Source organism: Bradyrhizobium betae (genome assembly GCF_004123905.1).
GTDB lineage: Bacteria > Pseudomonadota > Alphaproteobacteria > Rhizobiales > Xanthobacteraceae > Bradyrhizobium > Bradyrhizobium betae_A.
The window spans coordinates 1-115,343 of sequence record NZ_MZXW01000057.1; the positions used below are offsets into that span (position 1 = coordinate 1).

Sequence of the window (115,343 nt, forward strand, 5' to 3'; positions counted from 1 at the left end):
ACGAAAAGCGGAAACTCTCGGAGTTCGTCGCGCCAAGCCTTAGTGCTTGTCCGGCGAGGACTGGGCAACAAACCTCAAGACCTTCAGTGCTTCAAGACCGAATGCGCCTGATTGGGCTACCAGGTACCCGCATGGACAAACCTAAGTATGATTTCAGAATCCAGATTGGCGGCTCATTTTTTTTAAGGCGATGCTGAGAGAGCGTCTTGCTCCCGCGCCTGTAAGGCTGTCTTGTCGATGCTTTCGATGATTTCGGTTATTGACGACGATGCAGCCGTCCGTGCAGCAATCGACAATCTGCTCAGCTCAGAAGGATATCTGGTCCGCACATTTGCGTCCGCCGAAGAGTTCCTGCAGTCACCCCAGTTGCACGACTGCGCATGTGTCGTTGCGGATGTGCAGATGACCGGCATGAGCGGGGTTGACCTCCTCAACCATATGCGCGCGCAAGGGCACAGTACGCCGTTCGTTTTCATTACAGGCGTCCCCGAAGACAGCGTGCGGGACGGGGCGCGGAAGGCCGGAGCCGTTGGCTTCCTGGCCAAGCCCTTTGCGGCACCCGAATTGATCAAATATGTCGAGGCTGCCATCACGCGCGGGAGTGCCAGCTAAGAACGCAAGAGCCGGTTCATGATCTAAGGCCGCCTGCGCCAACTCGTCACGTTCTTCAGCATGCACGAGGCGTTTCGCACGCATAAACCAAAGGTATGGGGCCTCTCAAACCAAGACGACAGTCGGAACAACATCCGTAGGATCGAGCCGCTCGCGCTGTTCGGGTTAGGCTGGCGCGCGTAACTGGAATCAAGGATGCGCCGGACGGTGCGGGCAGACGAGCGAAATGCGCAGGATGCATCCATGTCAACGGGGTCGTGCGAGCTCGTTTCACGGCTTCGCAGCGACCCCTCAGGCCGAGCAGAACTGTGGAGCATTTCTGCGATCTTTCGGGCGAGACAACGTGATGCACTTGCCTGAATTCATCCGATCCAGCAGGATGCGGTGGACCGTAGTGGTGACCTGCATCTTTGCGACATTTACCGTTGCTCTGCTCGGGTTCGTCTACTTGAGGACGAAGCATGACCTTACGCTGCGATCCGACCGCGCGATCGCTGCGGAGATCGAAAATCTTGTTGCCTTGCGGTCCGGTGAGAGGCTCGACGCGATCAACGACGGCCTGCAGTACGATCCAGGGCGCCATCGGATGGTGGGACTGTTTGGTGCGCACGGCGACAGGATCGCAGGCGATATGGAAAGGGAACCAGCCGATCTCCGGATCGATGGCACGGCACAAAATGCGGTGGCCGATAGAATAGACGGACTTGGTCGGGAGCAACAGGCCGTACGGCTGATCGCGCGAACGTTGCCGGATGGCAATGTGTTGCTGGTCGGACGCGATGTGGATGAAATCGAGGAGATTGCACGGGTCGTTGGGGGTACGCTCGCGCTGGCGCTATTTCCCGCGGTGTTCCTTTGCATTGCAGTCGGCACGGCGCTGAGCGCGCGCGCCCGAAAGCGTATCGTAGAGGTCAACGAGCGAGTGCAGCGCATCGTCGCGGGTAATTTGCGTGAACGGCTCCCGCTTGGGAGCAGCGACGATCCCCTCTCGCAACTAGCGACGATAGTCAATGGCATGCTCGACGAGATGGAGACTCTCATCGAGTCCCTCGCAGGCGTCGGTCGGGACATCGCGCACGACTTGCGTACGCCTCTTACCCGTGCGCGTTTGATGCTCGATCGCGGTCGCCGCAACGCCACGACACTGGAGCAATTGCAGGCAGTTGCGGACAAGACGACGGAGGCGCTTGATCAATCGCTATCCATCATCACGGCCATCCTGCGTCTTGCCGAAATAGAAGTAAGTCAGAGATCAGCTGGCTTCGGCCACGTCGCACTTGCGGATATAGTAACAGAAGTCGGCGACATGTATGAGCCGATAGCGGAAGATAAGGGAATCAGCCTTGTCGTCCAGTCACCAAACAAACTTACCGTTCATGGTGACCGTGATCTTTTGATTGAGGCGGTCGCCAATCTGGTCGACAACGCCGTTAAATTTACGCCGGCGGGCGGGCGGGTGGAGATCAATTTGGTACGCAGCCACGACGAGACCATCGTCCGCGTCAAGGATACCGGCTCGGGCATAAGCGAACAGGAGCGCGACGCTGTCTTGAGGCGCTTCTATCGGTCGGACAAGATGAGGCACACGCCGGGCCTGGGCCTCGGCCTGAACCTGGTTGCGGCAATCGTGAAGCTGCACGGATTCCGATTGACCATCCATCCAGGGGCTGGTTGCATCGTCGAGATCGCTTGCCCTTATGCTCCGGAGCGAACGTGACATAGGATTCGGTGACGTGAGGTGCCTAGTGACGCCGTCGCGGTGTTCGCCATCTCGGTGTCGGCTTCCTTGCTCATGCCGGCAACACGGACTTCGCCCACGACTTGGCCGTTTATGCGTATCGGAACGCCGCCGTGCAGTAGCTGCGATGCCGGCGGTGACAAACGCAATCGGGCACGATTGATGTTGTCCTCCATATTCTCCTTCAGCCGCTGCAGCCGCGCAGCGGTTCGAGCCTTGTCGTTGGCGAGTCTGCGCTTGCCGTACGGACGCCATCCATACGCCGGAAAGCAAGTAGATCGCCGGCTGGATCATCCGCTGCGATCGCCGAGGGCGCATTCCGTTGCTCTGCGCTCTCCCTGGCCGCTTGCAGGACGGTCTGGGCTCCCTGCTCACGAACGCGGCTACGAGTGGCACCCCTGGGCGGCGACGCGCCGAGTGCGGACGATAATGCGCGGTACTGACTGTCGAATCCAGTTCAGCAGTTTCGTCGGCATGAACAGGATCCGCTTGCACATTTCGCCTACGCGCCGGTTTACTGCGGTGCAGGACCTGTCAGAGGTCGGCCATCGCTTTGGTTAACGCCGACTGTGCGCCGGACGCGCTCGCTTATACGCCGATCACTTGCGCCAAGCCAAAACGGGCGATCGCCGTCATCCCCAACAACCCGTCACGGGCGCTCAAATATCCGCTCGACATACATCTCTATGCCCAGCGCCCTCTCGTCGAATGCTGCTTCTCGAAGCTGAAGCAATTCAGCCGCGTAGAAATCCGATTCGAAAAGACCGCCCGAAATTACCTTGCTGTCGTCACTCTCGCAGGAATCGTCTTATGGATGCGATAAGTGTCCGCAACGCTTAGCTCGGAGAGACATTGACGGTGTGGTGGTGGATGCCCGAAAGTACTTGACTCCAACCCGGTCGATCGTGGAAGCGGATGGCCGCACCCGACCCGCGCTGGGCCGCCGTGACGCCAGTGCAATGAGGCCCGATGGGGCTAATGTCTCGAGTTCTGAGTAAATTGCTTCGTTGCCGGTCGGCAACACACCGTGGACGTTTGCTCGGTCCACGATGCTGTCGCGGGAATCGGAAGACGCTGACGCAGCGATGCGCCCAGTCCGACTTTGTTCAGGCTGCTCCGGAGAGTTGCCGGTGTGGATCAATAACGAATTTGCTTGCGACGCCGGCGTCGAATGATTCGTAACCTGCGGGCGCCTGCTCAAGATCGATCACTTTGACATTTACGATTTTGGCGATGGGCAGTCTGTCCCAAAGTATCGCCTGCATGAGCTGCCGATTGTATTTGAGCACCGGCGTCTGGCCGGTATGGAGCGCATGCGATTTTGCCCAGCCAAGACCGAGGCGAAGACTGAGGTTGCCGTGTTTGGCAGCCTGCTCCTTCGCGCCAGGATCGTCGGTCACATACAGGCCGGGAATGCCGATCGCGCCGGCCGCCCGGGTAATTTCCATCAGACTATTGAGCACGACGGCAGGCGCTTCGGTCACCTTGCCGTCTGTTCCTTGCGCTTTCGCTTCAAAGCCGACGCAGTCGATCGCGGAGTCGACTTCTGGTACGCCGAGGACCTCAGCAACGAGTTCGCCGAGGCAATCGTGCCTGGTGAGATCGATGGGCTCGAAACCGACCTTCTTGGCGTGAGCGAGCCGCTCCTTGTTCATGTCTCCGATCAGCACGGCTGCCGCGCCAAGGATACGTGCGGCCGCGGCCGCCGCAAGCCCGACCGGCCCTGCCCCGGCGACGTAGACTGTCGATCCGACTCCGACCTTGGCGGTAACGGCGCCGTGGAACCCCGTCGGCAGAATATCGGAGAGGCAGGTCAGATCGCGGATCTTGTCCATCGCCTGAGCTTTGTCCGGAAATTTCAGCAGATTGAAGTCGGCATAGGGCACCATGACGTAGTCGGCCTGCCCGCCGATCCATCCGCCCATATCGACATATCCGTAGGCCCCCCCGGCGCGGTCGGAGTTGACGTGAAGGCAGACTCCGGTGTCGCCCTCTCGACAGGTTCGGCAGCGTCCGCATGCAACGTTGAAAGGAACCGATACCAGGTCGCCGATCTTGAGATATTCGACGTCGCGGCCCTTCTCGATTACTTCACCGGTGATCTCGTGCCCGAGCACCATGCCGGCCGGCGCTGTCGTGCGGCCGCGCACCATGTGTTGATCGGAGCCGCAGATGTTCGTCGTTACGACCTTGAGAATGACGCCGTGATCGATCGTCTTTCCTGCCGGATTGCGGAAGGTCGGAAAGTCGATGTTCTGGACTTCGACGCGGCCGGGCTTGAGGTAAACGACGCCGCGATTGGAGTTGGAAGGCATCTGCAATCTCCTTAGGTCTCACGCTGTGCGTCATGTCGACGCGATAGGTTTTCTGCTGGACGCAGGCGCTTCGGCGCGCGCAGCTGGTCCCAGTCATCCTCGAGGTATGGACGATCTTGAAGAGTACTTTGGCCGTCTTGCTGCAATTACCCCAATCTTGCGCTAATTCTATTTTGCATAGCGTCTTTTTGTTGCGTCAATTCTCCATCGCAACTTGCCAATGTCTCGATGCCTTGATCTTGTGGCAAATTCGCGCGCGGGGGCTTTGCCCCGGCTTCGTTCCACAATTGCGGGCTAAACACGTGAACCTCAATCGATCGTGACGGTCGAGTCTCAACTCCGCGTGAGCGGAGCCGACTTCACATCTTGTTCGTCGTCGCGACCGCCCCACTAATACGTCTGGGGTTGGACGGTATCAAAGCAATTCAGATCGAATAATGGCCAGCTCCACCGAATCGACCTTGAATCAACCCGCTGCACTTCCAGCTCCCCCAGGCTCGATCGCCGAGCACCAGCCGGGATGGCCGCAAACAAATTTTGAAACTCGTTCGCTCGTCAATATTTCCCCGCCTGAGATCGCCAAGCGCCGTTCCTCGAACTGGTGGGGGTTTCGCGGAGAGACGGTCCAGATCACCCGGCACACGCAATTTGAATACGGATTCGGAAATCCATGGCATCTGCTCATTGCGACAGACGTCGCCGAGCGCTTCGATGGCGAGTCCTTTGTTGAAGGCCTGCCGCGGTCGACCTTGCGCGATTCCACGCACAAGCTCACTTTTGTTCCCGCCGGGCGCGACTTCCGCGGATGGCAGAAACCGCGCGTATTGACGCACACAACCTGCTTTTACATTGATCCGCGCGGGCTTCTCGCCGATCCCGAGCTGCGGTTTGAGGAGATCGAATTCAAGCCCCGCCTGCTGTTTTACGATCGCGATGTATGGCAAACCGCGCTCAAACTCAAGCCCGCAATCGAGAACGCGGACACGGTGCATCGGCAATACGCCGAAGCACTCGGCATCATGCTGACGCATGAGCTCGTTCGCATCAACGCTGACACGGAGCTCCACGAGCCGGTCGGTCGGGGCGGCCTTGCGTCCTGGCAACAGAAGCGGGTGGCCGCCTATATGGAGGCGCATGTCGCGGACGATATTCCGCTTATGATGGGCGGCGTCGGGGCGCCTCCAGCGCTCATGCATTGACGATAGCGACCGGCTGCTTTGCGCCAGAAGGGGCCGTTCACAAGCGTGACTCCCTGCCCGCCGGGCGAACTGATAAGCTTTTGTTAGAAAGCTTATCAGTCCCGAAAATGAACTGCCGTTCTCGGGCGGCGGTCGTGATCAAACCAGTTTCCGCCAATAGTCTCCGCAAAACGGGAGTATTCGCGGACAAGGCCGGAAACTTTCGGCCATTCACCTCAAGTTCGACGAATCGGAAGTCCGGAGATGAAAGCGAATGCGAGAAAAGCTGGGATTTACGACACGTTTTCGCGTCTGTCAGGGAGCCAGGCGGAACGCACGATTGGGTGGCTGGGGCGGCAGGTATCGAATCGCCAAATTGCTGACCGTGGGCCAGCGATCCACTTGTCGAAGACGATCCCGTTGACGCGGATGATATCTACGCCGTGCTTGGTCCCGAAATCGCTGCCGCGGATCCAGGGCACGAGGCCGACCCGGCGCGTCGACAGCAGGCACCGCGGTCCAAGCATGGCGTCGTCGAGATAACCTGAATCCACCCCGAGCCGGAACACGCGGTTCAGAGTTTCATAGTCGATGCTCTCTCGCTTCACCGAAGGCTTGGCGTAGTCGGGCCATCGCACGCGAAAGCCCTGGAATGGGTCACGCGACCGATGCAGCCACGTTGCGGGGTGGATTATTGCGCGAACGATCTGCACGTAACCGTCCTGCATCGTCTTCAGCGCAATCGATTCGTAGCAATGCTCCGCCTTGTTCTTGGCGATCGCAGCCTTAATGCCCATCGCCAGCAATTCTTCCGTCTGATCTCCCTTTTGGGAGAATTGCAGCAGCAGATATTGCAGTTCATTGACATAGTTCTGCAGGTCGATCGGCATGTACTGATCGAGCGGCCGATCTCCGACCAAGGTTTTGAACACGCTGGTGCGCCAGCGAGCGGTGCTGATCGCGCCCGCGGAAGCGCCGCCATTTTCGCGGATCGCGAGGTATTCGTCCTCGATCTGGCTGAACAGCGGCGAGGGCCCGGCATTGGCCTCACGCTGTTCGGGAAGCGCAGCCGGTGGATCGCGGCGGACCAGCACGACGGGACGATCCACCCTGTCCGAAGCGGGCTGTGGTGGATCGCGGTGGCCTGCTGCAGCAAAGCAAGCTGCCGATCGGCGACCTCGGCGAGCTTCCCGATGGCATCCGTCAGAGGTGCGGCGAGCGGCGGAAGCCCCTCGCCGGCGCGCCAGCGATCCCAGATGTCGTTGCGCAGCAGGTCGGCACGTCCCGTCACGGTCGGGTGGCCCGCATCGCCTTTGTTGACTGTGTTTCGGCGCGGGGTCTTGACGCTTATCGGCGTGGGGGTCCAATGGATCAGGTTAAATGCAATCAATGACTTGAAGGGGTCCCCAAGACGCCGATGGGGGTCATTTTTCGATCAGCATTTACACTCTGAGCGCCGATCGCTGGCCGGACGATGTTCGCTTGTCTGATGTTGAGCCGCGCTTCGTCTGCGGCGGATGCGGCAACCGGGGTTCTGACGTCAGACCGGATTTCAGCAGCGGCAAGCCGCCGCAATTTGCGACGCCGAACGCTCGTTAGAGGAACGAACGCGCAGAGGAACACTTGCAGCTTTTGCTAGCTGTCTCCCTTGAGCTGGCGGAGCGGCCCCGGCATCAACCCTCAGGCCCCCCAGCCGGGGTCGCCTCTAAGCCGCGCGGCCTTGCCTTACTCCGCGGGGCTTCCTTGGGAAAACAAAGTTGCGTCCAGAGTCTGCCCATGTAGTGGCGAGACGTCCTATAACATCACGACAAGATTCCGTCCGATGTGCAAAGTGCGACCGCCCGACAAGGTTATAGAGCGCATTTGGAACCCAAAGCCACCCGGCTTCCTCCGGATCTTCGAATGCGAATGCGGCGAGTTGGTCTGGGAAGAACAGCTACATGAGGAGGTGGAGGCAGGGCCTTGAACAACGCGCCCGCCCTACGCACGCCGATGGCCGGCAGATGAAGATTACCTTTGGCGAGATGCGCGAGATGGGCCTGCGTGGCGTCCTGGTCGACTGCCATTGCGGTCACAACGTTGCTCTAAGCGCCGATCGCTGGCCAGACGATGTTCGCTTGTCTGATATCGAACCACGGTTCGTTTGCGAAGGGTGCGGATCTCGCGGCGCAGACGTTCGGCCGGACTTCGACTGGAAGGCCAAAGCGCCTTTCGGTGGCTTGGGTAAAGACGGCCCCGGCCGTGGGGGCTTTTGAGGTGTGGGAGGCCGGGGCCGCTGGAGGTGCTGGACTGCGTCGGTCCAGCGACCCGAGCCTAGGAAAGTTCGGCGTTTCGCTCTGTTCGCTTTCACACCTTGGCAGTACAGTTCCCCTCGGGGAACGGAGTAGCTGCAATGAAAGACATGCAGGTTCAGTTGGAAAAGCTCCGCACAGATGCCGCCGAGTGCGCCCTCATCGGTGATCTGGCGACCGACCCGAAGAAACGAGAGCTGTTTACGAGGCTGGCTGATCACCTGACGGTTCTCGCCTCAGAAGTCGAACGCGCAATCGCGGACAGCGTGAAGCACAATTGATGGAGATAGCCGGCGGCGGCCTTTCGAGGATCCGGTGAGAATTGGCGATTCCGGGTTTCTAAGGCTGTAGGGGTGGTTTTTGATTCGTATTTCCCTGCCACGGCTTCGAGTGCTCATGCTCAGCAATCCACTTGACCGCGTCGCCTTCCGAAATAAAGCCCTTGATTACTTCCGTTTCGCCATCGGGCCACAGAATATCGACCCCCCAGCCAAGTCCGGGATTTTTCCGAGCCATGAAAATTGGTCGCTGCTCGAACATCCGCCGAATATGCGCCTATGGTGCCCAGGTTCAAGCCAGCTATCCTGCCGCAATCAAACTCGCACACTGCCCCCCGCATCCGCCCGCCAAGCCGGGCCGGTTCGCTTCATGACGGCCTCTCATCCCCACGGTTTGATGACGCTCTCGGCGTCACGGAAGATGAGAGGAAAGTCTAATGAATATTCCCGTTCGTATCGGCATGGACACTTCGAAGTCGGTGTTCCAGCTTCACGGTGTTGATGAGAATGAGGTAGTGGTCGTTCGGCGCCAGTTTCGGCGAGCCGAGATGATCCGCTACTTCGAGCGGCTTCCGCCAGTTCTCGTCGCCATCGAGTCCTGCGGCAGCTCGCACCATTGGGGACGCCTGCTGCAATCGTTTGGACACGTGGTAAAGCTAATCCCACCTCAGTATGTGAAGGCCTACGGAAACGCGGCAAGAACGACGCGGCCGGTGCCGAGGCGCTGTGCGAGGCGGTTACCCGGCCCAGCATGCGGTTCGTACCGGTGAAATCGAAGGAACGGCAAGCGGGTTGCATGTTGATGACCGTGCGAGAACGCCTGGTCAGCGTGAAGTCTCAGCTCTCCAATGCTTTCAGAAGCTATGCCGCTGAGTTTGGTATCGTCGGCCCCGCCGGCCGGCAGAACGTAGCCGCACTCATCAAACGTGTGCTGGAAGACGATAGCCTGCCGGAAATGGCGCGGGATCTCTTCCGCTTTCAGGCGGACGAGTATGCTGCGGCTGAAGCCCGCCTGGCGAAGATCGAGGCCAAGCTGATGAAGTGGCATCGCGATGATGACATCAGCAGGCGTATTGCGACAATTCCCGGCATCGGTCCGATTGGGTCGTCGATGCTCAGCATGAAGGCACCACCGCCCGAGACGTTCAGATAGGGTCGCGACTTTGCGGCATGGCTCGGACTGACACCAAGGATCATTCAACCGGCGGCCGGCAAAGACTCGGCGGCATTACAAAGGCTGGAGATTCTGTACTGCGATCGACGTTGATTGTCGGGCCACCGCGCTGCTGAGGCATATCCGCAAGGGTCGTCATAAGCCCACACCATGGCTCGCCTCACTGCTGGAGCGAAAGCCGCCGAAATTGGTTGCGGTGGCATTGGCCAACAAGTTTGCCCGCATCGCTTTGGCGCTTGATGATATCGGGCGGCGTGTACAACCAGCCGGTAGCAGCCATGCCGACTTGATCTGAAATCGGGCGCGAGCGAGGTTGCTCGGCGGATTGCCCACGAACTTGCAGCACGCAGTAGATGGAAGGACCGATCGGTCGATACGCGCGAGCTTCCGAAGATTACACTGGCACCACGAGTGTCGCCCATGTGCTTGGAGCGTGCGTAGCGAACACCATCTCGGCCAGCGGACTTTGTCCGCGCAAACAGGCCGGACATCTGATAGCAAGCGATCTGGTCGGAAGTCTGCTACAATCCTGACAAGTGGGGGGCCGTCCACATCTGCAATGTCTAACCCCCGACGCGCAGTAGCTCGCGCGCGTTCCGGGGCGCTCATTGAGAGCGTGAGGCTGCTTGGTCATCCAAGGTTCAGGGAGGAACGCCTAACTTGGTTGGCGGGGATAGTCTCCGCTGGAGTAGCATAGATGAAATTCACACTTACTCTTGCCGCCCTGGCCGTTCTCGGTGGGACCGCATTCACAATTGCAACGGCATCGGCAATGCCAGTTGCTCCGCTGGGACAATCCAACAACGTCGCGAACGTTGAGACAGTAGCCCTGGTGTGCGGCCGGCACGGATGTGTCCGAACTCGCCCGGTCTATCGTCCCGCCTATCGCCGCGGCGTAGTCGTCGTCCGTCGGCCTTATGCCCATCGGTACTATCGGCGCTACTGATTCAGACTTTCGTTCAAACGAAAGCCCTGCCGGCGTAAACCGGCGCACAGAAAGAGGCCGCCAACCAAGGCGGCCTTAGCTCTTGTTTTCCGCAGGCGGATACACTCGCGTTCGCAACGTGTTCACGGGCGGACTAAATACCTTGAGATAGCTCAAGGTAAGCACAAAACGGAAACACGGCACTGAGCACGATTCCTTAGTTCGGAGATTGTAGGCCGGGAGAGCTCAGCCAATCGCTGATATGCGCGCCAGTATTAGCTAACCGTGCTTTCCTAAGAAGTGCCTCGCGTTCCGCGCCTGCCGGTAATGCGCTGGCCTGCTCCTTGTACCTTGTTGCCAGTTCGGCCAATCGTTCCTCAAGAGAGTAGGTCTGCTTCACTCGGCGGCGCTCCGTCATGGCGCTTTCCTCGGCCGTTAACAACGACTCCAAAACCAGAAAACCTAAGTTCAGTTCCAACGGGGGGAACGAACTTAGCCCCTGAACATTCTAATAAGGGAGATTAGCCCGCCAGCGTGAACCGGCGGGCCTTTGATCCTCACTGCGCTTGCTTCTTTGTCGAGGTCGGCGGCTTCCCTGTGCCGCTCTTCGGGGGACCATAATCGCTGAGTTACGTCCGCCATAGCCCCAGCCTTGCAATCCATTTTGTTAGCCGATGCTGGCGATGTCATGAAGCCGGCGGCGATCATGGCCGCCCCCGAATGTAGCGATTATCTCAGCAGAGCGAAGCAGCTCCCCCACGTCGTCCGCGTGTGTCTCGCCGTTGTGGAGAATCGGGAAGTAGTAACGCATAGCCGCGGCCCTCGTCCTTTAGCCGCGATCATGCCCACATGTCGGGGCGGCCCGCACCTGTCAAAACGACAGGGTCTCGCGAGCGGATCACCGGGTGCCCTCCTCACAGCCCCCACAGCGTGTGTCGTCGTTGACCCGCAGCAACAACGCTCGACGCATCCCGCTAGACGGCGTGGTAACAATACGTGACCTTGTCCCCTTGGGCACTTGGCTGGCGCCGACAACCTACCGAAACCGACTCAATTGGCTTTAAACACCACGCCGACGCGAGTATCACTGGACCAAACGAGACGACAATCTCTGATGATACGGTCTCTTTCCAACATCATCTTGAATGTGGCACGCATGTGCAGCTTCGTCGGTAGCTCGATCCCAGCCCCGTCCTCCGAGATGTTGAAAACGCGGCAACGTTGGCTGCCGCCATCTCAAAAAATGTATGCGACCAAGTCGACGTCCGAACGATCGATCTTCCGGCGATCCGACATGATTACTTATCCTTGAGTTGACGCGGCTGTCTCGGGTCCTTCATTGGTCGAAGCTATTTCAAGCAGTCTAAACTGCCTCGCGATCCGTGTTGCCAAGCGCGACCGCTCTTTGGCTAACTCTCTCTCATAGTCGGATACGTCGTGTCCGTCTCGCTTAAGGACCTCGATCAGGATCGTTTGGCTCTGAACATAGGTCACCTTGTCAGCGATCTCTCGCGTCAAAACAGCCAGCTCGTCATCATTATCTGATGTCACGGCGATCTCCTTGGTCGGACTGATCACGCGCAGAAAGGCGCTATTTTGCATGCCCAATACTTACAGATCGTTACGCGGGCACCCTGGACCGCCCCTATAGGCGCGTGGCCAGTTCGGCCCTGGCCAAGCAAGCTGGGTGCAAGCGCAACCTCGCGACGCTCCAAACCTGGAACTCATCATTTACCAGCATGCTATACGATGGTGGTCCGCAGCGCTTTTGCTGGCGAGAAATCGATGTCCAACGATCGACAAGAGATCCGCCCGTGGTCGCCGGAAGAAGAAGCGCAACTACTTGCGCTACTCGATGAGGGCATGACTGCAACCGAGCTTGGCGAGCGCTTGGGTCGCAGTCGCCAGGCCGTCTACGGTCGGTTACAACGTTTCCGCAAGCAGCGAGGCCGAGTAAGCCGCACCAGCAGGCGCGCCTTCGCGCAATGGATCGGTTAGCCGGCGGTGTCCCTCCCCGGCGCAGCAGCCGCCGCGGCTTTGCATCATTCATCCGGCAACAACCTTGCTCGGCAGTGCGGCGTCGTGTTGTGCGCGCCAGCTGGACGATCGCAACCGTCGAGGCAACGTACCCTCGAAGAGTGTTGACTTGCGCTGACCCTGAGGGAATGGACGGGATAGCGGAGAATTGCCTAAACTGACGCGATGCACCGCGAAATCAAAGAGATGCTGATCGGTTCAGGCATCATAATCCTACTCGGCATCGGCATCATCGCATGGCCGCCCCTCGGCCTATTCGTTGATCGCTACTTTTTCTCGTACCTGAGACTGGCGCTGCAGTGGGCCATCTCTTGAAGCAAATCGGCACCGACCCTGAGACAGTTTCAGATTCCCCTCGCCGCGGCGTCCAAGGAATGCCCGAAAATCCATTGAGTAACGAAAACGTCGCCGAAAGGCTCAAGGTCGTGCGAAAAGCCGTTGCCGGGACGCAGACGGCGTTTTGTAAGCGCATCGGGATTGAAGTGCAGCGCTGGAACAATTTCGAACGGGGCCTGCCAAACAGCGGCGGCATTTTGTTGGTGCAAAAGAGTCCTGGCCTTACCTTGCATTGGTTATTCTTAGGGAAAAGCGGATGGGTTGCCACTCCAACTTCGCGATGAGTTGGAGTTCCACAACGCCGCAGCTACAACCCTGAACATGCGCGTCACTCCTGTCGGTGAAGGCGCGTTTAAATTTCGTTGCGCGTATTGGGTGAGTGCGCGGCTTGCGAACTGCGCCCTATGTTGTTAGAGACGCGCCTTCAACATCGAAGGAGCATCGCTTTGCCTAAAAAGAAACAAGTAGTTCGCCGCGAGTGGACGAAGAATGACATCAAGGAACTTAAAGCGCACTCAAAGGCGCGAACGCCTGTCGCCAAAATATCCAAGGCAACCAAGCGCACCGTTGGTGCGCTCCGTCAGAAGGCGCTCAATCTCGGAATAGGCCTCGGGCATCAGCGCTAAATTGACGGTGGTCTAGGTGATACTGAGTCCGTTGAGCGAGCCGCCAAAAACCGATATGATTTAACGGTCGCATCTGCGCCGATCATGTGCAGACTGCTGCATCCGTTAAGGCCGCCGGAGAACTTCGCGGCTTTGGGGTTGAGGGCTCGCCATCCAGCCCCGGCGGGCCCTCCCTCCGTCAGCAAGACTTTTTCCCCGAGTGTGACCTCGACAACATTGCGGACTCGTGCCGTCGCTGTAGGCTTATCTCGCCGGGGCTGGAATCAATATTTCACGTCTTCATTTTACCCGGCTGGCCGCAGTGGTACGCCGCTGCGGCCTTTTCGTTTGGCGCCTATCTTCACGGCGCGTTTGGAGGGCTCACCCCATCCGTAGATTTTCAGCCGAGTCGTTTCCGCGGTTGTTCACGACATCGAAGCTGCCAAGGACGTGTAACCAGCCTTCTCAACCGCTGAGATATGGACGAAGACGTCCTTGCCGCCGTTGTCAGGTTGAATGAACCCGTAACCCTTCGTCGGGTTGAACCACTTCACGGTCCCCATAGCCACTTAACTTCTCCGTTCTTCAAACAGGAAAACTAGTACTAGAGCTCAGACAAAAGCAAGGCTGATGCGGACGCGTATTTACGCAATGGATCGGATAGCCGAGGGTTGCTCACCCGTCACAACTCCAGTTTCTTGGCGTCCCTGACCGCAGCCACAACGCTCGACGTGGCCTCCTGCTGGACAGCGTTGGCAACACTGCCGATCCGGGGTGCGCCTGTACGACTGCCAGCCTGTAAGCGGTTGTTTTCGGGATGCCAGTTTGTCTACGGCAGCAAGACGGACGTATTGAAGTCCGATGTACGATGATAGTCTTCTGTTTTTGCTGCTCGCGCTATTTGCTCTGACGCCGTCCTGATAGTGCTTTTTTGTGCTGGGGAGGACATTATGCGAGGCTCTCGCGCAATCCTTTACGAACGACTTAGCGAACTCGCTTCTCAACTCTCAGAGTTGGAGGATCTTCGAGATCTGGTGGAAGAAGCTGAGCGAAGCGCCCGCGGTGTGCCTCCATTACGCTTGACACATGCTCCTTCGCGCCGCCTTCGAAGTCGTAATCCGGGGGCCATGTCTGTCCGTCTCCGTCGCCACGCGCCACCAGCGGGGAATGCAGGAGCTATCAGCCTCCCGGATATCCTCGCGACGCGCACCGATGTGCTCTCGCCTCGCATGTTACGCATCATCGAGGATCTCGCGGGCGACTGGCGCCGGCGGGCTGCGCGTATCGAGGACCTCTCCCGCGAAATCGGGGCCTTGGCCCGTCAAGAAAAAGGCTGCGAGCGACTGATGACGGTGCCCGGCATTGGCCCGATCATCTCGAGCGCGATGGTGGCTGCGATCGGCACTGGAGACGTGTTCTCGAAAGGCCGCGACTTCGGCGCCTGGCTTGGACTGGTGCCGAAGCAGATATCGACCGGCGACCGCACGATCCTCGGCAAGATATCAAGGCGCGGAAATCGGTACCTGCGCGCGCTGTTTGTGCAGGCCGCGTGGGTTGTGCTGGTCAAGGTCAAGGGTTGGGAGCGCTATGGCCTCAAATCTTGGATCGAAGCCGCCAAGAAACGATTGCACCACAACGTGCTGGCGATTGCGCTCGCCAACAAGCTCGCCCGGATCGCCTGGGCGGTTCTCAACAAGGGACGCGCCTTCGAGTGCGTCAACACGGAGGAGACGGCGTCCCGAGCTGCCTGATCCTCGCACCGTGCTCGGGGCCATCAAGGCGCGACCTAACCGCGGTAGAGCAAGACGTCAGGACAGCACGACGGCCGGCCTTGACGGCCCTTGCGCGGCGCGTCTGCGCGCGCAGGCCGGGACAAAGGAACGACCGCCAGGCACGAACTAAGGAACAGCACGAAGTGAGGTGCGATCGATGACGTAACCAACATCCCTTACCCGCCGAGGTCTGCGAGAGGAATGAGACAACGATGGAGGATCGGTCTTCCCGGCGCATGCGAACACTGGTGACCCGAATGGCCCGTTCGAGGCCTGTCCGCTAATTAGCTCGAATGCGCGCTGATACCCATGATGGCCCGGAGCACAACACGCTCGAATCAGAGGCCGGATACATTGATGCAAGACCGCATCTGCCAGGTTGACGAAACCTCTTGCAACGCGCGGCCGGACCATACATTGGGTCACAATCGGCCTTTCGGTATCCCGGCTGCTGACTTCCGGTTGAGCACCGGGAATGGACATCATCGGCGCCGGTTAAGATGTGCCAGCCGTAGTCCCGTTGTGCCGCGGCAAGGTAATAATCAACTCTGTAAAGATGCCCGGCTCGGTGTCGACATCGATCCGGCCGCCATGCTGCTTGACTATGATGTCATGTGTCATCGAGAGTCCTAGGCCTGTTCCTTCTCCCGCCGGTTTCGTTGTGAAAAAGGGATCGAACATTTTTCCCTTTACGTCGGGCGGGATACCTATTCCGTTGTCGCGAATGCGGATCTCGACGGCTTTGCCGAGATGTCTGGTGACGGCGCTAAGGACTGGCTCAAAGGCTACGTCGCCGGTCTCTGCCTTGCGTTTTGTCGCTGCATAGAAGCCGTTGGAGATCAGATTTAGCAGCGCCCTGGTCATCTCCTGCGGGTAAAGATCCAAAGCACCCGCCTCAGGATCAAGGTCACGCCTAATCGTTATGCTGAAGCCAGCCTTTTCCGCTCGGGCGCCGTGATAGGCAAGGCTAAGGCTCTCCTCAACTAGCCTGTTGATCTCGGCGGACCGGCGCTCGCCGGAGCCTTCACGAGAGTGTAGCAACATGTTCTTGACGATCGAGTCGGCACGGTTGCCATGTTGGAGATTATCTTTAAGCAACCCGGTCAACTCGTTCGTTTCCTCACGGCCCTTCTCAGTCAGGCCCTCCTGCGTCAAAACCTCTTTTAGCTCGTCAGTCAATTCTACGCAGAGCGCCGAAAAGTTGTTGACGAAGTTTAGCGGGTTCTTGATCTCGTGCGCAATGCCCGCGGTGAGCTGACCGAGAGAAGCCAGCTTCTCGGTCTGCACTAACCGATCTTGTGCAGCGCGGAGGTCTTCAAGGGACTGCGATAGCTGTCCCGTGCGCATGCGCAATTCGTTAAGTAGACGAGCACTCTCAATGGCGATCACTGCCTGATCTGCGAAGTTCGTGACAAGCTCAATCTGCTTTTCGCTGAAGGGACGCATGTCTTGGCGATAGATGACGATGACGCCAACTAGATCGCTTTCTTTGAGCGTCGGTACGGCAAGCAAGGTCCGAGCCCGCATGTTCGTGAGAGTGACAATGCGAAGCGCGGTTTGCTGAACAGCAGGGCCCTCTGCCAAGAGGTCGGGAACATGGACGGCTTTTTTGGTGGCAAGAACTCGGCCGAGCGCTGTTGCAGGTGGGGGCGTAAGCGGCCCGTTCTTGAATAGGTCAGCAAATGCTGGCGGCGAGTTGTACAGTTCCGCCAGCTCGAGTCCGCCGTTGGTGGCGAGCATCATGTTGCCGTACGACGCCTCGCAAATTTTTAAGGCCTTGTCGAGCATGACCCTGAATACCGACCGAAGATCGCCGGATGAGCCGCTGATGACGCGCAAAACGTCCGACATCGCGTCTGTTGCCCCAGCGCTTCCGACAGGTCGCGCGTGCGCAGCTGAACTTCGTTGAACAGCCGCGCGTTCTGGATCGCGATTACGGCCTGATCGGCGAATGTCTGAATGAAATCCAGCTGCCGTTCCGAGTATCTGAATCCGGCTTCCGGGTGAGTAAAAATGATGGTGCCGATACCCTTCTTCCGCTCGATGAGCGGCACGAAGGTGATGGATCGAAAGCCACCGGTCGCGGCGGCCCTTTGCGTCATGGCCGGCGTGTCGGACCGGTCAGTATCCGGAATCTCAATGATCCGCCGCTCTAGAACCGCTCGCGCGGATGGTGACAGGTTTACATCAAATGGAATCGGATAAATCGTTCGAACACGATCCACATCGAAGCCGGAGATTGAAGCGGCCGACGCGCCCCAGTACAGCTTATTGTCCTGCAGAATTGTAATGGTCGCGGAGCAAGGCTCGAACAGCTTCGCCGCGCTGGTGACTATTGCTTCGAACACCGGCTGCACGCTATCGGGCGAACTGGCGATTACCTTCAATATCTCGGCCGTCGCTGCCTGCTGCTCGCGGGCTTCCTTCAGATCTTCGCTTATATCGGAGACCGAACGACGCTTACCGCGGATGGCTGCTGATGCAATGCGGTTCTTGGTCTTGCTACCCTTACGGCCCGCCGATGGGCTCTTGCCGCGCCTTTTCGCCGACCGCGCCATATCTGCCCCCAGGGGTAGAAAGGCATATTGTCAGAAGACTTCGCTCTGGAAGAGGCGTTTGAGTGAGGATCTTGCTCGCCGGCTGGCAGCGGCTAGGTGAGCTAAGGAGAGGGCCGGCAGGCTCGCTTCGGGCAGAAGCGGCCGTTTGGCATTCCGGCTGCTTACTTCCGGTTGAGCAGCGGGTGCGGACATCACCGGCACTGGTCGGGAGGTCAGAGATGGGCAACAGTGGAAGCGATGGCAGTTCCGAAGCGGTTTTTAAATGGAACGAGTGCTCAGAAGATCAACGCTCTGCGAGGAGGTGAACGGCTTGGCGGCTTCTATTATTGAAGAAGAATTCAATGGAACGGGTGCCGGTGTGTCTTATCTGTTCGACTAAGCGACACAATTATGCGCAGATCCAGTATGAACCTTACGACAATCGGAATAGCAATACTCCTCGTTGTCCCAAGTGAAGTTGCGCTTGCAGAAGGCACATTGAACTACAACCTTCCCACTGTTCGCCCTGTTGTTCGAGGCGTCACGATCCTGGCCCCTGGGCGATCAGGCTTTAGAACATTCCCTCCGGGAATTCGGTCACCAGCTTATGTCACTCCAGGTGGTGTGCGGATCTATCGCGACGACTCCGTTCCGGGTGGTCTGCGGACGGACCACGACGACCCTCCTTCCTACAATGATCCATCCAAGTTTGGCGGCGGCTGATCTGTGACATACAACAGCGATCGGCTCGCCGCACAAAGCGAATAGTGACCCGACGCTCGCGCTACATGACCGCAAAAAGAGAGGAGAGACCACCCAGAAAGGTGGTTCGCTGTCCTTTTTGACGCCGCCTCGTTACACATTCGCAGTACTATAGCGCCTGCGAATAAATTGCGTGAAGGCTTGCTGGCCACTTTAGGGTGCCGTGCATGCGCGGCGCTGGCTGCGCCTCAATTTTACCATCCGACTCAGGCTGTCCTTGTATTCGTTGCCGGCGTCTCGTCCGTGACGGTTCTCGATCCCGAACCGGCGCGCGACGAAGCGGAGCCAGGGGCCCGGAGAGAACCCCATCAAACCGGGCCTTTGCGCTGTCCGTTGAGCGAAGCGCATGCGCGCGGTGCGCCAACGTCATCGCCTGATCGTGCCGACGTCGCTCGGTCACGACGCCCGCGCCCGATCTAGCCCTTGGCCGGAAGACGAGTAGCCACCTTCGCTTTGCCTAGGATCATTCTTTCCTTCTGGGTTCAACAGCAGTCGGCGCTTGCAGTACCGTTAAGCTCGCCGCACTGGCTCACAAATTGGAGCTTGACGAACGGCCAATTCCTAGCGGCTTGCCTCCAGCTGTCTCCCGCGGAATCATCCGCCATGAGCACGAAGTTGCGGGAGGTTATTTGGGGCGGCCGGATCATGGGCGCGAAGATCCGCGCGCAAGGAGCCCGTGAGCGTGCTCAACAAGCCATCCGAGTGGCCGATCGCGCGGAGGCCGAAGCTTGGTCCGTTCGCATGGAGGACTATAGCGGCCCTGCCCAGCCCTCGCCTACGATCGGCCAGTGCATCAACGGCGACCTAGCCTGGCTGGAAGTCGAGTGCGCCCGCTGGAAGACCCGCGCCAGCCTCCCGCTGGATGCTATCCGACGGCCTAAGGACACGCCGCTTTGGAAGCTGGAAGCGTCGCTCAAGGACACAGGAGGCCCGCGCCAGCCGTTCGTAAACGCGTCTTCAGTTGATGGTGGCGCCTCACCAGCATGCTCCGCCCAGACAAGCCTTCCGGAACGCAGGTAGCCTTGGTAATTGCAAGCTCCTTGAAGACCGCGTTGCGACAGATCCCGCTGTCATGAGGCAATACGTCGGCCTGGATGTCTCGCAAAGAGAAACTTCGGTTTTGCGTGGTCAACGAGACTGGTCAGGCGATTTTTGAAGGAAAGGGCAAGTCTGATCCCGGCGATCTGTCCAAGCTGCTTCGTAAACATGCGCCACTGGCGGAGCGGATCGGCTTTGAGACGGGCGCGATGGCAAGCTGGCTTTGGCACGAGCTTCGTAGGGTTGAACTTCCCGTCGTTTGTATCGATGCAAGGCATGCACACGCTGTACTGTCGGTCCGCATGAACAAGAGCGATCGGAATATGCTCGGGGCCTTGCCGAACTGGTGCGGGTCGGGTGGTATCGTGAAGTCAAAATCAAGAGCGAGGAGAGCCAGAAGGTTCGAGCGATCCTTGTCGCGCGATTCCGCCTTGTGTCCATGCGCCGGGATATCGAGAACCAGGTCCGCAGTCTGATCAAGGAATGTGGGTTGCTATTCCCTCGCGCCATTGGCCAACAGTTCCGTAACCAGGTCGGCTTGCTATTGGGCGAAGGTCATCAACTTATAAACTGATCGAGCCGCTCCTGTCGATTCATGAACATATCTGCCAGCAGCAGAGCAAACTCGACGACGAGGTCCGCCGATTGGCGAAGTCTGACGAGACGACGCGTCGCCTGATGACGGTTCCTGGTGTCGGCGTGGTGACTGCCTTGACGTTCCGCCATACGATCGATGACCCGTCCCGCTTCCGATCGGCCTCGACAGTCGGCGCCTATCTCGGCCTCACACCTCGGCGCAACCAATCTGGTGAAAGTGACACTAGTGGCAATATATCCCGATGGGGCGACAGGCTTCTCCGAACCTACCTGTTCGAGGCAGCGACCGTCCTTCTCTATCGGACCCAAAAATGGTCTTCCCTCAAGGCCTGGGGAATAAAGCTCGCGAAGCGGGTCGGCATGAAAAAGGCAAAGGTCGCCATTGCGCGCAAGATCGCTGTGATCCTCCACTGCATTTGGGTCGATGGTACGTCGTTCGACTGGGGCCACGCGCCGGCCTGACCTTATTTTGCAAGTTCCTGGCCCGGTCCGCCGGGCCCGGCGATGTCCCGCTGGGACGGTGGTCGTGGTGACCTCGGTCAATCGGCTGGTGGCGGGCTCGCCCGCACACCGTTGCAAACGATGAGGCACCCGATCCGGACATCATCATGAGGCGCTTGCGACCTCGGAAAGGACCATGACCCCAGCGACGGGCAGCTGATCGCATTGAGATTTAGGTAATATCGGCCCACGACTACCGAGCTGGCTATCGATCTACCAGCCGCGCGCTCGCCCCGTCTCCGCAACCCGACCCGCTCCGACGGGGCGAGCGCTACCGTCTTGCCGAATGGCTTCAAAAAGAGAATTGACATCAATCCGCAATTAAAGGGCCGATTGACAGCATTTCCCGCCAAACGATTGGTTTGCGTTGGCCGCAACGGCGGGCAACGCGGTCACGGGTGTCGATTTGAAGAAATTAGAGGCGGCAGCGCACCGATGCCATCGGGCCGCGCTCAAAGACACTGATGAACAAGCCGCCGTAGCTCTTCCTGGCGCGACGGTCGGCTGTCTGGCATTTACCAGAGACCGCGGAGGCATGATCGTGGATGTAGCGATACCGCTGCGAAAGGGCTGAACTGTTCAACGCAGAGCCGCCCGGCACTCCGCCGCGTTGTTGCCCGCGAAATAGCCAGAGCCTGCCCGAATTGGTTAAAGATTTGTTAATCCGCCTTCGGCAGGCTTGCGGTAAGCGCTGCCGATTAGCCCCCCAGCCACGGTAGCGCGAAGCGATGGCCGGCGGCAGTGATGCCCGCCGGCCATTTCGTTGGTGAGCGCCGCTCGCAAACACCGCGGCGGAGCCCCAGAGGCGGGTGTGTGGACGCGTCGGTCTGAGGCCAACGCTTACCTGCCTACGACCGCCATAATCCGTACTGTCAAGCCAGAACGTCCGGAAAAGTCTTTCCAAAAGTCCTTTCCAACAAGCAGGAACGGACTGCGGACGAAAGACGAACCTCCGGATTTGATCAAGCTGTCCAATTTAGCGCTTGTCGAAGGCCTTCGCACGCTGGAACAGAACGGTTTGAAGTCCGGTGATGATCAACTTGTTCAGTGTCTAGCAATCGCTGGGCGACAGGTAAGGAAGCTGGCGCGAACTCTTCCACTGCTCAATGGCGGCGGTGACCGCGGCGCATAATTCGTCATCAGTCGGGCTGGTCATTTGTCGACCTCAATGCGATCGGATCGGCGCTACTTAATCCGCTGCGGATGTGACCTTGCCACCTTATAGTCGACCGCCGCCGTCGATCACTCTAGTAACTGAGCAAAGATTTTCCCACTCTTCCTACTCGCTCGCCCACGCTGTTTTTGAAAGCGCTGCAAGCGAGCGTAAACCGCTTGGCGAGTGCGGCCTAGCCGGCGGCCGACCTCCTGAGCTGTGGCGCCTGCGCCAAAGAGCGAGAGCAATTCCGCCTCTTCGTCCGGCAGCCACGGACGCGTCGATGTGCCATCGTTCGTCATGCGCGACGCCCCAAACGCCTAGATACGCGGCGGCGCCGGGCGGCGCGGTGGGTCGGGAAACCGAGTTGGCTGTTCCGAGCGCGGCGGCGCCGGCAAGCGGCTGTGGTCTGGCACGCGATTACCGCGCGTCATCCACGCTGCCAGTCGAGCGTAGCTTCGCCTGAGAGCCGGAGCGAGCCAAGCAGATGCACCCTCGTGATCCTTCATGCCGCAGAACAATATCCATGAACCATTTAGAAAAGATTGCCGGTTGTTCCTGATTTGTAACTGATCGTAAACCATGCGATGGCAACAAACGGCCATGGAAGCCGAACACCCGCTTGAAGCGATAGGTCAAGACATCGGTCAGGAGGAAAGGCGCGGGCCCCTTTTCAATCAGCATCACCGGCAAATGCTCGATCCTCTTCGTGACCGCGATTGGGTGTCTTCTTCGAAGCTTACCGATCACCCCGGAACAAAGCTCGCCCGCGGATGGATGGAGCGACGCTCAACCGGCAAAGGTGTCGAATATCGTTTGACGGGAGCCGGCCTGGCAGAACTTAGCCGCGCCCGATAGGCGCAAACCGGTGGGAAACGACGAAACATGTCGAAATCCATGCAAATGATCGTCGCTAGCTGCGTCAAGGTGCGGGACCGTCGCGCGCTGACGGAGTTGCTGGCGCATCGGTGCAAGGTGCTCGCTGAACTGCAAGCTGTATCAGGCATCAACCCCGAAAACGCAGTAAGGGCGATCCAAGACGAACTGGCTGTGATCGAAGCTGGCCTCGAAGAACTTAAACCTCCGCCCGGTTCGCTCCCTGAGAACGAGTGGAGCTAGTGATGCGCGTTAACAAGATCAATTGGGACAAAATCGGCCGAGTGACGGACCCGGGCCGATACAGGTGCTTTTTCGGATATCTCACCGTCACGCCTGACGACCTCGATGTGTGGGCACGCTATCCGGACGCGACGTTTACTCTGGTCACGAAAACGGCGGATGAGCAGTCAGTTGGCGAAGAATATCGTCTCGGCGCCTTCGATATCGGAAATCCTGAACAGTAGGATGGCGCGCGATCGCCACCTGCGACACTGCCTCTATTGGCGCGGTCTCCAATAGATCGCGTTCGGCGCTACCTTGCGGATCGTGAACGGAACCGCTAGCGGTCGAGAACCCGAGAATTGGCCCGGACCCATCGTGATCTGTGGCTGCGCTAGCCCCACTATTCAGACCGCTTTCCCACTTCGGCTGCGAGCAAATCCCGCTCTTGCAAATGAGCCTTCTGGGTCTCAATCAGGGCATCGAGGATGGAAAACGCGAGAGCGAGATCGCGCCCCTCGCGCTTGAGGTGGGCGATGACCCTCTCTTGCTGACTGATGAGTTGCTCCCCTTCGCGAAGATAGCGTTCGGCTACGATCAAGCGCTCGCCCAAACGCGAAAGCGGTCGGTCCTGCCTCCGCTCCGGCTCAAAGCGGGCGAGACGCCGAGGACCGCACCAAACCTCGACTGGGTCGTTCGCCACCGCGGCAGAGCCTAGCTGTAGAGCCTCTTCGGCGTTATTGCAGTCGATTTCGTGCGCGTTCAGCGTGCTACCGCAGTCGTCGAGCGTGAAGATATAGCAGCGCATCGAGGTTTCGCAGCTCTTGTTCAGTCACGAATTGACGAAGACCCAGACGTTCCTTCATTGGGCATTCACTGGGTCAGTACCTTCAGACCTTCCGTCGCGGCTTCTCGGTTCCCGAATTAACTTCCAGCAAGGGCATCAAGCTTAATCCGCGGTTTCGATTGCACCGGGGCTGCTGAGCGCTAGCCTCTCTGCGCCGGACATTGCGCCGTCCGGGTCCACCATGGCGAGGCCGTCGCGCCAAGATACTCGACGCGGCGGCTTCGTTTATCCGTTGCAACGCTATGAGCTTCATTTGGCAAATAAGCCCGACGGTGACCCGTTCGATCTCGTTGAGATGCGACGACAGATCACGAACTTGCGCTCGCAGCACTCTGACAATCTTCTCGTCACATCGCGATTGAACCGCTTCCTCGTGAAGATTGCTTTTCTCTCAGAGCCAAAAGATGCGGCGCACGCTCGACATCTTCAGTCTGAATTTGCTCGGATGCTGCGAACTGTTGACGAAATGGTCTCACGAGGCCGATCCACGAAGCCGCGGCCCAAGTAACACTAACGCACGCACGTTCTTGCGCCGATCGGCCCTGCGCAGATGCTGGATGCAGTCGCGAAGTCGTCCTCGTTTCGCGTATCGGCGCCTTCGCGGCGAGGGGCCGCCGTCCCCCGTCGGCGGCCCCGCCCATGGGCGACCTAGTAAGCACGCCGCACTACCCGGGGCAGAGATGGCAGTCTCGGAGTAAACCGGTGGGCAAGCGCGAGCACTGCGGCTTCGTCGGTTTCGAGCGCGATCTTCTGGGCGAGCATCACATCGCCAGCCGCCAGGGCATGTTCGGGAACGAAACACCAGCCGATCGCGGGCTGCCCTGATGCGTCGAGCTCTACAACATTGCTCAGGGTACCATATTGAACTCGGTATCGTCTGCCGGTGTGAGAACCGGTGACTTCGAAATAGTTGTTGGCATCGAATTGCGCGCGCTGCTCTGGAGATAACCAATCCCGCAGCAGACGCCGCGAACGCGCCTCCGGGCCATTTTGCTCGGTGAAGCTCCGATAGAGCTCGCGGAGGGCACGGAAGCGCGTTCTGTTAGCGTCACTGCGTCTGAACAGAAACATTGTCGCATCGTGATAGCTTAGCCGCCGACGAGACGCGGATAGAATAGCGTCTCTTCCGCGGTGGGATCAAACGACCGTGTGACCTTTAGTTCACTACCCGCCTTCCGCGTGGCGGCGGTAAACCCCTGATCAGTGAGCTGCTTAAATCGCCGTTCAACCTCGGCGAGCCCCTTCGGATCAGTTTGTTCAAAGAAATGTCTGCTGTCGCCGGTGTCGTCCATAACGATCTGGATAGCCATGGAAGAGAACTCCGCAATGCTCTAGGCCTCTGATGAGGAAGGAAACCTCGCGTCACCAAAAAGTGTTCCTAAGCTCGGCATGACTGGCAGTTCTTCCGGCGACGCTCGAAGTCGACAAATACCTGATCCGCCGCCACTAACGCCGCACGGATCGGCGCGGTCGATCCGCCGCGACCCGACCCGCGCCAACGCGTAAAGGCGCCGATCTCGACCGTTTCACGACGTCGCGTACCAACCGTCAGGAAATGGAATGAGCGGCCAGTGCGTGTTTTCGGCGTTGTCTTTCGCGGCGGCGGGTTTCCTCGCAGTTGTAATATCGGAGGGGCAGTCCTCCACCTCAGCATCACGCGCCGGGCTGCGCTCGGCGCACCTCAGATCGATTTGCATGAACAAAGCTCCCCACCGGAAGCGCGGTTAAATTTGCAGGGTTCAAAAAGTCGATCAAAACTTAATCATCACCCGACAAGATATCGGGTCGCCTTGGTTCGCGATAGGAGCGCGAACCTGACTTAGTTGGTGGGCAGCGCTATCGGGCGTTGCCGCGCGGCCAACACTCATCCCTCGACCGAAAGAAGACGGCGCGTCACAGTCGGCATGGTTGAGGAGTCAAACGCCGAAGCCTAGGCGCTGCTCCCTCCGGTGTGCGGCTGAGGCACAAGGAGCCAATGGGGCCCGATATAAGACTGTCGCCGGATGACCGCCGTTTAAGGTCGCGCTTTTTCCAAGGTGCGCCAAACTGCTCCGGACCATCACGCAAGGCGACCGGGCCGTCGCCGCCGACCCGAATTCCCGGTCGAAGAACGCCTTGACGGCCGGGACATACCGCCCCCCATCAGGCCGTCCACTTTAGGGAAGCTGCGGCCTTCGAGCAAAGTAACGATTGCTCGCCAGTGCGACCCGCCGCTGCCGAGAAGGCCCGGCGGGCTGAGGATGAAAAGGCGCGGCTCGCGGCAGACCGTGCTAACAAGGCCGATCAGGAGAAGGCGGCAGCCGCTGCGAAAGCCGCTGAGGATGCCAGGCTGGCCGCCGAGAAGGCCAAGCAGATCGAGAACGCGAAGGCTGCGGCGGCGGAGCAGCGCAGGAAGGATGCAGAAGCGGCGGTAGCGAAGGCGCTGGCGGACAAGCAGGCTGCTGTGCAAAAGTTGGGCATCGAAGCGATGGCCACCGATGCCTGGCTTTCCCGAACCACGCTAACACCGTCCTGGTCGCGGATGAGGCCGGGCTCCTGCCCATTCACGATTTCTCATGTGAGTGGCGCCATCGCGTGTAAGTCCCGAGCCTCGATATTGCAGCAAGATCGGCGCCGTCAGGTTCCTCCAAGAACCCCGTGCTGCGCCGCAAACGCCTCTCCTTCGGCTGAACCGCGGACTCCGGCCCAGCTGCTGCGATTCATGTTTAATTTTACTTTTTGAAACGAAGCGACAAGCACGGCCGTTTACGGAGCGGAAAAAGAAAAAAGGAACGAGGAGGAAGACAATGAATACCACGCCACTGAGACTTCTTATTGCAACAGGCGCCGCTGCGGGTCTTCTAGCGGTCTCCGCCGCGAGCGCCTCGGCCGCGATTGCTTGTAGAGGGGACTTTTGCTGGCGTATTCATTCCCCGTATCCCTATCCGCCGTCCCCGACCATTGTCATCCATCCTGACTATTGGAGGCCGCCGACTGCGACCATCGTTATTCACGAGCGCTGGCGTCCGGCCGAACGCTACACCCGACAGTACATCGTTCGGGACTATGATGGCTTCGGCGATCCAGAATGGTAGTCGGGTCGCATTTGGAAACGCGATGGCCCCAGCAGGTAAAACGCTGGGGCCGTTTTAATGATGGGCGGCGGAATACTTTCGCACTACGGCGTCGAATCCAAGCTCCCGACCATCCCCGCCCCCGGTCGGAAGCGAACCTTCCCAAAAGGTTGGCGACCTCGGCCCAAGCTGAGGTCATATGCCGGCGACCGACCTAACGGACCGAAACGCCCGAGCCTAGCCTGAGCGATGTCCCGACAACGTGGTGGCTCGACCAGTTGAGCGCGCGGCTGCATTTTGCAACCGCCGGCTGCTGGACTGGGGTTCTCAATGGGATGCGGATCTGATTCAGGAGCACAATGAATCCATCGCGCCGCCAGATTTGAGCCGCATGGCGGCCCATGTCGCCGCGAAGGGTCGTGCCAGTGGGGGGCACAACACCGGGAGATTTCGATGTCCGGTCATTTGCGATTTTCCTTCGCCGGTTTAGTTCTCGTTGCCGGTCTTTCGGCGACACCTACGTTCGCCAGCCCTTTTGCTGACTTCTTCAATAACGCGCCCCAACCTGCCGTAGCCTCTCCGCCGCAGGCGGAATGCTTGGGACGCCCCGGCAACTCGCCGCCCGAGGGCCAGCATTGGGTCTATCGAATGGACGGGCACCGCAAATGCTGGTTCCTGGCTGAGGGCACCGCGACGGTGCACAAGCCGGCGCATCGTCGCCTGGCCAATCGCGGCGCCAGTCCCGACGAGAACGAGACCGCGCGGCGCAGGCGGAGCTCGGTGGTTGATGCGCGCGCGGAGCTGCTGCGTCCCGCACCGGCCGAGGGGGCTCAGCCGACGCCGCCTGCACGCGAAGTCGAGGTAGCTGATGCCGCTTCCGTTTTCGGTACGGGCGCGACGGCCCTGATGCCGGCGGCACCCGTCACCGATCTTCCGCCCGGCCAGGTCACGCCCGATCATCCCGTGCCGCGCCAAGTCGACTTGGAGAAAGTTCTCGCGGCCGCGCCGTCCGCCAGCGAAGGGCTGCTTCGCTCCGGGCCTGCCGTTATGCCGGCCGATGTGCGTGCTACGAAGTCCGGGGGACGAGGCTGGACGGCAAGTTGGACAGGCGTCCTGCTAATGGCATTTGGCACCATCTCGCTCTTGAGCTCGAGCCGCGTGCTTCGGAGTTGTGCTGTTGCGCTGTTGAGGGGAAGGTATACTCGGGGGCTGTACCAAGCAGAGAAAGGCCCCAGCCCGGGCCGCGCATGAGCTGATGCGGATCAATGCTCGGGTGCATTTAACATCGTCTCCAAACGGCTCTTGCTCTGCTGCCCGCTCCGGCCCGCCGTCTTCTGCCGATTCTTCTCGCCTCTACGATTCGAAGCCAATTTCGAAGCTTCTCCACCTCTCTAAGCTCGGCGATGAGCGTTTGGAGGCGTGCGTGCACAACAGCACAGCTATAGCCCTCGCGACTATTGGTCATTACCTGTCCCGAAATATGATTTGAATTAGGCAACTTCCGATAGAACAGAACAATTGCGCGATCGCTACTTCGTGCGCTTAGTGGGCTAGAGCTGTAGCCGCCAGATGCTCCCAGTACTCTGCCTCTGCGAGCAGCTTCCAGCTTCTCTCGGGATCACGCACAGCGGCCTGTCGGCATAGCAACGCCATCGCGCGAAAGCGGCGCATAGCTTCCATCGCAAAACTCCCTGCTTTCTATTTTCCCCAACCTTATTTTTTATTTATTGCGGTAGAGTCATCATGATTATTGCGCATAACTAAATTCCTCGTTCAGCGGCAGCGAGTTAAGTTCCGCCGGAGGGTCAAAGCGGAACTATTTTCGCTTTATGCCTCACGTTGGTTTCGAATCCGAGTTGGTGCGGGATAATCGCGCGCGCATTGCGTAGCTCGGCGCAATCGACCGCAGCGCCATGGAACATGCTGCGGCAGCAACATGCATGCGAAGCGGCCTGAGTAGGCATGCAATGTCGGAAACCGAACCGACCCGACCGCGGAGGGTCTTTTCTAGTTGGCGGGTTGCTGAGCACCTGAACCTTACTGGCGATCAGCCCGGCGCAAATGCTGGGCTCATTCGTCAGGCTCATTCCGCGGGACCAGCTTGAACGAACGACCAAGTGCCGAGGCGACCAAGTCTTAGCGATCCCTGGGATTTACTAGCGGTCTCGCTCGGGATTACTCCTCGAGAACGCTATCGTTTCCCTTCGGTCCCGCGATGGTCTGACGCTCTGGGACCTGCTGCGGGCGATTGCGCGACTCGCGCTCGCGGGCAATTGGGCGTTCGGACGGATTCCGGCCGATCTTAGCTTGGAGCTCGATAAGATCGGTGAACACGTCGGCTTGGCGGCGCAGCTCGTCGGCGATCATCGGCGGCTGGCTCGCGATCGTGGAAATGACGGTGACCCGAACGCCGTGGCGCTGCACCGCCTCAACCAGGGACCGGAAGTCGCCGTCACCGGAGAACAGCACCATCTCGTCGATATGCGCGGCGAGCTCCATGGCATTGACAGCGAGCTCAATGTCCATGTTGCCCTTGACCTTGCGTCGGCCGCCAGCGTCAATGAACTCCTTGGTCGGCTTGGTGACGACCGTGTAGCCGTTATAATCAAGCCAATCGATCAGCGGCCGGATCGACGAGTACTCTTGGTCCTCGATAGTGGCGGTGTAGTAGAACGCGCGCAGAAGCGTGCCACGGGACTGAAATTCGCTCAGCAGGCGTTTGTAATCGATATCGAATCCGAGCGTTTTCGCGGTGGCATAGAGATTGGCTCCGTCGACGAAGAGCGCAATCTTGCTGGGAGACGACATGTTGTGATCTCGGAAAGACGAAGTACCATGCTGCGGGAATATGAACCCGCCAATGAGGCGGCACTTCCAAAGCTTTCATCAAAGCCGGATTTTCCGATGCTATACCGCGGTCCTTTAGCCTTCAAACAGTTTTCCTGAACCACTCCAACTCGTACCCCCCACGGCAGCAAAATTCCGATTGGGGGCATGTCAGCCACTTCTGGATTGGGTCGGTGCTTTCGACTATTCTCGACCTGCCCGGAATTGTTGTGCAACGCAATGCCTGACCAGTTCGAAGTCTTTGATATCGCCTTTGCCGGCGAGCCCGAAGGTGGGCCTGGCGCGTGTGCACCCGCGAAGAGACAACCGTGATGTCAGGACGGGAGACCAGCACAGCCGCCGCCAGATACAAAGCAGCCAGGGCGCTTTTTCTGATGCTGCTCTCGGCTCCCTATCAATCGGCGAGATCGAAGGTATCCACCGGAGGAGCGGCTCAACGAGCAAAACAATCGTCCGACCAATCCCAGCGACGAAGGCAGGCCTCATAGCAACGAACTCAAAACGCCGCATACCCTGTAGAAGAACGCACGACGGCCGCGCGCCATTCATCGGGTCGTGATCAATCCGCTATCCGTCGCCACTATCCAGCGGTCACCCCAACGCACGATAGAGTCGATGCGCCCAATGCCGGGGACTGTGTCGCCGCGCATTCCCATCCGAACGCCATCAGGCCCGGCGAGAACCGCCGTCCCGCCTCGAACATCAAGGACGGTCCAACCCTCAATCGTCGTCGGCCTTGTGTCTGGCGCGGGTGCGAGAGGCGCTCTGGGCTCTATCGAGCCGGTCACAGTCTCATCTGCTTGGATGGTCGGAGAACTCCTGCTTGAAGACTCCGCGGACTCGGCCCCGTCCGACGATCTGGCCAGAGGCTTGGCGGAAATGCTCGTTGCAACTGCGGAGATCTGCCTTACAGTTGATAATGGTTGCAAAACTGACGTGGATGCCGTCTTTCGAGTGCCTTCGGTCTTGCCTGACTTTGATTGGGCAACTTGGCGCGGAGGCGTTTCTGGTTGTGTGATAGCATTGAGAAATGAGCTAGTTGCACCACCATACCAACTTAGCCCTCCAGCCCATCCTAGTCCAAAGCCCGCAACCAATGCGCCTGCGACCAGCCAAGCCGCCCGCCTTCGATTACCGTCCTGCTTCAACAATGCCAGCGTCTGATCTCGATCCGGATTTGAGAAGTCCCAGGGATCGAGCATCGAAGCCTGAATTTTGCCTTCGCTGCTGCATTCAGCAATCGTAGCCTTGGACTCTTCCAAGGTACTCGCCTGGTGTAATGGCATGATAGGACCCCTGCTGGCTCCGCAATGATCATGCTCGGGCCTAAACCAACTCTTAACGGCCGATCAACCACGGCAGGAATAATGACGACAAGACCGCGCACAGGACGATGGCACCGATCATCACTCGGCTGCGAAGACGGCATTGACAACAATTGAGGTTTCGCAGCTGCGAAAAAGTGCAGCCACTGCGGCGGCTCTGGGAAGTTGCATTGCGAGAGTTGCAACGGCACGGCCGCAAAATGAGGCATGAAGTCAACACTTACCCTCGCGCGGCGCTAGCCTCCTCACTTCTGTTTCCCACTCGGCGTTTCAGCCGTGACAGGGCATTGCGGCTAGGGGACGCGCCAGACGACTAGGCGCGTCCCCAGGTTGGAGACTATCCACCTTCACTTTCACTCTGGCTGACCGGCCGTCAGGCTTCGCCAGTCTCAAACAAGTTTCTTTTCAAGAAGACGATGCATTCCTGCATTTCTGCTTGTGCTGACGGGCGTTGGGTCTGCAACTGTTCGCGATCTGCATCAGATAATGGTCTCGCGTCGTGCTTAAGAGCGCCGGCGAAGTATCGATCGTACAAGGCACTCGCTTGCGTAGACAATCGACAAAACAGAAGATTGTCCGCAAGGCATACACAGCACCCGACATCAGACTATTGAAAGCCCATTCCAGAGCCAGAAACGCCGGCTTTGAAGTTGTCGAAGATGATGAAGCCATCGGAAGGATCGTTGAGACAGAAGGCACGGATCTTGGGTAAACGATACCGTAGTCATCTTTTAAGTCGCTTGAAACAAACCTCTGCCAGCGCGGCGCGCTTCCCTAGTAGGTAAAGGTACCTGTCGCATCGGGTACGATCGATGCAAAGCAACGGCCTACGTAAATCTCGCATGACGCATTCATTTGGGCGATTGCATATCATGCGCTTGGTCGGCCCAAGATCTCTGCCAAGAACAAACAAGCGGATCCGAAGTGAATTCAGGAGCTTTGTCTTTCTGCCGGAGGCGGCCCCCCATCGCCGTATGAGTGCACGACCATGCGTTACGTGGCATACGCGGTCGATCTATGGGGAGTCGCGCATGCGATCTACGAGCTAGAGTGCGGCGATGACGGCGACGCGAGACGTCGATCATTGAATTTCCTCGAAACGCATCCGGTGATCGAGCTCTGGAGCGGCCCGCGGCGAATAGCAAAGCTAACTGTGGATGGGCCTGGGAAGACGGAGCATGGGGCCGCGCCTCATCAACACGTTAGCTCGAAGAATCTCAGGACGACATGGCGCGTGAGCAGCTCGGCCCGCTCGGTATTCCTGGCTCGCCGGGTCCAGGCGCGCATAGCCCGCAAGTACAGGAAAACACACGACGGTTGTTCATAACTTCCGATATGTTACGTGCGCCGTCGCAAACGGAATGCCCGCACGTCCAGCGCTCCCACGTACGATGCAGGCGCGATCGTCGATCGCATAGAACCAATCGTCGAAGTTCAGCTTGAAAGATTTGCCACCGATTTGCGGGGTGTCGCGCGTGTACTTCCAATGAAAGGCGCAACCTGCTTGCCCACCTATGGCGTCGCCTTCGAGTCGGTTTTCCAATCCGGTGTACCTACCCTGGTCGCCTTTTCGTATCGTCCAATGCAACGTGTCAGAATGTCCGTCGTCAAATGTGTAAGTCTCGGTGAAGAGAACGATTTGCGTGTCTGACTCGAATTCACCGTGCGCCGCGATCGTCGCGCGGTTCAACAACCCGCCCACCAAACTTTCTACCACCGCCCAACCTTCGATCCGTCCCACAAAAAATCGCTCGGGAAGAAATATCGGCCTTGTCCCTCTGAAATTGCCGATTGCCATTGGTGGATCCCGCTCAGGAATGCTCCCGAAAACTAAGTCTCCTGTTGCCAATCATCGGTTCCGATCGGCGCTGCACAGCACGACGGGCCTCACGTTCTGAAGCCACCCAGCCGTGCGACAACTACTACCGAAGAACTCCTTAGACCCCGGATCATTGGAGCAATACCTACGAGCATTCTTCGCTCTGCGGGTCATATAAGCAGCCGGAGCAGCTCATGGGCCTGTTCACGACGCTCGCTAGCGTTCTCGACGCGCTGCGCTAGACGCCCGGTTCAGTTACATTCGGCCATAACGGCGCAGGCACGAACGGGCATCTGGCCATCCGCATGCTCGCAAAGGCCGCCGGCGTCGAGCCCAATGAGAGTTCCTATCGCGGAACAGCAGCGCAGAGGACCGACGTGCTCGGCGGCAATCTGGATGTAGGAATGGTCAGCCTGAGCGAAGTGCCTGAGCTTCACGGCACCAACAAAGGAGAGCTCCGGGCTATCGCAATCCTGTCTAAGGCCCGCTCCTTATCATTGCCCGGCGTCCCCACGGCCGAGGAAGCCGGCGTTCCCGTCATCATGACCGCCGAACGCGGCTTTGCGCTTCCGAAGGGCGCGCCCGATGACATTGCGAAGAAGCTGGAAGCCACGATCGCCGAGAGCCTCAACGATCCCGAATACATCAGGAGCTCACCCGGTGATGCTCCCGTCCTCGCTTTCATGGCCGGAGCCGAATGGCAGAAGCGTCTCGACGATATGACAAAGGGATTGCAGCCGCTTGCGAGCGAACTGGCCGAGCCGAAATAGCTTCAGTCGATCGGACCGCGCCGCTTAGGCCAATCCGTAACTGACTGCAAGTCCTACGGACGGTAGGAAGTCATTGAATCTGGGTGGTGTCCGGGGCTCTCGGGGCTCCCCAAAAGCGCTTACCCAGCCATCCGCTGAGATCGACGATATGCGGTTCGATCTGACTTCCGCTCATGGCCGTAGCTGGCTTTCTACAACTCATGCCTGCTAGCTGGGCCGGCGGCGTCACCCTATCTACGCCCGGCCGTCACTGATAAGCTTTCAGCAATTTCCTTATCAGTTCGCGAAACTGCTCCATTTGCGACCAAGTCATATCGGTTGCCGACTGACCGCTGCGCTCACCAACCCACTTCGTCTCGGACTCGCTAAATGAGCCCTATCTTCCAGGCGACTCCGCAGGCTAGGAGATTGCGCGCGCGTCTTGATATTCCGTGACACCGTTCATTCGATGGGCGCGCGCCGGGTGTGCCAGTCCGTCACCGACTGGAAGGCATGACCAGCGCGGGCAAGCACATCCTCGGACAAATGCGGACCCACCAACTGCATGCTGAGCGGCAGGCCGTCCGACGCCATCCCGTTCGGCAGCGTGATCGTGGGGCTGCCCGAGAAGTCGAACACTGCGGTGAAGCGCAGGATACTGAGCAGCACGTTCGGATCAGCACCGTATTCGCCCATCTTGGTCAGCGTTGGGATCGGCACAGGCATTGTCGGGATCAGCAGCAGGTCGATATCGCCGAACAAGGCGGCGAGACTGCCGCAAAACTTCAGTCGCTCATGATGGATCTGCGCGATTTCGACACCGCTCATCGACCTGCCCTGCTCGATCAGCTGCGCCAGATCGGGGCCGTATTCCGATTTTCGCGACGGATAGGTCTCCAGGTGCGCCTCCGCCGTTTCGATCGAGCACATCGGGATCCACATGCTGACAAGCTTCTGGTAGGCCGGGAACTTGACCTCGCGGATATCGGCACCGAGCGCTGCCAGCGTGCGTTCGGCATCCAGCAACGCAGCGACGACCTGGGGATCGACCCCGTCCTGGATGTAGCTGCGGTCCACGCCGATCCGTACGCCCCGGATGCCGTCACCGACACCGGCCAGATAGTTCGGCACCGGCGCCTGCAGGGCCGTGGAATCATTCACATCGGCGCCCGCGATGACACCAAGCATAGCGGCGGCATCGGCCGCGCTCCGGCACATGGGCCCGACATGGTCGAGCGAGTCCGCCAGCGGAAACACGCCGTGACGGCTGACGCGTCCCCAGGTAGGCTTGATTCCTGTCAGTCCGCAGGTTGCGGACGGAAACCGGATCGAGCCGCCAGTATCAGTGCCAATCGAACCGAAGCATAGGCCCGCCGAGGTTGCCGCGCCCGATCCGCTTGAGGAAGAGCCGACCCAGTAGTCGACGCCCCAGGGATTGAGAGGTGCCTCGTCGCTCGGATGATGACTGGTGTAGGCGCCCTCAGTCATCTTCAGCTTGCCGAGTATGATGGCGCCGGCATGCTCGAGCCGGTCCACGATGGTCGCGTTGAAGGGCGGGATAAATTTGGCGTGCATCGTCGTGCCGCCCGCAGTCGGCACAAAGGTCGTGTAGCAGAGATCCTTCAATCCGATCGGCACGCCGTGCAGCGGTCCGCGCCAGATGCCTTTCGCTAGCTCGGCGTCACATAGCTTCGCTTGCGCCATGGCGCGCTCAGCGAGAACGAGTGCGTAGCTGTGGAACTTTCCATCGAGCTTGTCGATCCGGCTCACTATGGCCTCGGTTACCTTCGAGGGCAGCAGCTTGCCCCGGCGGAACAGATCGGAGAGTTCGATAATCGATTTGTAGTGAATTGGCTCTGCTGACATTTGACAGACTTCTTGTTGTCGAAAGCGGCTTCGGCCACCTACTCCCGCAACCGACCCGGTGCGGTGACCATGCGGCTCTCGATGCTTAGAACTGCACGCCGCGCGTGAGGGCCCCATCGACCACGAGGTTGGTTCCCGTGATGAAGCTCGCCGCCTTGCTGGCGAGGAACACCGCGCCGTTCGCCATCTCCTGTGGCGTGCCCATGCGGCCGGTAGGGTTCAGCGCCAATGCGCTCTTGTACAGCTCGGGATTGCCGTCCTTAATCTGATTCCAGACACCGCCCTCGAAATAGGTGTTGCCCGGCGACACCGAATTGGCGCGGATGCCTTTGCCGGCAAGCTGGAAGGCAAGTCCTTGCGTGTAGTGAATGATTGCGGCCTTGAACGTGCCGTAGGGACCGCTGGCGAAATCGACCTCGCGGCCTGACACGCTGGAGATGGTGACGATCGCGCCGGCCTTGCTCTTCTCCAGATACGGCATCGCTGCATTGACCAGCCGCACCGTACCCATCATGTCGGTCGAAAATTCCTTCTCCCAGCTCTCCTCGTCCTGTCCGATCGACAGCGCACTAACGTTGGCAACGACGATGTCAATGCCGCCGAGCTTGGAGGCCATGTCCTCGACCCAGCCCTTGAGCGCCGGGCCGTTGGAAACGTCGACCGAGCTGCCGAACGCGGCGACGCCCTTCGCCTTGATCGCGGTGACCGCGTTGTCGACGTCGGCCTGGTTGCGCGCGCAGATGCCGACATTGGCGCCTTCGGCCGCAAACGTGTCGGCGATCGCCCTGCCGATGCCCTTGGTGCTGCCGGTGACGAGAACCTTCGCTCCCTTGAGTCCCAGATCCATGTCCATTCCCTCCCTATTGACGACTTGAAAACATGCCATGTGGCCATTCAGAGTAGGAGCTGCTCGCGAACATTGTCCTCGTTGACCTCGCCACCTGCCAGCGATTGCGTGATCTTGCCCTTCTCCATGATGTAACAACGCTCGGCGATCGCCAGGATCGTGTCGAGATTTTGCTCCACGAAGATAATCGTGGTGCCGAGCTCGTTCCGAAACGACCTTAGCGCCTCGCAGATGTGCTGGACGATCGAGGGCTGGATTCCCTCGGACGGCTCGTCCAGGATCATCAAGGACGGATTGCCGATCAGCGCACGGCCTATGGCGAGCTGTTGCTGCTCGCCGCCCGACATGGTGCCTGCGGCCTGCCGCCGGCGTTCTTTCAGTCTCGGAAAATACTCATAGACGAGTTCAGGCAGCTTCTTGCCACCGGGACCGCCAATCAACTCTCCCACCTGCAGGTTTTCCTCGACAGTCATCTGCGGAAAGACATCGCGTCCCTGCGGGATGTAGCCGAAGCCTGCCCTCGCCCGCGCGTCGGCTTCGAGCCTTGTGATGTCCTGCCCCATGAAGCTGATCATGCCACGCCAGGTCTGCAGCAAACCGATCAGGCACCGCATCAGAGTCGATTTGCCTACACCGTTACGGCCGATCACGCCGACGATCTCGCCGCGCGAGACCGACATGGTGACGCCCTGCAGGATCGGCGTCGCACCGTATCCCGCCCACAATTCCGACACGTCGAGAATCTGGTCAGTGGGATTGGGTTTAGTGAGCATGGGTCTTACCGAGATAGATTTGCGCGACCTTTTCGTCCTGCAAAATGCCTTTGAGATCGCCGCGCGCGAAAATCTTGCCGAGATGCAACACCGTGACGCGCTGGGCAACCTGGCGCACGAAGGCCATGTCATGCTCGACGACAAGCACCGTCATGCCTTCGGCATTGAATGACTTGATCAACTCGCCGGTCTTGAACGTTTCATCCGGAGACATGCCGGCGGTCGGCTCGTCCAGCAGCAAGAGCTGAGGCTTCAGCGCCAGCGCCATCCCGATCTCGAGCCATTGCTGCTGGCCATGCGACAGCGCACCCGCGAGCTTCTCGCTGTCCGGCCCGAGGTTGAGCAGAGTCAGCAGGCGATCCTCCTCGGCGATGCGTTCCGCACCGGATAATCGCTCCTGGAGCGCAATCCGGATGTTTTGCCGAACCGGCAGCTCCTTGAACACGCTTGGAGCCTGCATCTTGATGCTCATGCCCCGCTGCACGCGCGCATATGGACGTTCAGCCGTGATGTCGACGGTATCGAACAGGATGCTGCCCTGGCTCGGCGGGTAAAGACCCACGATCAGCTTGAACAATGTGCTCTTGCCGGCGCCATTGGGGCCGATCAGGCAGTGGACCTCGCCGGCGTTGACGGCGAGGTCGACCTTGGAGACTGCGGTCAATCCGCCGAAATGCTTGGATACGCCTTTGACTTCGACCAGTGCCATGATCAGGTCTCTTCCGATTGCAAGCGACCAGCCTCCGCCATGACGGGGCTCTCCTCGCGCCGCCGATGCCCGCTCCACCAGTCGGCAGCAAACTTGCCGATGCCGAGCACAAAACCCTGCGGCGCCAGCATCACCGTGGCGAGCAGCAGCGCCCCCATCAACACGAGTGCTGCCTGCTGGCTGTAGACCGTGATAGTCTGAAAGCCGAACAGCAGCAGGAACGATCCGACCAGCGTCGCGGTCAGATCGCTCCGTCCGGAGAACGCTACCCATATGATGGGCATTGCCGCAGCGGGCAGGCCGATGCTGGACGGCGTGATGAACTGTCCCCAGGACGTGTACAACGCGCCGCTGAGGCCGGCGAGGCCGCTGCCAATCACAAAAGTCAGCAGCTGATATTTCCGGACGTCGTAACCTAGCATCTCGGCACGCTGCGGGTTTTCCCGCGTTGCCACGATGACGTTGCCTATGCCCGAATTCACCAGCATGCGCAGCGCGAGGTAGACGATCACGATCAACGCGATCATGACGTAGTACAGCGTCGATCCTTCGATAAAGAAGTCGCCCACGGTCAGCGGGTCCATGCCCTTCATGCCGTTGAAGCCGTTGAGCCGAGCCGAGCCTATGTGCCACTCCGGCCCTGCAGTCTGGCCAAGGAAGAAGGCGAGCACGAGGGTCGCGGACAGCGTCACGATACCGAAGAAGATGCCGCTGATCCCGCCCCAAATCATGAAATAGCCGAGGATGCCCGCCGCCACCATCGCTAGGACAACCGAGAGCATCAGCGCGACGATCGTTGCTGTGCCGCCGCCCATGTTGATCGCGAGCACGCCATACCCGTAGCCGGCAATGCCGAAGAACAAGGTCTGACCGAACGATAGCATGCCGCCATAACCCCACATCAAGCATAGGCCGAGCGCCATGAAGATCCAGATCAGAAAGTAGGCGAAATTGCCAACGTCGTAGGAATCAGCGAACAGCGGATATGTCAGCGCGCCCGCGAGCACGACAAGGAAGCTAGACCAGAAGACCTTGCCACGTCCGAGCGTCTGCGGACCTTCCAGCAGCTTCAACATCACAAATTCCCTTTAGCGCCCACGACGAACTAGAACACTGGAGAGTCCCTCGGGCAGAACCCGAATGATCAAAATAACAGCGACCAGCATGCCAATCTGCCCGATGATCTGGCCGTAGCTCGCGTTCAGCGCCATCCGGATTATCGCCAGCAACACGGCCGCCGGCGCTGTTCCGAGCAGCACGTTCGCCCCTCCGATCACGACTGTGACAAAGCTTTCAACCACGAAGGTCGCTCCCATTGTCGGGATCAGCGTCATGGTTGGTGCGTAAAGGGCCCCGCAAAGCCCGGCGAGACCCGTGCCGATTCCGAAACTGATCGCATAGATGCGGCCAGTGCGCGCGCCCAGCGCCTTCGCCATGGCCGCATTCTGCATCGTCGCGCGCGAGATCACGCCGAATCGCGTCTTCATGAAGATGATGTAAAGACCAGCCAGCACCGCTACCGCGCACGCGAACAGCACCAGACGATAGGTCGAAAACGTATAGCCACCGATCGCAAAACTTCCCTCGGGCGTTCCGATGCCCCGCACCGCGGAGCCTACGATCAGAAGCATCGATTGCGTTACGATCAGACTAAGGCCCCAGGTCGCGAGCAGAGAGTCCAGCGGCCGCTTGTAGAAGCGCCGGACAACCAGGAACTCGACAAGGACACCAATGAGCCCCGCCGTGAGCGCGGCCAGGATCTGGGCAATTGCGAGCGGAACGCCCAGATTCACAAGGCCGACGGTGACATAGGCGCCGCACATGATGAACTCGCCATGCGCCATGTTGATGACGCCCATCATACCGAACACGATGGCAAGACCTGCAGCCGAGAGAATGAGGAACGCGAACACGTCGGCGAACTGATAGAATACCGAGAATACTTCAGCCGACATCTTGGTCCCTCTGTCGATCCCGGCGCCGCATCGTTGCGGCGCCGGCCTTGTCCAGGCAACTCTCAATACGAGCAAAATCCGTGCCCGTCAGGCGTCACGATTTCTTCGGAAGGTGGCTCGGCGTGTATTGGTCCTTGTCGTTCTTCTTGGTGAGATCGCAACCGATTTCGCTAAGCCAGTACGGCTGGATCGTCCCATAGTCCTTCTCGACTTTCACCTCATGCTTCGGCCCGACCGAGATCAGACGCATGCGGTGCGATGTGTGCTGGCTCTTAGGATCGATGCACACCTTGCCTTCGGGAGCGTCGATGCATGCATCGCCGGTCGCGATCACCTTGCGCATGTCGTCGAGCTTGATCGACTTCGCTTTCTCGACCAGCGCCTTGTACATATAGAGCGCATTATAGGCATTGTAGCCCATGTCGTTGATGTAGAGTTCGTCAGGGAATTTCGCATGCCAGCGCTTCTTGAACTCGGTCGCTTCCGGCGTGTCGATCTCCTCAAACCAATTCGCAGTCGCATGCATGTTGTTAAGCGCAGGCGGCTTGAACCGCTTGTGCTCGAAGCCGAGCATGACCTTGATCGACGATCCCATCGGCAGATTGAGGTTGGCCGCAGCCGCCTGCTCGAAGAATGAATCCTGCGCAGCGCCGACATTGATCGTGAGTAGCCAATCCGGCTTCGCTTTCTGGATGTTCTGGATCGTCTGCGCGAACTGCGACACGCCGAGCGGGATGAACTCCTCGCCTACGACCTCGCCGCCGAGATCCTTCATGATCTTGCGGTTCCACTCGGCCGAGATTTGACCGAAATTGTAATCAGCGGCGATGACATAGACCTTCTTTCCGAATTTCTCGACCATCCATGGAATCAACGTTGAGAATTGCTGCTCCGGCACTGCACCCATGCTAATCATGCTGGCGTCACAGACGCCGCCTTCATACTGATTGGTGTAGAAGTACGGTGTCGAGGTGCGATCGACGATGGGACGTAGCGCCTCGCGAGAAGCCGAGGTGATGCCCCCGATCAGAACGTCGACCTTGTCGCGGTTGAGCAGTCGACGGCCGAACTCCTGATAGCGCGCGTTGTCGCCCTGCGGATCAAGGTGAATCAGCTCGATCTGTCGCCCCAGGATGCCACCGCTTTTGTTGATCTCCTCGACTGCCAGCTGCGATCCATGCAGCTTTGGCATTCCCATGAAGGCGAGGTCCCCGGACACATCCTCGAGCAGACCTACCTTCAACGGCGGTTCCGCCGCCCGACCAACACTCGCGCCTGCCACTGTACCGAGCATGGCGCCAAGCAAGACCATTCTGAGCTTTCGTCCCGAATTCATCGTGATATCCCCTGTTTCTGAGAGCGGCTGGATGTCATGGCTTGAGGTAATTCTTCAGGATGGATGCCCCCATCGTGTATTTTGGATCGACCATGTTGCCGAGCCGCATGCGGCCGGCTTGGCTGAGCAGCATGTAGGCGTCGATCTCGTCGAAGCCGTAATCGGCCGCCATCCACCGCACGAGTTCGCGATAGGCGATACGCGCCGCGTCCTCAAGCGGACGCGCGCTGCCGATCGTCATGATGAAGTCCTTCGTTTCGAGCCGCGGCCAGGCGAAGCTCCAGTTCTTGATCAGGTCGACCTGCAACGTGACGGTTGCGCGCTGCTCCAGCGCCACGCCCGAGAGCTCACCGTCGCCCTGCGTCGCATGGCAGTCGCCGACGTAAAGCATCCCGCCCTCGGTATGCACCGGGAAATAGATGATTGCTCCGGGAGCGACATCGGGCAGATCCATGTTGCCGCCGTGGTAGTCGGGTTGCAGCGACGAGATCGCCTCGATCTCCGGAGAGACGCCGATTGTGCCGATGAACGGCTCGTAGGGCAGCGTGATCTTATCGTTCCAGCGCACGCCGGTCCTGTCGACATGCAGCTTCTTCACACGCTCCGGCAGCGGCGGATTGAGCAGCGCCGTCGAGCTTGTTCCAACCAACCCCCCGAACTCCGGAATAATGCAGGTCGTTCCGGCCGGCTGTTCACCCCGCGTCTCGACATCGCGGATATAGATTGCAAGGCAATCGCCCTTCTTGGCGCCTTTGACGGCGATCGGTCCGCATTGCGGGTTGAGATAGGGGAAGTTCAGTTTGGCCGTGGGGCTGTCGCTCTCCTTGGTGAGCACGCCGCCGAAGGCGTCTTCCGTCTCGACGACGACCACTCCGCCCGGATCGATGGACAAGGTCGGCGTGGCATAGGGACCGTAGACGTAGTGGAAGCTACCTTGTTGCTCGATGGTCAGACTATGCGACGCGCCGATCGCACCCTTGGCGACTGCGCGTTCAGCCATGATGGATGTCTTCAACCAGTCTTCGGACATGTGATCGGCTCCTCAGCTCAGATCGGGGGATGACGCTTGTGCCAGTCGGTAAGGCGCTGGAACGCATCGCCTGCGCGAACGAGGCCGGCCTCATCGAAGTGACGGCCGACGAACTGGAAGCCGACCGGACCGCCATTTGCGGTGAAGCCCCCGGGCAGCGTCACGGTCGGGCTTCCCGTCATGTCGAACGGACACGTAAAGCGGAGCAATCCAGAGATGAGGGAGGCGTCCTCGCCGAGGGCCGCCATCTTGGCGAGGGTTGGCGCCGCGAATGCCTGCGCCGGCACCGCGAGGAGGTCGACCGACTCGAACAGAAGGCGGACGGCGCCACGAAACGCCTCGCGGCGAAGCACGATCTTCTGATAGTCCATGCCGGACTGCTGCCGGCCGAGATCGAGCAGGCTCGCGAGCGCCGGGCCGTACTCGTCCTTGCGCGCAGGATAAGTGTCCTCGTGCGCGACGGCCACCTCGATGCCGCAGAGCGGGAACCAGTCGTCGATGACCGCCTTCGCATCGGGGAACGTGACCTCCTTGATCTTCGCGCCGAGGTCGGCCGCCACACGCAACCCCTCAGTCAACACCAAGGCCGCATCGCCGTCGGTGCCTTCGCTGGTCCAGCGCCGGTCGACGCCGATCGTCACGCCACGCAGGTCGCCGGAGAGACCAGCGAGATAGTCGGGCACGAGCAGCGGGACCGACGTCGTGTCCTTGGGGTCCTGACCCGCGATCACGCCGAGGATGGCGCCGCAGTCGACCGCGCTCCGCGCCATCGGGCCGATGTGGTCCAGCGTCGCCGCGAGTTCGAACGCGCCATAGCGGCTGACGCGGCCCCAGGTCGGCTTGAGCCCGGTGACACCGTTGGCCGCGGACGGAAAGCGGATCGATCCGCCGGTATCGGTGCCGAGCGAGCCGAAGCAGAGCCCTGCCGCGGTGGCGACGCCGGAGCCGCTCGAGGACGCGCCGGGCCAGAGATCCGCGTTCCACGGATTTTTCGGCGGGTCGATCTTCGGGTGATGATCGGCGTAAGCGCCTTCGGTCTGCTGCAGCTTGCCGAGAATGATTGCGCCGGCTTCCTTCAACCGCGCCACGACAGTTGCGTCCTCGGTTGGACGAAAGTCGTGATGGATGGTCATGCCGTGCGCGGCGGGCGCGCCCTTTGCCCAGCAGAGGTCCTTCACCGCCACCGGCACGCCGTGCAGCGGCCCCCTGATCTTGCCGGAAGCGACCTCCTTCTCGGCCGCCGCCGCTTCGGCGAGCGCCGAGTCGGCCATTACACAAGCAAAGCTCTTGAGCTTGCCGTCGAGCTGCTCGATCCGCCCGAGCATCGCTTTGGTCGCTTCGACCGGCGATAGCTCCTTCGCCTGGATCTTCCGCCCGACGTCAACGAGTCCTAGATAGTGGAGATCTGCTGTCGCCATCGCTTATCATCCTCCCACTCGATGTGACACACGGTCGTCTTCACGCATGCGCTATCCTCACTGGCGACGCGGACGCATCGCCAGCTTCCCCGGCGGCAAACGAAAAAAGCCACCCGTCCCTCCCGAATGAGGCGACGAATGGCTCAAATGCCGCGGCTATGATCTATCGCTTAGGGTCCACAATCGAACGAAGCACTTAGTGCAAAGAGCTGGACGTCATCGGCCAGATCGGCGCACGCAAGGTTCGGCAGGTAACCCCTAGGAGAAAAGTCTAAGTAACTGCCCATCGCATTGTCAACGATGCTCTCTGCCTAAATTTCGATAGTGCTGCGCAGCAAAACGGCAGGCTACTTGCACTGCCATCCCCGATGATGATTTCATTGTCGCGTTGCACCACCGAAAGTCGGCAATGACAAAATCGTCTGTTCCCGTTGGCATCATCTGCTCGCAGTCCGGGCCCTATCAGGCCATGGGCCGCGAGATCCTCAAGAGCGCCATAATGGCGGTCGACGAGATCAACAACCAGGCGGAGTTTGATTTCTCGATCGCTCCCCATATTCGCGATCCCCACGGCGTCATCTCGGAGTATCATACGGTCTGCGACGACCTCATCCGCAATGTCCGCGTCGAGCACATCATCGGCTGCTACACGTCCGCATCGCGCAAACAAGTGCTGCCCATCGTGGAGCGCACCGATCGCCTACTCTGGTATCCTGCGCGCTATGAAGGCTTCGAGTGCTCCGACAACGTGATTTATGTTGGCGCTTCTCCAAATCACAACGTCTTGCCGCTCGTCCAATACGTGCTCGACAATCTGTCACGGGAGATCTTCTGCGTCGGCTCCAACTACGTTTGGACTTGGGAGACAAATCGCGTCACCCGTGAACTGGTCAGCGCGGCAGATGGCCAAATCCTCGCCGAACGGCTGCTCGAACTCGGCGAAGGTGCCGTCGATCACATTGTCGACGAGATCGTTCGTCGCAAACCGCCAGTCGTGTTCAATACGTTGGTCGGAAGCTCGAGCTACGACTTTATCCACGCCTTTCACGCCGGCACCAAGGCCGCGGGTCTGGAGATTCCCATGTTGAGCTGCAGCCTCTGCGAGCCGGAACTCGCGATCATCGGACCGGCATCGGCCGGCTGCATCACGTCGTCGGCCTATTTCGAGAGCATCCGCCTGCCGGAGAACCGCGCGTTCGTCGCACGCTGGAAGGCGCGGTATGGTGACGACAGCAGCCCCTCCGTCGACGGGCAATCCGCCTATGTTGCGGTCTATTTGCTGGCGCGCGCGCTGCAGCGCGCGGGCACATCCGACATCGCCGAGGTGCGGCGCGCCGCGGCAGGCTATCGCTACAATTCGCCGCAAGGGCCGGTCTGGATCGACGGCGGCAACAATCATTGCGTCCTTACACCGCGGCTGGCCGTATCCAATCCGCACGGACAATTTGATATCTTCTGGGAAGCCGACGCGCCTGTTAAGCCTGATCCTTACCTGACGCAGCTCGACGTTGCGGTCAGCCCTTCGAGGGAGATCTCGGTGGGCGGCGCATTGCCGAGCGCGCCGCATTTGCGGGTTGTGAAATGAGCAGACCGTCTTCGTTTTCGCTGCGCGGACGCAAGGCGCTCGTTGCCATCAAGGACGAACGCGATGCAATCATCGTGCGACGCCAGTTCGAGCGTCTCGGGATCGCGGGTGTCGCATGGACGCCGGGTGAGCCCGTCGGCTTCGCACCGGACCTGTCGCTGATCGATGACGAGTTCCTACCCTTGCTGCAGCCGGCGCAACGCGCGTACCTGGCGCGGTCACCTGTCATCGCACTGGTCGGCACCGAGACCCCAAGCCGCCTGAAGTTGGTGTTCGAGCTCGACCCAGCTTCGTTCCTCATCAAGCCGCTGCGATCGGCCGGCATCTATGCAGCGCTCGTCATGGCATTCGAGCGAAACGAACGCACAAGCGAATTGAAGCAACAGATCGTCAAACTCGAGCAGCGCCTGCGGTCACGTCGTGTCGTACTTGCCGCCGTTCTCCAGGTGATGCATTCGCATGCGCTTGCCGAACCTGCCGCCTTTGCGCTGATCCGAAAAGCCGCCATGGAGCAACGCAAGACGATCGAAGAGCTTTCGGCAGAGATTGCGGCAACGGGCATGCTCCCGCGCGCAACAGGTTAGATCGCCTTCTGCGGCGGGCGTGGCAGGCCGCAATCTCCTGTGCCCGCTGGACTCTTTGCTGTTTGCATCGTCACATCGAGAAGATGAGCCGTAGCACGCGCATCGCATAGCGCTTGATAAGCTCTCAACTGATTGGCATCATCGGGCAAACTCTGTTTCGGCTTCTGCCCCATAGTTGACATTCCAGCGGTTTTAGCTGCGGTCTGCTATTCGGGCGAATCAGGCATCCACCTCCCGTCCAGCGCCCAAATGATAAGCTTTTGCGTATTTCCTTATCAGTTCGCCAACTGACTCTGATACGGCCGTTCCCTATCGCGCAAGTTCGTCATTGGAAGGCACGCCTTCCATGACCATAAGGTTGACCCTGGAGAATATCAAAGCGAGGCGTTCGCGTTCGTTGGGCTAGGACCGCAGTGCAGCTGTCGCATCCTTGTCGAGGTCGCGTTTATAGCCCGTAATTACAACACCATAGATCGATCGATCCCTCTCCGGGCTTACGAGTCCATCGCGAACATCGCGTAGCACTGCTTGAGGATCCGGACGAAGCGGGTCGCCATAGCCTCGCGAAACCATCGTGACTCGGAGCGAGGGAAGGTAACGAACGCCGTACTGGGGGACCTCGAATTGCACAAACCATGACAGCCGCCACGGCCTTATTGTCGCCGCCAGCGCGGTTCGGATCAACCCTTCTCTCATCTCCTTCGGGTCAGAGGCTTCCCTCCAACGCCGGCCTAAGCGCAGTCAGTTCACCTCAAGGGAGCAGGCCTACTGCCAAATTTAACTGAGGTCTGCGCGGGTCCCATGCGTTCATTTTATAGCTCGCTGATTATGCAGCAGCATCGGTGACGACGAAGCCAGTGCTCGCGGCGACCGCCTGACACGTGACTGAGGCAGGAGGTCGGCTTTCGGGAACAACCTGTCGGAGGCGTCATGTCTGCTCCGCAGGGTCTACATCGCGAGATAGCGCCTTCGAATATCATCATTTCCTGAAAGGCCTGTCGTGCTTTCACGATGTACGACTTTGCCCTTATCGATGACGAGCGCCTCCTGTGCAATCCGCAGGCAGAAATGCATGTTCTGTTCAGCCAGCAATATCGTGGCGCCACCCGCGCCCAATTCTCGCAAGACCCTGCTGATGTCGGCGACAATGATCGGCGCCAGCCCTTCGCTAGGCTCGTCAAGCAGCAGGACCAGCGGGTTTCCCATCAGCGCACGAGCGATCACCAGCAGCTGTTGCTCGCCACCGGAAAGGCGGCCTGCCTGGCGGGATCGAAGCCTTGTAAGAAGCGGGAACGTTTCCCAGATCCGCGGCAGCGTCCAGTCACGCCGGCCACCAGGGCCGCTCTTGGCCGCGATCAGGAGGTTGTCCTCCACACTGTGCTCGGGGAATACTTGCCGGTCTTCCGGCACATAAGCCATTCCCAGTTGCGCGCGCGCGTGAGGCGGTGCGTGCGTGATGTCGCGGCCAGCGAAGAAGATGCGGCCGCTGCGCACTGGGACAATGCCAGCGAGCGCCTTCATTGTCGTGCTCTTGCCCGCGCCATTTCGGCCGAGCAGCGCTAGTGTACACTTTTCCTGGAGCGCAGCATCGACGCCGAATAGGATCTGGCTCGCGCCGTAGAACACGCTTACGCCCTCCGCACGCAAGAGCTCGGTCAAGTTGCGTTCTCCTCTGCCCCAAGATAGGCGTCGATGACAGCCTGGTTGTTGCGGATCTGGTCTGGGGTGCCCTCGGCCAGCACCTTGCCGTAGCAGAGCACGCGAATGCTGCTGGCAACCTTGAAGACGATATCCATGTCGTGCTCGATGAAAATAAGGGTTAGCTTTCGGCGTTCCCAAAGAGCGCGAACGCGCTCAATCATGCGCCAGCGTTCGTCCGGGCCCATGCCAGCCGTAGGTTCATCGAGCAACAGCACTTTGGGCTCCAACGCGAGCGCAAGAGCGATATCGAGCAGCTTCTGATCGCCATGCGAGAGGATGTTCGCCTCGACATCGGCGACATCGGTCAACCCGACGAACTCCATCACATCGTCGGCACGCTCGCGCATGCCAGGAGACGGAAAGCGATGAGATAGGCTGGCCCAGCGGCCGGCGTGGGCCGTGACCGCAGCCATCAAGTTCGCGCGCACAGTCATGGTCGGAAAACAACTCGCGACTTGGAAGGCACGACCAATGCCCCGCCGCATGCGTTCCGTTTTGGAGAGCTGGAGAATGTCCTCACGGTCAAGCAGCACCTCGCCAGAATCGGCGATGAACGCGCCACTGATCAGGTTGAAGAAGGTCGTCTTGCCGGCCCCGTTCGGTCCGATAATTGCTGATAAGCTGCCGGAGGGAAAGGCAAGCGACACGTCGTCGATCGCGCGCACGCCGCCGAATGACTTCGTGAGATGATTGATCTCAACGTTCATCGCGCGCGCTTGCTCCAGACGAGGTGGATGAAATCGAGTACGCCTCGGCGCAGGCCAAGCGCGAATGCGAGGATCACGACGCCCAGGACAAGTCCGTGATACTCCGTAAAACGCTGTACCAGATCGTTCAGCGCGAGCAGGATCATCGCGCCCAGCACGGGCCCAAGGAAGCTGTTGATGCCTCCCAGCATGACCGCAAAAATCGCTTGGCCCGAGTTGGGCCAATCGGCCAGCTCGGGATAGGCGCCTGATACGAACAGGGCTGCCAGCACGCCTCCAATCCCGGCGAAGCCGCCCGCGATCGTGAATGCCAGCAGCCGGGCGCGCCACAGGACGATGCCGACAAAGCTGGCACGTTCCGCATTGTCGCGGACCATGCGCAACGTATTCCCAAACGGACTCATCGAGACATGGCGGAGCGCCAACAATCCGAGCACGGCTACGATGGCGCAGAACTGGTATAGATGAAGCTGCGAGCCCAGATCGAAACCCAAGATGTGACGGCGAGGAATACCACCGCGCAACCCCTGATCACCTCCCGTCAGGCTCTGCCATGAAACAATAACGCTGAAGAAGAGCATCTGCACCGCGAGGGTGATGAAAGCGAAATAGTCCGTGCTTAGTCGGACGCACATTGCGCCAACCACGAAAGCGGCGATGGTCGTCAGAGCCACCGCGAATAGCGCCGCGACCGGCAGAGACAATTCCGTCAACTGCATCGTGAGGCCAAATGCATAGGCGGCGAAGCCATAGAACATTCCGTGGCCGAATGAGACCATTCCTGTATTGCCGACCAGCAGATTGAGCGAGGTCGCGAACAGCGCCATCGCGCTGAGACGGATAATGAAATCCTCGAAGGCGGGGCTGCGATGCAACATTGGGATCGCGAGCACCAAGATCAGCACGATCGCGGCGAACAGGGCATCGCGCAAGGCAGGATTGCGATTCATAGAGGGCGGCCGAACAGTCCTTGCGGGCGCAGGACCAAGATACCAATCATGACGATGTAGATAAGCCCATCTGTGAAGCCAGGGAAGCCGATCGTGCCGAAGCCTCGAACGAGCCCGATGACGAGCGCCGCAACCATCGCGCCAGCGATCGAGCCCATACCGCCGATCACGGTGACGATGAATCCCTCGATCAGGATCGAGAAGCCCATGCCGGGCGAAAGCGAGCGAACGGGACCCGCGAGCGCGCCTGCGAGGCCAGCGAGCCCGCCACCGATCGCAAAGACGATCGCGAATAGCACCGTCGTATTGACCCCGAGTGCCGAGACCATCTGCGGATTGACCGCCGCGGCCCGAACTGTCTTGCCGAGGCGCGTTCTGGACAGCCCGAGGCTGAGCACCATGGCTATCAGCGCTGCTATTCCGATCAGCACGGCGTAAAATGGGGGCACGACGCCGCCTGCAATGAACAGTGGCGGGACCTGAAAGGCAGCCGGCATTCCCATGGCGCGGAACTCGGGACCCCAGACACTCTTGACGATGTCGTCGAAGATTAGGACCACCGCGTAGCACACCAGAAGCTGCATAAGCACGTTGCTGCCGTAGACCCGGCTCATCAGCACGCGTTCGAAGAGCACGCCGAACAAGGCCATGGCCACCGCACCCGCCAACACGGCGAGCGCGTAACTATCCGTCGCGGCATATGCGCTGTAAGCTACATAGCCGCCTAGCATGTAGAAGGTGCCGTGGGCGAAGTTGACGATCTTGAGAACGCCGAAGATCAGCGTCAAGCCGGCAGCCACCAGGAATAACAGCATGCCCACGATCAGGCCGCTAGTGGCCTGCGTCACCACACAGGCGGGCGTCGTAAAACATACGCCGAGCGCGTTAAAGTCCATCGATCGTCAGCTGTAATTCTGCTGCTTCTTCCACTCCGTCTCAAGTTCGATAATCTTGCCCCAATCGGCGGGTTTGATGTCGGTGATGAAAGGATCCTTCGGAATGGTCTGTCCCCACCCGATCGCATAGCCGATTGTCGTGTGATCGTCCCGCATGGTGATGGTGCCGTCGGCGCCAAAGGGCGAATTGATCTTCAGTCCCGTCAGGGCAGCCGCTATCGCCTTGCCGTCCAGAGAATTGGCCTTCTTGATGGCTGCCTCATAGAAGTGCATGGCGACCGAATTCTGCCAGGACCAATTAGTCGGCCGTTCGTTCCACCTTTTGAAGTACGCCTGACCCCATTCCTTGTTCGCCGGCGTATCCGGGAATGTCTCAAGATAGCGGGTGGCCGACTGGATGCCCGCGGGCAGATTCTTGATCGCGGCCAGTACTGGATAGTCGACGTTCGGAGTTGCGACTGTCATCTGCCCGAACAGAGCATAGACATTCCCCTGGTTCACGAACGCCGAGAGATCGCCGGCATACAGCAGCGTGAACAGCGCCTGCGGCTTGGCCTGGATAAGTTTGGTAATCACTTCGGTGAAGTCCGGCTGGCCGAGCTTGGGCCAGGCCTCGGTTACGACCTCGACATCCGGTTTGAACTTCTTGAAAAACTGCAGATACTGCGCCGTCGTGTCGCGCCCATAGGCGTAGTCCGGTGAGCAGGTCGCCCATTTGTTGATTTTCTTGGCATTGGCGAAGTCGGCGAGATAGAGGCTGCCGGCCACAGCATCGTGCACGCCCTGACGCGCCACGCGAAATGCGGTGGGCACCCGGATCTTCGGATCTGCGGTGAGCGATGACGTCTCGCTGTTGGTGTGAATGCAGGCCACATTGAGGTCGCGCATAACCTCCTGCACCGCGAATGAGGCGGACGACGCTTCCGCATCGACCAGCAGCTCGCAGCCTGCAGTGTTCACCAGTTCACGTGCGACGCGCGCGGCTTCCTGCGGCTGGCCTTTGGAATCCCGGAATACAAACTCGATTTGCCGGCCCAGGAAGCCGCCAGCGGCATTGATGCGATCTTGCTCGACTAGGAGCGAGTTGCGCGAAGAGGTGCCGAGCAGCGCGATGGGTCCCGATAGGATGCTTTGCATGCCTATGCGGAGAGTATTTGCCTGTGCCCTGGCTACCCATGGGGCGGCCACCAAGGTAGCCGTGCCACCGGCCAAAAGCGTGCGACGCGTGACGGGTCCGCTCATCGAACTGCACCTCCCTGTGATCCGGCTGTTGAATCAACCAGTCGTGTTGTGCCCCGACTGTAGATCAGCGAGGCCATGCTGATCAAGCGACATAAAGGTGGAGCGAGGCCGGAGCCTCGGTAATGGGCATTGTACCTTCCGGTAGAGTTGGGCGCAGCCTTGCTGCTCAATATACGTCACGGGATCGAACCGCGATGCGCTGGTGCCGCGCTATCCACCTTGCCCATTCCGGTCATCGCATGGACTTTCGCGAAGCGGATCCGCTTCGGGAATGAACACTCACGACTTAACATCGCAAGATGAGCGCACGGCGCCTGTCGCTCGAGGTGTTTAGCGCGAAGGAAGGACGGCTACTCGTGGTCCCTCACGTCGAGCTCATCCAGCGCCGGTCATTTCCCTTTCAACCTTAACTGCGGACAGATGGCGACCCGGGAGAACTCAGACGCAAATGATACATGACGCAGCTCCGCTCACCAGGAGCGATCTACGGCAGTACGCGGGTCATTTCGAGCCGACGAGCGAGATATACGGGCGGCTCGCTCGCACAAGGCGGACGCCCCTTGCCAGCCTTCGGGAACGAGCGCATCCTGCTATGTTACTTCATAATAACAAAAGGAGGAAACATGACATACGACCTTTCGCGGCGCTCCTTGCTCGCCCTCGGCGCAGGATTAGGCGCATCGACCGTGCTGGGCAGTAACGCTTTTGCGCGAGCACCCAAGCTTGGGACGCAGCCAGCTTATTTCTATCGCTTCGGTCTCGGAGACGCCGAAGTGACGGTCGTTTCTGACGGTCCGCTGCCACTCGGTCCTCCGAAAGGGACCTTCATCGGCGTGCCTGATGAAGAAGTGAAGAAGATGCTGAGCGACAATTTCCTCTCAGCGGAAAATGTGGTGCTGGAGCAGAATTCGCCAATCGTGAATATGGGTGATAGGCTAGTTCTATTCGACACTGGCATGGGAACGTCTAAGGCCTTCGGACCGACCACCGGCCGTCAGCAGAAGAGTATGGCAGAGGCTGGCATTAAACCAGCCGACATCGACGCCGTGGTCTTATCACACGCGCACATCGATCATATCGGCGGCATTGTGGACGTGGACGGTAAGCCATTATTCCCCAACGCACAGTACTACATAGCTCAGAGCGATTTCGATTTCTGGACCGATGAAGGCAAGCTTGGCAGTCCATTGAAGGACTTTGTCGTTCATGCACGCAAGAACTTACTGCCGGTACGAGATCGCCTTGTGTTCTTCAAGGACGGTCAGGAATTCCTTCCCGGCGTGCAGGCCATGGCAGCTCCTGGCCACACCGTAGGTCACACAATCTTCATGGTCTCGTCGGCAGGGAAATCGTTCGCCTTCCTCGGTGATCTTACTCACCATCCGATACTGCTGCTCGAAAAACCGCGGATGCAGTTCTCGTACGACACCGATCCGCAGCAGGCAGCTGAAAGCCGGGTCAAACTGCTGGATATGATTGCTGGAAACAAGATTCCTGTGATGTCCTATCATTTTGCCTGGCCAGGTTACGGCCATATCGCCAAGACATCGGAGGGCTTCCACTATTACCCGGAAGCGATGAGCTTGAATCTCTGAGCTCCGAGCGCCAGACAAAAGAGACGACCTCCAAAGCAAACTCTAGCCCCGGACTTGACGGGGCATTTTTGCGCCTTGTCTCTGACGAGAACGGTGTCGGACTGCGATGTGGCCTTCGAGTCAGACTCGGACGTGTTAGTCAAAATCACGACGCACGATAATGGTCCTCGCAGACATGCTGGAGCTCAACCTGCGTAGGCTTGTGCTCCGCACATCCCGACTTAGAAGAACACCGGCTTGGGCGTCAATCTTGTAGGATTTTCCACCTGCAGCTGGCGGCTTTCTGGGGCGCGCTTCGGCCGTGAGGGGCGGTGGCCTCGGAAGGATAGGTGCTTGCAGCTCCGCTAGGCACGATTCAGGTTAACGACCGGACCATCGCCGAGGAAGACGAGCCGAACTCATAGCAAACGACTATGACAGAGCGAAACCTTCGTAGCCGCGGGTGACGACCTTCTGACAGATCTCGCGATAACGGACCAAGCCGCCCGCATATGGCATGAACACCTGCGGCTTGCCTGGAATATTCGCCCCGAGATACCAGGAATGCTTTGCCTGCGGCAGTAGTGTTCGGGCAGCAGCCTCGTTGACTTCGCTTACCCATTTCTCGACGGCGTCGGCCCGTGCCTCGATCCGCTCCAGCCCGTTAGTCCGCATATGAGCGATGCAATCGGTGATCCAATCGACATGTTGCTCTATGGCTACGGGCATGTTGCACAGAACCGATGGACTGCCGGGCCCCGTGATGGTGAAGAGGTTTGGAAAACCAGCGACCTGCAAACCTAGATAATTGCGTGGTCCTGCCTCCCAGACATCCTTGAGTGCGATCCCGCCCCGCCCGCGGATATCCATCTTGAGCAGCGGTCCCGTCAACGCATCGAACCCTGTCGCAAAAACTATGATGTCTAGGGGGTACTCGGCCTGATCTGTGCGGATTCCAATCTCGGAGATCTGCCGGATTGGCGCAGCTTTGACGTCCACGAGCGTGACATTCGGCCGATTGTAGGTCTCAAAATAGTCGGTATCGATCGGCGGGCGCTTGGCCGCATACGGATGATCAATGTCAGCGAGGACCGCCGCCGTCTTGGGATCCTTCACAATCGAGCGGATCTTCCTTTTTATGAAATCGGCAGCGGTGTCGTTTGCTTCCTTAGAAACGAGCATGTCCTCAAAGGATGCGCGGAACTGCAGCCCGCCACGCTCCCAGGCCTCGTCATAAATTCTCTCGCGCTCCTCTGGCGGCGTGTCGACCGCTTTGCGTTCCGAAACCTTGAAGCCCATGCCATTGTAGGTTTGATGCGTAGTCGCACGTATTTCGCTGGCGCTGCTTTTGACATATTGCTTGAAGTCCGCCGTCAATGGGATGTTGCGTGCTGGTACTGAATAGTTCGCGGTACGCTGAAATACGGTCAGATGCTTGGCTTGATCGGCGATCACCGGCGCCGCCTGGATGGCGGTCGATCCGGTGCCGATCATCCCCACTCGCTTGCCCGTAAACTCGACGCCTTCGTGCGGCCACTGCCCTGTATGGTACCACTCACCCTTGAAGGTCTTCAGTCCCAGAATGTCGGGCACGTTGGCAGAGGAGAGGCAGCCGACCGCGGTAATGAGAAACTTCGCGATGAAGGTCTCGCCCGTTTCTGCACGCATGTGCCAGCGATTCGTCGCTTCGTCGTAATGCGCCGACGCAACCCGGGTACCAAATTGAATGTCGCGTTTCAGGTCGAGCTTGTCGGCAACGAAATTCAGATAACGCAGAATTTCTGCTTGGCCCGGATAGCGTTCGGACCACTCCCATTGTCGCATCAAATCCAGGGAAAACGTATACCAATAGACATGGCTTTCAGAGTCGCACCGAGCTCCAGGGTAGCGATTCCAGAACCACGTGCCCCCAACCCCCTGAGCCGCTTCTACGGCCTTGACTTTCAAGCCAAGGTTGTCCCGAAGGCGAAACAGCTGGTAGAGGCCCGCAAAGCCCGCACCAACAACCAGCGCGTCTAGCTCAACCGGTTCATTCGACATTGCCGCACTCGTTCATTGCGCCGCCCCACAAACAAGGCTCGGTATAACGCCAGCGCCCGAAGGGTGACAGTGCGCTGCGTCAAAGTGAATTGGATTAGTATAACCGTCCCGGTGAGTGCGCTCAAGCTCGCCTTCTCTGCTCAATGCAGCTCACTGCCGGGCCTCGCCTTCAAATCGGACTGCACTCCTTCAAAGACCTAGCCGGTCCAGAAGCAATCAACGTCGATTTGCGGGGATCCCATTTCTCGGACCTGCCGTTTCGACGTACCATGAGAGGAATTGCAGCGGCCGCTAGATTCGATTCCGGTCGATACCTAACTGGAGCGACCGCGACTTTGGCCGCAGGCATGCGTCATCTTGTGGGCGCGGCAACCCGCCGTGTGCTCGCAAGTAGACGCGGCGTCTTCCAGGAAGATTGGCGGGAGAGACTGTAAGGGTACCGCTCGATCCAATGGCAGCTCCGAGATGTGCTTCGGATCCGGCTTCAGCTCACCGCATTCAACGCGTTTGACGATATTAGTCAGTGCGGCAGCTTCCACCCTCATCCACGACGAAGCCATTGAGGGGTTCGATTTCGGTGCGACGGCCCTTCTGCATGTCTTGGGCCATCGAGGGGCGCTGCTCGGAGAAAGTGTATTTGGAATCCGAAAAGCGCTGCTGGTCGCAGACGCGCATCGACGCTTCGTCGCCCCCGGCAGGGCCTGGGATGGTCTCGGCCGGCAAATGCAGGATCTCCTCCAGCTGAGACCCCAGCGCCTGGCCCACACGATACGCCCGTTCGCGAATGTTTTGTTCCAGCTCAGACATCGTGCTCCTCCGGTATCAGAGCGGCATCCGCGGAAGTCGATTGAACAATATTTCAAGGGCGGCCATGTTGAACTCGCGAGGCTCGCTGTCCAGTCACGACACGCCCTCGCCTCGTCGACAGTTCACTTTAATCTTGTCGTTCTCGTCCGGACGCTGTCATCTAGACTGCTACTCCATTGCGAGCTGTGAAGGAGATGAGTAGGGCGAGGTTGATCGACATCGTTGACGACCGCAGGTTGGCGCGCAGCGGTCGGGCCGCCTGTCGGCTGCCGCGTCAACCGAGCCCTCGCTACGGCCGGCGGCGGCCAGCGAGGTTGGCCTACAGCCGCGCCGGAGACGTAGTTCTAGCCAGCCTTGGAGAAGCTGCCTGCTCGTAGTAAGTGGCCGTAGCATTTCTTCCCGGCTTCAGACGCTCACGTGAAATCGATGGTTTTTCAGTTCTTTGCGCGTCCACTGTAGAGGAGGGGATATCCGCTGAGCGGCATCGATGACGTCTTGATAGTTATCTCGCTCGGCTAATCGTTCCACCAAGGGTATTGACTGGGCATATCGCTGGATACCTTCCCAGGAAACGTGGGCGAACGTTTCTCCAAAAAGGAGGCGACGCCCTCGCGTACATCTGCGTGAGCGCCACGCTCCCGCGAGATCGGACCATCGATCGTCAACAGTTCGAACGGATCCGGTGCGCCGGCGAAGCGCCACAGCATCTGCCGGGTGAGCGCAACCGAGACGGCCGAGGTCTCGGAGGTCAATTCCAGCGCTAATTCCTTGGCGCGATCCAGGAGATCCGCAGGTTCGGTCGTTTCGCTGACGAGGCCGCCGCTTAAAGCCTCCTCGGCGCCAAAAGTTCGACCGGAGATCGCCCAACGTAGCGCCTGCGGCAGGCCGACGAGCTTGGGGAGAAACCAGGCGCTGCCGGCCTCCGGCACCAGGCCGCGCCTGGCGAAAATGAAACCGATCTTCGCACCCTTGACCGCGATGCGCACGTCCATCGGCAGCGTCATGGTGATCCCGATGCCGACCGCAGGACCGTTGATGGCGGCGATCGACGGCTTCCGGCAGCGGAAGATCGCATCGACAAAGCCGCTGCCCGATCGCGTACCGCTCCCCGCCAGACGATTGCCGAAGACGCCGGCGCCATGCGTGCCCGACGTATCGAAGCTCGACGCGCCGCCGGACACGTCGGCACCAGCGCAGAAGGCGCGGCCCGCGCCGGTGACGATAATCGCGCGAATATCGTCATCGGCATCGGCCTTGCGGAAGGCATCCTCGATTTCGGAGCCCATCGCGCCAGTATAGGCATTGAGCTTATCGGGGCGATTGAGCGTGATCACCAGGATCGAGCGGTCGATCTCGCAGGTGATGAGGCTGTAGGCAGCATATTGTTGATCCACGAAACTCTCCTTCGCTGTTCGCTCAGATCGAACGGCCGGTGCCCTGCCAGAACGGCTCCTTCAGCTTTCGCTTGAAGATCTTGCCGGTGTCTTCGCGCGGCAGCGTGCTGGCAAACTCGATCCGCCGCGGGATCTTGTAGCCGGCGAGCCGCGATTTCAGGTCGGCGCGGACGGCCTCCTCGTCGAGCACGGCACCCGCGGCCGGCTGGATGAAGGCGCAGACCTTCTCGCCGAACTCGTCGTCAGGTATCCCAAACACCGCGCAGTCGGCGACGCCCTGCACCTTCATCAGCTCCGACTCGATCTCGGCCGGATAGATGTTGGTGCCGCCGAAGATGATCATGTCGCTGGCGCGGCCCGAGAGGTACAGGAATCCGTCCGCGTCGAAGAAGCCGACGTCGCCGGTGGCGACCAGATGGCCGCGCGCCGACTTCGCGCGCTTGCCGGGGTCGTCGTGATAGGTGAATTCCGGATAGAGGTCGCGTCCGCAGACGATCTCGCCGGATTGCCCGAGCGGCAGCTCCCTGCCCTCCTCGTCCATGACAACGACAGCACAGCCGGGCAAACGCTGCCCGACGGTACCGGGATGCGCGAGCCATTCATCCGATGTGCAGAAGGTCACCGCGCCCACTTCGGTCGAACCATAGTGTTCGGTGATGACCGGGCCCCACCAGTCGATCATGCCGCGCTTGACGTGCGGCGGACAGGGCGCACCGACATGCATGGCAAACGTCAGGCTCGACAGGTCGTAGCGCGACCGTGTCTCGGCCGGCAGCGCCAGCAATCTCACGAACATGGTCGGCACGACCAGCGCATGGGTGACGCGATGGCTTGCGATCGTGGCTAGCATCCGCTCGGGCTCGAAGCGGGGCTCGACGATGATGTTGGCACCCATGTTGTAGAACGAGAACATCCAGCCGTTCGGGCTGGAATGATAGGCCGGTCCGGGAATCAGCAGCACGACATCGCCCAGGCGATCCGCCCAATCCGTCAGACCTCCGACCAAGCGCATCATCTGCTGGCTGGCCAAGGCCTGCTCCGGCGTCGGCGGCTGGCGGCGCACGCCCTTGGGATGGCCCGTCGTACCCGAGGTGTAGATCATCGAGCCTGGCGACGTCGGGAATGGCGGCGCCGCCGGCGCGAAGCCCGCAAGCCAGCTCTCCCAGTCAGTCATGCCGGCCGGGACCTTTGCAGCCTCGTCGCCGACGCGGTACGAACCGCGCAGACCTGGCGGCGTCTCGGCAACGATCACGGCAACCGAGGCGGGAACGGCATGGCCGATGTTGCGCCAGAGGTCGGCGTGGATTACCAGCACCTTTGCGCCAGAATTCTCCAGGACGTAACGGGCTTCCTCCGGCGTGTCGTGCCAGTTGACCGGTACGACATAGGCGCCGCACAGGCCGGCCGCGAGCGACGCTTCCATGAAAGCGAAATCGTTGCGCATGTAGACCGCGACGACATCGCCGCAGCCGACACCGAGGCTGGCATATCCGCGCGCGGCGCGTTGGGCGCGCGCGTCCATCTCCGCCTTTGTCTTGACGCGATCGCCAATCCTGACCCACGAACTCATCGCGCGCCTCCCGGCCCTGTTGCAGTCCCCGCTTGTCGCGGTGTTGCGGCGTTGGCGAGGACGGTGATTCGGCCCCGCTCGTCTCCGATATCAGCGCCCGGTGAACACGGGCTCCCGCTTCTCCAGGAAGCTGCGCACGCCCTCGTGGTGATCCTCGGTGTCGAACAGCTTGTAGATCACCTCGATGGCCCAGCTTCCGGCCTCGCGGGGGTCGCCGTGCGTCGCGCGGCGCAGGCCTTCCTTCATGAAGCGCAGCGCCAGCGGCGAATTGCGCGCGATGCGCGCCGCAAGGCCCATGGCCTTTGTCATGAGATCGCCATGCGCCGTCACCTCGCCGACCAGGCCGATGCGGGCGGCTTCTCGCGCGTCGATGACGTCGCCGGTATAGAGCAGTTCAGCCGCCTTCGCCGGACCGACGATAGCCGGCAAACGCAGCAGCCCGCCGACGTCGCAAATCAATCCGCGGCGGATGAAGAGCTCGGCGAAGCTCGCTCTCTCCGAGGCTAGGCGAATATCGGCGTAGAGCGCCAGCTCCATGCCCCAGCCGACCGCCGAGCCGTTCACGGCGGCGATCACCGGCACTTGGCACTCCAGCGCGGCCATGGCCGCAGGCGTCGGCGGACGGTGAACCACGGGCGTCGTCGCCCGCTTCTCGCCGGTCATCATCTCCTTGACGTCCTCGCCGGCGCAGAACGCCGGGTCGGCGCCGGTGACGACCACGCAGCGGACCTCGTTATCACCAGACGCGGCGCGGAAGGCGGACTCGACCTCGTCATAGGCGCGGCGGTTGAGCGCATTGCGCCGCTCCGGCCGGTTGAGCGTGACGACCGCGACATGGTCCGTCACGTCGTATTTGAGGCACTTGAAGTCGATCGGAGAAATCTTTGGCTGCACGGTCATCGCAGGCTCTCCCCTTCAATCGCGCGTTTCGGGCTGCATGACCGTCTCCGACATGATCGAACCGACCTTGTCGTAGCTGGTGCCGTTGAAGCGCAGCATCTGCATCTGGGTAATCGGGAAGTAGTTGGTCGGGCTGGTGTTGACGGTGATACCGTCGAACAGCAGGCCGAGCTTCAATTCCTTCAGGTTGGCGGCCTGCTTCATGATGTTGTCGCGAGACAGGTCGTCGCCGCACTGTTCAAGCACCTTCTGCAACACTTGCGCGGCAAGAAATCCGTAGGCGTTCTGGCCATTGGCGATGTCACCCTCCGGATTGTAGCGCTTCATGAAATCGAGATATTCCTTGATGCCGGGGTCATCTGCGTAGCGAGGATCGTTCGCCTCCTTCATCGAAGTTGCGGTGATCAGGCCGATTGCATTCTCCAACCCGGCAGTCTTGAAGTTCGAGATCGCCGCGGCGGTGGTGTTGATGAACTGGACCGGCTTCCAGCCGAGCTCGGCCACCCTCCGGATCGCCAACGCGCCAAACCGCGGCGTCGAGAAGTTGACGAAGATGTCAGCCCCCGACGCCTTCAGCTTGCCGATCTGGGAGTCGATCGTCGGCTCAGCGCTGTCGTAGGACGCCTCTGCCACGATCGTCGTCCTGGCCTTGGCGCCGAGCGCATCCTTGAACCCGCCGTAGATGTCGCGGCCATAATCGTCGTTGGGAAACAGCACGGCGACCTTCCCCTCCGGATAGATCGCCAGGATGTACTTCGCATAGATCGCGCTCTCGATCCGGTACACCGAGGTGGAGAAGCCCATCGTCCAGGGAAAGTTCTTAGGATCCCCAAACTTGGTCGCGCCTGTGGCGGAGAACAGCTGCGGCACCTTCTTGGCGTTCATGTATTTCATCATGGCCGCGTTCGAGGGCGTGCCGACCGCCTGGAAGATCGCCAGCACCTCGTCCTGCTCGACGAGCTTGCGCGCCTGCTCGACCGCCTTTGGCGGGCTGTAGGCGTCGTCATAGGAGATGAACTGGATCTTTCGTCCGTTGATGCCGCCCTTGTCGTTCAGCATCTTCATGTAGGCCGCCTCGGTCTTGGCGAAGGCGCTGTAGGCCGAGGCCGGACCGCTGTAGGGCGCAATATTGCCGATCTTGATGTCGCCCTTTGCAGTCTCCGCACGGAGCGTGGCCGGCGACTGGACTGCGAGCACCACGCCGGCGAGCAGAACGCAGGCGCGCGACGACAGCCACGATCCATTGCAGATGCGCATGGCATTTCTCCCTGACGACGATTCCGAACCGGCCGACATCGTCGCGCCGTCCGTGCGCCGAATATTTTTATAACACGTTCTTATAACGTGATATAAATTTGTCAGGGTGTCAACCAGCGCTTATCGTTCGCGCGAGGGGTACGGCAGGCAGGCGAGAATGGAAAACCGACGCGACACGGCAAAGGCAGAGCGGCGCTCGCGCATCATCAAGGCGGCGCGCGACCTGATCCGCGAAACCGGTGACGCCGGCCTCTCGATGCGCGCGCTCGCGGCAAAAGCCGGCGTCAGCCTCGCCACGCCCTACAATCTGTTCGGCTCAAAGCGTGCCGTGCTGGTCGCCGTGCTCGAGGACATCAAGGGATTCGGCACCCGCTTTGCGAGCTTCAAATCGCAGGATCCGCTGGAGCGTATCCTGCGCGCCGCCCGGCTCGCAGTCAGCTATTACGAAGACGATCCGGCGTTCTATCGGGCGCTGTGGACCAGCATCCTCGCTGCGTCCGCCTCCGAGGAGCGCAGTGCGATTTTCAACCAGAAGCGCGATAGTTTCTGGATGAAGCTGCTCGACGATGCCGTCGCCGAAGGCCTGCTGCTGCCGGACATCGATACCGCGGTGTTGCTGCGCAATCTCGACTACACGTTTCGCTCGGTGATGTTGCACTGGGTCATCGCGGAGATCGAGATTGAGGATATCCAGCCGCGGGTCGGCTACGGCTATGCACTCGCCTTGCGCGGCGCCGCGACGCCGAAGGGACAGCAATTGATGCTCAAGCGCCTGAAGACGTTTCAGGGGCAATGCCCGACACACTCCGCGACCCGCGCCCACCGGCCCGCCGCCGCGGAAACGACGGCCTGACAAACCTGCAGGGGAACCGCGCGGGCGGCGACAAGACGCAAGTCTGATACTGACGTCAGTGTCAGTTTATTACGGCAACGACGACGTGCATCCATGCACGCGAGACAGGGAAGAGACGTGACAGGGAAACGACGCATCACGCGCTCGGCCGCCGTGCGCCGCGGCGCGCTGCCGGGAGAGCTGCGGCGGCCCCGCAACTCGGCCGAGGCCACCGAGCAGATCCTGCTCGATGCCGCGAGGCGCGTGTTCGCCGACAAGGGCTACATCCGCGCCACCGTCCAGGACATTATCGAATTGACCGGCCTGAGCCGGGGCACCTTCTACCTCTATTTCCGCAGCACCGACGACATCTTCGTCCGCACCGTCACCAAAGTGGTCGACGACATCGTCGCGTCTTCCCGGGTCCGCTCCGGCAACACGCTGCGCCAGCGCGTCTACGAGAACAATCTTCGCTATTTCGAGATCTTCGGCGCCAATCGCGGGCTGCTGCGGGCCTTCTTCGAGGCGAGCTATGTCGATCCTGAGATCGGCCGGAAGCGCGCCGAGATGCGCAGCGCCTACATCATCCGCGTGCGCGATCATCTGGAACGCCAGCGCCAGCTCTGCCGCTGCCTGCCGATCGATCCCGATGCCGCAGCGCTCTCGCTTGCGATGATGGCCGAGGGCACGGCCCAATCCTTTGCGATCCTGAAGATGGAGCCGTTCGAACGGCCGCTGGAGCTGAAGCGGCTCTGCACCGAGGTCACCGAGATCTGGTGCCGCGCGGTCTACACCGATCCGGATCGATTGCTTACGCTCGAGGCTGCAAAACTGCCGGCCGTCGCGACCGGCAGCAAGCGCAAGGGATGGCGGCACGACGGATGAGCGCGATGGACAACGCCTTCAGCCAAGCCCTCGAGACCATGACGGTCCGCATCGTTCCGGGCGCGCGCGGCATCGCCCATCTGCGGCGGCTGTCGGCGGGAGCGACCCTGGAGACCTGGTCGTTCGACGCCGTCGACGGCGACAGAGTGTTGCACCCGCTGATCCTGCGCCGCTCGCCCGGCGGCCTGCGCAGCACGGAATCGCTATCGCTGGAGGCTGAGGCCGATCTGATCCGCTTGCTCGATGGCAGCGGCGTTCCGGTGGCAACCGTCGTGCACACGCTGGTGCCCGAGGACGGGCTCGGCGAGGGCTTTCTGATGACGCGGATCGAAGGCGAGACGATCGCACGCAAGGTGTTGCGCGACGCCAAGTTCGCAGCCGTGCGCGCTCACCTCGCTTCGCAGTTCGGCACCATCCGGGGCACCATGACGAGGGTCGACGCCGCGCGCCTGCCGGCGCTGCCGTTCAAGCCGGCCGACGTGATCCTGGCGCGGCTGGCCAGCCGCTACGATAGCCTCGGCGTCGCACGGCCGGTGTTCGACCTCGCGCTGCGCTGGCTTGCGCAGAACGCACCCGCGCCGCTCGACCAATATCGTCTGGTGCATGGCGATTTCCGGAATGGCAACATCATCTTCGGCAGCGAGGGCGTGCGCGCGGTGCTCGACTGGGAAGTCGCCCATATCGGCGATCCCGCCGAGGATCTCGCCTGGATCTCCACGCCGCCATGGCGTTTCGGCGAACTCGACCGTCCCGTTGGCGGGCTCGGCTCGCGGCAGCAATTGTTCGACGCCTACGAGGCGGCCTGCGGCGAACGCGCGGATCCCTCGCGCGTGCACTATTGGGAAGTGCTCGGCAGCCTGCGCTGGGGCGTGAGCTGTGCCAGCATGCTGGAGTGGTTCACCAGCGGGCGCGACCCTACCGTGGAGCGTGCGATGATCGCGCGGCGCGTGTCCGAGAACGAACTTGATTTGATGCGCATCCTGACCGGGACCGACTGACATGCTGGACCACCCCCGCGGCGCCGACATTCTCACTGCCGTCTCGAAGCTGCTGCGCGAGACGTTGATGCCGCAGCTGCCGGCCAATGCCGCCTTTCAGGCGCGGGTCGCCGCCAATGCGATCGACCTCGTCGCCCGCGAGATCAATTTCGGCGAGACGGTCGAACGCGAGGCGCTCGAACGATTGCAGGCGCTGCTGAGCCGGGACGGCTCGCTGGACGAACTGGAAGCCGAACTGTCGGGCCGTATCCACCGCGGCGAGCTCGATCTGAAAAGCCCAGGTCTCGCCGACCATCTCTGGCAGACCACGCTCGACAAGATGAAGATCGATCAGCCCGCCTACGCCAGCTATCGCCGCGCGCTCGACGCACGCGCCGGCCAGCAGAATATCCAGAAAGAGGATTGAGCAGCAATGGATTTCAGCATTCCGAAAGATCTCGTCGACTATCTCGCGAAAATCGACGCCTTCGTCCAGGCCGAGATAAAGCCGCTGCAGGCGCAGGACGACAATGAGCGCTTCTTCGACCATCGCCGCGAATGGGCGCGGACCGATTTCGACAATGACGGCCTGCCCCGTCCCGAATGGGAAGCGCTGCTCGAAAAGGCCAAGGCGCTGGCCGACAAGGCCGGTTTCTTCCGCTTCTCGCTACCCAAGGAGTTCGGCGGACAGGGCGGCGGAAATCTCTGGATGGCCGTGATCCGCGAGCATTTGGCAACCCAGGGCCTCGGCTTGCACAACGACCTGCAGAACGAGCATTCCGTGGTCGGCAACTTCCCCTTCATCGTGATGCTGCGCGATTTCGGCACACAGGAGCAGAAGGAGAAGTTCATCCGGGGATCGCTCGACCGCAAGATCCGCGTCACCTTTGGATTGACCGAGCCGCATCACGGCTCCGACGCCACCCACATGGAGTCGCGCGCGGTGCGCGAGACCCGGGACGGCGTCGCCGGCTGGCTGATCAACGGCGAGAAGATGTGGACCACCGGCATGCACACAGCGTCGCATTGCTGCCTGTTTGCCCGCACTAGCGGCGAGGACGGCGACGCCAAGGGCATCACCGCATTCCTCGTGCCGGCCAATTCGCCGGGCGTGAAGGTCGAGGAATATATGTGGACCTTCAACATGCCGACCGACCATCCGCGCGTCAGTTTCACCAATGTCTGGGTGCCGGAAAGCGCGATGTTCGGACAGATCGATCGCGGCCTCGCGCTGGCGCAGGCCTTCGTGCACGAGAACCGCATCCGCCAGGCAGCGAGTTCGCTCGGCGCCGCCGCCTATTGCGTCAACGAGAGCGTCAAATACGCCAACCAGCGCAAGCCGTTCGGCAAGCCGCTGTCGGTCAACCAGGGCATCCAGTTTCCGCTCGTCGAGCTGGCCACCCAGATCGAGATGCTGCGCCTGCTGATCCGCAAGACCGCGTGGGAAATGGACAGCATGCCCCATCCCGAAGTCGAGAAGCGGCTCTCCGACAAGGTCTCGATGTGTAATTACTGGGCCAACCGGCTCTGCTGCGAGGCGGCCGACCGCGCCATGCAAGTGCACGGCGGCATCGGCTACTCTCGCCACAAGGCATTCGAGCACATTTATCGCCATCACCGGCGCTACCGGATCACCGAGGGCTCCGAGGAGATCCAGATGCGCAAGGTGGCTGGATATCTGTTTGGTTTCATGGGCCCCCACAAGAGGGCCTAGGACCAGATCCGCCGGTGCCGACGGCCCGGCGGACGACGTAGGGAAGCACAAGGAGGACATCATGCCGAACGTCTCTCGGCGAACGATCGCGCTCGCGTCGCTTGCCACACTTGCCGCCACGCTTGCACCAAAGGACCGCGCCTGGGCCGAGAAGAAATACGGCCCTGGCGTCAGCGACACCGAAATCAAGGTCGGCCAGACCATCGCCTATAGCGGTCCTGCCTCAGCCTATGGTCAGCTCGGCCAGGCCGAAGCGGCCTATTTCAAGATGATCAACGATCGCGGCGGCATCAATGGCCGCAAGATCAACTTCATTACGGTCGACGACGGCTATAGCCCGCCAAAAGCGGTCGAGCAGACTCGCCGCCTGGTCGAGCAGGAAGAAGTGGCGTTGATGTTCGGCATGCTCGGCACCCCGCTGAACCTTGCGACACGCACCTATCTGAACTCCAACAAGGTGCCTCAGCTGTTCGTCGCCGCCGGCTCCGAGCAGTTCGCCAATCCGGAGAAATTTCCGTGGACCATCGGCTTTCAGCCGACGCTACGCTCCGAGGGAATCTTCTTCGGCAAGCAGATCCTGGCTGTCAATGCCAACCCCAAGATCGGCGTGCTCTACCAATACGATGATTTTGGCAAGGAGATGTTGTCTGGCCTTTCCGATGGCTTGGGATCGAAGGCTGCGGCGATCGTGGCGAGCGAGAGCTTTACTCCCACCGATCCGACGATCGACTCGCAGATTGTCAAACTGAAGTCGGTCGGCGTCGACACCGTCATGCTGTTTGCCTATGCCAAGCAGGCGGCCCAAGCCATCCGCAAGATCTACGAACTGAACTGGCAACCCGACACCTATCTGCATTCAGGGTCGGCGTCGATGAGTGCGACCCTGATACCGGCCGGCCTCGAGCGTTGCGTCGGCATCAAGACCGCGCGCTACATGAAGGATCCCTCCGATCCGCGGTGGCGCGACGACCCCGAGCTGAAACCATTCTACGAATGGCTCAATGAATACCTGCCAACCGCCAATTCGTCCGATACCTTCTTCCTGTCCGGATGGACCTTCAGTCAAATGCTGGTGCAGGTGCTGCGACAATGCGGCGACGACCTGACGCGCGAGAACATCATGCGCCAGGCCGCCAGTCTGAAGGATTTTCGCAATCCCGGACTCCTGCCGGGCAGCCTGATCAACACCAGTCGGACCGATTATCGCGTCGTGAAATTCATGACGCTCGAACGCTTCAACGGCAAAAACTGGGAGAGTGCCGGGACCTGACGATACGTCGTCTCGCGCATGAGTGACCGCTCGCCAGCAGCTCAACGCAAGCCGCATCTCGAGCGATCACTCAAGGTTTTGTCGCGCGGCGCTTTCGTTGAATTACGCCCTGCCAACAATGTTCGGCGCATGGTTGAGCCGTGCGCAACGGAGAAGAGCGCATGCCGCCACCTATAGCTCCTTCAGGCAGGTCGCTGCCATGAACAGCCCGCGACGCGATTGGCCGGTGGTCTCGCTCCAGGAGACTTACGCCATCCTGACCGCTGCAGGTGCTCCGTTCGAGATGGAAACGCTCGACATCGCAGGCCGTCCCGTCCGGGTCTACAAGAACGCCCACCGCGATCTCCGCGCGATCTTCGAGGCAAGCAAGCTTTGGGGTGACCGCACCTACATCGTCTTTGGCAACGAGCGCGTCTCCTTTCGCGGACACTATCGTGCCGCATCTGCCCTGGCGTGGCGGTTGGTCGATGATTACGGCGTGCAGAAGGGAGATCGCGTCGCCATCGCCATGCGGAATTTCCCGGAATGGCCGCTGGCGTTCTGGGCGGCGACGGTCATCGGCGCGGTTGCGGTGCCGCTCAATGCCTGGGGGACCGGGGACGACCTCGCCTATGGTCTGCGCGATTCCGGCGCATGCGTCGCCATCCTCGATGGTGAGCGTCTGGCTCGGCTCAAATCGCTCGCCCCGGGGGACCACACCGCCGCGCTTATCGCAGTGCGCGCTGCGCCCGAGACCCGGGACGATGCGACCGCGCTCGAGGATCTGATCGGCCCAAGATCGAATTACCACGCGCTGCCGGACCGGGCGCCCCCCGATCGGGACATTCAGCCGGATGACGACGCAACCATCCTCTACACATCGGGCACCACCGGCCGCTCCAAGGGAGCGCTGGGAACGCATCGCAACATCATGTGCAACCTCGTGAACATTACGTTCTCGGGGGCCCGCGCGGCGATCCGGCGCGGCGATCCGCTGCCCGCACCGCCGGACGCGCAGAAGGCGGTCCTGCTGCCGGTCCCGTTCTTTCACGTCACGGGGTGCCACTCGATCATGATCCCGGCCTTGGCGAACGGCGCGAAGATCGTGCTGATGTACAAGTGGAATGCCGAAGCGGCGCTCGAGCTGATCGAGCGCGAGCGCGTCAACGGCATGTCCGGCGTGCCATCGATGACGTGGCAATTGCTGGAATCGCCGGACTTCCAGGGCCGTGACGTTTCGAGCCTTGAAGGCCTGTCCTACGGCGGCGCCGCCGCATCGCCGGAGTTGACCCGGAAGGTCGCCGCGCTGTTCCCCGGCAAATTCGGAGGCACAGGCTATGGCGCTACCGAGACGTCCTCGGTCTCGACGTCGAACGGGGCCGAGGACTATCTGGCGCGGCCGGACTCGGTCGGGCCGGCCGTTCCCGGATGCGACCTGCGCGTCATCGACGATGCCGGAAACACGCTGCCCGTCGGCGCCATCGGCGAGCTCGAAATCTACGGCGGCAACGTCGTGAAAGGCTACTGGAACAATCCGCAGGCGACTGCGGCTGCGTTTCGCGATGGATGGTACCGGACGGGCGACATCGTCCGGATGGACGCGGACGGCTTTGTCTACCTGCTCGATCGCGTCAAGGACATGTTGATACGCGGCGGCGAGAACATCTACTGCGTCGAGATCGAGGACGCCCTGCTCGCTCATCCCGACATCTTCGAGGCTGCCATCGTCGGCATCCCCGACCGCGTGCTCGGTGAACGCGTCGGAGCCGTCGTGCGCGCAAGGGCGGGATCGCACCTCAGTCCCGAACAGGTGATCGAGCACCTGCGCCCAAGGCTCGCGACTTTCAAGCTGCCGGTCCACGTCGACATCCGCTTCGAGGAGCTGCCACGCACCGCGAGCGGCAAGATCGTCAAGCGACAGCTTCGCGAAGAACTCGCCGCAAAGGCAAGTACACCCGGATCAGGGTGAAAAACCGACATAATCGGGAGGAAGAAATGAAGAAACTCTTGTCGGCCATATCAGCCCTATCGGCCGGGCTGCTTTTTGTGACAGGCGCAACGGCCGCCGAGAAGAAATACGACGAAGGCGCCTCGGATACCGAGATCAAGCTCGGCCAGACCATGCCCTATAGTGGCCCGCTGTCGATCCATGGCATCCAGGGCCGCACCGAGGTCGCCTATTTCAGGATGCTAAACGAGGAGAAAGGCGGCATCAACGGCCGCAAGATCACTCTGATCTCCCTCGACGATGCCTTCTCGCCGCCCAAGACCGTCGAACAGACCCGCAAGCTGGTCGAGAACGACGGCGTGCTCGCGCTGTTCGGATCGTCCGGGACGGCGGCGCAGTCCTCCGTCCAGAAATACCTCAACAGCAAGGGCGTGCCGCAGCTGCTGGTTTCGACGGGCGCGAACAAGTGGAATCAGCCAAAAGCCTTCAAGTGGTCAACGCCCGCGTTCCATCTCTACGGCACCGAAGGGGAGATCCTCGCGAAGTACCTGCTGTCCGTGAAGCCGGACGCCAAGATCGCGATCCTCATGCAGAACGACGATTTCGGCCGCGACTACGTCTCAGGCTTCAAGAAGGGCCTCGGCGACAAGGCCTCCACCATGATCGTCAAGGAGGTCACCTACGAGCTGACCGATCCCACGATGGATTCCCCGATCGCGCAGCTCAAATCGTCCGGCGCCGACGTGTTCTTCAACGTCTCGCTCGGCAAGGCCGCCTCGCAATCGATGAAGAAGGCCTATGAACTCGACTGGAAGCCGCTGCAGCTGGTTGTCAGCCCGTCGGTCGGCCGGCAATTCCTCGAGGCCGCGGGCTTCGATTCCGTCACCGGCATCATCGCGGCCACCCCTTACAAGCAGGTGTCGAGCCCCAAATGGGCCGAAGACCCTGATGTCGTCGCCTATCAGGCGTTCATGAAGAAGTATCTCCCCAGCGAAGACCCCAAGAACGAGATCGGCTTTGCGGTCTATTCGTTCGCCTACGTCATGGGAAAGATCATAGAGGCCTGCGGAGACAACCTCACGCGGGAGAACCTACTGTACCAGGCCACGCATATGAACAACGTTCCCGCGCCCTCGCTGCTGCCCGGCACCACCTACACGACGACACCGGACAATTATGTCCCGTTCAAGCGGCTGGTCGTGCAGAAGTTCGACGGCAACGACTGGATCCAGGTCACGGCAATCACGGTCGATTAGACCGTTTTCGAGCGAGGTGGACCCCGGCTCGCGTCAAGAAGACGCGCCTCGTTCCGATTCCATCGGAACGGGAAAGGCTCTCGTCCGGGTCAACAGGCAATCATTGGGCGATCGGATCTGATGACCGGTCGCCCTCTCTTATGCGAAATGGCCTAGCGGGGGGCCATGCGGATGGCACCGTCGAGGCGGACGTCTTCGCCGTTGAAGTAGCCGTTGGTGATCATGGTCAGCGCGAGCTGTGCATATTCCTCGGGCAGGCCGAGGCGCTTTGGGAACGGCACCGAGGCGCTGAGCGCTGCCTTGACGTTTTCCGGCGCTCCCTGCAGCAGCGGCGTGTTGAAGATGCCCGGCAGGATGGTGTTGACGCGGATGCCCTCGTTCATCAGGTCGCGCGCGATCGGCAGCGTCATGCCGACGACGCCGCCCTTGGAAGCCGAATACGCGGCCTGCCCCATCTACCCGTCCTCGGCCGCGACCGAAGCGGTGTTGACGATCGCGCCGCGCTCACCGTCCTCCAGCGGGTCAGCGACAGCATGCCCTTCGCCGACTTCGCGATGCAGCGGAAAGTGCCGACAAGGTTGATCTGGATGATGCGGTTGAAGGCATCGAGCGGAAAGTGGGTGGGTTCGCCGGTGCTCTTGTCCCGGCCGGCGGTCTTCACCGCGTTGCCGGTGCCTGCGCAGTTCACCAGGATACGCTCCTGGCCGTGCGCCGCACGGGCCTTGGCAAAGGCCGCATCGACCTCGGCGTCAGAAGTGACATCGACCTTGCAGAACACGCCGCCGATTTCCTTGGCGACGGCTTCGCCCTTCTCCACGTTGAAGTCGAAGATGGCGACCTTTACGCCTTGGGCAGCAAGCGCGCGCGAGGTGGCTGCGCCGAGGCCGGAGGCGCCGCCGGAGACCACCGCGGCAACCGATGAATCGAGTTTCATTGCAGTACCCCTTTCTGGTCAGATGCGTTCGATGATGATGGCCGGCGCCATTCCGCCGGCGGCACACATGGTGACGAGACCATAGCGTCCACCGCTTCGCTCGAGCTCGTCGAGCGCGGTGCCAATCAAAATCGATCCGGTTGCGCCGATCGGGTGGCCGAGTGCGATCGAGCCGCCATTGATGTTGACCTTTTCACGATCAAGCTCGAGATCGCGAATGAACTTCTCGGCGACGACCGCAAAGGCCTCGTTGATCTCCCAGACGTCGATCTCGTCCGTGGTCAGGCCAGCCTTGGCGAGAACCTTCTTGGCGGCCGGAACCGGAGCGTTCAGCATCAGCGTCGGGTCGTCGCCCTGATTGGCATAGGCTACGATCCGACCGCGCGGCTTGAGGCCGTTTTTCGCAGCGTACTCTTTCGACGTGATCAGGACCGCGGCTGCGCCGTCCACCACGCCCGAGCTGTTGCCGGCATGATGCACGCCTTTCCATTCGAGGCCGGCGTAGCGGCGCTGGATCTGCTTCTTGAACGTCACGCCGTTGCCGAGATCGAAATCGGCAAGCTGCTCGAAACTGGGCTTGAGCGCGGCAAGGCCTTCAGCCGTCGTCTCCGGGCGCGGGAATTCCTCACGATTGAGGGCAACGCTGCCGTCCTCGTTGTAGACAGGCACCATCGACTTGGCGAAGCGGCCTTCGTCGATTGCCCTCTTGGCGCGCTGTTGGCTGACCAGCGCCAGGGCATCGCAGGCCTCGCGGCTGATGCCTTCGCGGGTCGCAATGGCGTCGCCGCACACCCCCTGGTGAGACTGCGGGTGGATGGCATCGAGCGCCGCATTGCCCGCCCCCATCAGCCGCGCCGGCTGTCCCGCCTTGGACCGCTCGGCTGCCAAGGCCTGTTGATAGCTCATCATCTCGGTACCTCCGGCGATGACGCAATCCTCCATTCCCGACATCACCGACGCGGCTGCCAGGTTGACCGATGTAATACCGCCGCCGCAGAAGCGATCCAGCGTCGTGGCGCTGGCGTTGATGTCGTACCCGGCGGCGAGCGCCGACATGCGTCCGAGATCGCCGCCCTGCTTGCCTTCCTGGGTCGACGTCGACCAGATGATGTCATCGACCGTTGACGTATCAAGGTTGTTGCGCTCCTTGAGCGCCTTGAGCACCGTTGCGGCCACCTGCTGCGGATGGAGGTGCGACAGCGCCCCCTTGCCCGGCTTGCCGATGCCCCGCGGCGTGCGAACAGCGTCGATAATGTATGCTTCAGACATGCGTTCCTCTTGGTTTTGAACGTTCTTGCTTCAAGGCGCGAGTTGATGTTCCGCTATGCGCACACTTGCGCCTTCATGGATACCCCGTTCTGCCACACAGGCGGGCCCGTTGCAGCTCTCGGCAAACCAGGAGGCGCCGGACACCATTGCATAGCTTCTGCTCACCCGCTCGACGCGGACCGTGTTTCAATTTCGTGAGGTGGAATGGCTGCGTCCGCACACCGTTAAAGGCTCTTTCTTCCAGCGCGCCTCATATCTCCAACACGGCAACCGTGTTGCCCTCGTTGACGGCGGCACCCTCCTCGACCGAGATCTTCACGACCACACCGTCAGCTTCCGCCACCACAGGTATCTCCATCTTCATGGATTCGATAAGGATGAGCGTGTCGCCCTTCGCGACGCGCTTGCCAAGTTCGGTTTCCACCTTCCAGACGAAGCCGCTGACCTCCGATTTAGCTTCCAGCCGTGCCATTCAGATACCTTTCTATTTTCTCGACCTGACTCACTCTGCGGTTCGATTATTCGCAGCCAAAGGCGATCGCGGCGGCGCGTTGCAGCAGCCGTTTCTCGTCGCGGTTCAGAGTTCTTTCATCATGTTGCGCCCTCAGAACGGCTCAATGATCCGCTTGCGCGTCGTGCGCGGCGCGGGCTGCTGTAGTGTCTCCAGCGTCTTGACGAGGATATCGCGCGTGTCGGCGGGATCGATCACGTCATCGTAGAGGAACTTGGCACCGCTTTCGACCGCTGTGTTCGAGCGCTTCAGCTCCGCGGTCAGGCCGGCATGCAGCTCGGCACGCTCCTCCGGCGTCGCCGCAGCCGCAAGCTCCTTCGCGTAGATGATGTTGACGGCGCCTTCGAGACCCATACCGCCGAACTCGGCAGTAGGCCACGCAACAAGGACCGCCGGCTCGAGCGGGCGCGAGCCCATGATGTAATAGCCGAGGCCGTAGGCCTTGCGCAGCACCACCGTCAGCACCGGAATGGTGGCGTTGGCGAGCGCCGACAGCACGCGCGCGCTGTGACGCATCAACCCGGTCTTCTCGACCTCTGGTCCGACCATTAAGCCGGGCGTGTCGCAGAGGACGACGAGCGGAATGTCGAAAGCGTCGCAGATCTGGATGAAGCGCGCCATCTTCAGGCAGGCAGGCGTATCCATGGCACCGGCGAGATACATCGGCTGATTGGCGACCATGCCCACGGTGCGGCCCGCGATGCGGCCGAACGCTGTGACCGCCGCCTTGCCGTAGCCCGCCTTGACCTCCAGCACGCTGTCGAGGTCGCAGAGCGTCTGGATCACGGTGCGGACATTGTAGGCCCGGCGCGGATTTTCCGGCACGAGGTCGCGCAGCAGCGTCTGGTCCGGTGCCTCGCCCGCCGGCTGCTGCATGTCGAAATAACCGAGATATTTCTTCGCCGCCGCGATCGCCTCTTCCTCGTCCTTGACGAGGATGTCGATCACGCCGGAGGCATAGTGCACCGACGACGGGCCGATCTCTTCCGGCGTGTATTTCTTGCCGAGCGCGGCTTCGACCAGCGGTGGCCCCGCCATGCCCATGGCCGAATCCTCGGTGGCGATCAGGACGTCACACAGACCGGCGAGATTGGCGTGCCCCGCAAAGGCGCGGCCCGGCGAGATGCCGACCGTCGGCACGAGGCCGGACAGGCGGGCATACACAACGAAGGTCGGCGTCGAGGGCCTTGCGGTAACGTGCATATCGTGTGGCCGGGCGCCGCCGCCGTCGAGCCAGCAGATCACCGGCAGCCGGTGTTTCTCGGCATGCGAGAACATCCGCGTGATCTTGGCGTGGTTCATCGCACTCTGGGTGCCGGCATAGACCGAGTAGTCGTAGAGCACCAGATCGATCGGCCGTCCGCCGACCTTGGCCGTTCCCATCACGAGCCCGTCGGCCGCGCCTTCCATGCCCTTGGTCGCAGGACGCACCAGCCCGCCATATTCGACGAAGCTGTCGTGATCTGCGATGGCTTCGACCGCACGGCGCACCGTCCAGCGGCCACGCTTGTCCTGGCGCGCGACGGCTGCGGGGCGCGCCGCATCGAGACGCGCGGCCTGGGCGTCGAGAACGAGCCTGAGATCGGCGCGCAACTTGGTATCGTCCTTCATCGTGTAACCTTCAAATCTCCGGCGGTCAGCTTCTCGCGCTTGAGGCGGATCCCCGCCCGCTCGCGATCCCAGGTGTCGCCGGTCACGCCTTCCGAGCGCAGCACGTGCTTCTCGATCTTCTGCGTCGGCGTCTTCGGCAGTTCCGCCAGAAGGCGGACGTAGCGCGGCACCATGAAGTGCGGCAGCCGCGGCGTCAGGAACGAGATGATCTCGAGCGGGTCGATGTCGGCCCCGGGCACGGGAGAGACGACGGCCATGACCTCGTCCTCGCCGAACTCGCTGGGGACGCCGACCACGGCACTTTCGCGCACCTTCGGATGTGCGCCGATCTCGGCCTCGACCTCGAAGGAGGAGATGTTCTCGCCGCGGCGGCGGATGGCATCCTTGATGCGGTCGACGAAGAAAAAATTGCCGGCATCGTCGCGGCGAAACGCGTCGCCGGTGTGGAACCAGCCATTGCGCCAGGCGCGCGCGGTCGCCTCCGGGTTGGCGTTGTAGCCGTGGTTCATGGTCCAGGGTTCGTCGGCGCGCACCATCAGCTCGCCGACGGTACCGTGCGGCACCTCGACGTTGTTGGCATCGACCACCCGCGCCTCGAAGCCGGCGCGGATGCGGCCGCAGGTCTTGGGCACGTCGGGATTGCACACCGAAACGATCGGGCACGAGATCTCCGTCATGTTGAAGACCGTGTAGATGTCGACGCCGAAACGCGCGGTGAACTCCGCCGCGTCGTCGGCCAGCGGCACCATGATCGCTTGCCGGAACGTATGATCACGATCGCGGGGGCTCGGCGGCGCCTTCATCAGGAACGGGATCATCGCGCCGAGCAGCGTCGTGGTGGTGGCGCCGGTCCGGCGCACGGTGTCCCAGAAGGTCTGGGTGTCGAATGACTCGACCAGCGCGATGGACCCGCCGCGCACCAGCATTCGGTACACGCCACTGGTGCCGCCGACATGGAACAGCGGCAGGTTCACCATCGCGCGGTCGTCCGAAGTCACGGTATCGATCGCCTCTGTCGTCGCCGCCAGATGGCGATAGGAGGACAGTACGCCTTTGGAGGGGCCCGTAGTGCCGGAGGTGTAGATCACCGCATGCGTATCCCAGGGCATGATCTCGCGCGCCGGATCGGCCGGCTCGGAGGTTGCTGACGACAGCGCGTCCTCGGTCAGGCCGCGTATGCCAGACAGGCCCTGCGGCGGCTCGCCCGCCACCGTGACCAGGGTATCCAGCGCGGCGGTCTCCACCTCGCCGAGCCGCTCGGCAAGCCGTGCGTCGGCGATCATCAGCCGCGCGCCGGAGTTCCTGATCACGTGGGCCAGCAACCGTCCGCGATAGGAGACGTTTACCGGCACGTATACCGCGCCGATGTAGTTCAGCGCGAACCAGACCGCGATCGAATGCGGACCGTTGGGGAGCCAGGACAGAACGAAATCGTCCTGCTTGACGCCGAGCGCCTGCAGGTTGGCGGCGACCCGGCGTACATTGTCACGCAGCCGCGTGTAGCTCCATTCCTCACCCGTCGACAGCACGACAAAGGTCTTGTGGCCGCGCTCGCGCGCATAACGATCGACCAGATTGCGCAGCACGTATCTGTCCGACGGGGACAGACGATCGTTGTCGCCACTCATTGGCGCCTCCCATTGCGCCGCCTTCAGGCGGTCGTTGATTCCGGCGCGAACGCCGTCAGCTGTTCTTGCGGCGGCCGGGCGCGTGTTGCCCCGCGCCGTCGACGCGCTTGCGCAGGCCCGCGTCGATGAATGCGTGAATCTGCGCCCGGTTGGTCGCAAGCCCGGTCGCATCGCCCTCGAGCAGCGACTGGATGATCAGGCCGCGCAGCATCCCGGCCAGGATGTTGGCCATCTTCGCGCAATCCACCCCCTCGCGGAGTTCGCCGGCGCGGCGTGCCTGCTCGAGATGCAGGCGAAAGCCGTCGTGGAAGCTGGCGCTCAGCGCGCGCGTGCGTGGCTGCAGCTCCGGGATTGCGCACAGCGATTCGACGAACAGCGAATAGAGCGCGGCGGTGGCCACCGGGCTCGCGCAGGCACTGTCGACATGCGCGTCGAGCCGCGCCCGCACCGCGTCGATGCCGACCTTCTCGCCGATCGCATGGCTCAACCGCTCGGCAAACCAGCCCTCCATGAAATCCATCAGCGCATTCAAGAGCGCGAACTTGGTGCCGAACCGCTCGGCCGGCAGCCCACGGCTGAAGCCGGCGGCGAGACCGATCTCGGCAAGCGTCGCGCCCGCCGCGCCCTTCTGCGCAATGGTCGACATCGCCGCGCGCAGCATGCGCGCATCTGACGCACGTCGCCGCTCATCCTGCCGCGACATAGGCTTAGTCTTGAGTTGAGGCGCTGAAGAAACCATGGCTGACCTTAATAATTCACTTGCTGGTCGGTCAACAAGTATTATGATCGCGCCAAATTGCGGCCGACCAAAGAGCCGCCACCTTGGGAGAGAAACTGCATGCGCTCGACGCCCGCAATCCCTCTGCTCGCCCGCAACGTCATCGACCGACGCGCATTGCTGCGGCTCGCCGCACAGCTCGGCGCCGCCTCGTTCGCCAGCGCCGCCTTCGCGCAGCAACAGCAAGCCTTCAAGGTCGGATGGATCAGGCCGACCACCGGCCGCCTCGCCTCCTCCTTTGCGCCGCTCTATTTCGGCGGGCTTATCGCCGTCGACGAGATCAACGCCGCCGGCGGCATTTTGGGCCGCCAGATCGCGCGCGTCGAGGAGGATGACGAAGCCTCGCCAGCGAAGGAGCCGGGCATCGTGCGCAAGCTGCGCGAGCAGGATGTCGGATGTTTCGTCGGACCGACCGGCAGTTCGCAATCGCTGGCCTCGATCGCGGCCGCGACGTCGGCCAAGACCATCCAGGCGACCTATGCCGCCGCCGCGGAAGCCGGCGATGGCCGCAAATATCCCTATCACTACCAGATCATGTTCAACACCGACCAGCAGGCCGACGTCTGCGTCGAATACATGATCAAGACGCTCGGCCTGAAGAAGATCGGCATCCTCCAGGAGAACACCGCGTTCGGCGAGCAGGGCACAGCCGCAACGAAGGCGATCCTGCAGAAGAAGTTCGGCCTGACGCCGGTCAGCGAGCAGGTCTATCCGATCTCTGCGCCCGACCTGTCGGCCTATGTCGGCAACTTGCAGAAGGCCGGCGCGGACGGCGTGATCGGCTGGATCGCCAACGTTCCGAATGCCGCGATGATCTTCAACGCGATGAAGACGTTGAAATGGTCTCCGCCGGTCACCGGCCACAGCGGCCTGATGCTGCCGGCCCTGTTCGATCTGGTGCCTGCCGAAACCATCAAGAACGTGTTCGCGACCTACTACCGCAACTTCACCTGGACCGAGACCGAGCAGCCCGGAGCGCGGCAGCTCGAATTCGCCAGGAAGCTCGCGCAGTACCCGGAGGCGAAGGGCTACGAGGTCAACGTCGCCGCCGCGCCCTATTACGATTTCCTCTATTGCCTAAAGGCTGCGATCGAATCGGAGAAGAGCTTCGAGCCCGAAGCGATCAAGCGCGGGCTCGACAATCTCAAGAATCACAAGGGCCTGCTCGGCGACATCTCCTTCACGCCGGAGAATCATTCAGGCGTCGGGGCAAAGGACGTCGTGCTGGTCGCGGTCGCCTCGGGACAGGATCCGCGCGCGATGGGCTGCCTGCGCGCCCGCGCACCCGGCCAGTGAAGGCCAGCCGATGGATATCGACGTCTTCGCGCACGGCATCGTCGCCGGCAGCCTGTACGCACTGGTCGCGGTGAGCTTCAACATTCTCTACCGACCGACCAACGTGTTCAATTTCGCGCAGGGCGAGCTCGTCATGCTCGGCGCGATGATCTTTGCGAGCCTCACCTCGCTCGCGGGGATGCCATGGTTCGTCGCGTTCGCAGCGACGCTTCTCGCTGTCGGATGCATCGGGCTAGTAGAGGAGCGCATCGCGGTCGCGCCCATCCTGGCGCGGTCGCAGACCGGAACGGGCTGGGTCATCACCACGCTCGCGACCTCGCTGATCATCTCCAACCTGGTCGGACGCTTCTGGGGACCCGACCCGATCCTGGTCAAGCCGCCGGCGCTGCTGAGCATGGACTCGCTCGATATCGCCTCGTCGCGCATTTCGTCCTACGAGATCGCGCTCGTGCTGCTGACCGTGGTTCTCGTCGCCATCGTCGAGCGGGTGTACCGCACCCTCAAGGGCAAGGCCGTGATGGCCGTCGCCGAAGACCGCGAGGCTGCGCTATTGCGCGGCATCGACCCCGGCAGTCTCGGTCGCTGGTCGTTTTTCCTCGGCGCGGCTTTCGCGGCGATGACCGGCGTGCTCGCCGCGCCCATTCTCTATGCTTCGACCTCGCTCGGCCCGGATCTGCTGCTCAAGGGTTTTGCGGCGGCTGCGGTCGGCTCGATCGGCAACAACCGCGGAGCGCTTATTGCCGGTTATGTCATCGGCGTGACGGAGGCGGTCGGCGCCTCGCTGCTGTCGCCCGGCTATCAGGAGGCGGTGATCTTCATGGTCGTGCTGGCCGTGCTGCTGCTGAAGCCGGAAGGCCTGTTCGGCAGCCCGAACGCACGGACGGTCTGACCATGTTGCGCGCCGTCGTCCCCTACGTCGCACAGGCCGCCGCGCTCGGCGCTGCGCTCGCACTGCCCGCCTTCGTCGGCGCCAACTCCTATGCGCTTTTCGTCGCGACCCAGCTCGGCATCTACGTCATCGCGGCGATCGGCCTCAATCTGCTCGCCGGCTATGCCGGCCAGGTCTCGCTCGGGCACGCCGCCTTTGTTGCAATCGGCGCCTACTCGGTCGCGCTTCTAACCGTCGATCATCATTGGCCGTTCTGGGCCGCGGCCGTGGTCGGGATGGTGCTGGCGGCCGGCCTCGGCGTGCTCGCCGCCCTGCCCGCGTTTAGGCTCAACACCTGGTACTTCGCCTTCATCACGCTCGCCTTTGCGCTCGTCTTCGAGAAGATGATCGTCGAATGGCGCTGGCTGACGAAGGGCTTTGCCGGCGTCGTTGGGGTGCCGCCACCCTCCGCCTTCGGTCACGAATTCGGCCCGCGGCCGCTCTATTATACAGTGGTCGCAGTCACCGTCGTCGCCTTCATCCTGGTGCGCAATATCGTCCATTCGCGTTTCGGCCGCGCTTTCGTCGCCGTGCGCGACGTCGAGCCGGCGGCGCTTGCGATCGGGGCCTCGCCGCAGCGGACCAAGCTCACAGCCTTCGTGATCTCGGCTGCGCTCGCGGGCGTCGCTGGCGCCTTCTTCGCCGTGCAGAAAACGGTGGTCACGCCGGACGACTTTACCGCCGACTTCTCGATCTTCTTCCTGCTGACCGTCGTGCTCGGTGGCCTCGGCACGCCGTGGGGACCGATCATCGGCGCGCTCGTGTTCTTCCTCATCCCCGAACTGCTGGCCGGCCTGCAAAGCTGGCGCATGCTGATCTATGGCGGCCTGCTGCTCGGCCTCATGCTATTCGCGCCGCATGGCCTCTACGGCGCGCTGCGCCAAGCGTGGCGGCGCTTTGCTCCGGCACCGCCAAAAGCAGGTGCTGCTGCGGACGCCTCGGAGGCCAGAGAACACCCGCCGATCGCGGGGCTTGCACTCGACATTTCCGGCCTGCGCAAACAATTCGGCGGCGTGCTCGCGCTCGACGGGGTGGATCTTTCCGTCCCCGCCGGAAGCTGCTGCGCCATCGTCGGGCCAAACGGCTCCGGCAAGACCACGCTGCTCAATCTCGCCAGCGGATATTATGTGCCCGATGCCGGCAGCGTGAAGATCGGCGGGGTGGAGGCGCTCGGCTCCAGCGCACAGAAGATCGCCGCCCGCGGCGTCGGACGCACCTTCCAGACCCCGAGGCTGATCGCCGACCTGACGGCGCTCGACAACGTCATGCTCGGCGCCTACACGCGTGAGCGCGCCGGGCTACTTGCGACGGCGCTGCGACTGCCCTCCGCCCGCGCCGAAGCACGCCGATTGCGGCAGGAGGCGCTCGGCTTCCTGCACTTCGTCGGCGTCGCCGACCGCGCCGATGTCGAGGCCGGCGAGATTCCGCACGGCCAGCAGCGGCTGATCGAGATCGCCCGCGCGATGATGGGCGGCGCACGGTTGATCCTACTCGACGAGCCCGCAGCCGGGCTATCGATGTCCGAGTTGGAGCGGCTCGAACGGCTGATCATGCGCATCTGCGGCCTCGGCGCCACGATCGTCATCGTCGAACACCATCTCGATCTCGTCGCCAATGTCGCAAGCGATGTCACCGTTCTCGATCGCGGCACCGTGCTCGCCGCGGGCAAGCCTGCCATGGTGTTCAACGACGAGCGCGTGATGCGGGCCTATATGGGCGAGCGGGCGCTGAAAGCAGGGGTGCCCGCATGAAGGCCACGGTCTCCCTGCCACTGCTATCGGCCAGCAATGTCGACGCAGGCTATGGCCACGTCCGCGTGCTGGAGAACGTCTCCATCGATGTGCGCCAGGGACGCATCGTCGTGCTGGTCGGCCGCAACGGCGCCGGCAAGTCGACCTTGCTGCGTGCCTTGTCCGGCCTCAATCGGCCGACCTCGGGCAAGGTCACTTTCGATGGAAGCGACATCACGACCGCGCCGCCAAATGCCATCGTCAAGGCCGGCCTGCTGCATGTCGCCGAAGGCCGGCGGCTGTTTCGGCGCCAAAGCGTTGCCGACAATATCGAGCTCGGTCGCTATGGCCTGCGCCTGACCGAACAGGACCATCACTGGCGCGTCGAATGTATCCACCAGCTCTTTCCGATTTTACGCGAAAAGATGGAACTGCCGGCCGGCAGCCTGTCCGGCGGCCAGCAGCAGATGCTCGCCATCGCGCAGGCGATGATGCGCGAGCCGAAGCTGCTGATGCTCGACGAGCCGTCGCTCGGGCTTGCGCCCGTGCTGGTGGACCAAGTGCTGGCCGCCATCCTCACGCTAAGGGCGCAGCGCGTCGCCATTCTCCTCGTCGAGCAGATGGTCGAGCGCGCGCTCGAGATTGCCGACGACGCCTATGTCATGCAGAACGGCCGCGTCATCACCAGCGGCCCGGCCGCCGAAATCGCCGCCGGCGCCGCCCTGCACGCCGCGTTCATGGGCGAGCACGGCGCGCCGCATCATTCCGAAGCACGACAGGGCCGACCATGACCTCGCATCCGGACGCCGGACAACGGCAGATTCTCGCAGACATCGAGAGCGAGCGCGCCAAATTGATGGACGAGGCGCGTCCCGAGGCGATGAAGCGGCTGGCCGAGCGCGGCCGCCTGTCGCCGCGTGCGCGGATCGCACGGCTGGTCGACCCCGATACGTTCGACGAGATCGGCGCGCTCGCATCCGAAGAATCGGAAGCCGGCCAGCCGCATCCGCGCGACAAATCGCCGGCCGACGGCGTCGTCACCGGCACGGCGCGCATCGACGGGCGGCCCGTCGCGATCGTCGCGCAGGATTTCAGCGTCTTCGGCGGCAGCATCGGCAAGCTCGGAAGCGCCAAAACCCATCGCATGGTCAGAATCGCCATCCGCCGCGGCATCCCCGTGGTCATGATGCTCGACGGCGGCGGCCACCGGATCCAGGGCGGACAGAACTCGCGGCACTTCGCCCAGGCCAACAGCATGTTTCACGACCTCGCGCGGGCGTCGGGCTGGATTCCGATGGTGGCACTGATGCTGGGCGCAGGCTTTGCCGGACCGACCAACTACGCGGGCCTTGCCGATCTCGTGATTATGGTGCGCGGCCAGTCCGTGATGGGCCTCGCGGGACCGGCGCTGGTGAAGGCTGGAACCGGCGAAGACACCGACCAGGAGACCCTCGGCGGCGCCGCGGTTCAGGTCGACAAGCAGGGCCTTGCCGATCTCGGCGTCGCCAACGAGGACGAGGCTTTTGCGGCAGCCAGGCGCTTCCTGTCCTATCTGCCGGCGAACGCGCGCAAGCCGCTGCCCGTGGCCGCAACCAACGATCCCGCCGACCGCGGCGACGAGGCGCTGCTCGACATCGTGCCGCCCTCGACGCGGCGCGCTTACGACATGCGCCAGATCGTCAGCGGCATCGCCGACACCGGCAGCCCGTTCGAGATCAAGCCGACCTTCGCCGCCAACCTCATCACGAGCTTCGCGCGGCTCGGCGGCCGGCCCGTCGGCTTCATCGCCAACCAGCCGATGCGCATCGGCGGCATCCTCGATGCCAACGCCTGCGAGAAAGGCGCCCACTTCATTGCGCTCTGCGATGCCTATGGCCTGCCGTTGATCTCGCTCATCGACGTGCCCGGCTTCTACATCGGCTCGGCGGCGGAACGCACCACACTCGGGCGGCGCAGCGCCAAGCTGATCCACGAATGGGGCCATGCCAGCGTGCCGCGCGTCTCGGTGGTGATCCGCAAGGGCTTTGGCCTCGGCTATTTCGCCATGAACGGCGGCCGCGCCTTCGATTCCGATGCGTCCTTTGCCTGGCCGTCGGCGCAGATCTGCGCGATGTCGATCGAGGGCGCGATCGATGTGGCATTCCGGAAAGAGTACATGTCGGCCCCCGATCCGCAGGTCCGCCGGCGGGAGATGATCGAGGAGACGCGCGCGCAGACCGGCTCCATCCACGCGGCCGAGGGTTTCGGCGTGGACGACGTGATCGATCCGCGCACCACACGCCGGCGCATCATCGAGATCTTCGCGCAGGCACCGCCGCGGCGCGAGCCCGATCAACCGCCAAAATTCCGGTCGATCGCGCCGATCTAGCACCGGAGCAGGCCGCGGCGCACGCAAGCGACATTGAAATAAAAGGGAGGAGTGCCATGACGACCCAACGCAACCTGGACCGCCGCCTGTTTCTCGGCAGCGCCGCGGCACTCGGCGCCAGCGCCCTGCTCCGGCCGGCCTTCGCCGCGGACGACACCTTCAATGTGGGCTGGGTGCGACCGACGACCGGCCGGCTCGCCTCCTCCTATGCTCCGCTCTATATCGGCGGGCTGATCGCGATCGACGAGATCAATGCCAGCGGCGGCGTGATGGGCCGCAAGATCGTGCGACAGGAGGAGGACGACGAAGCCTCTCCCGCACGCGAGCCCGCCGTCGTCAAGAAACTCCAGGAAGCCGGCGTCCGCTATATCTGCGGCCCCACCGGATCGAGCCAATCGCTGGCTGCACTCGCGGTCACGACCCCGGCCAAGACCATCACCACCATGTATGCGATCGCCTCGGAGGCCGGGGACGGCACGCGCTACCCCTGGCACTATCAATGCACGTTCAATTCCGACCTCCAGGCGGAGATGGCGTCGCGCTACCTCGTCGAGACACTGAAGCTGAAGAAGATCGGCATTCTTCAGGAGAACACCGCCTATGGCGAGCAGGTCGTGGCGGCCTGCCACACCATCCTGAAGAAGCTCGGCGTAAGCCCGGTGGGGGTCGAGGTGTTCCCGATCACGGCGCCGGACCTCAACGGCTATGTCGGCAATTTGCGCAAGGCCGGCGCAGACGGCGTGCTGTACTGGACCGGCTCGACGCCGATCACAGCCAAGGGCTTCAACTCCATGCACAGCCAGAAATACTATCCGGCGATCGCCGGCCACAGCGCATTGTTCGCGGATTCGCTGCTCGATCTCGTGCCCGCGGAAGCGCTACAGAACGCGGCCGGCACCTACTACAAGACGCTGACCTGGAGCGACAAGGACGAGATCGGGACCCGGCAGATGGACTTCGCGAAGAAGGCGAACGCCTTTCCCGAAACCAAGGAGACCGGCGTCAATGTCGCCGCCTCGCCGTTCTATGACTTCCTCCACATGGTGCGCGCGGCGATCGAACAGGAGAAGTCGTTCGATCCCGAGAAGGTCAAGCGCGCCATGGATGCGACCAAGGACTACAAGGGCCTGCTCGGCAATCTGAACTTCACGCCGACCAATCACGCCGCGATCTCGATCGAGGACATGACGATGGCAACGCTGCTGTCGGGCCGCGATCCCAAGGCGATGGCGGTGTTCCGCAAGCGCGCGATCTAGGAAATGGCGGACATGCAAGGCACCAGCGCAGCAGCGACGCCCTGGAGCGACCCGCGCGTTCTGGCGCCCGAAATCTGCGTCCTGCGCGACGTTCTCGACCGCAATGCGGTGGACATCCCCGACAAGGTCTTCGTCCGCTTCGACGACGGCCACGAGTGGACCTACGCCCAGACCCGCGCGACCGTTCGCCGCGCCGCCGCGGCGCTGCAAGGCATGGGGGTTGCCCAAGGAGATCACGTCCTCACTTGGCTGCCCAACAGTCCGGATGCGCTGCGCATCTGGTTCGCCATCAACTACATCGGCGCCGTCTACGTCCCCATGAACATCGCCTGGCGCGGACAGGTTCTGGAGAACGCCGTCCGGATCTCCGGCGCGAAGCTACTCATCTCGCACGCAGGGCTCGTGGACCGACTGCGCGACATCGACCGCTGCGCGCTGACCGACCTGCTGCCGATCGGGCCGGACGCCGGCGACAAACGGCTTTCCGGCTTCCGTCATCATGATGCCGCTGAGCTCTCCGTGTCCGCCGAGCCGGAGCCTCTGCAACAGCCGATCATGCCCTGGGACAACCAGATGATCATCTACACGTCGGGCACGACCGGCCCGTCGAAAGGCGTGCTCTGCACCTACATGCATTGCGCCTCCAGCGCGCTCGCTTTCGCACCGCTGACGGCGGACGATCGCAACCTGGTCAATCTGCCGCTGTTCCACATGAGCGGCACGGGGGCGGTCTACCGCATGCTGGTGAAGGGCGGATCGATCGCGCTCGTCAAATCCTTCGACACGCGCTCGTTCTGGGACACGGTGCGGCGAACGCAATCCACCTATTTGACCCTGCTCGGCGCCATGCTGCCCTTCCTTCTCAAGGAGCCGCCGGGTCCGGGCGACCGCGACCATACGCTGCGCGTCGTCAACATCGTGCCGCTGGCCGACGGCTTTAGGGAGTTCGGCGAGCGCTTCGGCGTCGAGGTCTACACAGTGTTCAACATGACCGAGACCTCATGGCCGATCATCTCCGAGCGCGCTCCGGAGACACTCGGCACCTGTGGCCGTCCCCGCCCCGGCGTGTTTGCCCGCATTGTCGACGAAAACGACGTCGAGATCGCACCGGGCAAGACCGGCGAGCTCGTCTTGCGCACGGATGCGCCCTGGGCCATGAGCCATGGCTATTACGGCAATCCGGAAGCGACCGCGCGGGCCTGGCGCAACGGATGGTTCCACACCGGCGATGCCTTCCGCCAGAACGAGCGCGGCGAGTTCTTCTTCGTCGACCGCATCAAGGACGCGATCCGGCGGCGCGGCGAGAACATCTCCTCGTTCGAGGTCGAGGCCGCGATCAACGCACACCCCGACGTCCGCGAGGTCGCGGTCGTCGGCGTTCCCAGCGAGTTCGGCGAGGACGAGGTGCTGGCCGTGGTCGCACCGGGCGCCGGACGAACGATCGACGCTGCCGCCCTGATTGAATGGCTGCGGCCGCGGCTCGCGCATTTCATGATCCCGCGCTACATCCGGATCATGCGGGAGCTGCCGAAGACGCCGACACAGAAGGTGCAGAAGCACCTGCTGCGTGCCGACGGCCTCGCCAGTGACGCATGGGACCGCGAAGCGGCCGGGCTCAGAGTCCGCCGCGAGAAACTCGCAAGCCTCGGCGGCGCCGGAGACATCGGCCGATGAGCGGTCCGCTCGCCGGCCTGCGCGTGGTCGAGATGGCCGGCATCGGTCCAGGCCCATTCTGCGCCATGCTGCTGGCGGATCTCGGCGCAGAGGTCGTCCGGATTCGCCGGCCGGGCGGCAGCATGTTCGACACCGAGCCACGCTTCGACGTGACCGGGCGTGGCTGCCGCTTTGTCGATCTCGACTTGCGCGAGAGCGACGCAGTCACAAACGCTCTCGCCCTGATCGAGAAGGCCGAGGTACTGATCGAGGGCTATCGCCCGGGCGTGATGGAGCGCCTGGACCTTGGACCCGACATCTGCCTCGCGCGCAATCCGCGTCTCGTCTATGGCCGCATGACGGGCTGGGGCCAGGACGGCCCGCTCGCGCAGCGCGCCGGGCACGACATCAATTACATCGCCCTGACCGGAGCGCTGCATGCGATCGGCCGGCCCGGCTCGCCACCGCCGCCGCCGCTGAACCTGGTCGGCGACTTCGGCGGCGGCGCGATGTTCCTGGCCTTGGGCGTCATGGCCGCCCTGCTGGAGGCCCGCGCCTCAGGCCAAGGACAGGTGGTCGACGCCGCCATGACCGACGGCGTCGCCCTGCTGGCTGCAGGACGCTATGCCGGCCGCGCCTCTGGACGCCAGAGCAACGAGCGCGGCGACAATCTGCTCGACGGTGGCGCGCCGTTCTATGACACCTATGAATGCGCCGACGGAGAATTCATCGCGCTTGGTGCCATCGAACCGCAATTCTATGCCCGTTTCCGCACGCTTTGCGGATTGACCGACCCACTGTTCGACGACCAGATGAACAAGTCAAAATGGCCGGCGCAGAAGCATCAGCTCACGACGATGTTTCGCACCCGGAGCTGCGCCGCGTGGATCGCGCTTCTCGGAAACGACGACACCTGCATCGCGCCCGTGCTCGACTGGGACAAGGCGCCCAACGACCCGCACAACATCGCGCGCAGCACCTTCGTCACGATCGACGAAGTGATCCAGCCGGCCCCGGCGCCGCGCTTCAGCCGCACGCCGGCAACGCTGCCGCGCTCCGCCCGCATCTCCGGCGACGACACAGGCGAGGTCCTGCACCGTTGGGGGCTCGCACAGCCGCTGGTCGACCGCCTGCTGGCGTGACGTCACGTCTCCCTCACCGATCGCGACGCCCCTTCATCCGGCGGGCGCCGAATACCGTCAACGGATCGACGCCGCCATTCATGTAAAGATATTGACATATATCGACCTCCGTGAAAACGTGGATGCAAAGATCTAATGAAACCACGGGGAGGACAGAATGATGCGGACAAGGACGACGACGCTTGCATCGCTTGCGCTCTTGGCAGCCGTCGCAGGCATGGGCATGGCTTCCGCCCAGGACAGGCCGGTCAAGATCGGCGTCCTGAACGACCAGGCCTCAGTCTACTCCGCCATCACCGGCCCCGGATCGGTCGCGGCTGCGCGCCTCGCCATCGAGGACATGGGCGGCACGATGTTCGGCAAGCCGATCGAGCTGATTTCCGCGGACCACAGCCACAAGCCGGATATCGGCTCGGCAATCGCACGGCGCTGGTTCGACGTCGAAGGCGTCGACGCGATCTTCGACATCTACAGCTCCGGCGTCGCGCTCGCCGTGCAGGGCATCGCCGAACAGAAGAACAAGCTGCTGGTGGTGTCGATGGCGTCGAGCCGCGACATCAGCGGCAAGTCCTGCTCGCCGAACGGCATGCAATGGGCCAATGACGGCTACGAAGTCGCCAACCTGACTATCAAGGGCGCATCCGACGGCAAGCCGACGTCCTGGTTCTTCCTGACCGTCGATTACGCGGCGGGGCACTCGATCGAACGCGATTCCCAGAAGATGATCGAGCAGGACGGCGGCAAGTTCGTCGGCGCCGTGCGGTTTCCGCTCAACACGCCGGATTTCAGCTCGTTCCTGCTGCAGGCGCAGAATTCCGGCGCCAAGAACATCGGCTTCATCGGCGGGGGCGCCGACATGACCAACGCGATCAAGCAGGCGGCGGAGTTCGGCATCGACCGCACCGGCCAGCGCTTCGTGCCGTTCTCGCTGACGACGGTGGACATCGACGCGCTCGGCAACGCGGCCACGCAGGGCATGCCGCTGGTGCTGAGCTATTACTGGGACGCCTCCGACCAGACCAAGGCGTTCGCCGCGCGATTCAAGAAGGCCTTCGGCAAGCTGCCGAGCGATCCGCAGGCCAACGTCTACAGCGCGGTGCTGCATTATCTGAAATCGGTGAAGGCGGCCGGAACCAGCGAGACGAATGCTGTGCTGGCGAAGATGAGGGAGACGCCCGTCGAGGATCTCTTCACCTCGGGCGCCCGCATCCGTGAAGACGGGCGCCTGATGCGCGAGGTCTACTACGCCGAGACGAAGAAGCCCGACGCCATGAGCGGTCCGACCGACCTGATCACGCTGGTCAAGAAGATGCCGGGATTGGACGCCTTCATCCCGGCCAGCGAAAGCGAATGCAAGCTCATCAGGAAGTGAGCCTCGCATGAGGAACGGGCTCGCTCAGCCGTAAAGCCGGGCGAGCTCCTCCTTCTTGACCTTGCCGGTCGCCGTCATCGGCAAGGCGTCGACGATCCGGATTTCAGGGATCTTGTAGACCGCGAGGCGTTCCCGGCAGAAGACCGCGAGCACGTCGGCGGTCGTGGCCGCCTTGCGCTCCGGCAACACCGTGACGAAGGCAACCGGGACCTGTCCGCGACTGTCGTCAACCCGGCCGATGACGCCGCTTCCGGTGACGTCGGGATGCTGGCCGAGCGCCGCCTCGATCTCCGAAGGAAACACGCTCATGCCCTTCACCTTCAGCATCTCCTTGCGCCGACCGAGGAAGTGGATGGTGCCCTGCTCCGAGATCATGCCGATGTCACCGGTTCGCAGCCAGCCGTCGACGAGGCCTTCAGCGGTCGCATCCGGCTTGTTCCAATAGCCCTTCAGCAGCGACGGCGTGCGCACGCACAATTCGCCCTCCTCGCCGAGCGGGAGCAGCCGGTCCGAGCCGAATTCGAGGATCTTGAAGTCGGTCTCCGGCACGGGGATGCCGCAGAAGATCTGGCGCTGCTTGAGGTCGCGCTCATCGTCCTGCCAGCCGCGGTTGAAGGCGTCGTAGGAATGGGTCTCGGTCATCCCCCAGGCCGCCTCGCGCAAGGTCGTGCCGGTTAGCCTGCGCCAGCCGTCGCGGAAGACCGGATTGAGCTTCTTGACGAAGGACGCCACCATAACTTCGCGCAACGAGCTCATGTCATACTGGTTCGCGTCCGGCCGGTTCATGATCTCGACCGCGTTGTCCACGACCATGTTCGAGATAGTCGCGCGATGGCGCTGGACCGCGGACATGTAGGCCTGCGGGTCCCAACGCGCCATCAGCACGCAGGTTGCGCCCGTCACCATCGGCAGGATGATGCCGAGATCCTCGCCGGCCATCCAGAATATCGGCCAAAAATTGATGATGACGTCCTCAGCGGTGACCGTCATCGACACCGAGCCCATGACGGCGCCTGTGAACAGCATGTCGAATTGGGTGTGGACGCAGCCCTTCGGCATGCCGGTGGTGCCGCCCGTGTAGTTCAGGGCCCCGATGTCGTCCAGGCCGATGTCGACCTGCGGCGGAGTGCCGGTCTCCCGCGCAAGCGCAGCCATGAGATCGATGGAATCGGCGACTGCGAGCCGCGGCGCCGTCAACGCTGGCGGCAAGGGCCCTTCCGGCTCCGCACCCAACGCATCGCCAAAGCTCGTGACGACGAGATGTGTGATGCCGCACTCCTGGAGGACCTCTTCGACGAGATGGGCCAACTGGTCGTGCGCGACCACGATCCGCGACTGCGTGTCGTTGATCTCGTAAGCGAGCTCGGGCCGGGTGAACATCGGGTTGACGGGCACGTGAACGCAGCCTGCCTTGAGGATGCCGAAGAAGCAGACAAAGAACTGCGGGCAATTCGGCAGGAACATCGCGACGCGGTCTCCCTTGCGCGCGCCGAGGCGATGCAGCAGGCTCGCAAAGCGATCGCTGAGACGATCGAGCTCGGCATAGCTGAGGGCACAGCCGTAGAACAGCACCGCCGCCTTGTCGGGCTGCCGCCGCGCCCATTCGCGCAGATACTCCGTCAACGGCCGTCGGCCGAGCGGAAACACCGGCTCCCTGGGAACGCCGGCCGGCCACAGCCCCGCTTGCAGGCCGCGAACGTGAGCCAAATAACTCTCTTCGCTCCGTGTGTAGTCCGTGTCGGGTTTTTCCCTTGTCATTGTTTCCTCCCTTGGTTGTGGTGCGCTCACCACAAGTCGACACGCGTCGTTCGCCTTTCGCTGAAGCGGCCCGGCTGCATCGACGCCTTGAGCCCGCGGGCAATCCAGCGCCGGGTCTCGCAGGGATCGATGACGTCGTCGACCTCGAGGAAGGTCGCGCCGCTCAGCGCCCTGTTCTCCTCGTAGGATTTGGCGACCATCTGATCGAACCAGGCTTTTCGTGCAGCAGGGTCCTCGATCGCTGCGAGTTCCTTCCGGTAGGCGAGCTTCACCGCGCCTTCGAGGCCCATGGCGCCGAACTCGGCGCTCGGCCAGGCCACCATGAAGAACGACATCTGGCTCGATCCGCCGGCCATCGCCAGCGCGCCGAGCCCATAGGCCTTGCGCAGCACCACCGTGAAATACGGCACCGTTGCCCGCGACGCCGCGACGAACACCCGCGAGACGTGCCGCACCTGGGCGGTCTTCTCGACCTCCGGTCCCACCATCATCCCTGGCGTGTCGCACAGCGAGATGATGGGAATGCCGAACCCGTCGCAGAGCTGGATGAAGCGCGCTGCCTTGTCGCCGCCGTCGGCATCGATGGCGCCGCCGAGATGACGTGAATCATTCGCGATCAGACCGACGGGGATGCCTTCGACGCGGGCGAGCGCCGTGATCATGCCACGCCCGAAGGACGGACGCAGTTCGAGCACGGAGCCTGCATCGGCAAGCGTCGCGATGATCGGCCGCACGTCATAGGCGCGGAGCCGGTTCTCCGGCACGCCGTGGCGCAGCAGGCGCTGGTCGGCGCATGACCAGTCACGCACCCGCCCTTGGAAGTATCCGATATATTTGCGGGCGGCGGCAACGCCCTCCGCCTCGTCCGCGACCAGAACGTCGATCACCCCGTTAGGCGCCTGCACCTCGACCGGGCCGATGTCCTCGGGGCGAAACACACCGAGGCCGCCGCCCTCGATCATCGCCGGCCCCCCCATGCCGATGTTCGACGTCCGGTCTGCAATGATGACGTCGCAGCTGCCCAGCAGCGCAGCGTTCCCCGCAAAGCATCGTCCCGAGACCACGCCCACGAGCGGCACCTTGCCGTTGAGGGCCCCGGTCTTCGAAAACGTCGTGGTTTCCAGCCCCGCGGGCGTCGGCCATTCGTCGCCGGGCCGGCCGCCGCCACCTTCCGCGAACAGCACCACGGGAAGTGCCCATCGGTCGGCGAGCGTCAGCAGGCGATCCTTCTTCTTGTGATTGACGACGCCCTGCGTGCCCGCGAACACGGTGTAGTCGTAGGCCATGACCGCGCAGCGGGACTGCTCGTCTCCGAACAGCTCGCCGTTGACGGCACCGACGCCCGTGATCAGGCCATCGGCCGGACTCATGCGGCGCAGCTCCTCCAGCGAACGCCGTTGGCGCTGCGCCGCGAGCGCGAGGCCACCATACTCGAGGAACGAGTCGGGATCGCAGAGGTCTGCGACATTCTCGCGCGCGGTGCGCTGGTTGGTCTTGCGGCGGCGCGCGACGGCATCGGCACGGCCTTCGTCGAGCCGTTCCGCGCGGCGCGCCATCGCTTCGGCCAGATCTCCCCTTATGTGGTCGAGGTCGATCGCCTCGGCCTCCTCGAAACCCGCACCGGCGTCATCGGAAGGGCTGATGTGCAGTAAGGCCTCGCCTTCGAAGATCGTGTCGCCGGCCACAACCAGAATGTCCTCGACGACGCCCGCCACCGGTGCCGCGACGACGTGCTCCATCTTCATCGCCTCGATCGCGAGCAGCTGCTGTCCTGCACGCACCCGGTCGCCCCTCGCCACATTGCAGGCAACGATCGTTCCCTGCAGCGGCGCCGGCACCGCGACAAGTCCTTCCGGAACGTGGACGGCCTCTCTCGTGCGTCCCCCGCTCGACTGCGGCGGGGCGATAGCCGCCCTGGCATCGAAGACGCCGAGCGGATCGATGGCACGGACGTCCCTGGAGCGCTTGGCCGGCGGCTCATCCCTGTTGGTCAATTGGGCCGCGGCCGCGAGGATACTTTCGAGGTGCTGCTCCAGGAAGTTGGTCGACACGCGGTCGGCCAGAAAATCACCGTTCTCCGTGAGTGCCCGCAAGACGGGAATGTTGGTTTCGACGCCGTCGATGCGAAACTCTTCGAGGGCCCGCCGCCCGCGCCGGATGGCGTCGTCCATGCCTTCCGGCGAATACGCGATCACCTTCGCTAGCAATGAATCGTACCGGGGGCTGGTGCGATAGCCGACATAGCCGAACGTATCGACGCGGATGCCCGGACCACCCGGCAAGGTGAAGCCGGTCAGCACGCCGCCGGTCGGCCGCGCGCCGCCGTCAGCCGTCATCCGCTCCATGTTGACGCGGAACTGGATTGCCCCGCCGCGCGCAACGGGGACGCTGCCGAGACCTATGTCGCGCAGCCGCAGGCCTGAAGCGACCCTGATCTGGGTCTTGACCAGGTCGATCCCGTAGATCTCCTCGGTCACCGTGTGCTCCACCTGCAAGCGCGGATTGGCCTCGATGAAGACGAACTCGCCGCCTTCCGCAGGCATCAGGAACTCGAAGGTACCGAGGCCTCGATAGGCCGCCGCGCCGGCCATGCGGACCGCTGCCCCGCAAAGCGCCTCACGAATCTTTGGCGCCAGACTCCGGCTGGGCGCCATCTCAACCACCTTCTGGTGACGCCGCTGGATGGTGCATTCGCGCTCGCCGAAGTGGAGGACATCCTGCCCATCGCCAACAATCTGCACCTCGAGATGACGCGCATTCGGCAGGTAGCGTTCGACGTACAGCGCAGCGGCGCCAAACGCGGCCAGCGCCTCGGACCGGCAACGCTCCCAGGCGCGGGCAAGCTCCGCCGGCGACGACACCACGCGCATGCCGCGGCCGCCGCCCCCGGCGACGGCCTTGACCATGATCGCTCCGCCGCGGCCGAGCTTGCCGAGAAACGCTGCGGCCTCCGCCTGCGATACCGGCCCCGCCGATCCCTCCAGCACGGGTACGCCGGCGCCGCGCGCATGCCGCCGCGCCTCCGACTTGTCGCCGAACAGCTCAAGCGTCGCCGCGGCCGGGCCGATGAACGTCATGCCGGCCGCGGCCACGGCCCGCGCGAAACCGGGATTCTCCGAGAGGAATCCATATCCGGGGTGCACCGCGTCACAACCGGTCTGCCGCGCCGCATCGACGATCGCCGCGATATCGAGATAGGCTGCAGCACCAACTCCGGGCAATTCGCGCCTCTCGCCGCCGATCCGCGCATGGGCGGAGCCCGCGTCATCTGCAGGAAACACAGCGACGACCGGGATATCGAGCTCAAATGCCGCCCGCGCGATGCGCAGCGCGATTTCTCCGCGGTTGGCGATGAGCATCTTGCGAAACGGCATGTCGATCCTTCCCAGCTCGCGGGCTTCAGCCGCGCCAAAGGCTATGGACAAGCCGATATTATGTCAATATCATTACACAGTTGGAGAAAAACGCGCGATGCCGACAGCCATCAAGATTGCGACGAGAGCCGGCCGCGACCTGCCGGCCGGCAATTCCTCGCGGGACCATCTCAACAACAAGCTGTTTTTCAGGCTGTTTCAGGCCGCCAACATCTACGAGACGCAGGCCATGCGCGAGCTGGGCTTCTCGGCCGTGACGGGCGCGACGCTGGGCGCGCTGTACCGCGACCCCGAGGGCATGCTGTTCGCCGAACTCTATGCCTATCTCGGCGTGAGCCGCCAAAATCTTGATGCCGTGCTGAAGGGACTGGAAAAGAAGGGCCTGGTGGAGCGCATCGAGGCCGAGGACGACCGCCGAAAGAGAATGGTGCGCCTCACACAGGACGGCATCGAAGCCTGGAAGGATCTTCACCAGCGCTCGCTCGAATTCTTCCGGCAAGGGACCAAGGGCGTGTCTGCGACGGAGATGACCGATTGCATCGAAACGCTGGCCCGCATTGCGCGGGGGTTGCGTGCAATCGGGCCCGACCGAAATTGAACGACCGCGCCCACCCGCGCGGGACAGAAGGAAGCCCCGGCAAGTCCAAACGACCGGGGCCATTCAAGTCGCCCGGCACGCCTTCGGCGTCCGGCCGCGACGGACACAAGCAGGGAGGTTTCGATGACGAGCCACAAGGTTCCCGCCGCCGAGGAGTGCGTCCTCCGTTACCTGGTCGAGCGCTGGGCACGAGAGACCCCCGATCAGGTCTATGCGACCTTCGACGACGGTAGCCGCTTGACATACGGCGATCTGCTGCATCTGGCGAGACGGACCGGCAACGCGCTGCAGCTGCTGGGCGTGAAGCAGGGCGACACCGTCATGGTCTGGCTTCCGAACGGCTGCGAATGCCTGCGCGCCTGGTTCGGCATCAACATGATCGGCGCCGTGTACGTTCCGATCAACACCGCCTATCGCGGCGGCATCCTTCAGCACGTCGTGAACAACGCCGGCGCGAGCGTCGCCGTCATCCATGCGAGCCTGCTGCCGCGGCTTGCCGACATAGACACGGGCGAGCTGCGCAAGATCGTCGTGATCGGGGGTGAACCGGGCCCCGTCGCCGGGCTCGACGTGCTGCCATCGATCGCCCTCGAATCGACGACCGACGATGCGCCACCGCTCGAGCGTCCGATCGCGCCGTGGGACACGCAGTCGATCATCTACACCTCCGGGACGACCGGCCCCTCGAAAGGCGTGCTGTCGTCCTACGCCCATCTCTACGCCACCGGGCGCGGCATCTCGGCGGACCGGGATGGAATCCCCTATCTCGGAGCCAGCCACACCTTCATGGTGAACCTTCCCCTGTTCCATGTCGGCGGCACGGGACCGAGCTATGCCATGCTGATCAACGGGGGCGCGATCGCCATGGTCGATCGCTTCGACACCGGAACGTTCTGGTCCACGGTCGCGAAGACCGGGACCACGATGGTGATCCTGCTCGGCGTCATGGCAAGCTTCCTGGTGAAGCGGACCGACGATGGCGATGAGAAGAACAGCCCGCTCAAGCACGTCACCGTCATTCCACTGAGCGAGGAAGGCATCGCCTTCGGCAAGCGCTACGGCGTCACGACGCACACGCTTTTCAACATGTCGGAGGTCTCCTGCCCGCTGTCGACCGCCCCCAACCCGACCGTTGCGGCAGCCTGCGGCAAGCCGCGGGCCGGCGTCGAGGCGCGTCTCGTCGACGCCCACGACTGCGAGGTTGCGCCGGGCGAGATCGGGGAACTGATCCTCCGCACCGACGCGCCCTGGGCCATGAACCACGGATACAACAAGGCGCCGGAAGCGACCGCGCTCGCCTGGCGCAACGGCTGGTTTCACACCGGTGACGCCTTCCGCGTCGACCAGGACGGCAATTTCTTCTTCGTCGATCGGTTCAAGGACGCGATCCGCCGGCGCGGCGAGAACATTTCATCGTTTGAAGTCGAGCTCGAAGTCGCTGCGCACCCCGCCATTCGGGAGGCTGCCGCCGTCTCCGTGCCGAGCGAGCATGGCGAGGACGACGTGATGGTCGCCGTCTCGCTTGCGGAGGGACAAACGCTGGACCCCGCGGACCTCATCCACTTTCTTAAGCCGCGAATGGCCCATTTCATGGTCCCGCGCTACATCCGCATCCTTGAGGATCTACCAAAGACGCCGACCAACAAGGTCGAAAAGTATCTGTTGCGCAAAGACGGAGTGACGTCTGACACCTTCGACCGCGATGCTGCAGGCATTGTCATCAAGAGCGAGCCGGTGCGCTCGTCGCGTTAGGCAAAAGGCGCGGGCGTCGGGTCCCCGACATAGTACTGATAAGCTTTCGGCAATTACCTTATCAGTCGGCCAACTGACTCCATTTGCGACCAAACCTTATCAGTCCGCATCCGACCGTCTGAGCATTTCTTATCCATCCTCTTTCAAGACCTCACATGCTTTCTCGATAGGCGTGCTCAGTAGGCGCGCGCGAAGTCACCCTCCTGCTTGATATCAGTGAACACAGGATAGCGCGGTTTCCAGGCCGTGCCCTTGGCCGTGGTCAGCTGGCTGAGCCGTTCGAGCACGTGGAGACCGTCGTTGCGCAGACTTGCAGACACCGCGGCGCGATCCGGAAAATTCTTTAGAACGGCGTCGAGCCAGATCGTGCGGCCCGCCAGGAAGCCGCTCGCCCCTGCAGCATAAGAGTAGTCGAGCACGCGTTCGAATTTCGCCGGCGCAGCGCCGCCCGACAGCAGCACCCAAGGAATGTTGCGCTCGCGGCAGATATCGCCGATTGCATCGAACTCCATCTGCGCGGCTCTGGCTGCCCCGCTGCCGTCACTGGCCGGCAGGCCGTTGGCCGCGACCGGGCTCTCCAGCTTGAGGAGATCGACGCCATATTCGGGCTTGGCAAACTCGCGCACGCTGTCGATGACCAGACCGGGAAGTTTGCCCGGCGATTCCACGTAATCAGCGGTGTGATCAACGCTGCCCAGGAACGGATAAACCAGCAGCTCGAGAACATAGGGAATGTCGTGGCGGGCGCAGTCCTCGCCGATCTCGCGCACGAACTTCTTCTGGTGTTCGTTCACCGCGGCATCGGCGTCTGGCCGGTACCAGGCCAGCACCTTGACCGCGTCACCGCCCATGGCGCGGATCTTCTCCACGCTCCAGTTGGTGATGGCCCGCGACTTGCGACCGCCCGCGGTCTCCTCGACGCGGTGCTCTTCCAGAGTCATGATCAGGCCGCAGCGCGGCGGCAGCAGATCGATCGCGGCGGGCACGGCAAAGTTCGGGTCGAACAGCATCGAGCTGCAGTGCGGCGCGAGATTCTCGACCAGAAGACGCTTGGCCGCCGTGACGTCGGAATACTCGACCTGGTCCCGCGTGATGCCTTTTGCTTTCGCGATGGCATCGAACAAGGGCGGCCGCTGGTCCAGCGCGACCATTCGAAAATGGCCGTCCGCGTCAGCAAGCCGCGCCAGGCCGCGGTTCTTTCCAATCGTTCTCATGGCTTCGTCCTCATGAATGCAAGACACTCGTTGATGTCGGGGATTCCGTTGCGGCCGCCAGCGTGGCGGCATTTCATGGCGGCCGTCGCTGCCGAAAAAGCCACGGCGGCGCGCACGTCCAGGCCGGCGCCGATCGCCAACGCGTAGGCCCCGTGAAAAACATCGCCCGCGCCTGTGGTGTCGACGACCTCGACGGCGTAGGCGACCTGCCGCTGCAGCTGGCCGTTCTGGTACCAGCTCACGCCGCCCTCACCACGCGTGACGGCGATGACGCGGCAGCCGAAGCGAGCGAGGGCTGCGAGAGATTTATCATCGGCGGAGCCGGCAAAGGCGGCAAGCGCCGGCTCGGAGAAGATGGCGTGATCGGTTAAGGGCAGCAGCCGCTCGAACACTTCGGCATCGGCCATGTCGCCGTCGAGCACCGTCGGAACGTCGCGCGAGCGCGCCTCGCGGAACAGCGTTGCGGCGCCCTCGACCCAGCGCGGGTCGGCCAGCACGGAGGATGCGCGGCCGATTGCTTCGAGCGGAAGCCAATCCGCGGATTCAGGAAAAAGGCCGCGGAAGTTCACGATCTGCCGCTCGCCGCTGCTGTCGACGATAATTCCGGAGACAGAGGAGCGGCCATCGGGAAACAGCCGGAAATTCTCGACGTCGACGCCTTCGGCGGCGAAGGCGGACTTCATCTCGTGGCCGGCGGCATCATTCCCTGCCCGCCCCCAGAACGCGACGGACGCGCCGAGCTTCGCCACCGCCACGCTCGCATTGGCGGCCATGCCGCCGCCCAGCGTGCCGTACGCGGCAGCTTTGATCTTCTCGCTTCCACCCGCGAACGGCCGATCGACGCGCCAAACCTGGTCAAGCGCAGAGAGCCCAAGGCAGATCACGTGCACGGGCCTGGCCTTGGACCCGACGTCCGCTAGCGCCAAGAGATCGCCGATGTTGGCTGACGTACTCACCGGAGGACCTGTCCGTTGGTGGCATCGAACAGATGCGTCTTGCCAGGCTGCGGGCGCAGCGCGAGGCGATCGCCGACTTTCGGTCGCAGCGACGGGTCGATCCGCGCGATCGCGGAGATACCGGCGAGATCAAAATGGATTAGCGTATCGGAGCCGAGCGGCTCGACCAGCTTGACCTCGATGGCAATGCCATCGGCAGCATTGGTGGCGACAGTGAAATGTTCGGGACGAATGCCGAGTAAGGCATTGCCGGCCCGTCGCAGACTACTCGCGGTCTCGCCGTCCACCGGCACCGCCGTACCACCTTGCGAGAGGATTGCGCAGTCGTCGTGCCACTCGACCGCGAAGAAATTCATGGCGGGCGAGCCGATGAAGCCGGCGACGAACTGGTTGGCGGGTCGCTCGTAGACCGTCTCCGGCGTGTCGTATTGCTGGATCGCGCCGCTCTGGAGCACCACGATGCGGTCGGCCATGGTCATGGCCTCGATCTGGTCATGGGTGACAAAGACCATGGTAGTCTTCAACTGCTGCGAGAGTGCCTTGATCTCGGCCCGCACCTGCCCGCGCAGCTTGGCGTCGAGGTTGGACAGCGGCTCGTCGAACAGGAACGCCTTGGGATTGCGCACGATGGCGCGGCCCATGGCGACGCGCTGGCGCTGGCCACCGGACAGCTCCTTCGGCTTGCGGTCGAGATAAGGCTCGATGTGCAAAAGCGCGGCGGCGCGCTTCACCCGCGCGTCGATTTCCGCTTTCGGCGTTCCCCGCAGCTCCAGCGCAAACGACATGTTGTCGTAGACTCGCATGTGTGGATAGAGCGCGTAATCCTGGAACACCATCGCGATATCGCGCTGGGCCGCCTGCACGCCATTCACGCGCTTGTCGCCAATGTAAAGGTCTCCACCCGAAATAGGCTCGAGGCCCGCGATGATGCGCAGCAAGGTCGACTTGCCGCAGCCGGATGGGCCGACGAACACCACGAATTCATGGTCCGCGATCTCCAGATTGAGATCGGGGATCACGGTGAAATTACCGTAGCGCTTGGTGAGATTGCGGATCGAGATCGAGGCCATGATCGCTTAGTCCAGCGCCAGCACAGGCTTGATCAGCTCGCCGTTGGCGAACCGCGCGAAGTTTTCAGGGAGATCCGAAAGACCGAACTCGCCGTCAACGAGGACGCGGTATTCGTCCTTGTACTTGCGCAGCAGCTCGACATTCTGCTCGAAATCCGAGACAGGGAAGTAGAAGGTCCGGATCATGTAAAAATCCTTGCGGCGGAATACCTTGCCCTCCTCGATGGTCCATGGCGCGGCGTTCTCGCCGACCAGCACCAGCGCGCCGCGCGGCAACACGAGCTCGATGCCGAGATTGCGCGCCGCATGGGCGCCCGAGCATTCCATGATGAGCGCGAAGCGCTTCGAGGTGTCGCCGACCGGGTGCGCCTTCGCGCCGAAGGACTGTGCGATCTTCAGCCGCGCCGCATTGGGATCGGCGACATGAATGTCGTTGTAGCCAAGCGCGCGAAGCGCCAGCACGACGCCGAGACCGACAGGCCCCGCCCCCATCACGAGGGCCGGACCGGCCTCGTTCGCCGGCACCACGCGGCTGACGAACCGTACGGCGTGGCCGGATGTGCCGATGGTGTCGAGCAACAGCGGCGCGAGGCTGTCCTCGATATCATTGGGTACCGGCAGCAAACAATTTTCCGGCACGGGCACGTATTCGGCATAGCCGCCCGGCCTGTTCCAGCCGATCAGGCTGGAGACCTCGAGGCACATCTGGGTATCGCCGCGCTTGCAGGCGGCACAGTGATCGCAGTGCAAGGGAATGTAGACGGCGCAGCGGCGGCCATGCAGACTGTGGCCTGGCTGCTCGACGACGCCGAAGATCTCGTGGCCGGCGGTGAACTCGGCGCCCTTGTGCCAGAGCTTGAAGTCTGAGCCGCACAGCGCCGTTCGCGAGACACGGACCAGCACCTCGCCGGCGCCGATTTCGGGCATCGCCACACGCTCGATGGTGATTCGGTCGCCGCCGTGGAAGACCGCGGCCTGCATGATCGAATTCGAGCGGGGAGACATATTCATCAAATACCTAGCCTTTCACCGCGCCGAGCGTCAGTCCGGACACCAGCCAGCGCTGAACCAGGGCCGCCAGCACCAGCGGCGGCAAGGCGATCAGCGTCGCCGCGGCCATGAGGGCGCCCCATTGCGTCGAGCCTTCGCCGATGAAGTTGAAGGCCGCCGCGATCAGCGTCTTGGTGTCGCCGTTGGAGAGCACCAGCGCAAACAGGAAGTAGTTCCACGAGAAGACGAAGGCGAGGATCGCCGAGACCGCGACGCCCGACGCCACCAGCGGCATCGCGATGCGCCAGAGAATGCGCGTGACGCTGCATCCATCGACTTGCGCAGCCTCGAACACACTGCGCGGGATGGCATCGAACGACGGCAGCAAGACCCAGATCACGATCGGCAGCGTGATGACGGCGTGGCTGAGGATCAACGCGGTGTAGGAGCCGATCATGCCGATTTGCCGGAACATGACGTACCACGGCAGCAGGAACAGCGTGCCGGGCGCCATGCGCGCCGCCAGCGTCAGGATTGCCGGCCACGTAATCCGGGTCCAGGAGACGGCGAAGGCGGCGGGAATCCCGAACAGCAGCCCGAGCGAGGTCGAGCCGACGGTAACGATGAGGCTGTTGAGCGCATAACTCAGGAACGGCGTGGTCTTGGTCAGCTCGGCGTAATTCTCCAGCGTCGGTGTGAAGACCAGCGTCGGCGGATAGGCGGTGACCTCGAAGGACGGCTTGAACGAGGACAGCACCATCCAGACCGTGGGCGCCATGATGATGATGCCGGCGAGCACGAGCTGCACCGTGTTGAGCCAGCGGATCCAGCGGTCGGTGTTGGCGGCATCGTTCATGACATCACCACGCCACTGCGCCGCGCAGGCGGTTGAAGGCGAGCACGGCGCCGAACACGATCGCCGTCAGTGTCAGCATCAGGGCGCTGGCATAGCCGATGTTGAAGAACTCGAAACCGACCCGGAACCCATAAATGTTGAGTGTGTTCGAGGCGTTGCCCGGGCCGCCCTGGGTGGTGATGTAGATGATGTCAAAGAAGCGCAGGAGATCGACGCTGCGCAGGATCGCGGCAGTGACAATGGTCGGCAGCAGCAGCGGCAGCGTGATGCGCTGAAACGTCTTGAATGGGGATGCGCCATCGATCTGGGCAGCCTCGTAGACACTCGGCGGCAGGGATTGCAACCCGCCCAGCACGATCAGAGCGACATAAGGCGTCCACTGCCAGCTGTCGATCAGCGCCACCGTCGGAATGACCAGGGACGGCGAGGCCAGCCAGTCCGACGAGGGCAGGCCGAACGACTGCAAGACATAGTTGGCGGCACCCAGCGAGGGATCGAGGATTACCAGCCACATCATGCCCGCGACCACCGGCGGCATCATGAACGGCGAAATGAACAACGAGCGCACGATGCCCGGTAGCCGCTTGGCGTGGAACAGCACCAACGCCAGCCAGACGCCGAAGACGAGTTGCAGCACTAGCGACAGCACGAAGAGGGCTATGGTGATCCACAGCCCGTGCCAGAATTCGTAATCGGAGATCAGCTTGGAATAATTGGCAAGCCCTGCGAAGGACTGCTTGCCGGTCGAGGAAAACGTCTGGAAGCCTAGCCAGATCGTATAGACGACCGGAAACGCGATCATCGCAACCGTGAAGATCACGGCCGGCGCTGAAAGCGCCGCCATTTCCAGCTTCTGCCGGTCCTGCGTGAGTGTCGCAGCCGAGTCAGACATCCGTCCGCGTCCTCAGGTGGGGAGAAATGCCGGCATGCAGCGAGCCTGCCGGCATGAAGTCCTTACTTCTGGGCGATCAGCGCATCGAGCGCCTTGTCGGCATCCGCGCAGGCCTGGTCGATCGGCTTTTGCTTGAGGATCAGGTCCTGCACCGCCTGGCCGATGAACTCGCGCGATTCCGGATTGGCGACGATGGGATAGCCGACCTCGGAGGAACCCTTGGTGGCGAGCACGTCGAGAGCGGCCTGCCATTCCTTGCGCACCGGCTCCTCATCGATCCATTTACGATACTCGGGATCCTTGGCGACCGATGGACGCGGCGGGGCAATGCCCTGGAGCGCCATCTTCTTCTGCACCTCGGGGCTGGTCGCCCACTGCACGAAATACCAGGCCGCATCCGGCTGCTTGCTGTGCGAGGATACCGCCATGCCCCAGCCGATCGTGGTCGGCACCTGGCCGGCCTCACCCGCCGGGAACGGCAGAAGACCGGTGTCCTTCAACCGCGCGCCACCGTCCATGACGGTGCGAAGCTCGTTGGACGATTCAAACGCCATTGCGGCGCGGCCGCTGCGATAGAGCGCCGAAATCTGCTGGAAGCTGTAATTGACGACGCCAGGCGGACCGAAGTCGCGCAGCAGCCGGCTATAGGTTTCGAGCGCTTCCTTGCCCTTGGCGGAGCACAGGTTCGACTTGCCGTTGGCGATATAGGTGCCGCCGACATTGTGCAGCATGTTGCTGAAGGTGTAGGCGACCGCGGGCTTGAGGCCGCGCGAGACGAACGGCGTCACCGCGCTGTCGCAGGTCTTGATCTTTTCGGCGGCGGCTTCGACGTCCTTGATGGTCTTCGGCGCCTCGAGACCGCAGTTCTTGAAGATGTCGGTGCGGTAATAGAAGATCGGCCCTTCGAGATTCATCGGCATGCTGGTGAGCTTGCCGTTGAAGGTCGCCGCCTTCAGCAGGGCTTGGCTGAGCCCGGCCGGATCGTAGTCCTTGGCCACGTCGTTCTTGGCCATCGTGGTGAGGTCGGCATACCAGCCGGCGGCGGCGAACTGCTCGCCCTCGCGCGAGGGCAGCGTCATGAACACGTCGACCTCGTCGCTGTTCGCATTCATGACGGTCACCAGACGCTGGCGCATCTGCTGTTCCTGATAACCGTCGACCTTGAGGGTCATGCCGGTCAACTTCTCGAAATCGACCTTGTAGGTCAGGAGCGCCTGCGCGACCGGATTGTTGTTGGCGAGAAAGGTGACGGTCTTGCCCTTGAACTTCATCCAGTCGTAATCGGCGGCGTGCGAGGGCGCGCCAACAGCGGCGATCGCGAGAACGGGCAACGAGAGATGCGTCGCGAGCATCCTGGCCTTCATTGGACTCTCCTCCCGGCTGGCCGCCTTAAGCTGGCGGACCATTTCGAATAAGTTCGTGCATATCTGAAAACGGTTACAAACTAGACCGCACGCTCGCCGTGTCAAGCGCTGGACAAGCTGAGTGATCTGCGGCAATACATGTGATTCTTACCACCGCCCGGATTTGCGGTGCAACATGTACCGTTACATTTATGGGACTGACCGACGCCAAGTCTGTGAAACATGGCATCCGCGCCGTAGCCGCCCGCGCCGGCGTCTCAACCGCATCGGTCTCTCGTGCCCTCAACAATCCGGATGCGGTGAGCCCATCTCTGCGCGTGCGCATCGAACAGGCGATTGACGCGCTCGGCTACATCCCGCATGCGCCCGCGCGCATCCTGTCCTCACGTCGCTCGCGCACTCTTGGCGCGATCGTGCCGACCATCGACAACACGATGTTCGCGCGCGGCATCGCTTCGCTGCAGCACTATCTGTCGTCGGTCGGATACATGCTGTTCCTCACGACGAGCGGCTACGATCTTGACGTCGAATTGCAGCAGGCGCGCAATCTGATTAGCCGCGGCGTCGACGGCCTGGTGCTGCGCGGCGACTGCCATCACGAGGGCTTGCGCAAGCTGCTCGCGGACAACGCAGTGCCGTTCATCAATGTGGGCATATACCAGCCCGACCGGCCCTACCCTTGCGTCGGCACCGACAACGAAGCGGGCGCCCATCGCGCCGCCGCCCATGTCATCGAACTCGGCCATCGCCGCATCGGGATCGTCTCGGCTCTCCAGCGCAACAACGACCGTGCCAGCGCTCGCGTTGCCGGCTTTCGCCGCGCGCTGACCGAGAGCGGCCTCGAACTGCGGTCGCAATGGCATGTCGAGGTGCCCTATACGCTGGACGACGCCCGCGAAGCGGCGCGCTATCTCCTGGGTCTCAAGGATCGTCCCACAGCCGTAGTGTGCGGCAACGATGTCATCGCCTACGGCGTGCTGCTCGAGGCGGAACGCAGCGGCTTTTCGGTACCACGCGATCTGTCGGTCGTTGGGTTCGACGATCTCGACTGGAGCCGCCATCTGCGACCGAGCCTGACCACGATTTACGTTCCGACCGGAGAAACCTGGCAACGCGCCGGCGAATATCTGGTGCGCAGCCTCGCCGGCGAGCAGACCATCATGCACCGCGAGATCGACTTTTCACTGGTGGTCCGCGAGTCGACGGCGCCGCCTCCAAAATCCCTGAAGTGAGACAGTCCCGATGAGTTTGAATTTCTCTCTAGCCTCCGGCTTTCATGCCATCGTGATCGGGGGCGCCGGCGACATTGGCGCAGCAATCAGCAACCAGTTTTGCGATCTCGGCGCGACGGTGACCGCAACCGGCGCCAACGATGCCGATCTCGCCCGCACACTCCTCAAGCCGCGCGCGGGCCTCACGCTCGGGACGCTCGACGTCACCGATGATGCGGCCGTCAAATTCTTCGCCAACAAGTACAAGCGGGTCGACGCGCTCGTCAATTGCGCCGGGATTCTCGCCCGCGACAAAGAATTCGAGATCGAGACTTTCGTGAAGGTTCTCGATGTCAATCTCACCGGCACCTTCCGGACCTGCATGGCTTTTCGCGCGCTGCTTGCGGAGGCAAAGGGATCGATCGTCAACATCGCCTCGATGAACGCGGTTTTGGCGCTACCGCGTATCCCCGCCTATTGCGCCAGTAAGGGTGGCGTCGTGATGTTGACCAAGGCACTCGCCTTGAAGTGGGCCGAAGAGGGCATTCGCGTCAACGCAGTTGCGCCGGGCTATATCGAGACCGCGATCAACGCCGCCGGCCGGACTGATCTCGCGCATTACCAGCGCATCGCCGACCGCACCGCGTTCAAGCGGTGGGGACAGCCGGAAGATATTGCCGGCGCCGTCGCGTTCCTCTGCATGCCGGCGTCGCAATATGCGACCGGTACCGTCGTTGCTGTGGATGGCGGGTTTCTCGCAGGTTGACGTCGCGCGAGCACCGGCGGCTGGACATCAACGGATACGTCAAGCGGCGCATCGTCGGCTTCAAACCATCTCTGGAAGCGAGCGCCGCAGTTCCGAGGCGCGCAAGATGACGTCCTATGGCAACGACGAGTGGCAACCTTGCCGCGGTTGACTTGTTATAACATTTCGGCAAATGTCCTTACTAACCGGAGCGCAAAATCCGGATTTTCGGGAGGACCGTATGACGTCATTCAAGCCGACGCGACGAACGCTCATCAAAACCGGAACCGCGGCAGCGGCTCTGGCGACGTTTGGACCTACTCTTCTCCGACAGGCCGCCGCGCAGGATGCCGACCTCGCGCCATACAAGTCCGCCAAGATCGATTGGCAGCAGGTATCAGGCGAAACAATCACTGTCGCGGTTATCCCGGCGAGCTACTTCGAAAACCTGATCACGCTGGCGCCTCAGTTCAAGGCGCTGACCGGCATTGATGTCCGTTTTGAAAAGATCCCCCCGGCGCAGATCCGGCAGAAGAGCGTCATCGACCTGACCTCGAAGACCGGTACCTACGCGACCCACGCCGCCGACCCCATGTATTACGCGCTCTACGCCGCGAACAAATGGGTCGAGCCGCTCGACACCTATCTGAACGACAAGTCGCTGACCGACCAGGCCTGGTTCAAGCTTGATGACATCATTCCAGCCTGGCGCAGCGCCAACGGCATCGACGGCAAGCTCTACGGGATGCCCTATGACGGCGAAGTCACCATTCAGGTCTATCGCAAGGATCTCTATGACGCGAAGGGCCTGAAGCCGGCCGACACGTTAGAGGCCTACATGTCCAACGCCGCGGCGCTGAACACGCCGAACGACCGCATCTGGGGCGCAGCGCTGCGCGGCGTCGCCGGTGCCGGCCAGAACATGTACATCTATCCGTCGATTTTTCGAGAGTTCGGCGGCGACTGGATGAAGGGCGGCAAGCTCACCGTCAATGGCCCCGAGGCCGAGGCGGCGCTCGCCTGGTATATCGACATCATGAAGAAGTACGCGCCGACGGCGGCCGCGAACTGGAACTGGCCCGATATTGCCGATGCGTTCTCGCAAGGAACGGTCGCAAGCTACATCGACGCGCATTCCTCGGCCTCCGTTATCAACAATCCCGAGAAGTCCAGGGTCATCGGCAAGGTCGCCTATGCACGCTGGCCGAAAGGCCCGTCGGGCAAGCGCACCACCTCGATCTGGAACTGGGGCTTCCCGATCAATTCCGCGCTGCCGGAAAAGAAGCGAAAGGCGACCTGGCTTTTTATCCAGTGGGCCGCCAGCGCCGAAACCCAGGCCCGCACCGCACATCGTTTTGCAGGTCCGACCAAGCGTTCTGGCGTCAACCGCACCTCAGTCTGGAAGGATCCCGACTACATCAAGCTGATGAACGGCTTTGGTGAGAACTTCGTCGAGGCTACGATGGGCGCCCTGCAGGAGGACACCGACGTCGACTGGCGGCCGCGCGTGCCACAATGGCCGGCGATCGGCGACACCATGGCAACTGCGATCCAGTCGGCCCTCTCGGGCCAGGCCACGATCAAGGCCGCACTCGACGATGCGCAACGCCGCATCGAACCGATGATGCGCGGCTGATCCATGGCGACCACAGTGGTGACATCGGCCGGGATCGCGAGCGAGGCGCCTCGCAGCGATTTCGGCCGCATCCTGGCGCAGCGCGAGCGCCGGTTCGCAGCAGCCTTGCTTGCGCCGGCATTTCTCGCCCTGCTTGCCACGACGACGTTTCCGCTGCTCTTCTTGGTCTATACCAGCGCGTTCCGGATGGATCTGGCGATGCCGTTCACCAACGGCTTCGTCGGATTCGAGAACTATCAGGTGCTGCTCTCCGACGAGCGCTTCTGGACGTCGCTGCTGGTAAGCCTCGTCTACACCGGCTCGACCGTCGCGCTCCAGGTCATCATCGGGCTGGCGCTCGCCTTGCTGGTCATAGACATGAAGCGCGGCCAGGGCTGGTTTCGTGTCATCGCGATCCTGCCTGTCGTGCTGTCGCCGGCCGTCGTCGGCATGATCTGGCGCACCTTCATGCTGGCGCCGGAATTCGGCATCGTCGACTTTCTCGCCATCAACGCCGGTCTCGGCAGCAAGAACTGGCTCGGCGATCCCACGCTTGCGATGGTCTCGGTGATCGCAATCCATACCTGGCAATGGACGCCGTTCGCGTTCATGGTGCTGCTGGCCTCGCTGGCCTCACTGCCCGAGGACATCTATGAGGCCGCGCGGCTCGATCGTGCCTCGGCCTGGCAGCGCTTCCGCCGCATCACCCTACCCTTGCTGCGGCCCGCGATCGTGATGGTCGTCATCATGCGGACGATGGTGGCGCTGACGGCGTTCGCGGCGATCTTCACCGTCACGGCCGGCGGGCCCGGGACCGCGACCGAGATCCTCAACCTCTACGCCTACAGGAAATCCTTCACTGAGTTGTCAATCGGGTACGGTGCGGCGCTGGCGGTGGCGCTGCTGATCGTGACCATCATCATCTCCGGCATCCTGTTTGCTCTGCGGAGGGCAAAGTGACGGCAAAGCGCCTCCGCGCCATCGCCCTGCTCGCGTTTTCCATGGTCTTCCTGCTGGCCTGGGCGTTCCCGATCATCTGGAGCGTGCTGAACTCGCTCAAGACCGATTCCGACGTATTGGCCTATCCGCCCAAGCTGGTTTTCTCGCCGACGCTGGAGGCCTATCGCGACGTGCTGTTCGGCTCCGGATCGATCCTCCCGAACCTCCTTTCGAGTGCCATCATCTCGGTCGGCACTACTATCGTGACCATGTTGATGGCGGTGCCTGCGGCCTATGCGCTGGCGCGGCTGCGCTTTCGCGGCAAGAAGTTCGCGGGCTTCTATGTCCTGGCGACACAGATGCTGCCGCCAGTCGGCATCATCATCCCCTATTTCTTGGTGCTGCGGAACATCGGCTGGATCGATACCTATCAGGGCATCATCCTGATCTACCTGTCGTTCTCCCTGCCTTTCGCGATCTGGCTGCTGGTATCCTATTTCGAGGACATTCCCTTCGAGATGGAGGAAGCCGCCTATCTCGACGGCGCCAGCAGGCTCAAGACGCTGTGGCTCATCATCATCCCGCAGGTCCGCGGCGGCATCGCCGTCACCGTCGTGTTCGTATTCCTCAATGCCTGGAACGAATTTCTGTTCGCGGTCGTGCTCAGCGGTAACACGGTGCGTCCGGTCACGGTCGCCATGTTCAACTTCGTCTCCGTCGAGCAGACGCTGTGGGCCAAGCTCGCAGCTGTCTCGGTCCTGGCCATGCTTCCTGTAGTCGTGCTCGGAGTAGTCGCGCAGAAGCACATCGTGAAGGGTCTGACGGTCGGTGCAGTCAAAGGCGGAGGGCGCCGATGAGCGGCCAGGGTCAGGTCAGTTTTCGCAACATCGTCAAGATGCACGGCGAGTTCGCCGCGCTCAAGGGCGTCAATTTCGAAATCAAGCCGGGCGAGTTTTTTGCCCTGCTCGGCCCGTCCGGCTCCGGCAAGAGCACGACGCTGCGCATCCTTGCCGGTCTCGATGCGCCGACCGCCGGCCGAGTGCTGATCGACGACAAGGACGTCACCTCGACTGACGCGCGCGATCGTGACATCGCCATGGTGTTTCAAAGCTACGCGCTCTATCCGCACATGACCGTCGCCGAGAACATCGCCTTCCCACTCGAGATGGCCAGGCTTCCGAAGGCCGAAATTGCTTCCGCCGTGCACGAAGCAGCAAGAAAAGTGAAGATCGACCACCTTCTGGACCGGAAGCCGGGCCAGCTCTCGGGCGGTCAGCAGCAGCGCTGCGCACTCGCCCGCGCGATCGTGCGCAAGGCGCGCTTGTTCCTGCTCGACGAACCCCTCTCCAACCTTGACGCCAAGCTTCGGCTGGAGACCCGGGCCGAATTAAAGAAGTTGCAGCGCTCCCTGGGCGTCACCGCGGTCTACGTCACCCATGACCAGGAAGAGGCCATGACGCTGGCCGACCGCATGGCGGTGTTCATGTCAGGCGAGATCCAGCAGATCGGCACGCCCGCAGAAGTGTTCGCGCGCCCGAACTCGATTGATATCGCCGGCTTCATCGGCAATCCCCCGATGAACCTCGTCCCCGCCCGCTATGTCGACGGCGACGTGATCATTGCCGGGCATCGTCTCAAGACGACCACCACAACCGCGGGCGAGCGTGATGTGGTGGTCGGGTTTCGTCCCGGCGCCCTGCGCATGACGGAGGGCGGACTCGGCGCGCGCGTCGACCTGATCGAGGACCTCGGAGATACCGCCGTGCTCGACCTCGACTGCGCCGGCATCATGATCCGCATGCGCGTCAGCGACGGCAACATCCCCGGCGAAGGCGAGACCATCTCGATCACCACCCGTCCCCAGGACATTCACTTGTTCGATCCCACGACCCGCATGCGGCTCTGACACCATGGCTGTTCAAACCCACAAGAAGAAGTCCGCTCCGCTCGGCAGCGATGTCGTCGCGGAAGGCTCGACGCCCCTGCACGTCCAGATTCGCGAGTCCATTCGCAGTCAGGTTCGGGACGGCAAGCTGATCGACGCCACCGGCCGCCTGATGACCGAGGCCGAGCTCGGCCGTCATTTCAGCGTCAGCCGCATCACCATCCGCAATGCCATCGCGCCGCTGGTGAACGAAGGCATGTTCGACCGCTCACGCGGCCGCGGCACTTTTCTGCGCTCGAACCAGCCCGAAAACTGGGTCGGCCACCTCATGGGTTTTTCGGAAACCATCCGCGACGCTGGCTATCAGGCCGGTGCAAAGATCCTGCAGCAGGGTATGACCAACCGCCATGATCCCGCCGTTCGCGAGCAGCTGCGTGAGCGCGCCGTCTGGCAACTTAGGCGTCTGCGGTTCGCGGATGACACACCGATCGCGATCGAGCACGCCTTCTATCCGCCGGACATCGGTCTCGAGCTCGAGAAACGGGATCTGATATCGATCATTATGTATCGCGTTTTCGAGGACGAACTCGGCTTCGCCATCAAGGACGCGCAGCAGACCATCAGCGCCGATCTCGCTGATGCCAGCAGCGCAAAACTGCTCGGCGTGAAGGTCGGATCGCCCCTGCTCGCGATCGAGCGCGTCACCTTCAGCAAGGACGGACGGGCGCTGGAGCTTCTCCGCGCCGTTTATCTGCCGAAATATTTCCGCCTGAGCATCAGCCTGACGCGCCGCCACTAAGATCGCCACACGCCAAAAACGAGGACACAAACATGCCGAATGGCGCCAAAACTTCCGAGAGCCCCAACATCCTGCTCATCCTCAACGACGACATGGGCTTTTCGGACATTGGCTGTTACGGCGGCGAGATCCAGACGCCGAACCTCGATCGTCTTGCGGCGAACGGGCTGCGTTACTCTCAGTTCTACAACACCGCGCGCTGCAGCCCGTCTCGCGCCTCGCTGCTGACCGGCCTGCATCCGCACCAGACCGGCATCGGCATCCTCACCTACAGCAACGGTCCGGAAGGCTATGCCGGCAATCTGAACAAGAGTTGCGTGACGATCGCCGAAGCGCTCAAGAGCAGGAATTATACGAGCTATCTCAGCGGCAAGTGGCATATCGCCAGCACCCTCACCGAGCCGACCGACGCCTGGCCGATGCAGCGCGGCTTCGACCATTTCTATGGCACCATCATCGGTGCCGGCAGCTTCTATCACCCGAATACGCTAACCCGCGGCAACGACAATATCGAACACGAGCCGGTTAAGGACCCGTCGTTCTTCTATACGGATGCGATCAGCGACCAGGCGGCCACCTTCATCCGTGAGCACAGGGCGGAAAAGCCCGGCGCGCCGTTCTTCCAGTACGTCGCCTATACCGCCCCGCACTGGCCGCTCCACGCCCATGACGAGGACATAGCAAAATACAAGGGCCGCTTCGACGCCGGCTGGGACAAGCTACGCGAGGAGCGCCTCAAGCGCCTCGTGGAGGACGGCATCATCCATCCGAACTGGCGCCTCACCGATCGTGATCCGACCCAGCCCGCGTGGACCGACGCCGAGCAGCGCGAATGGACGCTGCGCTGCATGGAGGTGTACGCGGCCCAGATCGACCGGATGGACCAGGGCATCGGGCGTATCCTGAAGGCGCTGGAAGAAACCGGCCAGATGGACAACACGCTGATCATCTTCCTCTCGGACAACGGCGCCTGCGCCGAGAACATTCCGGAAGGCGTCACTGCGAAGGAGCTGGTCGACCAGCTCATGATCGCGCAGGCAAAGACCCGCGACGGCAGGCCGGTGCGCTTCGGCAACGATCCAAGCCTTATGCCCGGCGGCGAGGACACTTACCAGAGCTACGGCACCGCCTGGGCCAATCTCTCCAACACCCCGTTCCGGCTCTATAAGCACTGGGTTCACGAGGGCGGTATCGCCACGCCGTTCATTGTGCACTGGCCGCGCGGCATCTCCGAAAAGGGCGGCCTGCGGCACAATCCAAGCCAGCTCACCGACGTGATGGCGACCATTCTTGACGTCACCGGTGCCACCTACCCCAGTGAATACAACGGCAACACTATTTTGCCCTGCGAGGGCGAGAGCCTGGTGCCATCATTCGGGGCAGCTTATGGCAATCGGGGCCCGCTGTTCTGGGAGCACGAAGGCAATGCGGCTGTGCGCACCGGCAAGTGGAAGCTGGTGCGGAAATATCCTGGCCCTTGGGAACTCTACGACATGGAAACCGACCGCACCGAGATGAACGATCTGGCCGCGCAACATCCGGATCGCGTCCGCGAGTTGACGGCGCAGTATCAGCAATGGGCCAATCGTTGCGGCGTGATCCCGCGCGAGAAGATTCTCGAATTGATGAAGGCGGAAGGCGGCACGGCCTTCTGGGAAGAAGAGAAGCAGAAATAACTCATGACCGGGGATCGTTCACATTGCTGCACCCGAGGCGACGCCGGCAAGGAGTCGGCGCCGTCCAGCGAGGCGCAAGGAGCTATCCCCCCTGGTCCGACGATGATCCAGCGCCGCTGGAGCTCATTGCTCGGTGGCACCTTCCACATGGGTTCGGCCGACAAAAGGTTTGTCGAAGATGGCGAGGGCCCGGTGCGGCCGGTCACCTTGTCGCCGTTCGCCATCGCCTGTCATGCCGTGAGCAATCTGCAGTTCGGCGACTTCGTCCGCGCTACGGGCTATACGACCGAGGCCGAACGCTACGGCTGGAGTTTTGTCTTTGGAGGCTTGTTGCCGGAAGAGACGCGCACCGTCCAATTGACACGCGTTCAGGAGACACCATGGTGGCTTGCGGTGCTGCGCGCATATTGGGCACAGCCAGAGGGACCGGCGAGCAGCATTCTCGACCGGCTCGACCACCCCGTCGTCCACGTCTCCTGGAACGACGCACAGGCTTACTGCGCATGGTCAGGGACGCGGCTGCCGACCGAAGCGGAATGGGAGATGGCCGCGCGCGGCGGGTTGGACCAGGCCACCTATCCCTGGGGCAACCAGCTGCAGCCCGACGGCGAGCATCGCTGCAACATCTGGCAGGGCAACTTTCCCGACCGCAATACCATGGATGATAGCTATTTTGGTACAGCGCCCGTTCATGCATTCGCCCCAAACGGATACGGTCTGCACAATGTGGCCGGAAACGTCTGGGAATGGTGCGAGGACTATTTTTCGCCGAGCTATCACCGCCTCACCACATCTAACGATCCCTTGAACCGCGAACCGGCTCCGAACCGTTCGATGCGCGGCGGATCCTTCCTCTGCCAGGAATCCTACTGCAACCGCTACCGCGTCGCGGCGCGAAGCTCTAATACGCCCAACTCTTCGTCGAGCAATATCGGCTTCCGCGTCGTGCGTACCGAGCCGTTGCGGGATCCGGCGTAGTTATGGTGTCGGCACCCCATCCTGCGAAGCCGGCCGGTACGCCCGGCGTCCGCCTGCTGCCGTTGTTCCTGCGCAATTTCGTGCGCAATCGCGAGACTGGCCTCGTGCTGGTCGCCATCGTCGTCGGACTGCTCGGCGGCGTGCTCGTGGCCGCGATCTCGAGCCTCAGCCAGGTCTCTCACGCACTGCTGTTCGACATTCCTGTCGACGCACATCTCAGCGCCACCGGCGTGATTTCGTGGCAGCGAACACTGCTGATCCCGATGCTCGGCGGCTTGGTGCTGGCGCTGATCGGGCTCTACTTCGCCCGACGCGTAAAGGGCCAGCAGCTCGCCGACGCGATTGAGGCGAATGCGCTCTATGGCGGCCGGCTGTCGTTTCGCGGCAGCCTCCTGATTTCGATGCAGACGCTGCTCTCAAACGGTTTCGGTGGATCAGTCGGACTGGAGGCGGGATACACCCAGATCTGCGCGATGTTCGGCTCTCATGTCGGGCAGCGCCTCGCCGCACGACGTAACGACATGCGGCTCCTGGTCGCCTGCGGCGCCGCGGGTGCGATCAGCGCTGCGTTTTCTGCACCTCTGGCCGGCGCCTTCTACGCCTTCGAGGTCGTGATGGGCATGTACACTTCCGCGGCACTTGTTCCCGTCACCGCTAGCGCCGTTACTGCGTGGCTGGTCGCGCGGCAATTGACGCACCAGTCGTTCCTGATGGTGCCCGGCTTCCCCTCACCGGTGTCCGTCGAGATGATCGGGCAAACCGTGCTGATCGGCGTCATCTGCGCCTTCGTCAGCATTATCGTCATGCTCGCAGTCGCATTCTCGGAACGGTGCTTTCAGCGCATCACGGTATTCAAGGGATTCGTACGGCCGATCCTCGGAGGCCTGCTGCTCGGCGGTCTTGCCCTGCTGACGCCGACCGTGCTGGGCGCCGGCCATGGCGCGATGCAGATCCTTCTCGTCAGCAATCCGACCTGGCTCCTGCTCACCACGACTATCGTATTCAAGATTCTTGCCTCAGCCATCTCGCTCGGCTCGGGCTTCCGTGGCGGTCTGTTCTTCGCTTCACTACTGCTCGGCGCGCTGATCGGGCAGCTCTACAGCATCGTGCTGACCGGCCTTCTTCCTACGCTCGCCCTGCAACCGGGCACCGCTGCCATTGCCGCACTGGCTGCTCTGGGCACCGGCGTGCTGGGCGCGCCGTTCAGCATGGTCTGTCTCGCGCTCGAAATCACCGGCGACTTCTCCGTCACGGTTGGCGCGGTGGTCGCATCATCGGTCTGCGCGCTCATTGTCCGCGAGCTTTTCGGCTACAGCTTTGCGACGTGGCGCTTCCATTTGAGGGGCGAGGTCATCCGTGGCCCGCAAGACATCGGCTGGGCCAGACAAATGAGCGCGGCGTCCCTGATGCGCACGGACTTCGAGAACGCCCCGACGACGATGCCGATCGGCGAGGCGCAAAGGCTGTTTTCGCCGGCGCTGGTCCGGCAGGTCGTGCTGCTCGATCCCAACGACGCTTATGCCGGCATCGTTCCGGCCGCGACGCTGCATTCGGTCGCCAACCGGGACGACGAGCCGCTCGGATCGCTGGCGCAGCAACAGGATGAATGCCTGCTTCCGACTACGTCCGTTCGTGAGATCCTGAAAGCCTTCGAGCGCAGCGAGGCAGACGTCCTAGCAGTCGTTGACCGCGGCGACAGTCGCACAGCGATCGGAACGCTAAGCGAATCCCACGTGCTGCGCACCTATGGCGAAGAACTCGAGCGTCGGAACCAGGAATTGTTTTCCCGGTAGACGGTCAAAGTCCAGGTTTGAGCATGACCTGGCCGGAAAGCCGCATCGCGCTTTTACGGCCGCAAGTCCATGTCGATACGCACGAAATCGCCGCGATAGGTGACCTCGCCGAGATAGATCACTGTACGGTCGCTGGTTGTGAAGACACGACGGACTTCGGCCACGGGCGAGTTGAGGGGCACGCGAAGCAGCCGCGCCGCCTCGAGATCCGCGGTACCGATCGTAAGCGTCTGACGGGCGCTGGCGATCGCGGGATCCCTGAGATCGTTGAGGATCGGGATCACGGTCTCGTTGCGAAAGCGCTTTGGCGACCTGCGAAAGATCTTCTCGTCGAGATAGATGGAAATGACGCAGTAAGGCTGCTTCTGGCGTGAGTGCAGGCGGCGCATAAAGACGTATTTCTCGGCCGGCTTGCCGTCTTCGGGAAGCAGCGGCGCATCACTGCGGCTTTCCGAGATGTTGATGATCTCCGGCGAGGTGTCGCGGTACATGTCCGCAAGGTCCGACAGCGTAGTCTCGACCTTGAGCCAGCGATCCTGCCGCAAAGAGCCCGTGACAAACGTGCCGCGTCCCTGCTGGGCCCCGATGACGCCGTCGCGGGCAAGCAGCTCGACCGCCTGACGGATCGTGACGCGCGACACCCCGAACTCGGCCGCAAGCTCCTCATTGGCTGGCAGGCGAAAGCCGCGGGTCCAGGTGCCGCGCGCAATCCGCTGGCGGAAGATGTCGGCAATCTGCGCGTATTTGGGGACGTGACTGTCGGAATTCAATTCCATCTCGCCTCCGGTAGATCAATGAATCGATCAGGCCATG

The 115,343-nt window shown here is 62.0% G+C and carries 89 protein-coding genes and 11 pseudogenes (1 of these 100 running past the window's edge); 48 read left to right on the forward strand and 52 right to left on the reverse strand.

From position 1 onward, the window contains the following. Positions 1–237: 237 nt before the first annotated feature. Both B5V03_RS40515 and B5V03_RS40520 read left to right on the forward strand, forming a co-directional pair. Positions 238–612, forward strand: a complete 375-nt coding sequence (locus B5V03_RS40515) for a response regulator transcription factor (RefSeq protein ID WP_129276004.1) — start codon at positions 238–240, stop codon at positions 610–612. A gap of 352 nt (positions 613–964) precedes the next feature. Then, a complete protein-coding gene (locus B5V03_RS40520) occupies positions 965–2,329 on the forward strand; it encodes a sensor histidine kinase (protein WP_245502491.1) in 1,365 nt (454 codons plus the stop codon). On the opposite strand, the pseudogene B5V03_RS43120 reads toward B5V03_RS40520, so the two are convergent. After that, positions 2,308–2,708, reverse strand: a pseudogene (locus B5V03_RS43120) (heme-binding protein); the annotation flags it as partial. The gene B5V03_RS40520 and the pseudogene B5V03_RS43120 overlap by 22 nt on opposite strands. A 258-nt stretch (positions 2,709–2,966) precedes the next feature. On the opposite strand from B5V03_RS43120, the pseudogene B5V03_RS40535 reads away from it, so the two are divergent. Continuing rightward, positions 2,967–3,173 (forward strand): annotated as a pseudogene (locus B5V03_RS40535) (IS5/IS1182 family transposase); the annotation flags it as partial. A 283-nt stretch (positions 3,174–3,456) separates the two neighbouring features. On the opposite strand, the gene fdhA reads toward B5V03_RS40535, so the two are convergent. Next, entirely contained in the window at positions 3,457–4,665 is a 1,209-nt protein-coding gene (gene fdhA / locus B5V03_RS40540; RefSeq protein ID WP_129276006.1) for a formaldehyde dehydrogenase, glutathione-independent, read from the reverse strand. A gap of 437 nt (positions 4,666–5,102) precedes the next feature. Between fdhA and B5V03_RS40545 the strand changes: the two genes are divergently transcribed. Then, positions 5,103–5,864: a hypothetical protein gene (locus tag B5V03_RS40545; protein ID WP_129276007.1), complete on the forward strand. Its 762-nt coding sequence runs from the start codon at positions 5,103–5,105 to the stop codon at positions 5,862–5,864. A gap of 272 nt (positions 5,865–6,136) precedes the next feature. Here the strand turns inward: B5V03_RS40545 and B5V03_RS40550 are convergent, their stop codons facing one another. Next, positions 6,137–6,937 (reverse strand): hypothetical protein, encoded by an 801-nt coding sequence (locus tag B5V03_RS40550; RefSeq protein ID WP_129276008.1) that lies wholly within the window; start codon positions 6,935–6,937, stop codon positions 6,137–6,139. A gap of 846 nt (positions 6,938–7,783) precedes the next feature. Here B5V03_RS40550 and B5V03_RS42665 point away from each other — a divergent pair. The 3 genes and pseudogenes from B5V03_RS42665 (at position 7,784) to B5V03_RS40565 (ending at position 9,876) form a co-directional block, all read left to right on the forward strand. Next, positions 7,784–8,098: a hypothetical protein gene (locus B5V03_RS42665; RefSeq protein WP_129276009.1), complete on the forward strand. Its 315-nt coding sequence runs from the start codon at positions 7,784–7,786 to the stop codon at positions 8,096–8,098. Positions 8,099–8,235: 137 nt separating this feature from the next. Beyond that, on the forward strand, positions 8,236–8,415 hold the full coding sequence (locus B5V03_RS40560) for a hypothetical protein (protein WP_129276010.1): 180 nt from the start codon (positions 8,236–8,238) through the stop codon (positions 8,413–8,415). 434 nt (positions 8,416–8,849) lie between these two features. Then, a pseudogene (locus tag B5V03_RS40565) lies at positions 8,850–9,876 on the forward strand (IS110 family transposase). A gap of 1,685 nt (positions 9,877–11,561) precedes the next feature. Here the strand turns inward: B5V03_RS40565 and B5V03_RS42675 are convergent. Further along, positions 11,562–11,732: pseudogene (locus tag B5V03_RS42675) on the reverse strand (PilZ domain-containing protein); the annotation flags it as partial. Positions 11,733–11,813: 81 nt separating this feature from the next. Continuing rightward, positions 11,814–12,113 (reverse strand): hypothetical protein, encoded by a 300-nt coding sequence (locus tag B5V03_RS40585; protein ID WP_245502492.1) that lies wholly within the window; start codon positions 12,111–12,113, stop codon positions 11,814–11,816. Between the two features lie 147 nt (positions 12,114–12,260). Here B5V03_RS40585 and B5V03_RS40590 point away from each other — a divergent pair, with 147 nt between their 5' ends. Further along, positions 12,261–12,509 carry a helix-turn-helix domain-containing protein gene (locus B5V03_RS40590; RefSeq protein WP_129276012.1) on the forward strand — a complete coding sequence of 83 codons (249 nt, stop codon included), beginning with the start codon at positions 12,261–12,263 and terminating at the stop codon, positions 12,507–12,509. 383 nt (positions 12,510–12,892) lie between these two features. Here the strand turns inward: B5V03_RS40590 and B5V03_RS40595 are convergent, their stop codons facing one another. Both B5V03_RS40595 and B5V03_RS42120 read right to left on the reverse strand, forming a co-directional pair. Next, positions 12,893–13,117, reverse strand: a complete 225-nt coding sequence (locus B5V03_RS40595; RefSeq protein WP_129276013.1) for a hypothetical protein — start codon at positions 13,115–13,117, stop codon at positions 12,893–12,895. A gap of 753 nt (positions 13,118–13,870) precedes the next feature. Next, positions 13,871–14,058: pseudogene (locus tag B5V03_RS42120) on the reverse strand (cold-shock protein). 615 nt (positions 14,059–14,673) lie between these two features. Between B5V03_RS42120 and B5V03_RS40610 the strand changes: the two are divergent. After that, a pseudogene (locus B5V03_RS40610) lies at positions 14,674–15,240 on the forward strand (IS110 family transposase); the annotation flags it as partial. Positions 15,241–15,756: 516 nt separating this feature from the next. Here the strand turns inward: B5V03_RS40610 and B5V03_RS43125 are convergent. Beyond that, positions 15,757–17,819, reverse strand: a pseudogene (locus tag B5V03_RS43125) (GAF domain-containing protein). A 1,344-nt stretch (positions 17,820–19,163) separates the two neighbouring features. On the opposite strand from B5V03_RS43125, the pseudogene B5V03_RS42680 reads away from it, so the two are divergent. Next, a pseudogene (locus B5V03_RS42680) lies at positions 19,164–19,478 on the forward strand (hypothetical protein); the annotation flags it as partial. 154 nt (positions 19,479–19,632) lie between these two features. Continuing rightward, positions 19,633–20,657: pseudogene (locus B5V03_RS40635) on the forward strand (IS110 family transposase). 1,612 nt (positions 20,658–22,269) lie between these two features. Here B5V03_RS40635 and B5V03_RS40640 read toward each other — a convergent pair. Further along, positions 22,270–22,542 (reverse strand): hypothetical protein, encoded by a 273-nt coding sequence (locus tag B5V03_RS40640; RefSeq protein ID WP_129276016.1) that lies wholly within the window; start codon positions 22,540–22,542, stop codon positions 22,270–22,272. 192 nt (positions 22,543–22,734) lie between these two features. Here B5V03_RS40640 and B5V03_RS40645 point away from each other — a divergent pair, with 192 nt between their 5' ends. Together B5V03_RS40645 and B5V03_RS40650 are read left to right on the forward strand one after the other, a co-directional pair. Beyond that, entirely contained in the window at positions 22,735–22,968 is a 234-nt protein-coding gene (locus tag B5V03_RS40645; protein WP_129276017.1) for a hypothetical protein, read from the forward strand. A 2-nt stretch (positions 22,969–22,970) separates the two neighbouring features. Further along, on the forward strand, positions 22,971–23,192 hold the full coding sequence (locus tag B5V03_RS40650; protein WP_129276018.1) for a hypothetical protein: 222 nt from the start codon (positions 22,971–22,973) through the stop codon (positions 23,190–23,192). 158 nt (positions 23,193–23,350) lie between these two features. On the opposite strand, the gene B5V03_RS40655 is transcribed toward B5V03_RS40650, so the two are convergent. The 4 genes from B5V03_RS40655 to B5V03_RS41990 form a co-directional block, all read right to left on the reverse strand. Further along, positions 23,351–23,755 (reverse strand): hypothetical protein, encoded by a 405-nt coding sequence (locus tag B5V03_RS40655; RefSeq protein ID WP_129276019.1) that lies wholly within the window; start codon positions 23,753–23,755, stop codon positions 23,351–23,353. A gap of 687 nt (positions 23,756–24,442) precedes the next feature. Continuing rightward, on the reverse strand, positions 24,443–24,865 hold the full coding sequence (locus tag B5V03_RS40665) for a hypothetical protein (RefSeq protein ID WP_129276020.1): 423 nt from the start codon (positions 24,863–24,865) through the stop codon (positions 24,443–24,445). A gap of 17 nt (positions 24,866–24,882) precedes the next feature. After that, the gene (locus B5V03_RS40670) at positions 24,883–25,104 is read right to left on the reverse strand and encodes a hypothetical protein (RefSeq protein WP_129276021.1); all 222 of its coding nucleotides are present in this window, start codon (positions 25,102–25,104) and stop codon (positions 24,883–24,885) included. A 216-nt stretch (positions 25,105–25,320) separates the two neighbouring features. After that, positions 25,321–25,491: a hypothetical protein gene (locus tag B5V03_RS41990; protein ID WP_164988644.1), complete on the reverse strand. Its 171-nt coding sequence runs from the start codon at positions 25,489–25,491 to the stop codon at positions 25,321–25,323. Positions 25,492–25,994: 503 nt separating this feature from the next. Between B5V03_RS41990 and B5V03_RS42875 the strand changes: the two genes are divergently transcribed. Together B5V03_RS42875 and B5V03_RS40685 are read left to right on the forward strand one after the other, a co-directional pair. Beyond that, positions 25,995–26,516 (forward strand): hypothetical protein, encoded by a 522-nt coding sequence (locus B5V03_RS42875; RefSeq protein ID WP_283811591.1) that lies wholly within the window; start codon positions 25,995–25,997, stop codon positions 26,514–26,516. 784 nt (positions 26,517–27,300) lie between these two features. Next, positions 27,301–28,098 (forward strand): hypothetical protein, encoded by a 798-nt coding sequence (locus B5V03_RS40685; RefSeq protein ID WP_129276023.1) that lies wholly within the window; start codon positions 27,301–27,303, stop codon positions 28,096–28,098. A 924-nt stretch (positions 28,099–29,022) separates the two neighbouring features. Here B5V03_RS40685 and B5V03_RS40690 read toward each other — a convergent pair. After that, positions 29,023–29,655: an NYN domain-containing protein gene (locus B5V03_RS40690; RefSeq protein WP_129276024.1), complete on the reverse strand. Its 633-nt coding sequence runs from the start codon at positions 29,653–29,655 to the stop codon at positions 29,023–29,025. Positions 29,656–32,340: 2,685 nt separating this feature from the next. Next, positions 32,341–32,817 (reverse strand): DUF3833 family protein, encoded by a 477-nt coding sequence (locus B5V03_RS40695; RefSeq protein WP_129276025.1) that lies wholly within the window; start codon positions 32,815–32,817, stop codon positions 32,341–32,343. 278 nt (positions 32,818–33,095) lie between these two features. Here B5V03_RS40695 and B5V03_RS40700 point away from each other — a divergent pair. Beyond that, positions 33,096–33,608: pseudogene (locus B5V03_RS40700) on the forward strand (tripartite tricarboxylate transporter substrate-binding protein); the annotation flags it as partial. A 441-nt stretch (positions 33,609–34,049) separates the two neighbouring features. Here B5V03_RS40700 and B5V03_RS40705 read toward each other — a convergent pair. The 9 genes from B5V03_RS40705 to B5V03_RS40745 all read right to left on the reverse strand — a co-directional run bounded on the left by B5V03_RS40705 (position 34,050) and on the right by B5V03_RS40745 (position 43,521). Next, the gene (locus tag B5V03_RS40705; protein WP_129276027.1) at positions 34,050–35,453 is read right to left on the reverse strand and encodes an amidase; all 1,404 of its coding nucleotides are present in this window, start codon (positions 35,451–35,453) and stop codon (positions 34,050–34,052) included. An 85-nt stretch (positions 35,454–35,538) separates the two neighbouring features. After that, complete coding sequence (locus tag B5V03_RS40710) at positions 35,539–36,300, reverse strand: SDR family NAD(P)-dependent oxidoreductase (RefSeq protein WP_129276028.1); 762 nt, start codon at positions 36,298–36,300, stop codon at positions 35,539–35,541. A gap of 47 nt (positions 36,301–36,347) precedes the next feature. Beyond that, on the reverse strand, positions 36,348–37,073 hold the full coding sequence (locus tag B5V03_RS40715; RefSeq protein ID WP_129276029.1) for an ABC transporter ATP-binding protein: 726 nt from the start codon (positions 37,071–37,073) through the stop codon (positions 36,348–36,350). Further along, positions 37,063–37,782, reverse strand: coding sequence for an ABC transporter ATP-binding protein (locus tag B5V03_RS40720; RefSeq protein WP_129276030.1), 720 nt, complete (start codon positions 37,780–37,782; stop codon positions 37,063–37,065). The genes B5V03_RS40715 and B5V03_RS40720 overlap by 11 nt, the downstream gene beginning before the upstream one ends. A gap of 2 nt (positions 37,783–37,784) precedes the next feature. Next, positions 37,785–38,858, reverse strand: a complete 1,074-nt coding sequence (locus tag B5V03_RS40725) for a branched-chain amino acid ABC transporter permease (RefSeq protein ID WP_129276031.1) — start codon at positions 38,856–38,858, stop codon at positions 37,785–37,787. A gap of 12 nt (positions 38,859–38,870) precedes the next feature. Further along, complete coding sequence (locus B5V03_RS40730; RefSeq protein ID WP_129276032.1) at positions 38,871–39,737, reverse strand: ABC transporter permease subunit; 867 nt, start codon at positions 39,735–39,737, stop codon at positions 38,871–38,873. Between the two features lie 94 nt (positions 39,738–39,831). Continuing rightward, positions 39,832–41,049, reverse strand: coding sequence for an urea ABC transporter substrate-binding protein (locus B5V03_RS40735; RefSeq protein WP_206736253.1), 1,218 nt, complete (start codon positions 41,047–41,049; stop codon positions 39,832–39,834). Between the two features lie 58 nt (positions 41,050–41,107). Beyond that, the gene (locus B5V03_RS40740) at positions 41,108–42,103 is read right to left on the reverse strand and encodes an acetamidase/formamidase family protein (protein WP_129276034.1); all 996 of its coding nucleotides are present in this window, start codon (positions 42,101–42,103) and stop codon (positions 41,108–41,110) included. A 17-nt stretch (positions 42,104–42,120) separates the two neighbouring features. Continuing rightward, the gene (locus tag B5V03_RS40745; protein ID WP_129276035.1) at positions 42,121–43,521 is read right to left on the reverse strand and encodes an amidase; all 1,401 of its coding nucleotides are present in this window, start codon (positions 43,519–43,521) and stop codon (positions 42,121–42,123) included. 409 nt (positions 43,522–43,930) lie between these two features. Here B5V03_RS40745 and B5V03_RS40750 point away from each other — a divergent pair, with 409 nt between their 5' ends. After that, complete coding sequence (locus tag B5V03_RS40750) at positions 43,931–45,106, forward strand: transporter substrate-binding domain-containing protein (RefSeq protein WP_129276036.1); 1,176 nt, start codon at positions 43,931–43,933, stop codon at positions 45,104–45,106. Positions 45,107–45,180: 74 nt separating this feature from the next. After that, entirely contained in the window at positions 45,181–45,690 is a 510-nt protein-coding gene (locus tag B5V03_RS40755; RefSeq protein ID WP_245502495.1) for an ANTAR domain-containing response regulator, read from the forward strand. Between the two features lie 948 nt (positions 45,691–46,638). On the opposite strand, the gene B5V03_RS40760 is transcribed toward B5V03_RS40755, so the two are convergent. From B5V03_RS40760 to B5V03_RS40780, 5 genes are read right to left on the reverse strand one after another with little or no spacing between them, the layout of a single operon-like run. Beyond that, on the reverse strand, positions 46,639–47,349 hold the full coding sequence (locus B5V03_RS40760) for an ABC transporter ATP-binding protein (RefSeq protein WP_106946049.1): 711 nt from the start codon (positions 47,347–47,349) through the stop codon (positions 46,639–46,641). Next, the gene (locus tag B5V03_RS40765) at positions 47,346–48,098 is read right to left on the reverse strand and encodes an ABC transporter ATP-binding protein (RefSeq protein WP_129276038.1); all 753 of its coding nucleotides are present in this window, start codon (positions 48,096–48,098) and stop codon (positions 47,346–47,348) included. Before B5V03_RS40765 ends, B5V03_RS40760 begins: the two co-directional genes overlap by 4 nt. Continuing rightward, positions 48,095–49,030, reverse strand: coding sequence for a branched-chain amino acid ABC transporter permease (locus B5V03_RS40770; RefSeq protein ID WP_245502496.1), 936 nt, complete (start codon positions 49,028–49,030; stop codon positions 48,095–48,097). The genes B5V03_RS40765 and B5V03_RS40770 overlap by 4 nt, the downstream gene beginning before the upstream one ends. Before the next feature lie 14 nt (positions 49,031–49,044). After that, complete coding sequence (locus B5V03_RS40775) at positions 49,045–49,944, reverse strand: branched-chain amino acid ABC transporter permease (RefSeq protein ID WP_129276040.1); 900 nt, start codon at positions 49,942–49,944, stop codon at positions 49,045–49,047. A 6-nt stretch (positions 49,945–49,950) separates the two neighbouring features. Then, complete coding sequence (locus tag B5V03_RS40780; protein WP_129276041.1) at positions 49,951–51,186, reverse strand: ABC transporter substrate-binding protein; 1,236 nt, start codon at positions 51,184–51,186, stop codon at positions 49,951–49,953. A gap of 623 nt (positions 51,187–51,809) precedes the next feature. On the opposite strand from B5V03_RS40780, the gene B5V03_RS40785 reads away from it, so the two are divergent. Next, a complete protein-coding gene (locus B5V03_RS40785; RefSeq protein WP_129276042.1) occupies positions 51,810–52,781 on the forward strand; it encodes an MBL fold metallo-hydrolase in 972 nt (323 codons plus the stop codon). Positions 52,782–53,192: 411 nt separating this feature from the next. Here the strand turns inward: B5V03_RS40785 and B5V03_RS40790 are convergent, their stop codons facing one another. The 6 genes from B5V03_RS40790 to B5V03_RS40815 form a co-directional block, all read right to left on the reverse strand. Continuing rightward, positions 53,193–54,800, reverse strand: coding sequence for a flavin-containing monooxygenase (locus tag B5V03_RS40790; protein ID WP_129276043.1), 1,608 nt, complete (start codon positions 54,798–54,800; stop codon positions 53,193–53,195). Positions 54,801–55,316: 516 nt separating this feature from the next. After that, positions 55,317–55,607 (reverse strand): ketopantoate reductase family protein, encoded by a 291-nt coding sequence (locus B5V03_RS40795; protein WP_129276044.1) that lies wholly within the window; start codon positions 55,605–55,607, stop codon positions 55,317–55,319. A 515-nt stretch (positions 55,608–56,122) separates the two neighbouring features. Beyond that, positions 56,123–57,001, reverse strand: coding sequence for an enoyl-CoA hydratase-related protein (locus tag B5V03_RS40800; protein ID WP_245502497.1), 879 nt, complete (start codon positions 56,999–57,001; stop codon positions 56,123–56,125). 22 nt (positions 57,002–57,023) lie between these two features. Beyond that, complete coding sequence (locus tag B5V03_RS40805) at positions 57,024–58,571, reverse strand: acyl-CoA synthetase (RefSeq protein ID WP_129276045.1); 1,548 nt, start codon at positions 58,569–58,571, stop codon at positions 57,024–57,026. A 90-nt stretch (positions 58,572–58,661) separates the two neighbouring features. Further along, complete coding sequence (locus B5V03_RS40810; protein WP_129276046.1) at positions 58,662–59,471, reverse strand: enoyl-CoA hydratase/isomerase family protein; 810 nt, start codon at positions 59,469–59,471, stop codon at positions 58,662–58,664. 15 nt (positions 59,472–59,486) lie between these two features. Continuing rightward, positions 59,487–60,728 carry an ABC transporter substrate-binding protein gene (locus B5V03_RS40815; protein ID WP_129276047.1) on the reverse strand — a complete coding sequence of 414 codons (1,242 nt, stop codon included), beginning with the start codon at positions 60,726–60,728 and terminating at the stop codon, positions 59,487–59,489. A 157-nt stretch (positions 60,729–60,885) separates the two neighbouring features. Between B5V03_RS40815 and B5V03_RS40820 the strand changes: the two genes are divergently transcribed. From B5V03_RS40820 to B5V03_RS40855, 8 genes are all read left to right on the forward strand, one after another. Then, positions 60,886–61,581, forward strand: a complete 696-nt coding sequence (locus tag B5V03_RS40820; protein ID WP_129276048.1) for a TetR/AcrR family transcriptional regulator — start codon at positions 60,886–60,888, stop codon at positions 61,579–61,581. Positions 61,582–61,698: 117 nt separating this feature from the next. Next, positions 61,699–62,445: a TetR/AcrR family transcriptional regulator gene (locus B5V03_RS40825; RefSeq protein ID WP_164988645.1), complete on the forward strand. Its 747-nt coding sequence runs from the start codon at positions 61,699–61,701 to the stop codon at positions 62,443–62,445. Between the two features lie 5 nt (positions 62,446–62,450). Continuing rightward, on the forward strand, positions 62,451–63,443 hold the full coding sequence (locus B5V03_RS40830; RefSeq protein ID WP_245502498.1) for a phosphotransferase family protein: 993 nt from the start codon (positions 62,451–62,453) through the stop codon (positions 63,441–63,443). 1 nt (position 63,444) lies between these two features. Beyond that, positions 63,445–63,849, forward strand: a complete 405-nt coding sequence (locus B5V03_RS40835; protein ID WP_129276051.1) for a DUF6285 domain-containing protein — start codon at positions 63,445–63,447, stop codon at positions 63,847–63,849. A gap of 6 nt (positions 63,850–63,855) precedes the next feature. Beyond that, positions 63,856–65,136, forward strand: coding sequence for an acyl-CoA dehydrogenase family protein (locus B5V03_RS40840; RefSeq protein ID WP_129276052.1), 1,281 nt, complete (start codon positions 63,856–63,858; stop codon positions 65,134–65,136). Between the two features lie 61 nt (positions 65,137–65,197). Next, positions 65,198–66,406 (forward strand): ABC transporter substrate-binding protein, encoded by a 1,209-nt coding sequence (locus B5V03_RS40845; RefSeq protein ID WP_129276053.1) that lies wholly within the window; start codon positions 65,198–65,200, stop codon positions 66,404–66,406. A 199-nt stretch (positions 66,407–66,605) separates the two neighbouring features. Continuing rightward, on the forward strand, positions 66,606–68,354 hold the full coding sequence (locus B5V03_RS40850) for a class I adenylate-forming enzyme family protein (protein ID WP_129276054.1): 1,749 nt from the start codon (positions 66,606–66,608) through the stop codon (positions 68,352–68,354). A gap of 26 nt (positions 68,355–68,380) precedes the next feature. Next, entirely contained in the window at positions 68,381–69,589 is a 1,209-nt protein-coding gene (locus B5V03_RS40855) for an ABC transporter substrate-binding protein (RefSeq protein WP_129276055.1), read from the forward strand. A gap of 152 nt (positions 69,590–69,741) precedes the next feature. Here the strand turns inward: B5V03_RS40855 and B5V03_RS40860 are convergent. From B5V03_RS40860 to B5V03_RS40885, 6 genes and pseudogenes are all read right to left on the reverse strand, one after another. Further along, positions 69,742–70,523, reverse strand: a pseudogene (locus B5V03_RS40860) (SDR family NAD(P)-dependent oxidoreductase). 18 nt (positions 70,524–70,541) lie between these two features. Next, positions 70,542–71,792 carry an acetyl-CoA C-acetyltransferase gene (locus B5V03_RS40865; protein WP_129276056.1) on the reverse strand — a complete coding sequence of 417 codons (1,251 nt, stop codon included), beginning with the start codon at positions 71,790–71,792 and terminating at the stop codon, positions 70,542–70,544. A gap of 250 nt (positions 71,793–72,042) precedes the next feature. Next, entirely contained in the window at positions 72,043–72,264 is a 222-nt protein-coding gene (locus B5V03_RS40870) for a biotin/lipoyl-binding carrier protein (RefSeq protein WP_129276057.1), read from the reverse strand. A gap of 132 nt (positions 72,265–72,396) precedes the next feature. Then, on the reverse strand, positions 72,397–73,914 hold the full coding sequence (locus B5V03_RS40875) for an acyl-CoA carboxylase subunit beta (protein ID WP_129276058.1): 1,518 nt from the start codon (positions 73,912–73,914) through the stop codon (positions 72,397–72,399). Beyond that, the gene (locus tag B5V03_RS40880; protein WP_129276059.1) at positions 73,911–75,542 is read right to left on the reverse strand and encodes an AMP-binding protein; all 1,632 of its coding nucleotides are present in this window, start codon (positions 75,540–75,542) and stop codon (positions 73,911–73,913) included. Before B5V03_RS40880 ends, B5V03_RS40875 begins: the two co-directional genes overlap by 4 nt. A gap of 55 nt (positions 75,543–75,597) precedes the next feature. Beyond that, positions 75,598–76,203: a TetR/AcrR family transcriptional regulator gene (locus B5V03_RS40885; protein WP_164988646.1), complete on the reverse strand. Its 606-nt coding sequence runs from the start codon at positions 76,201–76,203 to the stop codon at positions 75,598–75,600. A 177-nt stretch (positions 76,204–76,380) separates the two neighbouring features. On the opposite strand from B5V03_RS40885, the gene B5V03_RS40890 reads away from it, so the two are divergent. The 9 genes from B5V03_RS40890 (at position 76,381) to B5V03_RS40930 (ending at position 88,065) form a co-directional block, all read left to right on the forward strand. Next, positions 76,381–77,616 (forward strand): ABC transporter substrate-binding protein, encoded by a 1,236-nt coding sequence (locus B5V03_RS40890; RefSeq protein WP_129276061.1) that lies wholly within the window; start codon positions 76,381–76,383, stop codon positions 77,614–77,616. A 10-nt stretch (positions 77,617–77,626) separates the two neighbouring features. Further along, positions 77,627–78,505 carry a branched-chain amino acid ABC transporter permease gene (locus tag B5V03_RS40895; RefSeq protein WP_129276062.1) on the forward strand — a complete coding sequence of 293 codons (879 nt, stop codon included), beginning with the start codon at positions 77,627–77,629 and terminating at the stop codon, positions 78,503–78,505. A gap of 2 nt (positions 78,506–78,507) precedes the next feature. Further along, positions 78,508–80,295, forward strand: coding sequence for a branched-chain amino acid ABC transporter ATP-binding protein/permease (locus B5V03_RS40900; RefSeq protein WP_129276063.1), 1,788 nt, complete (start codon positions 78,508–78,510; stop codon positions 80,293–80,295). After that, positions 80,292–81,065, forward strand: a complete 774-nt coding sequence (locus B5V03_RS40905) for an ABC transporter ATP-binding protein (protein WP_129276064.1) — start codon at positions 80,292–80,294, stop codon at positions 81,063–81,065. Before B5V03_RS40900 ends, B5V03_RS40905 begins: the two co-directional genes overlap by 4 nt. Further along, positions 81,062–82,642: an acyl-CoA carboxylase subunit beta gene (locus B5V03_RS40910; RefSeq protein WP_129276065.1), complete on the forward strand. Its 1,581-nt coding sequence runs from the start codon at positions 81,062–81,064 to the stop codon at positions 82,640–82,642. The genes B5V03_RS40905 and B5V03_RS40910 overlap by 4 nt, the downstream gene beginning before the upstream one ends. 56 nt (positions 82,643–82,698) lie before the next feature. After that, entirely contained in the window at positions 82,699–83,898 is a 1,200-nt protein-coding gene (locus tag B5V03_RS40915; RefSeq protein WP_129276066.1) for an ABC transporter substrate-binding protein, read from the forward strand. 12 nt (positions 83,899–83,910) lie between these two features. After that, positions 83,911–85,572 (forward strand): AMP-binding protein, encoded by a 1,662-nt coding sequence (locus B5V03_RS40920; RefSeq protein WP_129276067.1) that lies wholly within the window; start codon positions 83,911–83,913, stop codon positions 85,570–85,572. Beyond that, positions 85,569–86,693, forward strand: a complete 1,125-nt coding sequence (locus B5V03_RS40925) for a CaiB/BaiF CoA transferase family protein (RefSeq protein ID WP_129276068.1) — start codon at positions 85,569–85,571, stop codon at positions 86,691–86,693. The genes B5V03_RS40920 and B5V03_RS40925 overlap by 4 nt, the downstream gene beginning before the upstream one ends. A gap of 157 nt (positions 86,694–86,850) precedes the next feature. Further along, complete coding sequence (locus tag B5V03_RS40930) at positions 86,851–88,065, forward strand: ABC transporter substrate-binding protein (RefSeq protein ID WP_245502499.1); 1,215 nt, start codon at positions 86,851–86,853, stop codon at positions 88,063–88,065. A 24-nt stretch (positions 88,066–88,089) separates the two neighbouring features. On the opposite strand, the gene B5V03_RS40935 is transcribed toward B5V03_RS40930, so the two are convergent. Together B5V03_RS40935 and B5V03_RS40940 are read right to left on the reverse strand one after the other, a co-directional pair. Further along, on the reverse strand, positions 88,090–89,823 hold the full coding sequence (locus B5V03_RS40935; RefSeq protein ID WP_129276069.1) for an AMP-binding protein: 1,734 nt from the start codon (positions 89,821–89,823) through the stop codon (positions 88,090–88,092). A 26-nt stretch (positions 89,824–89,849) separates the two neighbouring features. Further along, positions 89,850–93,197: an acetyl-CoA carboxylase family protein gene (locus B5V03_RS40940; protein WP_129276070.1), complete on the reverse strand. Its 3,348-nt coding sequence runs from the start codon at positions 93,195–93,197 to the stop codon at positions 89,850–89,852. Between the two features lie 97 nt (positions 93,198–93,294). On the opposite strand from B5V03_RS40940, the gene B5V03_RS40945 reads away from it, so the two are divergent. After that, positions 93,295–93,795, forward strand: a complete 501-nt coding sequence (locus B5V03_RS40945) for a MarR family winged helix-turn-helix transcriptional regulator (protein WP_164988647.1) — start codon at positions 93,295–93,297, stop codon at positions 93,793–93,795. A 123-nt stretch (positions 93,796–93,918) separates the two neighbouring features. Next, complete coding sequence (locus tag B5V03_RS40950) at positions 93,919–95,547, forward strand: AMP-binding protein (RefSeq protein ID WP_129276072.1); 1,629 nt, start codon at positions 93,919–93,921, stop codon at positions 95,545–95,547. A gap of 176 nt (positions 95,548–95,723) precedes the next feature. Here the strand turns inward: B5V03_RS40950 and B5V03_RS40955 are convergent, their stop codons facing one another. From B5V03_RS40955 to B5V03_RS40985, 7 genes are all read right to left on the reverse strand, one after another. After that, positions 95,724–96,761, reverse strand: coding sequence for a tagatose 1,6-diphosphate aldolase (locus B5V03_RS40955; protein WP_129276073.1), 1,038 nt, complete (start codon positions 96,759–96,761; stop codon positions 95,724–95,726). Then, on the reverse strand, positions 96,758–97,717 hold the full coding sequence (locus B5V03_RS40960; RefSeq protein ID WP_129276074.1) for a sugar kinase: 960 nt from the start codon (positions 97,715–97,717) through the stop codon (positions 96,758–96,760). The genes B5V03_RS40955 and B5V03_RS40960 overlap by 4 nt, the downstream gene beginning before the upstream one ends. Continuing rightward, positions 97,714–98,787: an ABC transporter ATP-binding protein gene (locus B5V03_RS40965; RefSeq protein WP_129276075.1), complete on the reverse strand. Its 1,074-nt coding sequence runs from the start codon at positions 98,785–98,787 to the stop codon at positions 97,714–97,716. The genes B5V03_RS40960 and B5V03_RS40965 overlap by 4 nt, the downstream gene beginning before the upstream one ends. Before the next feature lie 6 nt (positions 98,788–98,793). Next, positions 98,794–99,798, reverse strand: coding sequence for a zinc-dependent alcohol dehydrogenase family protein (locus tag B5V03_RS40970; RefSeq protein ID WP_129276076.1), 1,005 nt, complete (start codon positions 99,796–99,798; stop codon positions 98,794–98,796). A gap of 7 nt (positions 99,799–99,805) precedes the next feature. Further along, on the reverse strand, positions 99,806–100,633 hold the full coding sequence (locus tag B5V03_RS40975) for a carbohydrate ABC transporter permease (protein WP_129276077.1): 828 nt from the start codon (positions 100,631–100,633) through the stop codon (positions 99,806–99,808). A 4-nt stretch (positions 100,634–100,637) separates the two neighbouring features. Continuing rightward, positions 100,638–101,525, reverse strand: a complete 888-nt coding sequence (locus B5V03_RS40980) for a carbohydrate ABC transporter permease (protein WP_129276078.1) — start codon at positions 101,523–101,525, stop codon at positions 100,638–100,640. A gap of 62 nt (positions 101,526–101,587) precedes the next feature. After that, complete coding sequence (locus tag B5V03_RS40985) at positions 101,588–102,889, reverse strand: ABC transporter substrate-binding protein (protein ID WP_164988648.1); 1,302 nt, start codon at positions 102,887–102,889, stop codon at positions 101,588–101,590. 191 nt (positions 102,890–103,080) lie between these two features. Between B5V03_RS40985 and B5V03_RS40990 the strand changes: the two genes are divergently transcribed. The 10 genes from B5V03_RS40990 (at position 103,081) to B5V03_RS41035 (ending at position 114,530) form a co-directional block, all read left to right on the forward strand. After that, entirely contained in the window at positions 103,081–104,121 is a 1,041-nt protein-coding gene (locus tag B5V03_RS40990) for a LacI family DNA-binding transcriptional regulator (RefSeq protein WP_129276080.1), read from the forward strand. Positions 104,122–104,131: 10 nt separating this feature from the next. Next, the gene (locus tag B5V03_RS40995; RefSeq protein WP_027519174.1) at positions 104,132–104,866 is read left to right on the forward strand and encodes an SDR family NAD(P)-dependent oxidoreductase; all 735 of its coding nucleotides are present in this window, start codon (positions 104,132–104,134) and stop codon (positions 104,864–104,866) included. A 220-nt stretch (positions 104,867–105,086) separates the two neighbouring features. Continuing rightward, positions 105,087–106,481: an ABC transporter substrate-binding protein gene (locus B5V03_RS41000; protein ID WP_164988649.1), complete on the forward strand. Its 1,395-nt coding sequence runs from the start codon at positions 105,087–105,089 to the stop codon at positions 106,479–106,481. Positions 106,482–106,484: 3 nt separating this feature from the next. Further along, positions 106,485–107,420, forward strand: coding sequence for a carbohydrate ABC transporter permease (locus B5V03_RS41005; protein ID WP_129276082.1), 936 nt, complete (start codon positions 106,485–106,487; stop codon positions 107,418–107,420). After that, complete coding sequence (locus tag B5V03_RS41010; protein WP_129276083.1) at positions 107,417–108,256, forward strand: carbohydrate ABC transporter permease; 840 nt, start codon at positions 107,417–107,419, stop codon at positions 108,254–108,256. The genes B5V03_RS41005 and B5V03_RS41010 overlap by 4 nt, the downstream gene beginning before the upstream one ends. Beyond that, positions 108,253–109,305, forward strand: a complete 1,053-nt coding sequence (locus tag B5V03_RS41015) for an ABC transporter ATP-binding protein (RefSeq protein ID WP_206736250.1) — start codon at positions 108,253–108,255, stop codon at positions 109,303–109,305. Before B5V03_RS41010 ends, B5V03_RS41015 begins: the two co-directional genes overlap by 4 nt. A gap of 4 nt (positions 109,306–109,309) precedes the next feature. Next, entirely contained in the window at positions 109,310–110,083 is a 774-nt protein-coding gene (locus B5V03_RS41020) for a GntR family transcriptional regulator (RefSeq protein ID WP_129276084.1), read from the forward strand. A 32-nt stretch (positions 110,084–110,115) separates the two neighbouring features. Next, entirely contained in the window at positions 110,116–111,759 is a 1,644-nt protein-coding gene (locus B5V03_RS41025; RefSeq protein ID WP_129276085.1) for an arylsulfatase, read from the forward strand. A 102-nt stretch (positions 111,760–111,861) separates the two neighbouring features. Then, the gene (locus tag B5V03_RS41030) at positions 111,862–112,737 is read left to right on the forward strand and encodes a formylglycine-generating enzyme family protein (RefSeq protein WP_206736251.1); all 876 of its coding nucleotides are present in this window, start codon (positions 111,862–111,864) and stop codon (positions 112,735–112,737) included. Positions 112,738–112,739: 2 nt separating this feature from the next. Then, positions 112,740–114,530, forward strand: a complete 1,791-nt coding sequence (locus B5V03_RS41035; protein WP_129276087.1) for a chloride channel protein — start codon at positions 112,740–112,742, stop codon at positions 114,528–114,530. A gap of 53 nt (positions 114,531–114,583) precedes the next feature. On the opposite strand, the gene B5V03_RS41040 is transcribed toward B5V03_RS41035, so the two are convergent. Further along, the gene (locus tag B5V03_RS41040) at positions 114,584–115,306 is read right to left on the reverse strand and encodes a GntR family transcriptional regulator (RefSeq protein WP_129276088.1); all 723 of its coding nucleotides are present in this window, start codon (positions 115,304–115,306) and stop codon (positions 114,584–114,586) included. Between the two features lie 27 nt (positions 115,307–115,333). Further along, positions 115,334–115,343 carry the end of a GMC family oxidoreductase gene (locus B5V03_RS41045; protein ID WP_129276089.1) on the reverse strand. It continues 1,586 nt past the right edge of the window, so 10 of the gene's 1,596 nt are visible here — the last part of the coding sequence; its start codon lies off the right edge, out of view; its stop codon occupies positions 115,334–115,336.

What these genes read in the sequence shown, in the direction of transcription:
- B5V03_RS40865 (WP_129276056.1), bottom strand. Translation starts at nt 71,792, where the DNA reads ATGTCTGAAGCATACATTATCGACGCTGTTCGCACGCCGCGGGGCATC.
- B5V03_RS40730 (WP_129276032.1), bottom strand. Translation starts at nt 39,737, where the DNA reads ATGTCGGCTGAAGTATTCTCGGTATTCTATCAGTTCGCCGACGTGTTC.
- B5V03_RS40875 (WP_129276058.1), bottom strand. Translation starts at nt 73,914, where the DNA reads ATGAAGGACGATACCAAGTTGCGCGCCGATCTCAGGCTCGTTCTCGAC.
- B5V03_RS40870 (WP_129276057.1), bottom strand. Translation starts at nt 72,264, where the DNA reads ATGGCACGGCTGGAAGCTAAATCGGAGGTCAGCGGCTTCGTCTGGAAG.
- B5V03_RS40645 (WP_129276017.1), top strand. Translation starts at nt 22,735, where the DNA reads ATGTCGAAATCCATGCAAATGATCGTCGCTAGCTGCGTCAAGGTGCGG.
- B5V03_RS41035 (WP_129276087.1), top strand. Translation starts at nt 112,740, where the DNA reads ATGGTGTCGGCACCCCATCCTGCGAAGCCGGCCGGTACGCCCGGCGTC.
- B5V03_RS40560 (WP_129276010.1), top strand. Translation starts at nt 8,236, where the DNA reads ATGAAAGACATGCAGGTTCAGTTGGAAAAGCTCCGCACAGATGCCGCC.
- B5V03_RS40950 (WP_129276072.1), top strand. Translation starts at nt 93,919, where the DNA reads ATGACGAGCCACAAGGTTCCCGCCGCCGAGGAGTGCGTCCTCCGTTAC.
- B5V03_RS41015 (WP_206736250.1), top strand. Translation starts at nt 108,253, where the DNA reads ATGAGCGGCCAGGGTCAGGTCAGTTTTCGCAACATCGTCAAGATGCAC.
- B5V03_RS40885 (WP_164988646.1), bottom strand. Translation starts at nt 76,203, where the DNA reads ATGCTGCGCGCGGCGATGTCGACCATTGCGCAGAAGGGCGCGGCGGGC.
- B5V03_RS40845 (WP_129276053.1), top strand. Translation starts at nt 65,198, where the DNA reads ATGCCGAACGTCTCTCGGCGAACGATCGCGCTCGCGTCGCTTGCCACA.
- B5V03_RS41030 (WP_206736251.1), top strand. Translation starts at nt 111,862, where the DNA reads ATGATCCAGCGCCGCTGGAGCTCATTGCTCGGTGGCACCTTCCACATG.
- B5V03_RS40545 (WP_129276007.1), top strand. Translation starts at nt 5,103, where the DNA reads ATGGCCAGCTCCACCGAATCGACCTTGAATCAACCCGCTGCACTTCCA.
- B5V03_RS40815 (WP_129276047.1), bottom strand. Translation starts at nt 60,728, where the DNA reads ATGCGCATCTGCAATGGATCGTGGCTGTCGTCGCGCGCCTGCGTTCTG.
- B5V03_RS40670 (WP_129276021.1), bottom strand. Translation starts at nt 25,104, where the DNA reads ATGGCTATCCAGATCGTTATGGACGACACCGGCGACAGCAGACATTTC.
- B5V03_RS40900 (WP_129276063.1), top strand. Translation starts at nt 78,508, where the DNA reads ATGTTGCGCGCCGTCGTCCCCTACGTCGCACAGGCCGCCGCGCTCGGC.
- B5V03_RS41025 (WP_129276085.1), top strand. Translation starts at nt 110,116, where the DNA reads ATGCCGAATGGCGCCAAAACTTCCGAGAGCCCCAACATCCTGCTCATC.
- B5V03_RS41005 (WP_129276082.1), top strand. Translation starts at nt 106,485, where the DNA reads ATGGCGACCACAGTGGTGACATCGGCCGGGATCGCGAGCGAGGCGCCT.
- B5V03_RS40935 (WP_129276069.1), bottom strand. Translation starts at nt 89,823, where the DNA reads ATGACAAGGGAAAAACCCGACACGGACTACACACGGAGCGAAGAGAGT.
- B5V03_RS40895 (WP_129276062.1), top strand. Translation starts at nt 77,627, where the DNA reads ATGGATATCGACGTCTTCGCGCACGGCATCGTCGCCGGCAGCCTGTAC.
- B5V03_RS41020 (WP_129276084.1), top strand. Translation starts at nt 109,310, where the DNA reads ATGGCTGTTCAAACCCACAAGAAGAAGTCCGCTCCGCTCGGCAGCGAT.
- B5V03_RS40880 (WP_129276059.1), bottom strand. Translation starts at nt 75,542, where the DNA reads ATGAGTGGCGACAACGATCGTCTGTCCCCGTCGGACAGATACGTGCTG.
- B5V03_RS40990 (WP_129276080.1), top strand. Translation starts at nt 103,081, where the DNA reads ATGGGACTGACCGACGCCAAGTCTGTGAAACATGGCATCCGCGCCGTA.
- B5V03_RS40995 (WP_027519174.1), top strand. Translation starts at nt 104,132, where the DNA reads ATGAGTTTGAATTTCTCTCTAGCCTCCGGCTTTCATGCCATCGTGATC.
- B5V03_RS40855 (WP_129276055.1), top strand. Translation starts at nt 68,381, where the DNA reads ATGAAGAAACTCTTGTCGGCCATATCAGCCCTATCGGCCGGGCTGCTT.
- B5V03_RS40665 (WP_129276020.1), bottom strand. Translation starts at nt 24,865, where the DNA reads ATGTTTCTGTTCAGACGCAGTGACGCTAACAGAACGCGCTTCCGTGCC.
- B5V03_RS40830 (WP_245502498.1), top strand. Translation starts at nt 62,451, where the DNA reads ATGGACAACGCCTTCAGCCAAGCCCTCGAGACCATGACGGTCCGCATC.
- B5V03_RS40910 (WP_129276065.1), top strand. Translation starts at nt 81,062, where the DNA reads ATGACCTCGCATCCGGACGCCGGACAACGGCAGATTCTCGCAGACATC.
- B5V03_RS40790 (WP_129276043.1), bottom strand. Translation starts at nt 54,800, where the DNA reads ATGTCGAATGAACCGGTTGAGCTAGACGCGCTGGTTGTTGGTGCGGGC.
- B5V03_RS40955 (WP_129276073.1), bottom strand. Translation starts at nt 96,761, where the DNA reads ATGAGAACGATTGGAAAGAACCGCGGCCTGGCGCGGCTTGCTGACGCG.
- B5V03_RS42665 (WP_129276009.1), top strand. Translation starts at nt 7,784, where the DNA reads ATGAGGAGGTGGAGGCAGGGCCTTGAACAACGCGCCCGCCCTACGCAC.
- B5V03_RS40810 (WP_129276046.1), bottom strand. Translation starts at nt 59,471, where the DNA reads ATGACCGTGCAGCCAAAGATTTCTCCGATCGACTTCAAGTGCCTCAAA.
- B5V03_RS40945 (WP_164988647.1), top strand. Translation starts at nt 93,295, where the DNA reads ATGCCGACAGCCATCAAGATTGCGACGAGAGCCGGCCGCGACCTGCCG.
- B5V03_RS40920 (WP_129276067.1), top strand. Translation starts at nt 83,911, where the DNA reads ATGCAAGGCACCAGCGCAGCAGCGACGCCCTGGAGCGACCCGCGCGTT.
- fdhA (WP_129276006.1), bottom strand. Translation starts at nt 4,665, where the DNA reads ATGCCTTCCAACTCCAATCGCGGCGTCGTTTACCTCAAGCCCGGCCGC.
- B5V03_RS40690 (WP_129276024.1), bottom strand. Translation starts at nt 29,655, where the DNA reads ATGTCGTCTCCCAGCAAGATTGCGCTCTTCGTCGACGGAGCCAATCTC.
- B5V03_RS41040 (WP_129276088.1), bottom strand. Translation starts at nt 115,306, where the DNA reads ATGGAATTGAATTCCGACAGTCACGTCCCCAAATACGCGCAGATTGCC.
- B5V03_RS41000 (WP_164988649.1), top strand. Translation starts at nt 105,087, where the DNA reads ATGACGTCATTCAAGCCGACGCGACGAACGCTCATCAAAACCGGAACC.
- B5V03_RS40970 (WP_129276076.1), bottom strand. Translation starts at nt 99,798, where the DNA reads ATGAATATGTCTCCCCGCTCGAATTCGATCATGCAGGCCGCGGTCTTC.
- B5V03_RS40915 (WP_129276066.1), top strand. Translation starts at nt 82,699, where the DNA reads ATGACGACCCAACGCAACCTGGACCGCCGCCTGTTTCTCGGCAGCGCC.
- B5V03_RS40980 (WP_129276078.1), bottom strand. Translation starts at nt 101,525, where the DNA reads ATGTCTGACTCGGCTGCGACACTCACGCAGGACCGGCAGAAGCTGGAA.
- B5V03_RS40930 (WP_245502499.1), top strand. Translation starts at nt 86,851, where the DNA reads ATGATGCGGACAAGGACGACGACGCTTGCATCGCTTGCGCTCTTGGCA.
- B5V03_RS40715 (WP_129276029.1), bottom strand. Translation starts at nt 37,073, where the DNA reads ATGCTCACTAAACCCAATCCCACTGACCAGATTCTCGACGTGTCGGAA.
- B5V03_RS40925 (WP_129276068.1), top strand. Translation starts at nt 85,569, where the DNA reads ATGAGCGGTCCGCTCGCCGGCCTGCGCGTGGTCGAGATGGCCGGCATC.
- B5V03_RS40705 (WP_129276027.1), bottom strand. Translation starts at nt 35,453, where the DNA reads ATGTCAGCAGAGCCAATTCACTACAAATCGATTATCGAACTCTCCGAT.
- B5V03_RS40515 (WP_129276004.1), top strand. Translation starts at nt 238, where the DNA reads ATGCTTTCGATGATTTCGGTTATTGACGACGATGCAGCCGTCCGTGCA.
- B5V03_RS40595 (WP_129276013.1), bottom strand. Translation starts at nt 13,117, where the DNA reads ATGCAAGGTAAGGCCAGGACTCTTTTGCACCAACAAAATGCCGCCGCT.
- B5V03_RS40650 (WP_129276018.1), top strand. Translation starts at nt 22,971, where the DNA reads ATGCGCGTTAACAAGATCAATTGGGACAAAATCGGCCGAGTGACGGAC.
- B5V03_RS40820 (WP_129276048.1), top strand. Translation starts at nt 60,886, where the DNA reads ATGGAAAACCGACGCGACACGGCAAAGGCAGAGCGGCGCTCGCGCATC.
- B5V03_RS40975 (WP_129276077.1), bottom strand. Translation starts at nt 100,633, where the DNA reads ATGAACGATGCCGCCAACACCGACCGCTGGATCCGCTGGCTCAACACG.
- B5V03_RS40795 (WP_129276044.1), bottom strand. Translation starts at nt 55,607, where the DNA reads ATGTCTGAGCTGGAACAAAACATTCGCGAACGGGCGTATCGTGTGGGC.
- B5V03_RS40940 (WP_129276070.1), bottom strand. Translation starts at nt 93,197, where the DNA reads ATGCCGTTTCGCAAGATGCTCATCGCCAACCGCGGAGAAATCGCGCTG.
- B5V03_RS40785 (WP_129276042.1), top strand. Translation starts at nt 51,810, where the DNA reads ATGACATACGACCTTTCGCGGCGCTCCTTGCTCGCCCTCGGCGCAGGA.
- B5V03_RS40965 (WP_129276075.1), bottom strand. Translation starts at nt 98,787, where the DNA reads ATGGCCTCGATCTCGATCCGCAATCTCACCAAGCGCTACGGTAATTTC.
- B5V03_RS40740 (WP_129276034.1), bottom strand. Translation starts at nt 42,103, where the DNA reads ATGTCCGAAGACTGGTTGAAGACATCCATCATGGCTGAACGCGCAGTC.
- B5V03_RS40805 (WP_129276045.1), bottom strand. Translation starts at nt 58,571, where the DNA reads ATGAGTTCGTGGGTCAGGATTGGCGATCGCGTCAAGACAAAGGCGGAG.
- B5V03_RS40745 (WP_129276035.1), bottom strand. Translation starts at nt 43,521, where the DNA reads ATGGCGACAGCAGATCTCCACTATCTAGGACTCGTTGACGTCGGGCGG.
- B5V03_RS40720 (WP_129276030.1), bottom strand. Translation starts at nt 37,782, where the DNA reads ATGGCACTGGTCGAAGTCAAAGGCGTATCCAAGCATTTCGGCGGATTG.
- B5V03_RS40585 (WP_245502492.1), bottom strand. Translation starts at nt 12,113, where the DNA reads ATGCAAAATAGCGCCTTTCTGCGCGTGATCAGTCCGACCAAGGAGATC.
- B5V03_RS40890 (WP_129276061.1), top strand. Translation starts at nt 76,381, where the DNA reads ATGCGCTCGACGCCCGCAATCCCTCTGCTCGCCCGCAACGTCATCGAC.
- B5V03_RS40655 (WP_129276019.1), bottom strand. Translation starts at nt 23,755, where the DNA reads ATGCGCTGCTATATCTTCACGCTCGACGACTGCGGTAGCACGCTGAAC.
- B5V03_RS40905 (WP_129276064.1), top strand. Translation starts at nt 80,292, where the DNA reads ATGAAGGCCACGGTCTCCCTGCCACTGCTATCGGCCAGCAATGTCGAC.
- B5V03_RS40725 (WP_129276031.1), bottom strand. Translation starts at nt 38,858, where the DNA reads ATGTTGAAGCTGCTGGAAGGTCCGCAGACGCTCGGACGTGGCAAGGTC.
- B5V03_RS40780 (WP_129276041.1), bottom strand. Translation starts at nt 51,186, where the DNA reads ATGAGCGGACCCGTCACGCGTCGCACGCTTTTGGCCGGTGGCACGGCT.
- B5V03_RS40765 (WP_129276038.1), bottom strand. Translation starts at nt 48,098, where the DNA reads ATGAACGTTGAGATCAATCATCTCACGAAGTCATTCGGCGGCGTGCGC.
- B5V03_RS40775 (WP_129276040.1), bottom strand. Translation starts at nt 49,944, where the DNA reads ATGGACTTTAACGCGCTCGGCGTATGTTTTACGACGCCCGCCTGTGTG.
- B5V03_RS40735 (WP_206736253.1), bottom strand. Translation starts at nt 41,049, where the DNA reads ATGGTCTTGCTTGGCGCCATGCTCGGTACAGTGGCAGGCGCGAGTGTT.
- B5V03_RS41990 (WP_164988644.1), bottom strand. Translation starts at nt 25,491, where the DNA reads ATGCAAATCGATCTGAGGTGCGCCGAGCGCAGCCCGGCGCGTGATGCT.
- B5V03_RS40985 (WP_164988648.1), bottom strand. Translation starts at nt 102,889, where the DNA reads ATGAAGGCCAGGATGCTCGCGACGCATCTCTCGTTGCCCGTTCTCGCG.
- B5V03_RS40850 (WP_129276054.1), top strand. Translation starts at nt 66,606, where the DNA reads ATGAACAGCCCGCGACGCGATTGGCCGGTGGTCTCGCTCCAGGAGACT.
- B5V03_RS40590 (WP_129276012.1), top strand. Translation starts at nt 12,261, where the DNA reads ATGGTGGTCCGCAGCGCTTTTGCTGGCGAGAAATCGATGTCCAACGAT.
- B5V03_RS40750 (WP_129276036.1), top strand. Translation starts at nt 43,931, where the DNA reads ATGACAAAATCGTCTGTTCCCGTTGGCATCATCTGCTCGCAGTCCGGG.
- B5V03_RS40695 (WP_129276025.1), bottom strand. Translation starts at nt 32,817, where the DNA reads ATGGCAATCGGCAATTTCAGAGGGACAAGGCCGATATTTCTTCCCGAG.
- B5V03_RS40840 (WP_129276052.1), top strand. Translation starts at nt 63,856, where the DNA reads ATGGATTTCAGCATTCCGAAAGATCTCGTCGACTATCTCGCGAAAATC.
- B5V03_RS40685 (WP_129276023.1), top strand. Translation starts at nt 27,301, where the DNA reads ATGTCCGGTCATTTGCGATTTTCCTTCGCCGGTTTAGTTCTCGTTGCC.
- B5V03_RS40835 (WP_129276051.1), top strand. Translation starts at nt 63,445, where the DNA reads ATGCTGGACCACCCCCGCGGCGCCGACATTCTCACTGCCGTCTCGAAG.
- B5V03_RS40710 (WP_129276028.1), bottom strand. Translation starts at nt 36,300, where the DNA reads ATGGATCTGGGACTCAAGGGAGCGAAGGTTCTCGTCACCGGCAGCACC.